This is a genomic window from Carnobacterium maltaromaticum DSM 20342 (assembly GCF_000744945.1).
GTDB lineage: Bacteria > Bacillota > Bacilli > Lactobacillales > Carnobacteriaceae > Carnobacterium > Carnobacterium maltaromaticum.
This window is the reverse complement of the sequence record NZ_JQMX01000001.1, coordinates 1672472-1787814: the sequence shown is the minus strand read 5'-3', so window position 1 is coordinate 1787814 and position 115343 is coordinate 1672472. Positions and strand designations below refer to the sequence as shown.

The 115343-nt window shown below is 34.8% G+C and carries 102 protein-coding genes, 8 tRNA genes, 4 rRNA genes, 1 other RNA gene, 1 pseudogene and 1 riboswitch (2 of these 117 running past the window's edge); of the genes and pseudogenes, 91 read left to right on the top strand and 25 right to left on the bottom strand.

Annotated features, from left to right (window positions below; genetic code table 11):
* Nucleotides 1-315 carry the 3' portion of a DUF3139 domain-containing protein gene (locus BR77_RS08585; RefSeq protein ID WP_015075499.1) on the top strand. Its footprint begins 45 nt before the window's first position, so 315 of the gene's 360 nt are visible here — the last part of the coding sequence; the start codon falls outside the window, past its left edge; the stop codon is at nucleotides 313-315.
* 679 nt (nucleotides 316-994) lie between these two features.
* Here BR77_RS08585 and BR77_RS08580 read toward each other — a convergent pair.
* Together BR77_RS08580 and BR77_RS08575 are read right to left on the bottom strand one after the other, a co-directional pair.
* Nucleotides 995-2746: an ABC transporter ATP-binding protein gene (locus tag BR77_RS08580; RefSeq protein WP_035064596.1), complete on the bottom strand. Its 1752-nt coding sequence runs from the start codon at nucleotides 2744-2746 to the stop codon at nucleotides 995-997.
* Between the two features lies 1 nt (nucleotide 2747).
* Entirely contained in the window at nucleotides 2748-4493 is a 1746-nt protein-coding gene (locus BR77_RS08575) for an ABC transporter ATP-binding protein (RefSeq protein WP_015075501.1), read from the bottom strand.
* Between the two features lie 197 nt (nucleotides 4494-4690).
* Here BR77_RS08575 and BR77_RS08570 point away from each other — a divergent pair, with 197 nt between their 5' ends.
* The gene (locus tag BR77_RS08570) at nucleotides 4691-5449 is read left to right on the top strand and encodes a putative ABC transporter permease (RefSeq protein WP_015075502.1); all 759 of its coding nucleotides are present in this window, start codon (nucleotides 4691-4693) and stop codon (nucleotides 5447-5449) included.
* A gap of 193 nt (nucleotides 5450-5642) precedes the next feature.
* On the opposite strand, the gene BR77_RS08565 is transcribed toward BR77_RS08570, so the two are convergent.
* Nucleotides 5643-6119 (bottom strand): nucleoside 2-deoxyribosyltransferase, encoded by a 477-nt coding sequence (locus BR77_RS08565; protein ID WP_010054442.1) that lies wholly within the window; start codon nucleotides 6117-6119, stop codon nucleotides 5643-5645.
* A gap of 164 nt (nucleotides 6120-6283) precedes the next feature.
* Here BR77_RS08565 and BR77_RS19660 point away from each other — a divergent pair, with 164 nt between their 5' ends.
* From BR77_RS19660 to BR77_RS08550, 3 genes are all read left to right on the top strand, one after another.
* Entirely contained in the window at nucleotides 6284-7378 is a 1095-nt protein-coding gene (locus BR77_RS19660; protein ID WP_035064591.1) for a 3D domain-containing protein, read from the top strand.
* A 28-nt stretch (nucleotides 7379-7406) separates the two neighbouring features.
* Nucleotides 7407-7655: a hypothetical protein gene (locus tag BR77_RS08555; RefSeq protein ID WP_010054444.1), complete on the top strand. Its 249-nt coding sequence runs from the start codon at nucleotides 7407-7409 to the stop codon at nucleotides 7653-7655.
* Nucleotides 7656-8049: 394 nt separating this feature from the next.
* Nucleotides 8050-9021: a N(5)-(carboxyethyl)ornithine synthase gene (locus BR77_RS08550; RefSeq protein WP_010054446.1), complete on the top strand. Its 972-nt coding sequence runs from the start codon at nucleotides 8050-8052 to the stop codon at nucleotides 9019-9021.
* A 63-nt stretch (nucleotides 9022-9084) separates the two neighbouring features.
* Here the strand turns inward: BR77_RS08550 and BR77_RS08545 are convergent, their stop codons facing one another.
* Nucleotides 9085-10530: a 6-phospho-beta-glucosidase gene (locus tag BR77_RS08545; protein ID WP_015075504.1), complete on the bottom strand. Its 1446-nt coding sequence runs from the start codon at nucleotides 10528-10530 to the stop codon at nucleotides 9085-9087.
* 149 nt (nucleotides 10531-10679) lie between these two features.
* Between BR77_RS08545 and BR77_RS08540 the strand changes: the two genes are divergently transcribed.
* The 7 genes from BR77_RS08540 (at nucleotide 10680) to BR77_RS08510 (ending at nucleotide 18037) form a co-directional block, all read left to right on the top strand.
* Nucleotides 10680-11879 carry a phosphoenolpyruvate hydrolase family protein gene (locus BR77_RS08540; protein ID WP_015075505.1) on the top strand — a complete coding sequence of 400 codons (1200 nt, stop codon included), beginning with the start codon at nucleotides 10680-10682 and terminating at the stop codon, nucleotides 11877-11879.
* Between the two features lie 167 nt (nucleotides 11880-12046).
* Entirely contained in the window at nucleotides 12047-13162 is a 1116-nt protein-coding gene (locus BR77_RS08535; protein ID WP_307781477.1) for a Tm-1-like ATP-binding domain-containing protein, read from the top strand.
* 48 nt (nucleotides 13163-13210) lie between these two features.
* On the top strand, nucleotides 13211-14038 hold the full coding sequence (locus BR77_RS08530; protein WP_035064588.1) for a phosphoenolpyruvate hydrolase family protein: 828 nt from the start codon (nucleotides 13211-13213) through the stop codon (nucleotides 14036-14038).
* 135 nt (nucleotides 14039-14173) lie between these two features.
* A complete protein-coding gene (locus tag BR77_RS08525) occupies nucleotides 14174-14578 on the top strand; it encodes a cupin domain-containing protein (protein WP_015075508.1) in 405 nt (134 codons plus the stop codon).
* Nucleotides 14579-14694: 116 nt separating this feature from the next.
* On the top strand, nucleotides 14695-15663 hold the full coding sequence (locus BR77_RS08520) for a LacI family DNA-binding transcriptional regulator (protein WP_015075509.1): 969 nt from the start codon (nucleotides 14695-14697) through the stop codon (nucleotides 15661-15663).
* Nucleotides 15664-15720: 57 nt separating this feature from the next.
* The gene (gene uvrC / locus BR77_RS08515) at nucleotides 15721-17493 is read left to right on the top strand and encodes an excinuclease ABC subunit UvrC (RefSeq protein WP_010054458.1); all 1773 of its coding nucleotides are present in this window, start codon (nucleotides 15721-15723) and stop codon (nucleotides 17491-17493) included.
* 145 nt (nucleotides 17494-17638) lie between these two features.
* Nucleotides 17639-18037: a hypothetical protein gene (locus tag BR77_RS08510; protein ID WP_010054459.1), complete on the top strand. Its 399-nt coding sequence runs from the start codon at nucleotides 17639-17641 to the stop codon at nucleotides 18035-18037.
* Nucleotides 18038-18451: 414 nt separating this feature from the next.
* Here the strand turns inward: BR77_RS08510 and BR77_RS08505 are convergent, their stop codons facing one another.
* Complete coding sequence (locus tag BR77_RS08505) at nucleotides 18452-19183, bottom strand: amino acid ABC transporter ATP-binding protein (RefSeq protein WP_010054460.1); 732 nt, start codon at nucleotides 19181-19183, stop codon at nucleotides 18452-18454.
* Nucleotides 19176-20612, bottom strand: coding sequence for an amino acid ABC transporter substrate-binding protein/permease (locus BR77_RS08500; protein ID WP_010054461.1), 1437 nt, complete (start codon nucleotides 20610-20612; stop codon nucleotides 19176-19178). The genes BR77_RS08505 and BR77_RS08500 overlap by 8 nt, the downstream gene beginning before the upstream one ends.
* Nucleotides 20613-20900: 288 nt before the next feature.
* Here BR77_RS08500 and BR77_RS08495 point away from each other — a divergent pair, with 288 nt between their 5' ends.
* Together BR77_RS08495 and BR77_RS08490 are read left to right on the top strand one after the other, a co-directional pair.
* Nucleotides 20901-21479, top strand: coding sequence for a TetR/AcrR family transcriptional regulator (locus BR77_RS08495; protein WP_015075510.1), 579 nt, complete (start codon nucleotides 20901-20903; stop codon nucleotides 21477-21479).
* A gap of 20 nt (nucleotides 21480-21499) precedes the next feature.
* The gene (locus BR77_RS08490; protein WP_010054463.1) at nucleotides 21500-22063 is read left to right on the top strand and encodes a GNAT family N-acetyltransferase; all 564 of its coding nucleotides are present in this window, start codon (nucleotides 21500-21502) and stop codon (nucleotides 22061-22063) included.
* A 63-nt stretch (nucleotides 22064-22126) separates the two neighbouring features.
* Here the strand turns inward: BR77_RS08490 and BR77_RS08485 are convergent, their stop codons facing one another.
* Entirely contained in the window at nucleotides 22127-22636 is a 510-nt protein-coding gene (locus BR77_RS08485) for an LURP-one-related/scramblase family protein (protein ID WP_010054464.1), read from the bottom strand.
* Between the two features lie 147 nt (nucleotides 22637-22783).
* Between BR77_RS08485 and ssrS the strand changes: the two genes are divergently transcribed.
* Nucleotides 22784-22974, top strand: a non-coding RNA gene (ssrS, locus tag BR77_RS18695) — 6S RNA.
* Nucleotides 22975-23083: 109 nt separating this feature from the next.
* Nucleotides 23084-23827, top strand: a complete 744-nt coding sequence (locus BR77_RS08480) for a class I SAM-dependent methyltransferase (RefSeq protein WP_035064584.1) — start codon at nucleotides 23084-23086, stop codon at nucleotides 23825-23827.
* 188 nt (nucleotides 23828-24015) lie between these two features.
* Here BR77_RS08480 and pdxK read toward each other — a convergent pair whose 3' ends face one another.
* Together pdxK and BR77_RS08470 are read right to left on the bottom strand one after the other, a co-directional pair.
* Nucleotides 24016-24840 carry a pyridoxine/pyridoxal/pyridoxamine kinase gene (gene pdxK / locus BR77_RS08475; RefSeq protein ID WP_015075512.1) on the bottom strand — a complete coding sequence of 275 codons (825 nt, stop codon included), beginning with the start codon at nucleotides 24838-24840 and terminating at the stop codon, nucleotides 24016-24018.
* A gap of 263 nt (nucleotides 24841-25103) precedes the next feature.
* On the bottom strand, nucleotides 25104-25973 hold the full coding sequence (locus BR77_RS08470; protein ID WP_035064581.1) for a Cof-type HAD-IIB family hydrolase: 870 nt from the start codon (nucleotides 25971-25973) through the stop codon (nucleotides 25104-25106).
* A gap of 210 nt (nucleotides 25974-26183) precedes the next feature.
* Between BR77_RS08470 and BR77_RS08465 the strand changes: the two genes are divergently transcribed.
* The gene (locus BR77_RS08465) at nucleotides 26184-26867 is read left to right on the top strand and encodes a FadR/GntR family transcriptional regulator (RefSeq protein WP_010054471.1); all 684 of its coding nucleotides are present in this window, start codon (nucleotides 26184-26186) and stop codon (nucleotides 26865-26867) included.
* 88 nt (nucleotides 26868-26955) lie between these two features.
* On the opposite strand, the gene BR77_RS08460 is transcribed toward BR77_RS08465, so the two are convergent.
* Nucleotides 26956-28266, bottom strand: a complete 1311-nt coding sequence (locus BR77_RS08460) for a DUF6056 family protein (protein WP_035064578.1) — start codon at nucleotides 28264-28266, stop codon at nucleotides 26956-26958.
* 384 nt (nucleotides 28267-28650) lie between these two features.
* On the opposite strand from BR77_RS08460, the gene gnd reads away from it, so the two are divergent.
* The 6 genes from gnd to BR77_RS08430 all read left to right on the top strand — a co-directional run bounded on the left by gnd (nucleotide 28651) and on the right by BR77_RS08430 (nucleotide 35235).
* Nucleotides 28651-29544, top strand: a complete 894-nt coding sequence (gene gnd, locus BR77_RS08455; protein WP_035064575.1) for a phosphogluconate dehydrogenase (NAD(+)-dependent, decarboxylating) — start codon at nucleotides 28651-28653, stop codon at nucleotides 29542-29544.
* 11 nt (nucleotides 29545-29555) lie between these two features.
* Nucleotides 29556-31094 (top strand): gluconokinase, encoded by a 1539-nt coding sequence (gene gntK, locus BR77_RS08450; RefSeq protein WP_035064572.1) that lies wholly within the window; start codon nucleotides 29556-29558, stop codon nucleotides 31092-31094.
* A gap of 187 nt (nucleotides 31095-31281) precedes the next feature.
* Nucleotides 31282-32631, top strand: a complete 1350-nt coding sequence (locus BR77_RS08445) for a gluconate:H+ symporter (RefSeq protein WP_015075514.1) — start codon at nucleotides 31282-31284, stop codon at nucleotides 32629-32631.
* A gap of 191 nt (nucleotides 32632-32822) precedes the next feature.
* Nucleotides 32823-33503, top strand: coding sequence for a uracil-DNA glycosylase (locus BR77_RS08440; RefSeq protein ID WP_035064569.1), 681 nt, complete (start codon nucleotides 32823-32825; stop codon nucleotides 33501-33503).
* Nucleotides 33504-33681: 178 nt separating this feature from the next.
* A complete protein-coding gene (pta, locus tag BR77_RS08435) occupies nucleotides 33682-34662 on the top strand; it encodes a phosphate acetyltransferase (RefSeq protein ID WP_010054477.1) in 981 nt (326 codons plus the stop codon).
* 141 nt (nucleotides 34663-34803) lie between these two features.
* Nucleotides 34804-35235 (top strand): hypothetical protein, encoded by a 432-nt coding sequence (locus BR77_RS08430; protein ID WP_035064565.1) that lies wholly within the window; start codon nucleotides 34804-34806, stop codon nucleotides 35233-35235.
* Nucleotides 35236-35282: 47 nt separating this feature from the next.
* Here the strand turns inward: BR77_RS08430 and BR77_RS08425 are convergent, their stop codons facing one another.
* Entirely contained in the window at nucleotides 35283-35663 is a 381-nt protein-coding gene (locus BR77_RS08425; protein ID WP_035064561.1) for a VOC family protein, read from the bottom strand.
* 286 nt (nucleotides 35664-35949) lie between these two features.
* Here BR77_RS08425 and BR77_RS08420 point away from each other — a divergent pair, with 286 nt between their 5' ends.
* From BR77_RS08420 to BR77_RS08405, 4 genes are all read left to right on the top strand, one after another.
* A complete protein-coding gene (locus tag BR77_RS08420) occupies nucleotides 35950-36408 on the top strand; it encodes an ASCH domain-containing protein (protein WP_035064558.1) in 459 nt (152 codons plus the stop codon).
* Between the two features lie 32 nt (nucleotides 36409-36440).
* Nucleotides 36441-37112: a ribose-5-phosphate isomerase RpiA gene (gene rpiA, locus BR77_RS08415; RefSeq protein WP_035064555.1), complete on the top strand. Its 672-nt coding sequence runs from the start codon at nucleotides 36441-36443 to the stop codon at nucleotides 37110-37112.
* Nucleotides 37113-37252: 140 nt separating this feature from the next.
* Nucleotides 37253-37744, top strand: coding sequence for an SRPBCC domain-containing protein (locus tag BR77_RS08410; RefSeq protein WP_015075521.1), 492 nt, complete (start codon nucleotides 37253-37255; stop codon nucleotides 37742-37744).
* Between the two features lie 110 nt (nucleotides 37745-37854).
* Nucleotides 37855-39531: a hypothetical protein gene (locus BR77_RS08405; protein WP_035064552.1), complete on the top strand. Its 1677-nt coding sequence runs from the start codon at nucleotides 37855-37857 to the stop codon at nucleotides 39529-39531.
* A gap of 111 nt (nucleotides 39532-39642) precedes the next feature.
* On the opposite strand, the gene BR77_RS19085 is transcribed toward BR77_RS08405, so the two are convergent.
* The 5 genes from BR77_RS19085 to rpmG are packed head-to-tail and all read right to left on the bottom strand — an operon-like array spanning nucleotide 39643 to nucleotide 43199.
* Nucleotides 39643-39765, bottom strand: a complete 123-nt coding sequence (locus BR77_RS19085) for a putative metal homeostasis protein (RefSeq protein ID WP_010054487.1) — start codon at nucleotides 39763-39765, stop codon at nucleotides 39643-39645.
* 26 nt (nucleotides 39766-39791) lie between these two features.
* Nucleotides 39792-40553, bottom strand: coding sequence for a YibE/F family protein (locus BR77_RS08400; RefSeq protein ID WP_015075523.1), 762 nt, complete (start codon nucleotides 40551-40553; stop codon nucleotides 39792-39794).
* Nucleotides 40550-41653 (bottom strand): YibE/F family protein, encoded by a 1104-nt coding sequence (locus BR77_RS08395; RefSeq protein ID WP_035064549.1) that lies wholly within the window; start codon nucleotides 41651-41653, stop codon nucleotides 40550-40552. Before BR77_RS08395 ends, BR77_RS08400 begins: the two co-directional genes overlap by 4 nt.
* Nucleotides 41654-41713: 60 nt before the next feature.
* A complete protein-coding gene (locus BR77_RS08390) occupies nucleotides 41714-43018 on the bottom strand; it encodes a metal ABC transporter substrate-binding protein (RefSeq protein WP_035064546.1) in 1305 nt (434 codons plus the stop codon).
* 31 nt (nucleotides 43019-43049) lie between these two features.
* Nucleotides 43050-43199 carry a 50S ribosomal protein L33 gene (gene rpmG, locus BR77_RS08385; protein WP_010054493.1) on the bottom strand — a complete coding sequence of 50 codons (150 nt, stop codon included), beginning with the start codon at nucleotides 43197-43199 and terminating at the stop codon, nucleotides 43050-43052.
* A gap of 234 nt (nucleotides 43200-43433) precedes the next feature.
* On the opposite strand from rpmG, the gene rpsN reads away from it, so the two are divergent.
* Both rpsN and BR77_RS08375 read left to right on the top strand, forming a co-directional pair.
* Nucleotides 43434-43703, top strand: coding sequence for a 30S ribosomal protein S14 (rpsN, locus tag BR77_RS08380; RefSeq protein WP_035064543.1), 270 nt, complete (start codon nucleotides 43434-43436; stop codon nucleotides 43701-43703).
* A 124-nt stretch (nucleotides 43704-43827) separates the two neighbouring features.
* A complete protein-coding gene (locus BR77_RS08375) occupies nucleotides 43828-44166 on the top strand; it encodes a hypothetical protein (protein WP_035064542.1) in 339 nt (112 codons plus the stop codon).
* Between the two features lie 389 nt (nucleotides 44167-44555).
* Here the strand turns inward: BR77_RS08375 and BR77_RS08365 are convergent, their stop codons facing one another.
* Nucleotides 44556-45215, bottom strand: coding sequence for a VTT domain-containing protein (locus BR77_RS08365; RefSeq protein WP_035064540.1), 660 nt, complete (start codon nucleotides 45213-45215; stop codon nucleotides 44556-44558).
* 345 nt (nucleotides 45216-45560) lie between these two features.
* Between BR77_RS08365 and BR77_RS08360 the strand changes: the two genes are divergently transcribed.
* Nucleotides 45561-46025, top strand: coding sequence for a hypothetical protein (locus tag BR77_RS08360; RefSeq protein ID WP_015075527.1), 465 nt, complete (start codon nucleotides 45561-45563; stop codon nucleotides 46023-46025).
* A 234-nt stretch (nucleotides 46026-46259) separates the two neighbouring features.
* Nucleotides 46260-46994 (top strand): class A sortase, encoded by a 735-nt coding sequence (locus tag BR77_RS08355; protein ID WP_010054502.1) that lies wholly within the window; start codon nucleotides 46260-46262, stop codon nucleotides 46992-46994.
* A 79-nt stretch (nucleotides 46995-47073) separates the two neighbouring features.
* On the opposite strand, the gene BR77_RS08350 is transcribed toward BR77_RS08355, so the two are convergent.
* On the bottom strand, nucleotides 47074-47844 hold the full coding sequence (locus tag BR77_RS08350; protein WP_035064538.1) for an SMI1/KNR4 family protein: 771 nt from the start codon (nucleotides 47842-47844) through the stop codon (nucleotides 47074-47076).
* A 276-nt stretch (nucleotides 47845-48120) separates the two neighbouring features.
* Between BR77_RS08350 and BR77_RS08345 the strand changes: the two genes are divergently transcribed.
* The 16 genes from BR77_RS08345 (at nucleotide 48121) to BR77_RS08270 (ending at nucleotide 63137) form a co-directional block, all read left to right on the top strand.
* Nucleotides 48121-48594 carry a Dps family protein gene (locus BR77_RS08345; protein WP_010054504.1) on the top strand — a complete coding sequence of 158 codons (474 nt, stop codon included), beginning with the start codon at nucleotides 48121-48123 and terminating at the stop codon, nucleotides 48592-48594.
* A gap of 283 nt (nucleotides 48595-48877) precedes the next feature.
* Nucleotides 48878-50197 carry an IS1380-like element IS1678 family transposase gene (locus BR77_RS08340; RefSeq protein ID WP_015075518.1) on the top strand — a complete coding sequence of 440 codons (1320 nt, stop codon included), beginning with the start codon at nucleotides 48878-48880 and terminating at the stop codon, nucleotides 50195-50197.
* A gap of 286 nt (nucleotides 50198-50483) precedes the next feature.
* Complete coding sequence (locus BR77_RS08335) at nucleotides 50484-51038, top strand: LemA family protein (RefSeq protein WP_010054505.1); 555 nt, start codon at nucleotides 50484-50486, stop codon at nucleotides 51036-51038.
* 221 nt (nucleotides 51039-51259) lie between these two features.
* Nucleotides 51260-52162 carry a zinc metalloprotease HtpX gene (gene htpX / locus BR77_RS08330; protein WP_015075530.1) on the top strand — a complete coding sequence of 301 codons (903 nt, stop codon included), beginning with the start codon at nucleotides 51260-51262 and terminating at the stop codon, nucleotides 52160-52162.
* A 140-nt stretch (nucleotides 52163-52302) separates the two neighbouring features.
* Entirely contained in the window at nucleotides 52303-53067 is a 765-nt protein-coding gene (locus tag BR77_RS08325) for a hypothetical protein (RefSeq protein WP_010054508.1), read from the top strand.
* 212 nt (nucleotides 53068-53279) lie between these two features.
* Entirely contained in the window at nucleotides 53280-53606 is a 327-nt protein-coding gene (locus BR77_RS08320) for a DMT family transporter (RefSeq protein ID WP_010054509.1), read from the top strand.
* On the top strand, nucleotides 53606-53923 hold the full coding sequence (locus tag BR77_RS08315; RefSeq protein ID WP_010054510.1) for a DMT family transporter: 318 nt from the start codon (nucleotides 53606-53608) through the stop codon (nucleotides 53921-53923). Before BR77_RS08320 ends, BR77_RS08315 begins: the two co-directional genes overlap by 1 nt.
* Before the next feature lie 135 nt (nucleotides 53924-54058).
* Nucleotides 54059-55138, top strand: a complete 1080-nt coding sequence (locus BR77_RS08310; protein WP_010054511.1) for a D-alanine--D-alanine ligase — start codon at nucleotides 54059-54061, stop codon at nucleotides 55136-55138.
* 449 nt (nucleotides 55139-55587) lie between these two features.
* Nucleotides 55588-56964: a UDP-N-acetylmuramoyl-tripeptide--D-alanyl-D-alanine ligase gene (locus BR77_RS08305; protein WP_015075532.1), complete on the top strand. Its 1377-nt coding sequence runs from the start codon at nucleotides 55588-55590 to the stop codon at nucleotides 56962-56964.
* A gap of 106 nt (nucleotides 56965-57070) precedes the next feature.
* The gene (locus BR77_RS08300) at nucleotides 57071-57766 is read left to right on the top strand and encodes a Bax inhibitor-1/YccA family protein (RefSeq protein WP_015075533.1); all 696 of its coding nucleotides are present in this window, start codon (nucleotides 57071-57073) and stop codon (nucleotides 57764-57766) included.
* Between the two features lie 417 nt (nucleotides 57767-58183).
* Nucleotides 58184-59809: a degradosome RNA helicase CshA gene (cshA, locus tag BR77_RS08295; RefSeq protein ID WP_010053373.1), complete on the top strand. Its 1626-nt coding sequence runs from the start codon at nucleotides 58184-58186 to the stop codon at nucleotides 59807-59809.
* Nucleotides 59810-60076: 267 nt separating this feature from the next.
* Complete coding sequence (gene acpS / locus BR77_RS08290) at nucleotides 60077-60427, top strand: holo-ACP synthase (protein WP_010053374.1); 351 nt, start codon at nucleotides 60077-60079, stop codon at nucleotides 60425-60427.
* Between the two features lie 32 nt (nucleotides 60428-60459).
* The gene (gene alr / locus BR77_RS08285; RefSeq protein ID WP_015075534.1) at nucleotides 60460-61587 is read left to right on the top strand and encodes an alanine racemase; all 1128 of its coding nucleotides are present in this window, start codon (nucleotides 60460-60462) and stop codon (nucleotides 61585-61587) included.
* Nucleotides 61588-61737: 150 nt separating this feature from the next.
* The gene (locus BR77_RS08280) at nucleotides 61738-61989 is read left to right on the top strand and encodes a hypothetical protein (protein WP_015075536.1); all 252 of its coding nucleotides are present in this window, start codon (nucleotides 61738-61740) and stop codon (nucleotides 61987-61989) included.
* Nucleotides 61990-62016: 27 nt separating this feature from the next.
* The gene (locus BR77_RS08275; RefSeq protein WP_010053381.1) at nucleotides 62017-62367 is read left to right on the top strand and encodes a type II toxin-antitoxin system PemK/MazF family toxin; all 351 of its coding nucleotides are present in this window, start codon (nucleotides 62017-62019) and stop codon (nucleotides 62365-62367) included.
* Between the two features lie 229 nt (nucleotides 62368-62596).
* A riboswitch (PreQ1 riboswitch) is annotated at nucleotides 62597-62644 on the top strand.
* 4 nt (nucleotides 62645-62648) lie between these two features.
* Nucleotides 62649-63137 (top strand): QueT transporter family protein, encoded by a 489-nt coding sequence (locus tag BR77_RS08270; protein WP_015075537.1) that lies wholly within the window; start codon nucleotides 62649-62651, stop codon nucleotides 63135-63137.
* Nucleotides 63138-63183: 46 nt separating this feature from the next.
* Here the strand turns inward: BR77_RS08270 and cbpA are convergent, their stop codons facing one another.
* Nucleotides 63184-63828, bottom strand: a complete 645-nt coding sequence (gene cbpA / locus BR77_RS08265; protein WP_010054116.1) for a cyclic di-AMP binding protein CbpA — start codon at nucleotides 63826-63828, stop codon at nucleotides 63184-63186.
* Nucleotides 63829-64082: 254 nt separating this feature from the next.
* Here cbpA and BR77_RS08260 point away from each other — a divergent pair, with 254 nt between their 5' ends.
* The 8 genes from BR77_RS08260 (at nucleotide 64083) to BR77_RS08225 (ending at nucleotide 71193) form a co-directional block, all read left to right on the top strand.
* Complete coding sequence (locus tag BR77_RS08260; RefSeq protein ID WP_015075538.1) at nucleotides 64083-64793, top strand: O-methyltransferase; 711 nt, start codon at nucleotides 64083-64085, stop codon at nucleotides 64791-64793.
* Between the two features lie 416 nt (nucleotides 64794-65209).
* Nucleotides 65210-66764, top strand: a 16S ribosomal RNA gene (locus tag BR77_RS08255).
* An 89-nt stretch (nucleotides 66765-66853) separates the two neighbouring features.
* Nucleotides 66854-66926 (top strand) — tRNA-Ala (locus BR77_RS08250).
* 312 nt (nucleotides 66927-67238) lie between these two features.
* Nucleotides 67239-70160 (top strand): 23S ribosomal RNA (locus BR77_RS08245).
* A 257-nt stretch (nucleotides 70161-70417) separates the two neighbouring features.
* Nucleotides 70418-70533, top strand: a 5S ribosomal RNA gene (gene rrf / locus BR77_RS08240).
* The 16S, 23S and 5S rRNA genes sit together here with 3 tRNA genes alongside, the layout of an rRNA operon.
* A gap of 15 nt (nucleotides 70534-70548) precedes the next feature.
* Nucleotides 70549-70622, top strand: a tRNA-Asn gene (locus BR77_RS08235).
* Between the two features lie 43 nt (nucleotides 70623-70665).
* A tRNA-Thr gene (locus BR77_RS08230) sits at nucleotides 70666-70738 on the top strand.
* 182 nt (nucleotides 70739-70920) lie between these two features.
* On the top strand, nucleotides 70921-71193 hold the full coding sequence (locus BR77_RS08225; RefSeq protein ID WP_010049766.1) for a GNAT family N-acetyltransferase: 273 nt from the start codon (nucleotides 70921-70923) through the stop codon (nucleotides 71191-71193).
* Nucleotides 71194-71234: 41 nt separating this feature from the next.
* On the opposite strand, the gene BR77_RS08220 is transcribed toward BR77_RS08225, so the two are convergent.
* Nucleotides 71235-73061: an APC family permease gene (locus BR77_RS08220; RefSeq protein WP_015075540.1), complete on the bottom strand. Its 1827-nt coding sequence runs from the start codon at nucleotides 73059-73061 to the stop codon at nucleotides 71235-71237.
* A gap of 299 nt (nucleotides 73062-73360) precedes the next feature.
* Here BR77_RS08220 and BR77_RS08215 point away from each other — a divergent pair.
* Nucleotides 73361-73432 (top strand) — tRNA-Glu (locus tag BR77_RS08215).
* A gap of 119 nt (nucleotides 73433-73551) precedes the next feature.
* Here BR77_RS08215 and BR77_RS08210 read toward each other — a convergent pair.
* Nucleotides 73552-74220, bottom strand: coding sequence for a hypothetical protein (locus BR77_RS08210; RefSeq protein WP_236700903.1), 669 nt, complete (start codon nucleotides 74218-74220; stop codon nucleotides 73552-73554).
* Between the two features lie 191 nt (nucleotides 74221-74411).
* Here BR77_RS08210 and BR77_RS08205 point away from each other — a divergent pair, with 191 nt between their 5' ends.
* From BR77_RS08205 to BR77_RS08125, 17 genes and pseudogenes are all read left to right on the top strand, one after another.
* Nucleotides 74412-75647: an MFS transporter gene (locus BR77_RS08205; RefSeq protein WP_015075542.1), complete on the top strand. Its 1236-nt coding sequence runs from the start codon at nucleotides 74412-74414 to the stop codon at nucleotides 75645-75647.
* Nucleotides 75640-76812, top strand: coding sequence for a M20 metallopeptidase family protein (locus tag BR77_RS08200; protein WP_015075543.1), 1173 nt, complete (start codon nucleotides 75640-75642; stop codon nucleotides 76810-76812). The genes BR77_RS08205 and BR77_RS08200 overlap by 8 nt, the downstream gene beginning before the upstream one ends.
* A 190-nt stretch (nucleotides 76813-77002) precedes the next feature.
* Complete coding sequence (locus BR77_RS08195; protein ID WP_015075544.1) at nucleotides 77003-78445, top strand: glycoside hydrolase family 1 protein; 1443 nt, start codon at nucleotides 77003-77005, stop codon at nucleotides 78443-78445.
* A gap of 422 nt (nucleotides 78446-78867) precedes the next feature.
* A pseudogene (locus BR77_RS08190) lies at nucleotides 78868-79830 on the top strand (L-lactate dehydrogenase).
* A gap of 263 nt (nucleotides 79831-80093) precedes the next feature.
* Nucleotides 80094-80177 (top strand) — tRNA-Tyr (locus BR77_RS08185).
* A gap of 4 nt (nucleotides 80178-80181) precedes the next feature.
* Nucleotides 80182-80253, top strand: a tRNA-Gln gene (locus BR77_RS08180).
* A 100-nt stretch (nucleotides 80254-80353) separates the two neighbouring features.
* Nucleotides 80354-80469 (top strand): 5S ribosomal RNA (gene rrf, locus BR77_RS08175).
* A 16-nt stretch (nucleotides 80470-80485) separates the two neighbouring features.
* Nucleotides 80486-80558: transfer RNA gene (locus tag BR77_RS08170), tRNA-Lys, on the top strand.
* Nucleotides 80559-80904: 346 nt separating this feature from the next.
* Nucleotides 80905-83502, top strand: coding sequence for a YfhO family protein (locus BR77_RS08165; protein WP_080732541.1), 2598 nt, complete (start codon nucleotides 80905-80907; stop codon nucleotides 83500-83502).
* Between the two features lie 108 nt (nucleotides 83503-83610).
* The gene (gene cdaA / locus BR77_RS08160) at nucleotides 83611-84453 is read left to right on the top strand and encodes a diadenylate cyclase CdaA (RefSeq protein ID WP_010049781.1); all 843 of its coding nucleotides are present in this window, start codon (nucleotides 83611-83613) and stop codon (nucleotides 84451-84453) included.
* Complete coding sequence (locus tag BR77_RS08155; RefSeq protein ID WP_015075546.1) at nucleotides 84450-85592, top strand: CdaR family protein; 1143 nt, start codon at nucleotides 84450-84452, stop codon at nucleotides 85590-85592. The genes cdaA and BR77_RS08155 overlap by 4 nt, the downstream gene beginning before the upstream one ends.
* Before the next feature lie 79 nt (nucleotides 85593-85671).
* The gene (gene glmM, locus BR77_RS08150; RefSeq protein ID WP_015075547.1) at nucleotides 85672-87030 is read left to right on the top strand and encodes a phosphoglucosamine mutase; all 1359 of its coding nucleotides are present in this window, start codon (nucleotides 85672-85674) and stop codon (nucleotides 87028-87030) included.
* A gap of 434 nt (nucleotides 87031-87464) precedes the next feature.
* Nucleotides 87465-89273 carry a glutamine--fructose-6-phosphate transaminase (isomerizing) gene (gene glmS, locus BR77_RS08145; protein WP_015075548.1) on the top strand — a complete coding sequence of 603 codons (1809 nt, stop codon included), beginning with the start codon at nucleotides 87465-87467 and terminating at the stop codon, nucleotides 89271-89273.
* Between the two features lie 245 nt (nucleotides 89274-89518).
* Nucleotides 89519-90646, top strand: a complete 1128-nt coding sequence (locus BR77_RS08140) for a GGDEF domain-containing protein (RefSeq protein ID WP_035064530.1) — start codon at nucleotides 89519-89521, stop codon at nucleotides 90644-90646.
* A 249-nt stretch (nucleotides 90647-90895) separates the two neighbouring features.
* Entirely contained in the window at nucleotides 90896-92287 is a 1392-nt protein-coding gene (locus tag BR77_RS08135; protein ID WP_010049787.1) for an L-cystine transporter, read from the top strand.
* A gap of 869 nt (nucleotides 92288-93156) precedes the next feature.
* Nucleotides 93157-93825 carry an ATP-binding cassette domain-containing protein gene (locus BR77_RS08130; RefSeq protein WP_016356317.1) on the top strand — a complete coding sequence of 223 codons (669 nt, stop codon included), beginning with the start codon at nucleotides 93157-93159 and terminating at the stop codon, nucleotides 93823-93825.
* Complete coding sequence (locus tag BR77_RS08125; RefSeq protein WP_015075552.1) at nucleotides 93822-94604, top strand: ABC transporter; 783 nt, start codon at nucleotides 93822-93824, stop codon at nucleotides 94602-94604. Before BR77_RS08130 ends, BR77_RS08125 begins: the two co-directional genes overlap by 4 nt.
* Before the next feature lie 154 nt (nucleotides 94605-94758).
* Here BR77_RS08125 and BR77_RS08120 read toward each other — a convergent pair whose 3' ends face one another.
* Genes BR77_RS08120 through BR77_RS08110 form a run of 3 tightly spaced genes read right to left on the bottom strand, consistent with a single transcriptional unit; the run spans nucleotide 94759 to nucleotide 97569 of the window.
* Nucleotides 94759-95985 carry an ABC transporter permease gene (locus BR77_RS08120; RefSeq protein ID WP_015075553.1) on the bottom strand — a complete coding sequence of 409 codons (1227 nt, stop codon included), beginning with the start codon at nucleotides 95983-95985 and terminating at the stop codon, nucleotides 94759-94761.
* 15 nt (nucleotides 95986-96000) lie between these two features.
* Entirely contained in the window at nucleotides 96001-96693 is a 693-nt protein-coding gene (locus tag BR77_RS08115; protein ID WP_010049790.1) for an ABC transporter ATP-binding protein, read from the bottom strand.
* 15 nt (nucleotides 96694-96708) lie between these two features.
* Entirely contained in the window at nucleotides 96709-97569 is an 861-nt protein-coding gene (locus BR77_RS08110) for an efflux RND transporter periplasmic adaptor subunit (RefSeq protein WP_010049794.1), read from the bottom strand.
* A gap of 295 nt (nucleotides 97570-97864) precedes the next feature.
* Between BR77_RS08110 and BR77_RS08105 the strand changes: the two genes are divergently transcribed.
* The 8 genes from BR77_RS08105 to BR77_RS19080 all read left to right on the top strand — a co-directional run bounded on the left by BR77_RS08105 (nucleotide 97865) and on the right by BR77_RS19080 (nucleotide 104862).
* Nucleotides 97865-98599, top strand: a complete 735-nt coding sequence (locus BR77_RS08105; RefSeq protein ID WP_010049796.1) for a metallophosphoesterase — start codon at nucleotides 97865-97867, stop codon at nucleotides 98597-98599.
* Nucleotides 98600-98703: 104 nt separating this feature from the next.
* Nucleotides 98704-99864, top strand: a complete 1161-nt coding sequence (locus BR77_RS08100; protein WP_010049799.1) for a cation:proton antiporter — start codon at nucleotides 98704-98706, stop codon at nucleotides 99862-99864.
* 155 nt (nucleotides 99865-100019) lie between these two features.
* Nucleotides 100020-102203: a Tex family protein gene (locus tag BR77_RS08095; RefSeq protein WP_010049800.1), complete on the top strand. Its 2184-nt coding sequence runs from the start codon at nucleotides 100020-100022 to the stop codon at nucleotides 102201-102203.
* Nucleotides 102204-102298: 95 nt separating this feature from the next.
* Nucleotides 102299-102787 carry a GyrI-like domain-containing protein gene (locus BR77_RS08090; RefSeq protein ID WP_015075554.1) on the top strand — a complete coding sequence of 163 codons (489 nt, stop codon included), beginning with the start codon at nucleotides 102299-102301 and terminating at the stop codon, nucleotides 102785-102787.
* A 115-nt stretch (nucleotides 102788-102902) separates the two neighbouring features.
* Nucleotides 102903-103367, top strand: coding sequence for a SprT family protein (locus tag BR77_RS08085; RefSeq protein ID WP_015075555.1), 465 nt, complete (start codon nucleotides 102903-102905; stop codon nucleotides 103365-103367).
* Nucleotides 103368-103430: 63 nt separating this feature from the next.
* Nucleotides 103431-103514 (top strand) — tRNA-Leu (locus BR77_RS08080).
* A gap of 660 nt (nucleotides 103515-104174) precedes the next feature.
* Nucleotides 104175-104672, top strand: a complete 498-nt coding sequence (gene lepB, locus BR77_RS08075) for a signal peptidase I (RefSeq protein ID WP_015075556.1) — start codon at nucleotides 104175-104177, stop codon at nucleotides 104670-104672.
* Nucleotides 104673-104697: 25 nt separating this feature from the next.
* Nucleotides 104698-104862, top strand: a complete 165-nt coding sequence (locus tag BR77_RS19080) for a hypothetical protein (protein WP_010049889.1) — start codon at nucleotides 104698-104700, stop codon at nucleotides 104860-104862.
* Between the two features lie 71 nt (nucleotides 104863-104933).
* Here the strand turns inward: BR77_RS19080 and BR77_RS08070 are convergent, their stop codons facing one another.
* Nucleotides 104934-107231, bottom strand: a complete 2298-nt coding sequence (locus BR77_RS08070) for a family 10 glycosylhydrolase (RefSeq protein WP_035064526.1) — start codon at nucleotides 107229-107231, stop codon at nucleotides 104934-104936.
* Between the two features lie 328 nt (nucleotides 107232-107559).
* On the opposite strand from BR77_RS08070, the gene murQ reads away from it, so the two are divergent.
* From murQ to BR77_RS08020, 10 genes are all read left to right on the top strand, one after another.
* Entirely contained in the window at nucleotides 107560-108459 is a 900-nt protein-coding gene (gene murQ, locus BR77_RS08065; protein ID WP_015075558.1) for an N-acetylmuramic acid 6-phosphate etherase, read from the top strand.
* Nucleotides 108460-108490: 31 nt separating this feature from the next.
* Nucleotides 108491-108799, top strand: a complete 309-nt coding sequence (locus BR77_RS08060; protein WP_010049895.1) for a PTS sugar transporter subunit IIB — start codon at nucleotides 108491-108493, stop codon at nucleotides 108797-108799.
* A gap of 124 nt (nucleotides 108800-108923) precedes the next feature.
* Nucleotides 108924-110228: a PTS sugar transporter subunit IIC gene (locus tag BR77_RS08055; protein ID WP_010049897.1), complete on the top strand. Its 1305-nt coding sequence runs from the start codon at nucleotides 108924-108926 to the stop codon at nucleotides 110226-110228.
* A gap of 87 nt (nucleotides 110229-110315) precedes the next feature.
* A complete protein-coding gene (locus tag BR77_RS08050; RefSeq protein WP_010049899.1) occupies nucleotides 110316-110621 on the top strand; it encodes a hypothetical protein in 306 nt (101 codons plus the stop codon).
* 4 nt (nucleotides 110622-110625) lie between these two features.
* Complete coding sequence (locus BR77_RS08045; RefSeq protein ID WP_035064523.1) at nucleotides 110626-111531, top strand: N-acetylglucosamine kinase; 906 nt, start codon at nucleotides 110626-110628, stop codon at nucleotides 111529-111531.
* Between the two features lie 4 nt (nucleotides 111532-111535).
* On the top strand, nucleotides 111536-112624 hold the full coding sequence (locus tag BR77_RS08040; protein WP_010049902.1) for a DUF871 domain-containing protein: 1089 nt from the start codon (nucleotides 111536-111538) through the stop codon (nucleotides 112622-112624).
* A gap of 28 nt (nucleotides 112625-112652) precedes the next feature.
* Nucleotides 112653-112964, top strand: a complete 312-nt coding sequence (locus BR77_RS08035) for a PTS lactose/cellobiose transporter subunit IIA (protein WP_010049903.1) — start codon at nucleotides 112653-112655, stop codon at nucleotides 112962-112964.
* A 19-nt stretch (nucleotides 112965-112983) separates the two neighbouring features.
* Nucleotides 112984-114114, top strand: coding sequence for an anhydro-N-acetylmuramic acid kinase AnmK (gene anmK / locus BR77_RS08030; protein WP_035064520.1), 1131 nt, complete (start codon nucleotides 112984-112986; stop codon nucleotides 114112-114114).
* 117 nt (nucleotides 114115-114231) lie between these two features.
* A complete protein-coding gene (locus BR77_RS08025; RefSeq protein WP_015075564.1) occupies nucleotides 114232-115083 on the top strand; it encodes a MurR/RpiR family transcriptional regulator in 852 nt (283 codons plus the stop codon).
* Between the two features lie 249 nt (nucleotides 115084-115332).
* Nucleotides 115333-115343: the 5' portion of a hypothetical protein gene (locus BR77_RS08020; protein WP_010049911.1), read on the top strand. It continues 346 nt past the right edge of the window; the window shows 11 of its 357 coding nt (coding positions 1-11); its start codon is at nucleotides 115333-115335; its stop codon lies beyond the right edge, outside the window.

Below are 115343 nucleotides of genomic sequence, written 5' to 3'. Positions count from 1 at the left end.
ATTATTTATTATTCAATAAACAAACAAGTTAAAACTAAAGTAGCAACAAACCGTATTCACCATTATATGGAAGATAAAGGATTCCCACTAGATTTAATTGAAAAAGAAGATATTCATTACTCTTACTCAACAGATCGTTGGAATTTGAGTGTTATTATGAAAGATGACAAAAACTATCAATACAACTTTGAATATCGTTTTAAAACGAATGATATTCAAGAAGATATAGAATTTTTAACGGATGATTATATGAATAATCCAGCTAAATATAATAAAAACCTGTATGAAGAAAAAATAGAGAAATCTTTAAAATGAATTTATATCCTTGAGTTGTTGTCTTTTTAAATATTTAAGCACATATTTTAATAAAGCATTGTTTCTTTTAAGTACACTTCAAGGATACAATAGGAAGATAAAAATAAACGCTGATTTTTCAGCGTTTATTTTTGTATACTAAGCGTATCCTTAGACATGGTCTTTTGAATTTATAAAAATGGAGGGATTTCGTTATGTAGTTGGCTTATTTAAGAGTGTCCGCTGTAGATCAAAATTTAGCTAGACAAGAAACTGCGATTCAAGCAAGGTAGAATAAATTGAGTTAATTAAATTAATAGAGTCTGAAGTCCTGATTGTTTGGCTTACAAATCAGTAGCGAAAGAAGATAGAGTGAATTTCTTGTTTTTTGAAAAGGGTTTTAAAAAACTATCTTTACGAGAAGTCCAATTATATATGTGTGAGGTTTGCAACGGAACATATTTTCTAACCCCTAGTTTTACTTCTACTAAAATCAAACTATTTTTCAAAAGCAGTTAGTTATATTCGTGATAAATAGTGACAATTTAAAATAACTTGCCTGTCATAATTTATATTAGCAAAGCCTCGATAAGTTTACAAATAAAATGAGCTTCACTACATAAAAAAACAGAGTAGAAAATCTACTCTGTTTTTTAGGATCACTACAAAAACACGACTGTTTTCAATCTTTTTTTGCAGTTTATTCAAATTGTGCAGCATATAAACGATGATAGTAACTATCTATTTTTAGCAACTCGTCATGAGTTCCAGTTTCAACAATCATGCCTTTATCCATCACTAAAATTAAATCTGCTTCACGAATCGTCGACAAACGATGAGCAATGACAAAACTGGTTCGCCCCTTCATTATTCTTAGAAAAGCTGTTTGAATCTGTTGTTCAGTTAAGGTATCAACGGAACTGGTTGCTTCATCTAAAATTAACATTGGCGGATCGCTAAGCATGGTTCTAGCAATGGTTAAAAGTTGACGCTGACCAGAAGAAATAGAAACTCCACCACTGCCAATAATTGTGTCATACCCTTGAGGCATTTTTATAATAAAAGCGTGAGCTAAAGCAGCTTTTGCTGCCTGGATAATTTCCTCTTCACTAGCTGTCGGATGACCATATGCAATATTTTCTTTAATGGATCCTGAAAATAACCAAGTATCTTGCAGCACCATACCAAAGGAACGTCTTAAACTGTCTCGTGTATATTTTTTGATATCTGTACCATCAATTTTAATGCTCCCTTGATCTAACTCATAGAAACGCATCAATAAGTTAACCAATGTCGATTTTCCTGCACCGGTTTGCCCAACAATTGCGATTGTTTCACCTGCAGCAACACTTAGATTTAAGTCTTGGATTAGCGGGCGATCTTGTTGGTAGGAGAAATAAACATGGTCGAATGCCACATTTCCGTCAATTGTTGTTAGAGTTGTGGCATTTGTAGCATCTGGGATTTCTGGAACAGCATCAAGAACTTCAAAAACACGCCTTAATCCTGCAGCAGCTGTTTGAATCTGTGTTGTAATCCCAGATAACTCAATGAAAGGTTTAGAAAATTGAGAAGAGTAAATAATAAAACTTGAGACGACACCAACCGTGATACTACGATTTCCTGTTACAACTAAAATACCACCGATTGTTCCGATTAAAAGATACGCAAGGTGATCGACAAAACGAGCAGAAGGATTGGTGATGGACGAAGTGAATTGTGCTTTACGTCCCCAAGTGTACAAGCGATTATTAATTTGTTCGAAATTACCTTGAACGTAGTCTTCTTGATTAAAAGCTTTGACGACTTTTTGATTGGTAACCATCTCAGATACAAATCCAGAAATTTCGCCCACAATTCGTTGTTGCTGAGTGAAGTTTTTTTGTGAAAGTCGAGCTACAATACAAGCAATCAGAAAAATTAAAGGCGTTGTCACTAAAACAATTAACGTTAAAAGTGGACTAAGATAAAGCATAAAACCTAGTGAAGCAAAGACCACGATTACCCCAGAAAATAAATTGTTTAAAGTTAGACTAACCGCATCTGAAATACTATCTAAATCATTTGTAAAGCGACTGATAATTGTCCCATGTGGGGTATTATCAAAAAAGCTTAAGGGAAGTTCGTTTAGTTTATCAAAGGTTTTAATACGCAAGTCTTTAATGGCATTATAGGAAACCTGATTAGAAAAATAATTGATCATCCATTGGGTAATTATTGCTAACAAGTAAACGGCAGCCAATAACCAAAGAACATGGAAAAGCTTGCTAAACTCAACTTGACCTTTTCCAACAATCGCGTCGATTCCTTTTCCTGTATAGTAAGTTGCAGCAACTGTAGCGCTACCTCCGATTAAGCCACAAAATAAAGCAGCGAAAATAGGCATTTTATAATGAGTCATAAAAGGTAAAAGTCGTTTTAAATCACTTGGATTGATTTTTTTATTTTGCATATTAATGAACCTCCTTAACGTCAGTTTCAGTCTCACTTTGAGAGTCATAAATTTGACGATAAATATCTGATTCAGCTAATAATTGCTTATGAGTACCACTATTAGCTAGCTTTCCATCGTTTAGTACAAGGATTTGATCGGCTGTTTGAATCGAACTAATACGTTGCGAAACGATGACAACAGTAGTATTTGTTAAGCGGCTAGCTAGAGCTCTTCTCAAATTTAAATCAGTTTGGTAGTCCAAGGCACTTAAGGAATCATCTAAAATTAGAATATCCGGTTGGCTAACTAATGCTCGGGCAATCGTTAGACGTTGTCGTTGTCCACCAGAAAAGTTTTTACCACCTTCAAAAACAGGTGAGTTTAAGCCGTCTTTTAAGCTTGCAACAAAATCGGCACTTTGAGCAATTTCTAAAGCCATTTGCAATTCTGCTTCTGTCGCATCCGCTTTACCCCATCTTAAGTTTTCAGCAATTGTTCCAGTAAATAAACTACTATTTTGTGGTACATAACCGATTGAGCGGCGCAAACTTTGAAGATCAAACTCATTAACATTGGTTCCGTTAATCAGAAGAGTTCCAGCAGTAACATCATAGAATCGTGGAATTAAATTAATTAGGGTACTTTTCCCACTTCCTGTAGGACCAGTCACGCCTAAAATTTGCCCTTTCGATAAATTAAATTCAATATTTTCTAAGGCATTTGCGCTAGCAGCAGCATATTTAAAGGATACATTCTTAAATTGAATAGCAGTCTGATTTTCGATAGCTGTCAGATAGGTTGGAGATTCATTTTCAACAACACTAACATCAGTATCTAGGACTTCATTGATTCGTGCAGCAGATGCCGCTGATTTAGTAAATATGACAACTAGATTGGCCACAATAATAAGTGCTAATAGCATTTGCATAATATAGTTGATTAAAGCTAAAACTTCACCTTGCATCAAACTACCTGTATTAACTTGGAAACCTCCAACGTAAAGGATTATCAAAATACCCGCATTCATGATTAACGAGGTAGCAGGGGTCATTAAAGCCGAAAGATTTGCTACACGGATATAGGACTTTGCCAACTCATCACTGACATCTTCAGCTCTTTGCTTTTCTTTTTTGCTACGGGCAAAGGCGCGAATCACTCGAACACCACTTAAATTCTCAGAAACAACTTGTGTTAGACGATCAACCTTCGTTTGAACAATTTTATACAGAGGAATGGTTTTTGTCATAATAAAGTAAAGAATTAGACAAAATAGAGGCAATAGAACGGCAAAAACAAGAGCTAATTTAGGACTAACATAAATCGCCATAATCAGAGAACCAATACTTAAAAATGGAGCACGAATCACTAAACGAATTAACATAGCAAGAGCTAGCTGCATTTGGTTAATATCATTAGTTGCTCGCGTAATCAAAGTCGCTGTACCAAAATGGTCAATTTCCTTGTGAGAAAATGTATTGATTTTGCGCATTAAGGCATTCCGAAGTTCAGTCCCAAAACCTTGTGAAGCAATCGAAGCGGAATATTGACAAATAAAAACGGAAATTAAGCCAATAACCGACATTGCCAGCATCAGGCCCCCCATTTTATAAATATAAGCCGTATCTCCTTTGTTTATCCCATTATCAATTAATTTGGCCATTAACAGAGGTAAAAATAACTCGAAAACGGCTTCTACAAATTTAAAGAAAGGACCAATTACCATTTGGAGTCGGTACTTTTTAGCATAACGTAATAAAGAAATCAAATGAATACTCCTTTCTATACTCAAGGGATTTAATTTTTAATTGTATCCCTAAACTTTTTATTCAATAAGTATAACATAAGGGGACAAATTAGTTGATACTAGATTCTCATTAGAATATAAGTTAAAAAGAGTCATCCTTGATAAAAAATGAACAAGCGCGTATGATGAAAATAAAGCAACACGAAAGGAGCAAGGGGATGGAGATTACTTTTGAAAAAATAGTTCTTTTATTCTTTATTTATGCCTTTATAGGTTGGTTATGGGAAACAGTTTATTGTTCAATTAAAGCCAAAAAGTTTGTTTATCGGGGTTTTTTAATTGGCCCATATTGTCCGATTTATGGATTTGGGGTATTAGCAGTTTTATCTTTAATTAGTCCTTATCAACAAAATATCATCCTTTTATATGTATTTTCAGCCTTGGTAGTTACTCTTTTGGAATATGTAACTAGTTATGGTTTAGAGAAATTATTTCATACCACATGGTGGGACTATCATGACGTTCCATTGAATTTGAATGGTCGCATTGCGTTACCAATTTCATTATTTTGGGGAGTCGGGTGTGTTTTTATTGTGAAAGTTGTGCAACCGATTGTCAGTGAGTGGGTTCAATTTTTGATAAATCAATTTGGGATTTTCTTACCTGTCGCAATTGTTGTTTTGATGACAGTTGATTTGATCTACTCTGTATTTACTTTAGCAGCTTTCCAAAAAGAGTTGGCAAAATTAAGTGTTGAAATTGAAGAACGAAAAAATAATTTAGTAGAAAAAATAACGGAAACAAGCCAAACAGTTATGGAAGAATTAAAGCAAAGTACCGAATTAAAAAAAGCTTTTGCCAAATTAAATTTTAATCAAAAGAGAATGTTGCGAGCTTATTCTAAATTAAATATGCCAACAATTAAAAATTTCAAAGAATTAAAAGATATTCAGGAAAGATTTAGAAAAAAAGGCTGAAAATAAGTGTATTTGGGGATTAAATACTCTATTTAGAAGTGGATGTTGCATTTTCATTTCTTTAACATTACTTTTTGGTTACTAAAAATGAGTTTACAAGTCATTTTGACATAAAACTTTATGAAAATTCTTCTGTTTTCTATAAGATAAAAAAGAATGGAGTGAATCCATTCTTTTTTATTTAGGCAAAGCCTTAGTATTTTCCGATAGCGGTGATTAAATCAGAGCTCGTGCTATAGATAGCACCGTTCAACTTAACTAAACCGACTGTATACAAGTTTACATAGGAAAATTGTGATTCAGCCACTTCTTGCAATGCCGCTAGTTTGTGTGGGTTTGTGGCTCCTTGTTGACGAGAGTCTGTATAGAGACCGAGAATAGGAATACCAGCTTGATAAGCCACTCCGATTTCAGTTGCGACACCAACATCAATTGTCGCACCATCTAAAACAGCAATCATTAATTGACTGTTTAAAAGTGCCTTAGTATCATATTGGGCAATCGCTTTGGAGTCAGCATAGGCGTTTTTATCATTAATTTCCATTTGTTCTTGGGGAACATAAAGCTCCAATTGAGGGTATGCCGCTCTAATTTGTTGTACAAGTTGTTGGTTGTAGCGTAACTCCATTTCAGAAAATAATGGGCTAGCAAAATAACTATTTTTGATCATTTTTTCTCCTCCTAATATCTTTTATTACACTCTTAGTATACCTTTAAAATGCGATTGTAACAAAAAGTAATCTTTGTGAAATATACCAAGGCTGATTATTCGTTATAATGTGGGGAGCAATTAAGTAAGATCGTATTACTAAATGAAGGGTGTTGTCGAAATAAGTGAAATTACGAAAATTGGTTGTAAGCGTGGTTCTTACATTTCTAAGCGTAAATCTAATAGCAAATGTTGGATACGCAGCGTCACTTGACGAAATTAATAAAGAGCAACAAGCAAAACAAGCAAAAATGGCAACTGTAGATAGTGAAATTAGCCAAACTTTAGTTTCATTAAATGATAAAAATAAGGAAATTGAAGCTTTAAACCAACAAGTTTCTGAAAAACAAGAAAGCTTGAAGGATACAGCAGAAAAAATTAAAGCAAAACAAGCAAACGTTGATGAGCGTGTTGCTCAAGCTAAAAAAAGATTACAATCGCTTCAAACATCTGAAGCAAACAAAAGTATGGTATTAATGATTCTTGAATCTGAAAGTTTAACAGACTTTTTAAACCGTGCTTATGTTATCAATCGATTGCAATCTGCTGATAACGATAATTTAGAAGAAGCTAAAAAAGATCAAGAAGAACTTACAAATTTAGAAGCTAAATTACGTGAAGATGCAGCAACTTTAGCTGAACAAAAAGAGCAAGTCAACAAAGATACAACTGAGTTAAACACAAAAATGGCTAGCTTACAAAAAACAATGGATGAAAATAAAGATGCTTTAAATGCTTTAGATGAACAAAAACGTACAGAACAAGCTCGTATAGATGATGAAGCAGCGAAGAAAAAACAAGCTGAAGAGTTAGCTAAAAAAGCAGAAGCTGCTAAAGTTTCAACTGCGGCGGTTGCGCAAAATACAGCTCCAAATGATGCTGTTGCTCCAGCAGCTCCAAGCAACCCTACTGATCAATCAGGTGCAGGTGGCGCTGGTAAAACAATAATTGTTGAATCGACTGCTTATTCATATGCTGAAAATGGTTCAAGCTTCTTTACAGCTAATGGAACAGATTTACGAGTGAATCCAAAGGTTATTGCCGTTGACCCTCGTGTTATTCCAATTGGTTCACGTGTTGAGGTTTCTGGTTATGGTGTTGCGATTGCAGCTGATACAGGTGGTGCAATTAAAGGAAATAAAATTGATGTCCATTTCTCTTCTGTAGCAGAATGTTTACAATGGGGACGTCGTACAGTTACAATTAAAATCTTAGATTAAACATCTAAGATAGAAATAGGTGCAAACGATGGCAGTTGATATTGATTTTTATCATGAAAAAGATGAGCAGGCATTTCTAGATAAATGGGAAGCTGAAAAAGGCTCAATTGAAGATATTGATTTATTTTACTCTGAGTTAGCTGAGGCAGTTGAAGAAGCCTATCAAGCTGGAACAGTAAAACTTGGTAAGAAATTTGTCTATCAAGATGTTGTGGTTGGCTATGTTGATTACAATACATTCAATAATTTATTTTTATTCAGTCTAGCTAAACAATAAATTCTTAACTGACTAGTATGAAACCGGTGATGAACCGGATTTGTACTAGTCAGTTTTTTTTGTGGATATCTAGGTACTATTTTTGCTCAAAGGTTCTATATGGATGGATATTAATAAAAAAGTTGTTTTCAATAGTTTTTAATTAGCCTTCCCTCTAGTTTAGTTTACCCAGGTTATGACAAGGATAATAAAATTATAAGGTATGGAAACTGAATTTTATACTTCTGGTTTAAGAATTGTTTAAAGAATTTTATCAAAGTATCTAAAGATAATCTTGCCTACTTTATGCCCTTCAAGTTTGAATATCTAAGGGAAGTGTGTCAGAATAAGGCCAGAGGAGGGAAGCTGAATAAGATTTTACATGTGTAAAAATAGTTTATTGGAGGTAGAAAAGATGCGATCTGTTAAGAAGAAGACCATGGGTTTTGTGATAAGCCATAAAGAGAACGAACATCGCCGTGCTTTATTACCAAAAGATATCAAAATTATTCAAAATCCTACTCAATTATTTTTTGAAAAGAACTATGGAAACGTTTTAAATATTGCCGATGAGGAATATTTGGCTTTAGGTTGTCAGATTGTTTCCCGTGAAGTGGCGTTGCAGCAAGATATTATTTGTGAACCTAAGATTGGAGATGCTGAATTTTTACAGAATTTGTTACCAGGACAACTGATATTTGGTTGGGTTCATGCAGTCCAAAATCGAGACATTACAGATCTTTTAATTGAACAAAAAAGTTCTGCTTACGCATGGGAAAAAATGTATTATATGAATCGTCATTCTTATTGGCGCAATAATGAATTAGCAGGAGAAAGTGGAATTGTTCATGCTTATTTACTTAATGGGCGGATGCCCTATGACACAAAAGTGGCTATTTTAGGTAGAGGAAGTACAGCTCAAGGAGCCAATCGTATTTTAACTAAATTGGGAGCAGATGTCTGTATTTACAATCGAAACCAAGAAGCGCTATTTAAAAAAGAATTAGGTGATTATGATGTCATTGTTAACGCAATTCTTTGGGATACGACGCGACATGACCATATCATTTATGAAAAAGATTTAAAACGAATGAAAAAAGGTGCAATGATTATTGATATCAGCTGTGATGAACATGGCGCCATTGAAACAACGTTACCGACTACCTTCGAAGACCCTACCTACTATGTTGACGGTATTTTACATTATGCTGTTGATCATACCCCAAGTATTTTTTATCAGACAGCTACTGCTGCAATTTCTGAAGAAACTAGTAAGTATATCGATGATTTAATTGAAGGAAATCCGAATCCTATTTTAAGAGATGCATTAATTATTGAAGATGGAAAAATAATGGATCAAGATATCAACAAGTTCCAAGACCGTTAAATGCAAATAAACGAAAAAAGGACTTTCCCATAAAGAAAGCCTTTTTTCGTTTTATGCATTTATTTAAGCTAAATCACTACCATTTGTATCAATCACTTTTTTATACCAGTTAAATGATTTTTTCTCATAACGGTTGCCAGTTCCTTGGCCATTGTCATCTAAATCGACATAGATAAAACCATAGCGTTTAGACATCTCACCAGTTGAAGCACTAACCAAATCGATACAGCCCCAAGGAGTATACCCCATTAAATCCACACCATCTTCGATTGCTTCGCCCATTGCGCTAATATGACTGCGTAAATAATCAATTCGATAATCATCTGCAACATAGTGATTTTCGTCAGGAGTATCATATGCACCTAAACCATTTTCAACAATAAATAATGGTTTTTGATAACGTCCATATAATTCATTTAAAGCTAAACGCAAGCCCAGAGGGTCAATTTGCCAGCCCCACTCTGATGCTTCTAAGAAAGGATTGCTAACACCAGACAATAGATTGCCAGAAGACTGCGCTAATTTGTCAGCATCAGTCGTCACAACAGTTGACATATAATAACTAAAGCCAATGTAATCAACAGGATGTGCTTTTAAAATTTCTAAATCGCCAGGTTGAATATCTAAAGTAACATTATTTTTTTCCCAAATACGTTTTGCGTAATGAGGATATTCCCCTTTAGCTTGAACATCTGCACAATAGAAGTTGAAGCGTTGATTATATTCAAGAGCCTCTAAATGATTGACTGGATTTGAATCGTACGCATAAGTTGTCGCATAAATAATCATACAACCCACCTGTAAATTAGGATCTAACTCATGAGCAATTTTAGTTGCTTTGCTACTTGCCACAAACTGATGATGCAACCCTTGGTAAATCGTTTGTTTATCAGCAGCACCAGATTTCATTGTTAAACCTTGACTCATAACTGGAAAGTGAAGTGCACTATTAATCTCATTAAAAGTCATCCAGTATTTAACCTTTGCATGGTAACGCTCTAAAACCACTTGAGCATAGCGTTCATAAAAATCAATCAATTTGCGATTGCCCCAACCACCATATTCTTTAGCTAAGTGTAAAGGCATTTCATAATGAGAAATAGTTACAACAGGCTCAATACCATATTTCAAACATTCATCAAAAATTTTATCGTAGAAAGCTAAACCGGCTTCATTAGGTGTAGTTTCATCCCCTTTAGGAAAAATACGAGACCAAGCAATTGATAAACGATAGACTTTAAAGCCCATTTTAGCAAATAAAGCAATATCCTCTTGGTAACGGTGATAATGGTCAATACCGTTGTGATTTGGATAAACATATTTAGTTTCATCAATTTCAAAGTCAAAATCAGGTTGTGCAACAATTTTAAAGCGCTCTTTGCCACCAGGTAGCGCATCCGCGACAGAAAGACCTCTGCCATCTTCTAAGTAGCCACCCTCTAATTGATTCGCTGCAGTTGCTCCTCCCCAAAGGAAGTTTTTAGGAAAAATTGATTTCGTTGTTGTCATAAAAAAAGCACCCCAATTCATTTAATACTGAAAGTATAATTTGTGAGATGCATTCCATGTCAAGCTTTAGTCAAAATTTAACTGGAAAAGGCTATTTTTAGTGCTACACTAGAAATAATATGAAGTGTTAAAAGAGAGGGGAAAGTTTGATGGAAGTTGAAAAAATAACCAAGAAAATTCGCCGAGAATTAATAGCTGGCAACCGTCTTCTGGGTGTTGCAACTGGATCGGGTATGAGCGCTAGTCAGGTGCAAAAAGGTGGAGCAGATTTTATTTTAGCTTTGAACTCTGGGCGTTTTAGGGTACGAGGTAGAAGTTCATTAGCAGGTTTTTTACCATTTGAAAATAGCAATCAAGAGGTTTTAAATTTTGCAACAAAAGAGATTTTACCTTTGTTGCAGCATACACCGATTATTTTTGGTTTAAATGCAACAGATCCCACGATTGATTTAGTTAATTTCATTGGTACGATAAAGTCGAACGGTTTTTCCGGAGTAAATAACTATCCAACTGTCGGTTTGTTAGATGGCCAGTTTAGTGAGGCTTTGGAAGAAAGCGGCTGTTCGTATCAATTAGAAGTTGAGGCAATTAAGTTAGCCCATGATCAGAAGTTATTTACAATTGCTTTTGTCTTTAACCAAGAGCAAGCCCGTCAAATGACAGAAGTTGGTGCAGATGTTATTTGCTTTCACTGTGGACTAACAAGAGGTGGCAAACTAGGAGCTAAAAAAGTATTAAGCTTAGCCAATGTAATTGCCTCTGCTAATGAAATAGTGAAAGTGAGTCGAGAAATACGCCCAAATGTTATTACTATGATTTATGGTGGGCCGGTGAGCAGTTTAATTGATATTCGTTATATTTATAACCAGATTCCGGGGTTAAATGGTTATATCGGTGGTTCCACTTTTGATCGAATAACGCCAGAAGAATTAATTATTCAAAAAGCGAAAGAATTTAAAAGCCCAAAAGATAGCCAAGATACTAGTTTGATGTCTCAAATGTTAGATGGTATCGATAAACATTATGATTATGTAGTTTTTGTAGAAAAATATATAGAACAAAATTACCATGAGGGTATTTATTTAGAGGATTTAGCACAAGTAGCTCATGTGACAAGTAGCTATCTTAGTACATTGTTTAAAAAGAAAACGGGAGCAAGTTTTACTGAATATCTAATTAAATTTCGCATAAATAAAGCGATTGAACTGATGGCTAAACCACAAAGACTTTCTTTCAAAGAAATTGCCTTCTTAGTTGGTTATCCGGATTATGCTCAGTTTAATAAAATATTTAAAAAGTATATGGGAACTTCACCTTCTGAATATAGCAATGCTAGAACAAAGGAGTGAAGATAAACACTAGTTAAACTGTTTTGAAAACGTTTTATTCCTTGGCTGTTACTCTTATAATTTAAAGTGTAATCATTAGGAAAGGAGCTCGTTTATAATGAAAAAAACTGTTGCATTAGTTGGAACACTAGATACAAAAGGGGAAGAATATTTTATACGTAAAAAAATTGCTTCAACAAAAAGGTTTGGAAGTTCTAACAGTCCATACAGGTGTCTTTAAAGCACAGTTTAAACCAGATATTGATAATGCGGTGATAGCAGAAGCTGCAGGGGTTACAATTGCTGAATTAGTTGAAAGAAAAGATCGAGCATTTGCGACTGAAAAATTAGTGCAAGGTCTAAAAGAAGTACTTCCAGAATTATACAAGAAAGATAAATTTCAAGGTGTTTTATCATTTGGTGGCTCTGGAGGAACCTCATTAGTGACGCCAGCGATGCAAAAATTACCAATTGGTGTACCAAAGATTATGGTCTCTACGATGGCAGCAGGAGATGTGACCCCATATGTTGGGACTAGTGATATTATTATGATTCCATCAATTGTGGATGTTGCTGGTTTAAATTCAATTTCGACGAAGTTATTTACAAATGCTGTTTACGCGATTAGTGGTATGTTAACGACTAATTTTAAAGAAGAAGTAAGGCATAAACCCTTAATTGCAGCTAGTATGTTTGGCGTAACGACTCCAGCAGTAACAGTAGCTAGAGAATTTTTAGAACAATCAGGTTATGAAGTTTTAGTGTTCCATACGACAGGTACAGGTGGGAAAATAATGGAATCGTTGGTTCAGGATGGCTTTATTGAAGGCGTTTTAGATTTGTCGATTACTGAGTGGGCAGATGAATTATTTGGTGGGGTATTAAGTGCGGGTCCAACTCGTTTAGAAGCAGCAGCTTTAACAGGTACTCCTCAAGTAGTTTCAGTTGGTGCTTTAGATATGGTCAATTTTGGACCTATCGAAACTGTGCCAGAAAAATATAAACAACGCAATTTGTATCAACACAATCCGACAATTACATTGATGCGCACGACAAAAGCAGAAAATCAGCAATTAGGTGAAAAAATAGCTGAGAAATTAAATTTAGCTACTGGAAAAACGGTACTTATATTGCCTTTAAAAGGTATCTCTGCTATTGATATAGAGGGTCAGCCTTTTTACGGTCCAATAGAGGATCAACAACTATTTAAATCATTAAAAGAGAATCTAAGAAATCCACTAGTCAAGATTATCCAACGGGATGAAGCAATTAACGATTCTACCTTTGCGCAATATGCAGCATAACAATTAATAAACCTAATCGAAAATAAATAAAAGGAGTTGTGAAGAAAAATGAACAAGCAAACAAGAAACGAAATCATGAATAGTTTTTATAACAAAAGAAAAAAAGGTGAGTATTTAGTCGGTGTTGGTGCAGGCACAGGAATTACAGCCAAGAGTAGTGAAGCTGGTGGTGCAGATATGTTAATTATCTATAATTCTGGTCGTTATCGGATGGCAGGGCGCGGTTCTCTTGCCGGCTTACTTTCCTATGGTGATGCGAATCAGATTGTAGTGGAAATGGGGCAAGAAGTCTTACCTGTTGTGGAACACACACCAGTTTTAGCAGGTGTGTGTGGAACGGACCCATTCCGTGTAATGAGTGTTTATTTACAGCAATTACAAGCACAAGGCTTTAACGGAGTGCAAAATTTTCCCACTGTTGGATTAATTGATGGTAACTTTCGCCAGAATTTAGAAGAAACAAATATGGGATACGAACTAGAAGTCGAAATGATTCGTGAAGCTCATCAATTAAATTTACTCACAACGCCCTATGTATTTGATGAAAAGCAAGCACAGGATATGGCTGAGGCAGGTGCTGATATTTTAGTAGCACATATGGGATTAACTACTAAAGGGAGCATTGGGGCTAAAACAGCTTTAACATTAGATGATTGTGTGGAGCGAATCGAAAAAATTATCGCTGCTGGTAAAGCTGTAAATCCTGAAATTTTAGTTATTTGTCATGGCGGACCAATTGCTGAACCGGAAGATGCCCAGTATGTATTAAATAAAACCAAAGATTTAGATGGATTTTTTGGAGCATCAAGTATCGAACGTTTCGCGGCCGAAAAAGGAATTCGTGAGCAAACTGAGAAATTTAAAGCAATTAAGTAGGCTAGCTCTTATGAGCCAACTCCTCGGAAAAAGGTGAATGGTAAAAATGACAAAAAGCGTCATTCCTTCCATTCCCTATTTTTCTACTAGAGCTAACCGATTCAACAAGTTTTTAAATAATGGAGGTAATGGATAATGAAGTATTTTGTTAAGACTGAAGATGTTGAAACACAAGGTTTTTCATGGGGAACATTACAATGGTTAAATGAACCTCAAGTAACAGGTAGCAAGGTAATGGTAACGGGGGTAGTGAATCTATTTCCAGGTGAAGGGCATCAACGTCACAATCATGAGGGCTGCGAAGAAGTGCTTTATGTTCTAAAAGGAACAGGAGTGCAAAGTTTAGAGTTAGATACAGGTAAAGTAGAAAAAGAAATTGAAGCAGGGGAGTTAATTCGAATTCCAGCGGGTGTTTATCACTCCACTATTAATAATGGCAAAGATCCATTAGAAATTCTAGCTATCTATCACTATTCAGGTCCTGAAATAGCCATGAAAAATGATCCGGATTGCCAAATTACTGCACCTCAAAAAAATTAATTACTAAAAGCCTTAACCTGCCTTTTCTAAGTAGGTGAAGGCTTTTTTTGTTCGTGGTATAATAAGTAAGTAAAGAATAGCTAAAATAAGTATAGGTTAAAAAGGGGGAGACTGTAGTGTCAAATATTAATGAGATTGCGAAATTGGCAGGTGTTTCCCGAGCAACAGTTTCAAGAGTTATTAATAGCAAAGGCTATGTTAAAGAAGAAACACGACAAAAAGTTCAAAAAGTCGTGGATGATCTTGATTATACACCAAATCAAAATGCGATTTACTTGAAAAATGGTGAAACAAAAACAATTGGCCTCGTGTCGCCAGACTTTTCAGATATACTCTCACATTTTTTAAGTAGTTTTGCAACAATTGCTAAAAAATATGGCTATCAGGTCACACTTTTATTAACGGATTATCATCAAGAAAGTGAGATTGAAGCTTTTCAAAAACTAAAACAAAAACAAATTGACGGAATCTTTCAAATTGTACGTTCAAATGAATGGGAAGTCATTGAAAAATATAGCAAGTATGGACCGATTGTAACTTGGCAAAGAGTTACGTCACCCAAAATAGAATCCGTCTTTATGGATCATTATGAAGGCTTTAAACTAGGTTTGGATCATCTCTATGAAAAAGGTCACCGTGAAATCGTCCCTTTTTTTGGCATTGAAAAAAGCTTAAATACTGTTGCTAGATATAAGGCTTGGCAAGATTTTTGTCAAGAAAAAGGGGTAGCGTTACAAGCAGAAAAAAGTCGCTATAATTTGCATACAAGTACCGAGGGACGAGAATTAGCTCGATGGTGGGAAGCTGAAAAAGAAAAACCAACAGCTCTACTTTTCCCGACAGATAATGTTGCTGTTGGTTTTTTAGCAGAGGCACGTGAACGAGGTATTTCAGTTCCTAAAGATGTTGCAGTTGTTGGATTTGATAACTCTTCGATTGCAGAACTATTTAATTTAACGACAATTGATTATCCGATGCACTTACAAGCTGAAAATGCCTTTTTTAAGTTATATAATCAATTAAAGCACAAAAATTTGCCTTTACATCCTTTATCATTTAAACTAATCACTCGCGGAACAACTTAAATTGACAAGCTCTTTTGAATGAATTCTTCGGAAAAAAAGATGAAAAGAGGGAATCCTGTGTCAAAGGAACAATTACGCAATAAATTAACCCTATTACCAGAACTTCCTGGTTGTTATATTATGAAGAATAAAACCGATGATATTATTTATGTTGGGAAAGCCAAAAATTTAAAAAATCGAGTGACTTCTTATTTTCGTGGGACTAAAGACGGAAAAACATTTTTATTAGTAGAAGAAATCGTTGATTTTGAAACCATTATTACATCAACCGATAAGGAAGCCTTATTGTTAGAAATTACCTTAATTCAAAAACATCATCCTAAGTACAATATTAAACTAAAAGAAGGGTCAAGCTATCCATATATTAAAATAACTGGAGACCGAGACCCACGCCTTATCATTACATCTGATGTTGAAAAGGATGGTGGGCATTATTTTGGACCTTATCCGAATGTTTATGCAGCGACAGAAACCATGCATTTTATTGAAAAAGTTTATCCATTAAAACGGTGTGTTGGTAGACAAAGACGAGCGTGTCTTTATTATCATATGGGACAATGTTTAGGTCCTTGCGATCATGAAGTACCTGTTGAAGTTTATGAGGCACAAATTAAACGTATTAAAGCTTTTTTAAATGGTGATACAGCTAAAGTAAAAGCTGAATTAAAAGAAAAAATGCTGAAAGCTGCAGAAGAACAAGTTTATGAGCGAGCAGCAGAGTACCGTGATCAATTACGCTACATTGAAGCAACTGTGGAAAAACAAAAAATTATTTCAACGGACTACACAACTCGAGATATTTTTAGCTTTTATGTAGATAAAGGCTGGATTTCCATTCAAGTCTTTTTAATTCGCCAAGCGACTTTAATTAAACGTGAAGCCGCATTATTCCCTTGTATTCAGAGTAGTGGTGAAGAAGATTTAGCAACATTTATCTTACAATTTTATAATGAAAAAAATCATTTACTGCCAAAAGAAATTCTAGTTCCAGAAGGTGTTGAAAAAGAGCTAATCAGTGATATTCTATCTGTTGCCGTTCGAGTACCAGTTCGAGGACAAAAGAAAAATTTATTAGATTTAGCCACACAAAATAGCCAAATTTCTTTAAATGAGCGTTTTAATTTAATTGAAATGGATGAGCGTAAAACGATTGGCGCTGCTGAAGAATTAGGCGAAGCACTAGGTTTGCCTTCGCTAAAACGGATCGAGGCTTTTGATCATTCTAATATTCAAGGAACAAGTCCTGTATCGGCGATGGTTGTGTTCGAAAATGGACGTCCTTCAAAAAAGAATTATCGTAAATATAAAATTAAGACAGTGGTGGGGAGTAATGAAGCCGCAACAACTGAAGAAGTTATTCGAAGACGGTATACACGTTTATTAAAAGAAAAACAAGAATTACCAGACTTAATTTTAATGGATGGGGGAATTGTACAGGTTCGCGCTGCTTTAAATGTCCTAGAGAATGAACTAGGATTAACTATCCCTGTAGCTGGAATGGTTAAGGATGACAAGCATCGAACGTCTAATTTATTATTTGGTGAAGAATTAACTGTTGTCCCAATTGATTCAAAAAGTCCAGCATTTTATTTAGTTCAAAGAATTCAGGATGAAGTCCACCGTTTTGCTATTACCTTTCATAGACAAGTAAGAAGCAAGAATAGTTTGTCTTCTTTACTGGATCAAATTCCAGGAGTCGGCCCTAAAACACGAACCAAATTATTAAAACATTTTGGTTCATTAAAAAAATTAAAAGAGGCTGACTTAAAAGATATTCAAGCGCTAGGCGTTTCTAAAAATGTCGCATTATTGATAAAAATAAGACTATAGAAGAACCATTTGCTATTTAGTATAGCAGATGGTTTTTTGATTAAAATTTAAGAGAAATAAAAAGAACCTATTGTCTTTATGGTAGGGGAAGCTTATGATAAAGATACATAGTTTATTTATTTTTATATAGGGAGTGTGTGTACACATGAAAAAATTAGTAGTATTTTGTATAATAGTGCCAGTTTTTTTACTTAGTGGCTGTAGTGAAAATCGAGAAGTGGAGTACGAGAACGAGATCAAGGAATTAAAAACAGAATTGAAAGAGTTGAAAAAAGAAAATGCTGATTTAATGGCAACCTTGCGTGAACTGGCTTTAGCGAATACAGAAACGGCTCAAAAAGAAAATGAAGAAAGCCAAGTTAATAATCAAGAAGATGTTCCTAAGCAAGAAACAACAGAAGAAGTAGAGCAGAATATAGAGGATAAAAAGCGCGATTTGAAAGAAGAGATTATTGAATTGAAAAAACAATTAGGTGGCGACTTAACAAGAGAACAACGTATGGAAATTAAAAAGAAAATTAAAGAACTTGCAGAACAATTTTAAGTAACAAGGTGTGAATAAAGCTGTTCTGCTTTGTATAAACTGGAGGCAAGAGCCAGCAATCGGCAGTTTCGATTGAAGGATCGTGCTGAAGTTTACTAGAAGCAAGCTTTAGGAACCAAATTATAACAGGGTGTGAATAAAGCTGTTCTAATTCATATCTTAACTATGTAAAAAAGCTGAGAACAAAAGTTCTCAGCTTTTTAGCCTACTTTGGAAGAGCTGACTAGTGCTCTACAACTCTATTTTACACAATTACTTAATTATTTTCAATCACTATTTATATAGCGAACTATTTTTAAATTCCCTAAAAATAGTTATTTTTTGAAAATTAGAATCTATTTCTATTAAAGGGTAGGGCTAAAGGAACAATTAGATACAAAAATACGCCCTAATAGTACTAAGGGCGTATTTTTGTTAAATTAAAACTTTATCTAAGAAATTTTTTGTGCGTTCATTTTTAGGTTGATTAAAGACTTCTTCAGGTTTGCCTTCTTCAACAATTAAGCCACCATCCATAAAGACAACACGATCTGCAACTTCTTTTGCAAAGCCCATTTCATGAGTCACAACAATCATGGTCATGCCTTCTTTTGCTAATTGTTGCATAACAGCTAAGACATCGCCCACCATCTCAGGATCTAAGGCGCTTGTAGGCTCGTCAAACAACATAATGTCAGGAGACATAGCTAAAGCTCTTGCAATTGCGACACGCTGTTTTTGCCCACCTGATAAAGAACTTGGATAAGCATCGGCTTTTTCTCTTAGTCCAACAGTTTCTAATAAGTCAAAAGCCTTTTGACGGGCTTCTTCTTTAGTTAATTTTTTTAATTCGATTGGTGCTAACGTGATATTTTCTAAAATCGTTAAATGTGGAAATAAATTAAAATGTTGAAAAACCATTCCGATATTTTCACGTACTTTATTAATATCTAGGCTCGTATCAGTTAAATCATAGCCATCAATAATAATTGTTCCACCATTAATTTCTTCTAAATGGTTCATACAACGTAAAAAAGTACTTTTTCCTGAGCCAGAAGGTCCGATTAAACAAACGACTTCTCCTTCTTGAACTTCTAAGTTTAAACCTTTTAAAACTTCTAATGAACCATAACTTTTCTTTAACTCTTGAACATTTAATTTAACCATTGTTAACTCTCCTTTCAATCCTATTAGAGATTCGTGTTAAGGCAGTGATAACAACAATGTAAATAAAGGCAATCACAAACCACATATTTGAATCGTACGTTCTAGCAACAACAATTTTACCAGATTGAGTTAATTCAACTAGCCCAATTACAGAAAGAATCGTTGTATCTTTTAAGGTAATGACAAATTGATTAATAAATGAAGGAATCATAATTTTGATCGCTTGCGGTAAAATGATTTTACGCATGGCTTTACTATAAGGTAAACCTAAACTACGAGCGGCTTCAAGTTGACCTTTGTCAACGGCGTTAATTCCTCCACGAACTAACTCAGCAATATAAGCTCCAGCATTTAAACTTAAAACAATTATTGCAGCAATAGTTGCCACCATTTTAATTCCTAGCAGTTGTGGAATCGTAAAGAATACGAAGAAAGCTAAAACCATCATTGGGATACCACGCATGATATCGACATAAACCATTGAGATTCCTCTTAAAATCTTACTAGGAGCGACACTCATTAGGCCAAATAAAATACCTAAGACTGATGCAATTGCTATTGAAACTAGAGTAACAAATAAAGTTGTCCCTAGACCACTTAAAAGTTGTTTGTAATTTTCTTTAACTAAAGCAAAAATACTTTGTTTTTCTGTTTTTTCTTCACCTAGATATTTTTCAGTAATCTCTTTATATTTTCCACTATTTTTTAAATTGGTTAAACCATTGTTAAATTTAGTTAGCAATTCCGGATTTTGTCCCTTATTAACAGCAAAACCATATTGCCCGCCTTTTTCTTTTTCTCCAACTAATTTTAGTGGCGCATTTTGTGTAATCGCGTAGGCCATTACTGGATAATCTTCAAAGGCTGCATCAGCACTTCCAGCTTTAACAGCTTCGTACATATTAGCAGAGTCATCAAAAGTTGAAACTTTAAAACCGTATTTATCTTTGATTGAGTTAGCAAAAGTAGCTCCTTCAGTTCCTGTTTTGATTGCAACTGTTTTCCCTTTTAAATCCTCATAAGATTTAATTGTATCATTGGTATCAGCTACAGCCATAACGACACCACTTTCAAAATAAGGATCAGAAAAATCAAATGTTTGTTTTCGTTCATCCGTAATGCTCATTCCAGCAATGACAGCGTCAACCTGATCTGCTTGTAGAGCTTGAACTGCGGCATTGAAGCCTAGGGGTTTAATCTCAACTTCAAAACCTTGATCTTCAGCAATAGCGTTAAGTAAATCCATATCAATTCCAACGAAATTGTTATTGGCATCTTGGAATTCAAAGGGAGCAAAAGTAACGTCTGTACCAATAATATATTTTTCTTTTGTTTCAGCATGAGCATCAGTAGTTAATGTAAAGTTTAATAAAACACCTAAAGTTAATAATAATGAAAATAGAAATAAGTATGTTTTACGTGTGTTCAATGAAATCTCCTCCTATTCAAGGTTTTATTTTATTGGAAAAGCCAAAAACTTGCAACTAATATGTATACCACTAATGTTACTATTTCTAACATGATGTGTTAGAAGTAAAACGTTTTCTAATTTAAAATCCTTTTTTTAAAACTATGTAAACGTAAAACAAAATAAAAAATAACTGAGTTATTCGAGTGTGTTTATGATTGACATTTAGTGTTTAATAAGATAAAATGAATGATAGTCAGTCATGTTTTTGTGTTAAGAACATGTTTAGTTCAAATTAAGGGGTGCAAAATGAAACTTGATAAGAAAAATAGATTAATTTCAGCCGCCATAGAAGCTTTTAATGAAAAAGGTTTAGAGCAAACTAAAATTGCAGATATCGTTAAAATCGCAGGTGTTGCCCAAGGAACGTACTACTTATATTTCCCTTCAAAATTAGCTATTATGCCAGCTATAGCTGAGGTAGTAGTAGAAAAAAATATTGCGGAGTTGCATCAAGGAATGGATCCAACTTTACCTTATTCAGAACAATTAAATCAATTGATTGAAATTAGTTTTAGTATTACAGAAAAATATGCAGATGTGATTGCGTTAACCTATGCTGGTTTAGCTTCCAGTGAGCATTTAAATGAATGGGAAAAGATTTATGAACCTTACTATCTATATGTGACAGATTTTCTTGAACAAGGCATAGCTAAGGAAGCCATTACAGCTAAGATGAATCCTAAAGCGACAGCCCGTTTATTAATTGGTTTAATCGAAAATGCAGCAGAGCAATTATATTTGTATGCAGAAACAGATGATACTGCCGTAGAAGATCAAAAAGAAGAAGTTTACCAATTTGCGAAAAGAGCATTAGGGATAATTTAAAGATTGGAAGAGTGAAATGAATGATTAGAGAAGCAAGAAAAGAAGATGCAAAAGCATTAGCACCATTAATTATGGTGATTTTAGAAGATATGGAGCTTGAAGTATTTAAAGAATATTCAAAAGAAACAATTGAAGAATTATTAGTTGAAGGTATTCAAACTGAAACATACCGCTATAGTTACCGCCATGCTCACGTGTGTATGCGTGATGGTGAAATTGCTGGGGTTGTCTTTGGCTATCGTGGTGAAAAAGAACCAGTGATTGATGAACCCTTAATTGATATTTTAGAAGCAAAGGGACTTAACTCTGATAGTAGACTCTTTATTGAAAAGGAGACTTTTGCAGGTGAATGGTACTTAGATTCACTTGTAACGGCAGAAAAATTCCGTGGTCGTGGAGTAGGTACGGAACTATTAGATGCATTAGGAGAGTTTGCTAAAGAAGACGGAGAAGAAATTATCGGCTTAAATTGTGATCAATCTAATGCTGGTGCCCAAAAGTTATATGAAAAAATGGGATTTAAAAAGACTGGTGAAGTTACAATCAGTGGTCACGAATACAATCATATGCAAAAACAAGTTTAAACGATAAAAAAAGTCTTTTCTATTCAGAAATTATGAATAGGAAAGACTTTTATGATTGTGTCATTAATAGGCAGGTAAATTAAGAGGTCCATCTTTAGCTGGTGCGCGTGGGATTACCCAATGATCTAATATAACAGCAAGACAGACGCAGAGAGGTAAATCTTGCTCTCTTTTAATAGAAAGAGCATAAAAATCTCCAGAGGCTAAATAAACTTTATCCATTGTCATGACAGTTTTAGTCAAGTGGAGAATTTTATAATGATGATTTGCAAAATCACCACTAATAATCCAATGAATTCGACTGACACGAAAATAAGGATTGTGAATACCAGGATACTTTGAAACAGAACAAACTTTTTTACCGCTTAAATAGATATCAAATTTCGGCATTAAAGAAAGTTTTGTTTGTTTGACTTCAGCGACTAAAGTGCCGTCTATCTTGTACAAATATAAGCCATCTCCAACATTACCCCATTTGCCTGTGATTAAATAAATATCTTTTCCGGCTTCATCTTTTATAATAATGCGTTCTTTTCTAGCGACATATTGTTCCTTCATATAGATATGAATCATGTCCTTCACCTCTAGTGATAGAGTAGCACAAATTGTAAATAAATTCATTCATTAAATAGGCAGTAATTTATTAAATTAATTTAAAGTCTCCATTTTTTTTGAGCAAAACAGTTGCTAGTTTTTTAGCTGGATGCTATTATATGGGTAAGATATCTGATGTGTACGATATATCCTTTACAGTGGTGACCGAACAAGTAATACCTTTTAGGGATCCAAACTGAAATCAAACTGATAACAAGCCTTTTCACTTGGTAGTTAGAGATGTTTGACAGCGGAGCCCACCTTGCTATAAGCGGGGCAACACATCGGGATGCTGAACCGGCACAATCGGATTTCTTTTAAAAGTAAATTATTTTTAAGATCGTCTAGTCCTCGTGACTAGGCGGTTTTTTTATGTATACTAAACGTTATCTTTATAGGATATAATCAGATAAAGGGGTGAAGAGAATGGATGCTAAAGAAATTAAACGTAGATGGAATAATTTTGCAAACGAATATGCAGCAACGCATGGCGAGTATGGGGACATTCACAAAGAAATAGTATTAAACCCAGCTATTTTTTCACTAATTGGAATGATTGAAAATAAAGAAGTGTTAGATGCAGGCTGTGGAGAAGGTTATTTAAGCCGCCTTTTAGCTAAAGAGAAAGCCAGAGTCACAGGAGTAGATTATTCAACAAGAATGATTGAAATAGCTGAAGAACGAACAAATTCAAATCTAGCAATTAAATATTTTGAAGGTAACTGTGAGAAGCTAGATTTTTTAGCAGATGAAAGCTTTGATTTAGTTATTTCAAATATGGTTATTCAGGATTTACCAGAATACGAGTCTGCCTTGAAAGAAATGTATCGTATACTAAAACCAAATGGTGAGTTAGTTTTTTCTATTTTACACCCTTGTTTTGTGACGCCTAATAGTGGCTGGGAGAAGGATGTAAATGGAGATAAACTTTTTTGGAGGGTTGATAATTATTTTTATGAAGGTGAATATCGACAAAAATTAGGAAAAGAAGCAGATATTCTTTTTTTTCACAGAACTTTAACAACCTATTTAACAACGCTCCTTAAAATTGGTTTTAATTTAGACAGTTTACTTGAACCAAAACCATCTGAGGAAATGCTAGCTAAGTATCCTTCTTTTGAAGAAGATTTAAGATGTGCTGATTTTATTGTATTTAAGTTGAAAAAATAAGTGTTTAGAAATAAAGTGTTTTGTAAGGGGAAGTTGATTTGGATTTTTTTAGGAAGAGGTATCTCCGATTTGATGAGATGGTTAAGGTGGAAAAGAAGAAATAGAACTAATGAAGTTCAGATATGTTTAAGTAAAAAATGAGCTGAAGGGAGGCATAATAGACACTCCTTCTAGCTCATTTAAAAAGATTAAATTTTTTCTTGTTTCGTCAAACGATAACCGCCATGAAAAACAGGACCTACATATTCATTGAAGGCAAAGCCGCTACGAATAGCTTCTGAGACAAATTCTTTAGCCTTTAAGACAGAATCTCTAACTGTAAGTCCGTTTGCTAAACCAGCCGTGATTGCTGCTGCAAATGTGCATCCAGCTCCATGATTATAAGCAGGAGTGATTTTTTGATTTTCCAAGACTAAAAATTCTGAACCATCGTAAAATAGGTCAATGGCTTTATCACCTGCTAAGGCTTTTCCACCTTTAATGACAACATTTTTAGCACCTAAGAGATGAATTTTTTTAGCGGCAGCTTTCATATCTTCTAAAGTTGTTAGTTTTCCTAAACCAGATAAAACACCTGCTTCGAATAAATTAGGTGTTGCAACCGTTGCTAATGGGATTAATTCATCACGTAAAGCCTCAGCGCTATCTGGATTTAAGACTTCATCTTCGCCCTTGCAAACCATTACTGGATCAATAACGATATTTTTAAGTTGTTGTTCTTTGATTGTTTTCGCTACTAGATCAATAATAGGAACACTCCCTAGCATACCAGTTTTCATAGCAGCAATTTCGCCACCAGCTAGAATTGTTTTTAATTGTTCCTCAACAATAGCCACATCAATTGGATGCACCTGATGATGCCAACCATTGTCTGGATCCATCGTCACGATAGTTGTAAGTGCAGCTAAACCGTAAGTACTATATTCTCCAAATGTTTTCAAATCAGCTTGAATACCAGCGCCACCACTTGAGTCGCTACCAGCAATAGTTAATGTTTTTGGAATTAATGTCATAAAATTTCCTCCTGTGTAATAAAAAGTTTGTTGAGCTGTTTAGGCCTGGCAGAAAAATAGGGAATTCCAATAAAAGTGTCCTTTTACTTTTTTGGGAATTTATCTTTTTTCCAAAGGACTGGTTCAAAAGAACTGGCCTAGATAAAAAGTTTGTGGATCCGTTTAGGCCTATCAAAAGCTTGGCGTTTCTAGTTTAGTTTTACGTTAATTAAGTCTATTTGTCAATTAAGAAAAGCTGAACTCAAGTAAGTTCAGCTACGTTTTTATAAATCTTCATTGATACAACGCATAATAGCCTCAGCAACACCGTTCTCATTGTTGCTAGATGTTAGATATTTGGCATGGCTTTTAACTTCTTCTTCAGCATTTTCCATAGCAAAGCTTACACCTGCAACTTTGAGCATCGACACATCATTAAAATTATCACCAATTGCCATTACATTTTCCATAGGAATACCCAGCCTTTTTGCAGTTCTTGCTAAAGCAATTCCTTTTTGTGCATCTTTGTGATTAATTTCAATATTATTAATGAAAGAAGAGGTAATCGCTAAAGAACCTAATGTTTCAAGTTTTTCTTTAATAGGAGCGAGGGTATGTTGACCATCATCACTAAAAGCAATTAATTTCAGGACTTCAATCGAGCGGTCATTCACTAATTCTTTATAGTCATCAATGTAATTGATATTCATTAGCTCCAAACGCGCTGCTGCTAAAACAACGCCCATCTTATAAGTGGTTTCGGGATTTAAATTGACAAGTAAGGACGCAACAGATTCAATCCGTTTGACTTTATTATCAGAATAAATACCTTTAGAAGTGACTACTTCAGCATAAATATTGTGCTCTTTTAACAGTTGTAAAATTGTTCTAACCGTATCTTTTTCGATTCCGATATTATCAATAATTTTACCTTGGCCATCATATACTTGAGCACCATTTAATGTAATCATTGGGCAATTAATGCCAACCTCTGTTAACAATGGATGAGCTTCAGTGTATCCGCGACCTGTTGAAACCATAAACTTAATACCACGGCGCTCAGCTTCAGCAATTGCCTGAGCATTTGCCTTTGAAATAACCATCTTCTCGTTCAATAACGTTCCGTCCATATCTGATGCAATCAGCTCTATCATTATTTTTCCTCCAATATTTTGTGATCCTCTTTAGTTTACCATTAATATGGAAAAATGGTAAAGAAAAGATTTAATAAATCAGAAAACGAAAAAATCTATTTTTATTCTATTGTTTGCAACTTGCTTCATAAGAAAGAGTTGAGTACAATAGAAAGAAGAATTGAAAATTAACGTTACTTAGCGAGATTAAGTTAAAAGGAGACAAAAGCAATGTTGGAGAGTAGTCAACAATCCGGTCAATCTTTGGCCCAGCAAGTAGCTAACAAAATAGAGTCTTTAATTAAAGAGCAACGTTATAAAACTGGAGATAAATTACCAAATGAATTTGAATTGGCAACAGAATTAACTGTTGGAAGAGGTACCATCCGTGAAGCGATAAAATTATTAGCAGCGAGAAATGTCGTTGTAATTCAGCGTGGTAAAGGCACGTTTGTATCTAAAACACCTGGTATAACTGAAGATCCATTAGGGCTAAGCTTTATTAGTGATAAAAAAAGATTGAGTAGCGACTTAATGGATGTCCGTGTGATGATTGAACCAGAAATTGCTAAATTAGCCGCTGAAAATGCAACAAGCGAAGAAGTAGAACAAATGGAAAAAATTTGTGATGAGATTGCAACCTTAATTCATGCAAATGAAAATCATGAAACTAAAGATATTGAGTTGCATTCAGCTATTGCGAAGTCGAGTAAAAACGTTGTCGTACCTAGTTTGATTCCAATTATCCAAACAGCTATATCGTTATTTATTAATTTAACCAATCGCAGTTTAAAAGAAGAAACAATTGAAACTCATCGACAAATTGTAGAGGCAATTAAAAATAAAGATGGTGAAGCTGCAAAAAAAGCGATGCAACGGCATTTAGGTTACAATAAAGAAGAATTAAATCTATAAAAAAGGGTGAAGCAAGCTTGGATTTTGTCTCTAAGCTTGCTTCACCCTTTTATTCTTAATGATAAGCTAAATTAATTTATCAAAAAAGTTAGTTCAATAAAAATGAAAAAAGTGGGAATATGCTTAATAAAAATAAAGAAAAATTAGGGTTGGAATTTTTTTCCTCCATATTTTTTTGAAATAACATAAAACTGATTAGAACTAAAAATAAAACTAGAGCATTGAGTACTCTCGGTCCAGACGCGTATATTGTTGGTGAAAAAAACATTAATACACAGGAAAGTAAGCCAGCTAAATAGCAAAAAAATGTAAAAACAGGATTTCTAGTCACAAGGCATGAACAAAAGATAATATAGATAAGAACAGTGCTCCAAAAAATATAAGGAAATACTCCTATTATAAAATTTCTTGTCAATAAATTTTCAAAACTATCAAATGGAACGAAATTTATTCTATTTAAGTCAGTCAAAAGAGTTGGTTTTACTATTGTTAAGCTTAAGATAATTGTGCCTAATATATAGAATATTTTCTTTAATTTTTCAGATTGTAGAAGATTTATTGTTAGAAGAGAAATTAGTAAGATAAATAATTTAAAATGAGTAATAAGTTGTTCGAATAACCAAAATATACCTGTTTTCATATGTCCTAAAAAGGAAAGCTCATTAAATTCAGGAAACCATCTGACTATTTCAGATTCGAACCTTACTGTATTTCCTGGTGCAAAAGTCATTAGTAGTATCCCTGCGAATACTATCAAGGTTAGAATTATCAAGTAAATAGATGGCTTTTCTTTAATTGTGAATAGGTAGATATGATAAACAAACATGATTCCAAAAGCACAGAGAACTAATTGTTCATTAGAAATAGCAAAAATGCACGTAATAATTACTCTTACTAATTGTTTTAAAGAAAATTCAGTTGTTTTTTTTCTGAAAAATTTGTCAGCAAAAGGAATTAAGACATAAGCACCTAATGCTAATGGCCATAAATAATTAACAGAACCTGTCATCCAAAAAAAGCCGCTATTAATAACGTCAAATGATGAATAACCAAACAAAATAATAACCACCACGACATTGTATATCTTTATTTCCCCTTTAAATATTCGAACAATTGAAGTAGCTAACAAAAATATAAAAGACGTATTTAGCATTCTCCAGAGATTGATTGGGATGTGGAATATATAATATAACATCGTTTCCGGAAAAATTCGGGACGACCATGTATTGTATCTTAAGCTTAAATAATCAGCTAATGAATATTTATCCTTGATTAAAGCGAACCAACTATCATCACTACCTTCGATAAAATTAAATCGAAGTTGATAAAGAAATACGATGAAAATCAAGGTGCACCATAAGAAAATTGTTCTTTGCTTGTGATTGATTTTTAGGTCCATGTCATTTTTCTCCTACCTTTTATAAGTTTTTAATTATCTAGATGATTTATTTTATTAATTATAATATCTAAGTAAATTAAGTAATCTAATCCCCATTTAAGCATAATTATTGTGAAGAGTAAAGACTTTTTCTATATAATACTTAAAATCTAAGTTTAATACAAAATTTCAGTAGCTTTCATTGTATGTTGTTTCAAATTTAAAAGATAAATTAGATTAAAAGTTATTGATAAATGATTAAAAGAACGGATCCCTTGATGTTAAATAATAAATTAAAATAAATAATAATAATTATTGACATCCACTAAAGAAAACGTTATCATGAAACCGTAGTCATAAGACGTATGACGTCCGATGTATTTTAAAATGCTAAGGAGTGGTTAGATGAAAATTGGAATTATTGGTTTAGGCAAAATGGGTTTAAATTTAGCAGAAAACTGCGTAGATGCTGGTCACAAAGTTGTTGGTTTTGATTTGAAACCACCTGTGTTAAATCAAAAGCAAAAAAATATTGCAATCGTTACTGATTTAGTAGAAATGATTAAACAATTACCGAAACCACGTATTATATGGTCAATGGTACCTAGTGGCAAACCAACAGAAGCTATTTTTCAGGAAATGAATGAACTTCTGGATACAAATGATATTTTTATAGATGGCGGAAATTCAAATTATAAAGAGTCGGTTGTTCGTGGCAAGATAATGGAAGCTAAAAAGATTCATTTCTTTGATGTTGGAACCTCAGGCGGTATCGAAGGTGCTAGAGAAGGCGGTTGCTTTATGATAGGAGGAAATCAAGACGTATTTAAACAAATTGAACCTCTTTTTGTAGATATCGCTGTGGAAAATGGCTATTATTATGCAGGTGCTGTTGGGAGCGGACATTACTTAAAGATGGTTCATAATGGTATTGAGTACGGTATGATGCAAGCCATCGGCGAAGGTTTTGATCTTTTGGAGCATGCTCCATATGAATTTGATTATGAAAAAGTTGCAAAAGTTTGGAATAACGGTTCGGTGATTCGCTCGTGGTTGATGGAATTAACGGAATCAGCTTTTAGAAAAGATCAAAAATTAGAAGAGATTCAAGGAATTATGTATTCGTCTGGGGAAGGTAAGTGGACAGTTGAAGAATCATTGGAACAACAAGTGGCAACACCTATTATTACCATGTCGCTAATGATGCGTTATCGTTCATTATATCCAGATACATTTAGTGGGAAAGTGGTAGCAGCTTTGAGAAATGAATTTGGCGGACACGATGTAGAAAAGAAATAGAGGTGAAGGAAATGAAAGATTATTTAATTGGTGTTGATATTGGGACAACTAGTACAAAAGCAGTTTTATATGATGCGAAAGGAAATCTGAAGGGCTACGCGAATAAAGAATATCCTTTGTATCAAGAAGTACCAGATATGGCGGAGCAAGATCCAGATGAGATATTTGAAACGGTTATTGATGTATTAACAGCTGTTGTCCGTAAAAGTGGAGCGGATGTTACTAGAATTGCGGGAGTTTCTTTTTCAAGTGCGATGCATAGTTTGATTTTGTTAGATCAAGAAAAACAATTGCTGACACGTTGCATTACTTGGGCAGATAACAGAGCCTATCATCAAGCGGAAGAATTAAAGAACCATAAGGATGGTTTAGCTATTTATCATCGTACTGGAACGCCGATTCATCCAATGTCACCTTTAAGCAAAATTTTATGGTTGAAAAAAGAGCAGCCTGAACTTATTGCAAAAACAGCTCATTTTATCGGAATTAAAGAATATGTATTTTATAAATTATTTGGCCAATTTAAAGTGGATATCTCAATTGCTTCAGCAACTGGATTATTCAATATTCATCAACTTGATTGGGACCAAGAAGTTTTAGCGCTACTAGATATATCTGTGGACCAGTTATCTCAATTAGTTGAAACAGATTATCAAGTCACGGGCTTAAATGAATCTTATGCAGAGGTCATTGGCTTACCTGTGGAAACGCCATTTATTGTAGGTGCAAGTGATGGATGCCTATCAAATTTAGGAGTGAACGCCATTGATGGCAAAACGTTAGCTCTAACGATTGGAACAAGTGGCGCTGTTCGAATGGTGACAGATAAACCTGTTACTGATCCAAAAGGACGAACTTTCTGCTATGCTTTAACGAAAGACAAATGGGTCATTGGTGGACCTGTCAATAATGGTGGAATTGTTTTTAGATGGGTTAGAGATCAATTATTCGCTCCAGAGAAGATAACAGCAGAGCAAATGCAAGTAGACAGTTATGAAATTTTAACTCAAATTGCTGAAAAGATACCAGCAGGATCAGATGGATTGCTTTTTCATCCGTATTTAGGTGGAGAGCGAGCTCCACTTTGGGATGCTAATGCTAAAGGCGCTTTTCTAGGTTTGACAACAAGGCATACTCGAGCTCACATGGTTCGTGCATCTCTCGAAGGAATTGTTTTTAACCTGTATTCCGTGATGTTGATTTTAGAAGAACTAGTGGAACGTCCCGAGAGAATTCATGCGACAGGTGGATTTGCTCGCTCAGCATTATGGCGTCAGTTACTGGCAGATATTTTTGAGCAAGAAGTATCTATTCCAGAAAGTTACGAAAGTTCTTGTTTAGGAGCAGCAGTGATAGGAATGGAAAGTTTAGGCTTAATTGATTCGATTGAAGAGGTCTCTAAAATGATAGGTGTAACAAATCAGCATACACCTAATGAAGCTCATTTCCCGGTTTATCGTGAATTACTGCCTATATTTATACGGACAACACGATTATTACAAAATGAATTTCAAGCAATTGCTGACTTTCAGCGGAAATATAGTAAATAGAGCAACTATTTTTCTTCATTCGAGCCTGAACGAACTCACCAAGCTTTTTATCAATCTAGTTTTTATGAGCCAACTCCTCAAGAAAAAGATAAAAATTTGAGCTGTCAAAAAGTGTCATCTCAATTTTTCTTATCTTTCTTGTTGGAGTTAACCGGCGCAACGAACTTTTTATACTAGGAGGAATTTGATGGAATTATTAATAGTAGGTATCGGCGTTTTGATTCTTTTGTTTTTGATTATGAAGGTTAAGTTAAATACGTTTGTTTCTCTGATTATTGTTTCAATTTTGGTTGCTATTGGTTTGGGAATGCCTTTAACTCAAATTATTACTACTATTGAAGAGGGGGTTGGTAGTCAACTCGGTCATCTTGCTTTGGTTTTTGGGTTTGGAGCAATTTTAGGAAAGTTAGTCTCAGATGCTGGTGGAGCCTATCGTATTTCTACAACATTGATTAATAAATTTGGACGTAAAAAAATTCAAATTGCTGTTTTAATTGCTTCTTTTATCATTGGAATTGCTTTGTTTTTTGAAGTAGGTCTTGTTTTATTAATACCAATCATTTTTACAATTGCTAGTGAACTCGGTATCTCTATTCTATATTTGGGAATTCCCATGGCAGCAGCACTTTCTGTTACACACGGTTTTTTACCGCCACATCCTGCGCCAACAGCCATCGCAGGCATCTATGGTGCAAATATCGGAATGGTATTGTTGTATGGTATTGTCATTGCTGTTCCAACGAGTATTCTGGCAGGTCCTATGTATACTAAAGTAGCTCAGAAAATTGTTCCAGATGCATTTAATCGTGTCGGGAATATAAAAGCATTGGGGGAACAGAAAAAATTTACACTAGAAGATACTCCAGGTTTTGGAATTAGTACACTCACAGCTTTATTTCCAGTTATATTGATGGCGCTTGCAACTTGTTATGAATTGCTAAGTGGTGGGAAAATAACCGATAAATCTCCGTTGTATGAACAAGTCATTGCTTTGATAGGTACACCAGGTATGGCCATGCTATTATCCTTATTATTTGCTATTTATACAATGGGAGTTCGTCGCCAACAAACAATTCCAGCAATTATGAAATCAGCAGAAGAAGCGATTAAACAAATTGCTATGATGTTATTGATTATTGGAGGCGGTGGTGCTTTTAAACAAGTATTACTAGATGGTGGAGTCGGAGATTATGTCGCTCAATTATTTGCGGGTTCAACTTTATCTCCTTTAATTTTAGGTTGGGTAATTGCAGTAGTTTTAAGAGTTTGTTTAGGTTCTGCTACCGTGGCTGCTTTAACAGCTGCTGGACTTGCAGCTCCCTTGATGGCAGCGACAGGAACAGATCCAGCACTAATGGTAATTGCTACAGGAGCAGGTAGTTTGTTTGCCTCTCATGTAAATGATGCGGGTTTCTGGATGTTCAAAGAATATTTCAATTTATCGATTAAAGAAACTTTTGCAACATGGACAGTTTTAGAATCAATTATTTCAGTTGCGGGATTATTAGGAGCCTTAGCTTTGAATTTAATCGTTTAATTTTAAAGTCGGATTTTCTTTATGAAAATCTGACTTTTTCTTTTAAATTAAACCTATCAACTGTTATACTTGAAATGTAAACTATTATTAGTTGGTTACGGCATAATAATTAAAGATTTAGCTGAATTTAGCTATAATGGAATTTTAGGCTAGGACAACAAATTTTTTATATAAGGAGCGATATGATAATCATGAAAACAATTATTCATAACGATTGGCAAGATATTTTACAAGAAGAATTTGAATCTACTTACTATCAAGAATTAAGAGAATTTTTAAAAACAGAATATGCGGAACAAACTATTTATCCTTCGATGAATCATATTTGGGAAGCCTTTGAATGGACTCCATATGAGCAAGTGAAAGTTGTTATATTAGGACAAGATCCTTATCATGGTCCTAATCAGGCACATGGGTTAAGTTTTTCGGTCCAACCAAATGTAAAGGTCCCTCCTTCTTTAGTAAATGTATATAAAGAATTAGCAGATGACTTAGGCATCACACCAGTTAATCATGGTTATTTAAAATCGTGGGCTGAACAAGGGGTCTTATTGATGAATACAGTCTTAACTGTTCGTGGTGGGTCAGCGAACTCTCATCGTGGTCAAGGTTGGGAGCGATTAACGGATGCCGTCATTAAAAAATTAAATGAACATGAAAAGCCTTTGGTCTTTATTTTATGGGGGAATCCTTCAATAGCCAAAAAACAACTGATTGATACAGAAAAGCATGTTGTTATTACCTCACCACACCCAAGCCCATTATCTTCTTATCGTGGTTTTTTTGGTTCAAAACCCTTTTCTAAAGCCAATAAGGCTCTAGTTGACTTTGGTCAAACACCTATTGATTGGCAACTGCCAAAACAGGTTTAGAGAATAGTAACAATAAGTTTAGCGATAAACTGTACTAGTCAAATTTTAATAAATTGTTCACAATTACTAATTTTTAAGGATTTTTAAAAGAAAACAGCTGAAAAAACTGTTATTTTTTTGGAAAAGATAGTATGATAGAGAAAGAAAAAAATAATTGTATATCCTGGAGGGAATTTTTGTGGAGTTATTTGATAGCCTAAAATTTAAAATTGTGAGAAAAAAAATTAGAATTGTTTTTCCAGAAGGAACTGAACCTCGTATTCTTGGTGCAGCTGTTCGTTTGGCTTCGGAAGAACTAGTAACCCCTGTTTTAATCGGTAGCGAAGTAGCTGTTAAAGAAGCTGCTAAAAAACGTGGTTTCGTTGTGGATAATATTGAGATTATTGATCCGAATAACTATCCAGCTATGGATGAAATGGTTGCGGCTTTTGTTGAACGTCGTAAAGGCAAAGCAACTGAAGAGCAAGCTAGAGAAATGCTTAAAGATGAAAACTACTTTGGTACAATGTTAACTTACATGGGCTTAACAGATGGTTTAGTTAGTGGTGCTGTTCATTCAACTGGAGACACCGTTCGCCCAGCATTACAAATCATTAAAACAAAACCAGGAGTTTCTCGAACAAGTGGTGCGTTTATTATGTTACGTGGTCGCGATAATGAAAAATATCTATTCTCGGATTGTGCTATTAACGTAAATCCAAATGCACAAGAATTAGCTGAAATTGCGGTAGAAAGTGCTAAAACAGCTGCATTATTTGATATTGATCCTAAAGTTGCAATGTTAAGTTTCTCAACAAAAGGTTCAGCAAATGCTCCAGAAGCTAAAAAAGTTGAAGAAGCAACGAAAATTGCGCAAGAAATGGCTCCTGAAATTCAAATCGATGGTGAATTACAATTTGATGCAGCATATGTTGCTTCTGTTGGTCAACAAAAAGCACCAGATTCTGAAGTCGCTGGTCATGCAACTGTCTTTGTTTTCCCAGAATTACAATCAGGAAATATTGGTTACAAAATTGCACAACGTTTCGGTAACTTTGAAGCAATTGGACCTATTTTACAAGGTTTAAACAAACCTGTTTCTGATTTATCTCGTGGATGTAACGAAGAAGATGTTTATAAATTATCAATCATTACAGCTGCACAAAGCTTAATGAATTAAACTATATATTTAATGAAACAAGTATTTTCACTTTGAATTTAGTGAGAATACTTGTTTTAGTTTACGGAATAAGAGATACAAGGTATAATAAATGTTATAGATTTAGTTAGTTAAACTAAAATACAGTCCTAGGAGAAACGAATGAAAAATAATATTAATTATTACATCCAAGCAGTAAATACAGCCATTACGGATACTGAAGATAATGGTGAGCTTCTTAATGAACATTTTGAAGTATTAAGAACAGCACTAGATAACGACAAAATCTCTGAAATTTCAATTGAACAATTAACGACAATCAAAGAAAAATTTGCAACTGGTACTGAAAAATACCGTGGGATTAACGCAACTTTAAATGGTTTGAAACCACCTATTAAAGTATTAGGTGTTCATAAACAATTATTAAAGGCATATCAAGACTTTGTTGAAGGCTGTCAAGCAATGACAGATAGTATTGATGCTACGAAGCAAAGTGTTGATGTAGAAGCATTTGAGCGTTCTGAAAAATTACAAGATGAGTCTTCAGATGCTATGATGAAAAACATTCAACGTATCACTAAAATTCTATTTTAATAAGCAAAGAGACTGAGAAATGAAAATTCTCAGTCTCTTTATTAATTTTAGACTTCGCGTACAGCAAAGTAATTTCCTTCACTATCAGCGAAGTTGAAAACTTTCATTTGCGGCATTTCAATTAGGTCACCAACCGTAATACCTTTTTCTTGGAATTCTGCGTAGAGAGTTTCAAGTTTAGATGAAGCGCTAAATAAAATTGAAGGCGTTCCTAAATTTAATTCTGGGTGTAGTTTTTCGACAATCTTACGGTCATGTAAAACAAAGCTAGTATCAGAGGTTTCTTTTGGGGCAATTTCAATTGAAAAAGTACCATCTCCGTTGTCCACCTCAGTAGATTTTGTAAAACCGACTTTTTGCGTCCAAAATTCAGCAGCAGCCTTTTGATCGTTAACGTATAACATTACTTGTCCAACTGATTCAATCATGTTCTTACCTCCGTATTTAAAATGAATTTATGTTCTTGGACTATCAGTATAAACGGTTTAGGTGATAGAATGCAAAAATTAACTTTTAATTGACTGCATACTTGAATAGAATCGTTAAATCTTAAGAAGTATTTCTGTTTATTTGAGTTTTAAATCAATTAAACTATGGTACAATAAAATGGTCTTAAATAAAACTTAATTAATCTAAAAAATAGATAAAGCTTAGTTCAATACAATAGAACTTGTTAGATTTAGTTTTTTTAGAAAACAGTAAGGTGTGAAATAAATGGAAAATGAGTCCGCAATAAAATTATGGAGTAGTTTTCGAATGCAAAATAGCCAAGCACCAGAAACTTGTGAAGCTTGGGCATTTGGTGATTCTAAGGAAATGGCAGATGAACTTAGTGGGCTAGTATTAGAAGGGTTAAAAACAGCAACAAGTAGTGCGTTTGAAGTTTATCAAGTCGAAAATGAGCCTATTCCAACTGAGGGATCTTATTCAATTATATTAGATGGGAATCAAGAGGCGGTAGGAATTATTCAAATTCAAAAAGTGACAACGTGTGCTTTTAACCAAGTTACTGAAGAGCTTGCAATTGCAGAGGGTGAAGGCGATCGAACATTGGAGTATTGGCGCCGTGTTCATGAAGAGTTTTTTAAACGCCATTTAGCAACGTATGGTTTATCTTTTAATGAAGAGATGCTTATTGTTTGTGAACAATTTGAATTAGTTTATGCAGCTTAGGTACAAAAATTATTTAGGAGGTAGGAAATCAATTGAATTTAAAACAGATGGTTGGAGAAAAAGCAGCAGAATATGTTAAAGAGGGTATGGTTGTTGGTTTAGGAACAGGTTCAACAGCCTATTATATGGTTGAAGCTGTTGGGAAAATGGTTAAAGAAGGTTTAACTATTACGGGTGTAACTACATCTAACAGAACAGCAGAGCAAGCTAAAGCTTTAGGTATTCCTTTAAAAAGTGTTGATGAAGTTGATCATATTGATATTACTATAGATGGATCAGATGAAATTAGTTCAGATTTTCAAGGTATTAAAGGCGGAGGTGGTGCGTTATTATTTGAAAAAATAGTTGCCACTTATTCTGACAAAGTAATCTGGATTGTAGACGAAAGCAAAATGGTTGAAGAACTAGGAGCATTCCCACTACCGGTTGAAGTAATGGAATACGGTAGTTTACAATTGTTCCGTTTATTTGAAGAAAAAGGCTACAAACCAGCATTTAGGCTAAATGAAGAAGGACAAAAGTATGAAACTGATGGTGGTCATTTATTAATCGACTTACATTTGAATGAAATCAAAAAACCTTTTGAATTAGCTGAGTTTTTAGATGGTTTGACGGGTGTTGTAGAACACGGACTATTTTTAGATTGTGTAAATACTATTATAGTTGGCTATACAGATGGTCCTAAGATAATCGAAGCACGTTAAAAATATAGAAAAACTTGTAAAAATGACCACCATTTTTACAAGTTTTTTATACATACAATAAGTTAGAATCTGTCGTATAGTTATGAAATATGATAGAATAAGTAAACGTTGGAAATAGCTGACCAAAGGGGGACTAGCAAATGAATGAGAAGTTGACTAAACAGGCTAATGGGGAAATTAAAGTATCCTTTGAATTGAATTTAGAAGCTAGTTTAGAAGATGTCTGGAATTTATTAACAACAAATGAAGGGTTAGCTCAATGGTTCCACGAACTTGAGGTTGGTGAATTAGGAGAAGAGGGTTATTTTAATTTCATTATGACGCCAACAGAGCGCATTAAAATGCCCATTCTAAAGTATGTAAAGAAAACAAAAATTGGATTTGAATGGGATCAAGATTCTGTCTTATTTCAACTTGAGCCTTTAGATAATGATAATGTTAAATTGATTTTTAGTGAAGAACTAAAAAATATAACTGAACATACACCTCGGGATATAGCAGGTTGGAACCTGTGTTTGCGTAGAATTCAACTTGTATTGATTAAAAAAATTGAAACACCTGTTAATCAAGATGAATTCGATGAACTAGTTGGAAAATATAAGAGCGAGTTAGTTAAATTAGAGGGAAATTAGGACTCTAAATACAGAAGAATAATGTTTTGAATCATTAAAAAAAGACAGTAGAATGTGCTTCTTACAGACAATTAGTTAATAAATAGAAAGTAAAAGGGTAGAAGAAAGATATGAATTCAATTGAATTAACATTTAAATTATTCAAGGAACAAAAAATATTAGATGCAAAACAAGAGGTCACTTACTTAAAAAATTCTTTCCTACATGATGTTGTTAATCAAGTAGCCAGGGAGTTAGTAGGAAACCAATCAGATAATCATGAATTAAGTGATGTCCACTATCCAGACTGGTTAAATTATCCCAGTGATTTGACTAAACAAGTTTTAGTTGAGTTCAATTTTGATGGAGACGAATCAGATTCAGAAATGATAGCGAAAGTTGCGGATAGCTATGCTCAAAATTTTATGGAAAATAATCCTAGCTTAGTTGTATATCAAATATTTACATTATCAGACAAACATAAAGTTCAACTTTTTTTGAATTTTTTTGTGCAGTTTGGTTATTTAAATAAACGTTTTTTCGCTATTAGTTTGGCTGAAGCTATTGATAAACAAAAGACTAGTCGTAATTTAAGCATTATTGAGTGGAAAAAGAAGGAACTGAGTGAAATAGACTCACTTCTTCACACTGAGGGAACTACACAGGTGATTCAAATTGAGGAAGATGAAGAACAGACTAGAAAGCTACCAACGATGCAAAAGGTGGCCTTATCTCAACTCCAATTAAAATTAGATGACTTGCTCACTGAAACAGTTGATTCTACTGTTGAAAAACAAGACGATAGCATGGAGAAATCTGGAACTAATAGTCATTACAATGCAAAGTCTAATTCAGGAAGGAATCTTACTCAAACAGTCAATGCCAACGATAATGAATTGTTTATAGCAGATAAAGAACTAATAACAACTTTAAACTTACAAATTCTCCGGTTAGAAGAATTAAATAGCAAACTGGAAAGAAAGCTTATAAAAGCTGAATCAGAAAAAAGCAAAACGGGAAAAATTGTAGACAACAAAGAAAATGATGAAATTGGTTTACAAGATGAATTCCACCAGAAGTTGCTAACTTTACAAACAGAAAATAACCAACTGATTAAGAAAATAGCGCAAATAGAAAATGAAAGATCAGATTACAAACAGGAAATAAAAGTAAAAATCGAAGAATTAATGTTACTGAACAAAAATTATGAAAATCAAATTACTGAATTAGTCCAAACCATAAAAATTAAAGAGGGTCTTTTAGCTGATTTGAAAGAAAAAAATAAAAAATTTAAACAAAAGAAGAAGATAGAAGGTCCTATAACATTAGTTAAACCCTCTCATTTACAGAGCGATGAAGAGAAAATGGAGATGTCATCTTCTATCAGTGAACAGAATGATCTTTTAAATGATTTTCCTGAGCCAGATTTTGAAGATATGACTAAGAAAAAAATTAGTAGCAAAGAGTACAAAGAACTGATAAAAACCGTTGGATATATAGAACATATCTGGTCTATTTATCAAACAAAGCTTAAAAATATGCCAGTTGAAAATATGAAAGAACAGATTGAGCTAGAAGTATTATTCGAGCATATTGACGAGGCTGCAGTTGAAACATTTATTTTTAGCCATGAGTTATCCGAAATTAAAGATCAGGTTATGATTAAAAATTCTGTTTTACTAGGGAGAAGTACAGTAGTTATAAACAATTATGATTTGCAATCTCTCCGTTATATAGAAAAACAATACTATTTAATGAATGAAGCTATTAAAGAATTGAGTAAGGTAGAGGTAAAAGAGAATAATTAATTCATCAAAAAAATTCCTGCTTAAATTTAAGCGAGGAATTTTTTTGATTGTTAAACTGAGTTTAGTAGTTCGAATAAACGGTATGTTTGATAAAAAAGTTAGAGATTCGATCTATTTAATCCCTTTTTTTCTTTTTTTATCATCTAAAATTACTTTTAAAGCTCTTTTTTTTGTTTTAATATTAGGACTTTTTAAGCGACGTCTAGCACTAGATAAATCAATTTTTTCAGCCATTAATAAACACACCTCCATAATAAATGTTAAGGCTTTTTTTTCTTAGTTAAATAATAAGCCATGATGATTGCTGTGATTGGAATAATTAAAACAGCACTGATTCCGATACAAAAAATAGAAATTGCTTCAGAAGCAAAGACTTTTGAATTGATAATGCGACCAAATGAATACGATAAATCTGTAAACCAAATAATCAAGGCTAAATAGCTTCCTAGAAAAGCAAAAAACAATGTATTCGTCGTAGTTCCTAAAATATCTTTGCCAATATTCATACCTGATTTAATGAGTTTTGTTCGGCTAATGTCAGAATTATGCAGAAAGACTTCATTCATAGCAGAAGCTATTGCCATTGCAGTATCCGTTATAGCACCAATCATACCCATAATAATGGCACAGATGCCTATTTGAATAAAGTTAATATCAACATATAAGGAGAAAGCTCCTAGTTCTTCAATTTCTTCCATGCCAAACCCCTGAGTATGGGTATGGTAGCTAGCTAAAAAAACAAAAATTAATGAAAATAGTAAGGTGAGTAAAGTTGCAATAAATGCTGAAATAGTTTTTACTGACCATCCATTAATATAAAATAAATTGATACAACTGATAAGAATACAGGCACCAAATGTAATGAGCAAAGGTGATTGGTTGAGAGTTAATAATAAAATTGTACAAAAAAGAATAGCAAAGTTAAATAGTAACGCGATGAAGGAACGAGTCCCTTTTTCACCTCCAATTAACTTCATTAAAACAAATAATAAAATAGCCAACAGAACTAAAACATTTATCATTTTTTTCGCCCCCTCTCAATAAAAAAGAGTGAGGTATATAAACCAATTGGAATGGTTAGAACAATTCCAATACTGCCAGCTAAAGCCCGAGCGATTTCTAACGAAAGGGTCATTGAAATTGTATAACCCCAAGCAGCACCATTTTTTAAGTACAATAAAATCATAGGAATAGCCCCACTAACATAAGCAAAAAAGAGGATGTTGATCATTGTACCCATAATATCCTTACCAATCTCTAGGCCTGACTTAATCAACTTATCGGAAGAAATGTCCGGGTCTTTTTCATATAATTCATACATAGATGAAGCCATTGTGATGGCAATATCCATGACTGCACCTAATGAACCAATTAAAATGCTTGCCAGAAATATTCTTTGTGGCGAGCGAGTAATGAAGGCCATTTCTTCATAACGTAGGCCTTTTTCATTGGTTATATGAAGAACGAAGAAAGCTATTAGAAACGCACTAAAAGTCCCAAATAAAGTCGCAATAATCGCCGTATAGGTTTTGGGATGATTGCCACTAACAAGGAGTAAAGAAATAGGTGTAAATAAAAGAACGAGTAGGGCACAAATTGGTACCAAACTAGAACTATCTAACTGAGTGTAACAATACATAGCTACTAATAGAATTAGAATATTTACAATTAGACTAACTGCTGAAAGCAAGCCTTTTTTTCCTCCAACAGCAACTAATACAAGAATGAAAACACAAGCTAAAAGCGCTACGAATTTATCACGCTTCACCTCTTTAATTATTCCTGTTTTAGAGTCGTTAGTAATGGGTTGTAAAAATACTTCATCCCCAACAGCAAAATGATAATCATTCGCACCAGATAAAGAATAAGTGTTTTCAATGAGCAACTGTTTGTTTTTATAAGTACCATTCATGATTGTTACCGTTAAATCTTGTGAAAATAGTTGTTTTTCATTTCCGTTATTTGAGTCAGAAACAGAGTTGTTATTTTCTTTTATCGCTGTTATTTTCCCAATAGGAGTCGTATAAAACTCATAGTTTGTGTGAACAAATAAAAGTAGAGCTGCACTACAAATTAAGACTAAAAGGACGGTTATTTTTTTAAAATTCATACTAGCTTTCATTTTGTGTCCCTCTTTTTATATAAGACTAGGATAATACATCCTAGTCTCTTTTTTACAATTTTATTTAATTGTCTTTTTTAATGCTTTCAAGTTAGCTTCCATTACTTTAATATAATCAATGCCTTTGTCTTGATCGCTTTGTGAAACACCCTCAATGGGACTAAGCACTTCCAAGACTGCACCAGTTCCACTAGCTAGTGTTTTGGCAATTTTTGGAGAAGCGCTATTTTCAAAATAAATAACTGAAATATTATTTTCTTTAACAAAATCACTTAGTTCCGCAAGTTTAGCAGGACTTGGTTCTAAGTCTGGAGACAAACCTGAAATGGCTACTTGCTCTAAGTTATAACGATTAGCTAAATAAGCAAAAGCCGTATGTTGAGTCACAAACGTTCTATTTTTAGTATCTTTTAACTCATTTTCAAAATCTTTATCTAGCTTTTTCAATTTTTCAATATAGCTAGCAGCATTTTTTTCATAACTATCTTTATTGACATCATCTGCTTTAACGAGGCCGTCTTTAATCGTCTGAACTTGTTGTTGAGCAATTACTGGATCCAACCAAATATGAGGATCAAAAGCATGGCTGTGCCCTTCATGATCATGTTCATCAGTATCAGAACCTTCGTCAGCGTCATGATGATCAGTTAGAATAATCTTGTTGGAGTCAGTTTCTGCTACAACTTTTCCAGAAGCATCAATTAGTTTTGCGCGAATTTCTGTATTAGCTAATTCTTCACTAGCTTTTAGAGTGAGTGAAGCTTTGGTTTCATTTTTTATTTCTGTAAATTCAGTTTCAGTTGCATCTTTTTTAAACCATTGATAATGATCAAAAGTTAAATTATCAGGAGCATGCCCATCCAATTCAATCGTGTCACCTGTATGATAATGGTCTTTTAATCCGTGGAGATGAAAATGTGGCTCTTCTTCATGCTCATCGGTATCATGGTGGTGTTCTGAATCTTCTTCCGAATGTTCATCAGAACCAGCTAATAAAGGGATATTTTTACTAGCATCAATGACCGTCGTTTTTTTCGAATCAATATTTTTTAATACACTTGGAACCCACGTCTCCATATATTCACTATTGTAAATAAAAACATCAGCATCAGCAATTTTCGCAATATCTTTAGCGCTAGGTTCGTAATCATGAGGTTCAACGCCAGCTTTCATAAGCATGGTTACATCTGCATGCTCTTTAGTCACATTTCTAGTGAAATCATACATTGGGAAAAAGGTTGTAACAACCTGTAATTTTGTTTTTTCTTGTGGAGCACTCGTTTTTCCTGGTTGAGTACATCCAACCACTACTAAGATAACAACTAATAAAGGTAACAACAATTTTAACTTTCTAGATATTTTCATTGAATAAATTCCTCCTGAATAAATAATTGCTTTATTTTGTTTCTCGATAAAGGGCCTTTTTTCTTAATTTAGGTGAATATTTCATCAACTCGATACGCTCGGGATTCGTGCGTTTATTTTTAGTCGTATGGTAATTGCGTTCACCAGTCTCGACACACTCTAAAATGATTTGAACTCGCATGTATACTCCTCCTTATCTAGTTTAACGACAGCTAACCTATAGAATCAACTGTTCAAAACGTAATGATTACGATTGAAAATTAAATTTAACATAGCTCATTGAATACGTCAAATACTTTTTTTATTTAGTGATGGATTCAGTTAAAGAAATTAAAGTTTTTAAGCTTGCTTTTTTTTAAAAGAAGGTGTATCTTTAAACGTAATTGTTTCGATTTGAGAAGGAGGAGTAAATAATTTGGCAAAAAAATCTAAAATTGCTAAAGCACGCAGACAACAAGCAATTGTGCTTAAATATCAAGATTTACGTGAAGAACTAAAAGCGAGTGGAGATATAGAAGCTCTAAGGAGATTACCTAGAGATTCAAGTCCAACTAGGCTTAGGAATAGAGATTTAATCGATGGAAGACCGAGGGCATATATGCGGAAATTCGGCATGTCACGAATTCATTTTCGTGAACTTGCACATAAAGGCCAGATACCTGGCGTAAAAAAAGCTAGCTGGTAATATAAGAGCAAGGTAGAAAATGGCTTATTTTCTACCTTGCTCTATTTATTTTATACGCAACAATTGCTTATTTAAGTAAATGTGTTAGATTAAAAGTAGTGAAAAGAGAAATGAGGGGAAACCAATGAAGAAAACGAAGAAGGGACCGTTAGTGATTGCTATCTTTTTTTTGCTTGCTTTATATAGTGGGATTTTTTTATCCTATAGGAAGGGGAACTTAAACCAAGCAATTGCAGATTCAACATGGGTTTATCAGACAAGTGAGGGGACAAATTATTCTGGAACATATCAAGTAAATAACTATAGTAGAGGGATTATAATTAAGACTAAAAAAGGCTTACTTGAACTATCTATTATGGATGAATACAAAGAAAATAAAGGGTTTGTTGGAGCAATTAAAATGGTTAACGAAGAAGAATATACAAGCGTTGATTTTTATAAAGAAAATAGTCAAAATAAATGATGAAGAGAGACGATCAAAATAATTCTTTATTTTTCCTTATAAGAGTTAGAAAAAAATAAGAAAAAAACCATAAAAAAGGCACAGTTACTTGCTAAACTAAGTAGTAAGATTAATTGGATTGTTAACTCAATTGGTAGAGTACGTGGGTTTTAGCTCATAGGGTTACGGGTTCAAATCCCGTACAATCCGTTCTATAAAAAAAGCTGAGAATTTTCGGTCTCAGCTTTTTGTTTCGTTACAGAAATTGCCGATTCACGAAGGGGTATTTCTTGTAGTAAATCATACATGAATTTAATTGAGTTCGCTAGAGATTTAAAATCTACTATTAAATTAGGATAAAATGAATAGTAAAAGAAAAAACACAGACATCACCTTTGTAAAATTGGATGTCATGTGTTTTTTGTGCAGTAAGTGTTCTTTTTTTTGAAAAAGGAGACGAGTATTGGAATAAGGGATAAAAAAATAACAAAAAGTAGGACAATTGAAAAATGTTCTGCTATAAAAGGTACTCTTCCTAAGAAAAATCCAGATAGACAGCAGAGAGAGACCCAAATTAAGCTGCCAATAAAGTTATTAAAAGCAAATATTTTTAAAGACATTTTGCTAGCACCTGCAATAAAAGGTGTAATAGTCCAAACAAAAGGCATTAAACGAGCGAATAAAATTGTTTTACCACCATATTTATAAAAAAAAGCAATAGTATCCTGTACTTGTTGCGGTTTTAAAATATGCCGAAAGAAGGAATTGCTAAGAAAATCCAACCCTAATTTTTTTCCAATAGAGTAGTTGATACTAGCACCTATAAAATTAGCTGCTGAAAATGTAAGAATTAACCATAAAAGATTTAATTCATTAGGTAAAGCTGCGATTGCTCCAGCTGCAAATAATAATGAATTCCCTGGTAAAAAAGGAAAAATAATAAAACCAGTTTCAATGAAGACGATTAAAAATAAAACTAAGTAGGTCCAAAACCCATAATGATTGACAAAAGTATTCAGATGCTCATCAATCGTGAGAAAAAATTCAATCCAACGAGTCAAAAATTCCATAGTTAATTAAGCTCCTTAAGGTTTTTAGCCCAATTAGAGAGCTTCTTATCCGAATTTTCCTTGTACAAGTTAGTGTAACAAAATTAAGTCAGTAATGATACTCCTATCATTGACTAAAACTTTAAAATGGAATTTTTTGACAAAGTAGTCAGAGGTTAGTTGAAAATAAATAAAAGTAATCTATACGAAACAAGAAAAAAGAAGTATAATAGAGGAGCAATTCAACAGGTTTTAAATAACTGAATGTATAGATAGTTAAATAATTTTTTTATTGCTATAATCATTTTTTTTAGTTATATTACGATTGAAAAATAACGCTTATTTGTATTTTTTGGGGGTGGCGACATGGGTGATGGGAAAATTTCAGATAACATTATTACGATAATGTCTAAAAATGTTTTTAGGTTTTCAGAATACTGGTATTCTAATTATATCGTTAAGAGTTTGACTAAAAAAGCAGAAGATAGGACAATTTACATAGAAAAATATCGTGGACCGATTGTTTCCACAATAACGAATGGAATTAAGGCAATTGATAGCAAAAGAATTGATGCAGACTCGTACTTGAAAATGGGAAGAGACCATTTTTATTTAGGATTAAGTTTAGTTGAAATGGAAAAGAATCAAGTCCTAATGGAACAGGCCATCTTTGATTTTTTACAAATTGAGAAAAATCAAAATAATGCTGCTATTACAGACAAGGAAATTAATGAATATTTACTTGAATTTCGGCAATTGAATAATACAGTTACACCCTTAATTATTGAGGGCTATTTGGAAGCAGCTAAGGAAAGTAAATCAGAACGTTGAAATAAGTGAGCGAATAACTTTGATTTTTTCCTTTTTAAAGGTAAATTTAGATAGTTTATTAAAAAATTGTGTCGTTTTTTTGAAGATGCTTATTTTATACTGTTCATCAGTCTGTTTTTTTGAAAAAAAGAGGATGCTTAATCTTATAAATAGAAAAAGAGAAGATAAGAACCTATATTTTTGAAAGAATTTAAGTTATACTAAAATTATTAAATCAATAAAAGGAGAGTTGTAATGACAACAAAAAAACAAAAAAATAAAACTAAAAAAAGCAATATAAAAAATAGAATTATAAATACTGTGGCAGTACTACTTTTAATAATTGGCTTATTTCTGATATTCTTAAATCCAATTAAAGATTGGTTAGTTAAGAATATGTCTAACAATAATAATGTTTCAACTGTAACAGCTGCTCAAATTAAAAAGAACCATACTCGTGATGGAGAATTTGATTTTTCTCAAGTCGTTGATTTGGACGCTGAAAATATTATCCGAGCGCGCTTATATCAAGATGACATGGCGGTAATTGGGGGAATTGCAGTTCCTGATGTAGCTATTAATCTGCCAATTATTAAAGGGATATCTAATTACAATTTAGCTGTCGGTGCTGGAACAATGAAGCCTGATCAAGTTATGGGTGAAGGAAACTACGCTTTAGCAGGTCACAATATGATTGATAAAGGCTTATTATTTAGCCCATTAGATAAACTTGCTATGGGTGATGAAATTTATTTAACCGATTTGGAATATGTGTATGTTTATAAAACTAGCTTTATTGAAACAGTTAATCCTGATCGAGTGGATCTAATCGATGATGTTGAGGGACAAACTTTAGTAACTTTAGTAACTTGTAATCCAGATGGGTCAAAAAGATTAGTTGTCCAAGGTACCTTTGAGAAGAAAGTTCCTATGAAAAAAGCAACAAAAGCGATGAAAGCTGCATTTGATATTGAGAAGAATACGTATTAATTTGAAAGACTTAGCCCTATTTGTTAGTGGCTAAGTCTTTTTTTTGATTTTTGTAAAGGAAATACGCTGTTTAAGCCTATTAAAGCTCTTTTAAAAGAATGGCTAAACGTTCTTGGTCAATCAAGTTTGGATCTAGTTTTTTGAATGAATTAGCAATTGTTAGACTAGTAGGAGGTAAAACTGGATTAAAATAGAGTACTTGCGTTTCAAAAGCAGAAAAAACCGCTTGCTGTACATCCTGATTTTTATGGGTCAGTAGTTCCACCAGCCATTTAAAGTACCAGACTTTATCAGGTTCTGTTTCAAAACGAGTAAGCAGTTGGCTAATATCATCGTCAGAGCCTAATAAAAAGCTGTGATTTGCCTCAAGTCGAGACAAAATTTTTTCTTCATTTATATCTGGTGGAGCTACTTGTAGTAAATCTAGAAAAGTAGCAAAATTATCTGCTATGGTTAGCCATTGATCTGTATCCATATCTATATAGCGAATACTAGGTTCGCCATTTGTTACATTTGAATAATCAAATGCCCAAAGTTGGTCATCGTTTACACTGAAAAAAATTAAATATTCAGGTAAAGAAAAAGTTTTATGATAATGCTCTTGGAATAAAATACTGGTTCCAAAATCTTCATGCAGTCCAAATAGGTAATGAATACCAACAGAATCTAATCCATCTCGAGTAGGCTCAGTAGTTGGCACTAAATTAAAAGCCAAATAGCCACCGTTTTGTTCATCTAATAAATTTAAATAAGAAACAGGTAAATCTTGGATGCGGTAATTTTTATAGAAAGACTGACTAGGAATAGAAATAGCAGGAACTGTAAATAAGTTATGCTTAATAAAATACATTCGTATACTCCTTACATTTTAGTAGTTTTGATAAATAAGATGAAGAGTTAGTTGTATTTTAGCATTAAGCTAGAAACGAAAGCAAATCGGCTAAAGGCAAAGGTGTATGATTTGAATTAATAGAGGTAAAAAGGTATACTTGTTAAGTAAGTAACAAATAATAAAAAGTTTTAATTGTCTATAAATAGTTAATTCTAGATGGACAATTGCAATGGTTTAGTTTATAATTATTATAAAGTGATAATTAATTCAATTAAAAACAGGAGGATGATTTATATGCAAAAAACAAATATTGATGTTAAAGGAATCTTAAACAAATTAGTTGCCAACCACGGTGTGTTATACACTAAGTTACATCAACATCACTGGTATGTGCAAGGTGCTAGTTTTTATACATTACATGAGAAGTTTGAAGAATTATTTGGTAGTGTCGATTCCAATAACGATGTGATTGCAGAGCGCCTAATCGCAATCGGTGGTCAACCATTCTCAACTTTATCTGAGTATTTAGAACATGCTTCAATTGAAGAAAAACCGTACACTAAAAAAGTTTCAGCTGAAGACATGGTAGCATCAGTTGTTCATGATTACCGTATCTTACGTGATGAGCTAGTTGAAGGTATTGAGTTGACTGGTGAAGCTGGAGACGATTGCACACAAGATATGTTAATTGGGTATAAAACAGAAATTGATAAAAATATTTGGATGTTACAAGCATTCTTAGGTCAGTCACCATTAGAAGGCGAATAATAATCAATAAAATGTAATTTATGAAGTGTGTTCTTGGAGCTTTGAGAAAAAGTTTTTGAGAACGCACTTTTTTTAATTTTTGACAGAAATGTTTCATTCTTAAAAAAAGGTCAAGAATTATTTAGTTTCCTGAATAATTCATACTTTTAATTAAAACCATGTGAAACTGCCTCACGGCAGCTTACAATTACTTTTTCATCTTCACCCGTTAAGTGATGAAAAAAGAACCCCTTTCTGCTATGGTTAAAGTGACTAAACCAACCAAAAGAAAGGAGTTCTTCTAATGACTAGCTTACACAAAAACCAAGTAAAATTCAATTCAAATATCACTATTTCTCATACAGGTGGTCAATTATCGAGTGATTCGGGTCTCGTCCTAGTGAAAGAGCTGATGAACACCTTCGGTTTTTCTGAACTGGCTAAGCAACACATTCACATTGAAGACGAACGAGCATATTTTACTCATGACAACTTATCCATACTTGAGCAGTTCATTATGCAATTAATTGCTGGTTACTCAGCTGATTCTGCAGCTAATCTCCTGAGACAAGATCCTGTGTTTAAAGCTGTTTTAGATAGGAAAGAACTCGCTTCTCAATCTTCACTTTCTCGATTTTTAGATCGACTATCTGAGGAGAATATCCATGAACTTCAAGCTTTGAACCAAGAACTTATTGATAAAGCACGCCTCATCCGTAATGATACGGAATTAATCATTGATTTAGATTCGACCCATTCAGATACATTTGGTCACCAAGAACAAACGGATTATAATACCCACTACCAAACCTATGGTTATCATCCATTGGTAGCTTTTGACGGATTGACTGGTGACTTCTTAAAAGCTGAACTACGTTCAGGAAATCAATATACATCAAAAGGCGTAAAGGAGTTTCTCACACCTTTATTAGAGCACTATAATCACTCTCTACCAAACACTGACATCTTGGTTCGTGGAGACAGCGGGTTCGCTACACCTGGTGTGTATGATTCGTGTGAATCAAAAAAGAGTCATTATGTTATTCGACTGAAGAATAATCGTAGACTAGGTCAAATAGCTGAGAAATCAGTACTTTATGGCGATAATCAAAAGTGGGAAGAACGAGAAGTTCAGTACTTCTCCACCACTTATCAAGCACAATCCTGGTCACAAAGTCGTCGCGTGTGTATACGCTCAACACGTGAAGCGGGCGAACTACTCTTTCGACATGAGTTTATCGTGACGAATCTATCAGAAAATGTTTCTCCTGATACCATCTTTTCTCTCTATGCCAAACGTGGCACAATGGAGAACTTCATTAAAGAAGCGAAAGCTGGCTTTTACTTTGACAAGACAGACAGTCCTCGCTTTTTGGAGAATCATGTCCGAATGATGCTCAGCTTGATAGCTTACAACTTAGTCAACTTCTTAAGAACGATTGGCTTTGAGGAAGTCCAAAAGGGAATGACCATTCATTCTATTCGATTGAAGTTTCTGAAAGTTGCTGGGAAATTAGTCCAAACGGGTAGACGAGTCTATCTCAAATTATCTAGTTATCATGTGTATCAGAATGAATTCTACAGGGTCTTTGCTCGCCTGAGGCGAGCCAGTCAATGGATCTAATCCAACAATCTAACGATTTTTTTACTGGGAAGTTATCCAGGGAGAAGTATGCTCAAAATGCCTTACACCCAAAATTTATTCCTCAATATTTTTGAACAGTGAATGTTTGAAGTAACTTTTTAGTCAAAATCAGTTGATAGGGATATTAGTGATACATATTTCAATAAAATGTACCAAAGAATTAAAGCTATGAATTATTCAGGAGTTTATAAGAAACTTTACTTTATTTTTGTAGGTTTATTTGATAGGATTAAGAAAGAAAGTACTGTGAAGGAGTGGAATAGTAATGGGATGGATTATCGGAATAGTAGTTATTGTTTTATTAGTCTTATTTTATGCAAGCATTTACAATGGATTAGTTAAGGCAAGAGTATGGGTACAAGAGGCTTGGAGTCAAATCGATGTACAATTAAAGCGTCGGAATGATTTAATTCCTAATTTAGTTGAAACAGTTAAAGGGTATGCAGCACACGAAAAAGATACCTTAACAAAAGTAGTAGAGATGCGTAATCAATTGACTCAAGTTCCAGCAGGGAACCACGAGGAAGCAATGCAAGTTTCAAATCAAATTAGTGATTCATTAAAAACTATTTTTGCTTTGAGTGAAAGCTATCCAGATTTGAAAGCTAATCAAAATTTCCAACAATTACAAGAAGAGTTAACAGCAACTGAAAATAAAATTGCTTATTCACGTCAATTATATAATTCAAGCGTGGCAACTTATAATATTAAAATTCAAGCATTTCCAAGTAATATAGTTGCTGGAATTCATAAATTCACTGAAGAAAAAATGCTAGAAACGCCAACTGAAGAAAAAGCAGTACCAAAAGTTTCTTTCTAAGCCCTTTGTGAAAATGAATCATAGCAAAGAAACGCCTCTATTTTGTATAGAGGGACACCAGTTTTTGGGGTGGATAAAATAATTTGGAAAGCCCCTTAAAAATTAAAGAGCTTAGTCTCTTTCTTTTCTAAGTGGCTTTTTTAGTCAAAACTAACACGAATTTAATTAATTGTATAGTAGAAAGTATCTACTATATGGGCTTATGAGAAGAGGGATGAATAATGTTACGTCAACAAATTGAACAAAACAAACGGAAAACGATTGTTGTGATGTTTGCGTTTTTTGTATTAGTGGCTTTAATTGGAGCCGCAGTGGGTTATGCGAATTGGAATAATGCTGTATCCGGTGTAGTTTTGGCAGCAGTCTTAGCTTTGATTTATATGGCTATGATGATTTTTAATTCAACAAAAGTAGTGATGGGGCTAAATCGGGGTCTTGAAATCACTAGTAAAGAGCAGTATCCAATGTTGTGGAATGTCGTTGAAGAACTTTCAATAGTTGCGCGTATTCCAATGCCGAAAATTTATATCATTGACGATCCAAGCCCAAATGCTTTTGCTGCTGGAAATTCCCCAGAGAATGCTTCTGTAGCTTGTACAACAGGATTGTTAGACAAATTAAATCGTGAAGAACTAGAAGGCGTGATGGCCCATGAAGTATCTCATATCCGCAATTATGATATCCGCCTATCGACCATCGCTTTGGCTTTAGTTGCTGTTATTGCTTTATTAGCTAGTATTGGCACTCGTATGATGATTTGGGGTGGTGGTGGCCGTAGAAGCAGCAGTAATAATAAAGATAGTGGAGGAGCCATTATGCTGGTTCTATCAATTGTTTTCATGATTTTAGCACCGTTGGCTGCAACAATGGTTCAAATGGCCTTGTCACGTAATCGTGAATATCTAGCAGATGCATCTGCAGTGGAGTTAACAAGGAATCCACAGGGTTTAATCTCAGCTTTACGTAAAATTTCAGAGAGTGAACCGATGGAATCTGCTGACCCAAGTAGTGCAGCTTTATACATTGAAAATCCGTTTAAAAAAGAAAAAGATGAAACAAAAGATTCTTTTTTTGCGACACATCCAGCGACAAGCAATCGAATTGAGCGTTTAGAAAAAATGTAAGAATAATTGTCACCATATTGACGCAATAGAGCGTTTACAAAAGAAAATTGTAATAGATATATCATACAATTGATACAGATTAATTGTTCGTTTAGTAGTACAATAGGAGTAAGAAGAAAACTAGGGGGAGGATTTGCATTGTGGCAACAGAATATATTTATGTTCATCTAGACAGTGTTACGAACCATGTGTTGAGTAAAGGTATGGATATTAATCATTTTCAGCAGTCGTTGAGAAAGATACCTAAAAATATTCTGTTATTAGATGCAAAAAAAGGTGTCGGAGAATTTGAGTCACATACAGGCTTTAGAATTATTCGTGGACGTGAAAATGTTCGACGGTATCTGGATGACTGTAGTAAATTCCCTGAAAAAGCACATAAGTGGATTGATTTTGAAAGTATCGAACTTTTGCGTCAACTGACCCCAGTTGAAATTTCAGAACTCCTTTATATTGCTCACGCTCATACACACCTTCATTCACCTTTTTATTATAAATTACAAAATAATTTCATTTATTTAACGTTACCAGATGCGATGTCAAAAGTTTATTACCGTTATTTAGATCAATTTTATGCATTATTGAGTAGGACTTTGACAAGTGCGTTGGCAGAAAAGATGAATGAAAAAAGAAGTTTCTTTCAAAAACCGCAAACGATTGAACCTATTCCAACCTGTTTAATAAATGAGCTAGTACCTTATTTAAAAGAAGGGGCTTTATTTTCCTTGAAACAAGTTGAAGTTCGTGATAATCTATATTGTATACCTGTCTTTTTAGTTGAGGATCGGTTAAGAGAAGTTGGAAAACCATTTTCAGATCGTGAACGCTTAGCAACAATTTGCTACGATCGAAAGGATGCTTCATGGTCAGTGGAAGAAGTAGAATCCTTATTAACGAGTATGTAAGAATAAAAATTAAGAGACCAAACAAATAAAATAAAGTTAGTAGAGAATTTCGGCCTTAGAATGTGCCATGCATTCTAGGGCCTATTTTTTTACATATAAGTCAAACAAAAATTAATTAAGGAGAGTGGTCTGAATGTTAGACAGTGGATGATTAGCAATTAAAAAGCTAAAGGGTAAGTAAACAAAACAAAAAAAGAAAAGAGGATTTTAAAATGGAATGGATATATTTAATAGCTGCAGGGATTTGTGAGATTATTTGGGCGTATTATCTAGATGCTTCTTATGGTTTTTCAAAACTAATTCCTAGTATAATTGCGATTGTCTTTATTGTTATTAGTTTTATTTTTTTAGAAAAAGCTATGAAAAAATTAGGTGTAGGAGTTGCTTACGCAGTCTTCACGGGAATTGGCACAGCTGGTACAGCAATTATGGGAATGCTATTTTTAGGTGAATCCGTAAGTTTGTTGAAAATTACCGCCTTGTCTCTATTATTAGTTGGAATATTAGGTTTGAAATTAAGTGAAGGAGGAGAAGCATAATGGGATTCATTAGTTTGGTTGTGGCTGGTTTTTGTGAGTTGGGTTTCGTAGTCTTATTAAAGAAATCAGAAGGCTTTAGATTGAAATCTTATGGTATTTTATCCATGATTGTTATGGGGATGAGTTTATATTTGTTATCAATTGCTTCTAAAACAATCCCAATTGGTACGGCATATGCTATTTGGGCAGGAATTGGTGCCTCAGCGAGTGTCTTGTGGGGGATGATTTTCTTTGGTGAAAGCCGGAGCTTCAAAAAAATTATTTTTGTTACGCTGATTATTATCGGTGTAGTTGGCTTAAAATTGACCTCGCATTAGAATAAAGTAAAGTAAGTTGAGATTGTTTTCTCTGAATGAAATTGTTATTTCATGGATTCGAAAAGTATGTTACAATACGGTTGATTCACTAGGAATTTAAATTAACTTTAAGTAAAACTTGGAGGAACGTATTAGATGAAAATATCTCTAATTTATGGTGGTAAAAGTGCAGAACATGATATTTCAATTTTAACTGCTTTTTCGATTATTAAAGAAGTCTATTATAAATATTATGAAGTTCAACCTATTTACATTACTAAAGCAGGGCAATGGATTAAAGGCCCCGTATTAACTGAACCAGTAACAAATCATGAACAACTAAAATTTAAGTTTAATGACGAAACTACTAATGATCAACAATTAAGTGGTGTTGAAATACAACCAACTTCTTTAAAAGAAGAAGATGCTGTTATTTTCCCAGTTCTTCATGGACCTAATGGTGAAGATGGAACAGTCCAAGGTTTATTTGAAGTAATCAATATGCCTTATGTGGGTACTGGAGTTTTAGCTAGCGCATGTGGAATGGATAAAATAATTAGTAAGTACCTATTTCAGCAAGCAGGAATTCCACAAGTTCCTTATGTAGCAGTTTTAAAAAATGAGTGGTTACGTGATGAAGAGCAGGTATTTATGCGATGTGAAGGAAGTTTGTTGTATCCAATGTTTGTTAAGCCTGCAAATATGGGTTCTAGTGTTGGAATTACCAAAGCTGAAAATCGCTTTGAATTGATTTCGGCAATTAAAACAGCTTTGAAATATGATCGACGAATTGTTGTAGAGCAAGGAATTGAGGCTCGGGAAATAGAAGTAGCTGTGTTAGGGAATGCCGATGTTCATACATCAGTTCCAGGAGAGATTGTAAAATCAGTTGATTTTTATGATTACGATTCTAAATATCTAACCAACGATGTTCAACTTCAAATACCGGCTTTAGTACCTGATTCAGTTTCAGCCCAATTACGCGAGTATGCGGCAGCAGCCTTCGAGGTATTGGATGGTAGCGGATTAAGTCGTTGTGATTTTTTTGTCACAGCTAACGATGAAATATTTATTAATGAAGTGAACACAATGCCAGGTTTTACTCAGTTTAGTATGTATCCTCTTTTGTGGGAAAATACTGGATTAAGCTATGGTGATCTTGTAGAAGAGCTAATTCAGTTAGCTTTACGCCGTTTTGAAGAGCGTCAAGCTTACCAAATGAAAAGCGACGAATAAGAAATAAAAAGCTGAACAGAAATGTTCAGCTTTTTAATAAACTTATTCTATTCTAACTCTCACAATTATATGAACTAGTTCTTCTGAGCCAGTCCTTCGAGAAAAAGATGAAATTTCGAGGTGGCAAAAAACGCCACATCAAATTTCCCTATTTTCTTGCCAGGCCTAATCGGCTCAACAAACTTTTTCTTCGGCTAGTTCTTTTGAGCCAGTCCTTCGAGAAAAAGATGAAATTTCGAGGTGGCAAAAAACGCCACATCAAATTTCCCTATTTTCTTGCCAGGCCTAATCGGCTCAACAAACTTTTTCTTCGGCTAGTTCTTTTGAGCCAGTCCTTCGAGAAAAAGATGAAATTTCGAGGTGGCAAAAAACGCCACATCAAATCTCCCTATTTTCTTGCTAGGCCTAATCGGCTCAACAAACTTTTTATATAAGGAGGATACAAATAAATGGATGTATTAAGTCTTAAAGAAATTGCATTAGCAGTCGGAGCAACAAATGATTTATCTGATTGGACGACAATTGAAGTCGATAAAGTTGAATTTGATTCAAGAAAACTAGAAAAAGGATCCTTATTTGTGCCTTTAAAAGGTGATAATGATGGTCATGATTATATTCAATCTGCTATTGAAAAAGGGGCTTCTGCTGCTTTTTGGAGTGAAGCAATTGAAAAAGCTCCAGTAGGTTTTCCAGTTTTAGTGGTAGAAGATACCTTAAAAGCCTTACAGGATTTAGCTAAATACTATTTAAAAGTAGTGAATCCTAAGGTAGTTGGTATTACTGGAAGTAACGGAAAAACTACCACTAAAGATATGACAGAAGCAGTAATCCGCAGTAAGTTTAAAGTCCATAAAACTCAAGGGAATTTTAATAACCATATTGGTTTGCCAATGACTATCTTAGAGATGCCTAGTTCAACAGAAGTCATTATTTTAGAAATGGGCATGAACCATGCAGGGGAAATTAAAGTACTATCGGAGTTGGCTGAACCAGATGTAGCAGTCATCACGATGATTGGAGAATCACATATTGAATACTTAGGTTCTCGTAAAGGGATTGCCGCTGCAAAAATGGAAATTGTTGCAGGATTGAAAAAAAATGGAACATTGATTTATCCTGGAGAAGAGGAACTTTTAAGTCCTTTAGTTCAAGAGTTAGAGCCTAAGCAACGAATTACATTTGGAACAGGGAAAACTAATAATATGTATCCAGTCACAATTGAGCCGGGTATGTACCAAACAAAATTCACGACAAATGTTGCACCTGAAATTGAATGTAGTATTCCGGTTCTTGGAACTTATAATGTAACCAATGCAATGGCCGCTTTAATGGTAGGTTTCACATTGGGGATTTCAGTCGAAGTTGCTTCACCAGAGCTGGCAAAATTCAATCTGACTAAAAACAGAACAGAATGGTTAGCTGGAATTAATAATAGTATGATTTTAAATGATGCATATAATGCAAATCCAACTGCGATGAAAGCTGTTTTAGATAATTTTAGTGAATTGATGAATGAGGGCAGAAAGATTGCTGTTTTGGGAGACATGCTAGAATTAGGTGAAACTTCTTGTGAGTTACATGCCAGTGTGGCTGGACATATTCAGTCGACTAAAATAGACGAAGTCTTTTTATTTGGTCATGAGATGGCAGTTCTATATGAAGCTCTCAAAGAAACGTATCCAGTTGAACAGCTACATTATTTTGAAGACGATAAGCTAACGTTGATTACTAGCTTGAAAAAGAGTATAAAAAGAGATGATTTTGTCCTCGTGAAATCGAGTTTAGGAACAGATTTATTAGCAGTGGTAGTAGAACTGACTAAGTAAACATGATAAAATTAAGAGGAATCAGTCTGAAGGCGGATAACAAAGTAAAACAATTTTGTTATACTAGTTTTAGTGACTAAAATGTATCCTGAAGGAGAAGATGTCAATGCAAACACAAAGAAAAGAAGTAGCAACGGCAGGTTTGAGTCGTTTTTTTGCAACAGTATATGGGTATATGACTTTGGCTTTAGCTATTAGTGGAATTACTGCTTTTTACGCGGCGCAAAGTCCGTTTATTCTGAATTTAGTTCTAGGAAACCCATTTGGCTTTATTGCCTTGTTCTTAGTAGAAATTTTCCTAGTAATGAAATTAGCTTCAAATGGCAATAAGCTTCGTTCCGTAGGTTCATCAATTGTGGGCTTCATCGCCTTTTCAATTGTTAACGGCATCCTATTGTCTTCTATCTTTATTATTTATCCATTAGGTGATATTGCGGCTGCCTTTATGATTACAGCTGGAACATTTGCTGGTATGAGTATTTTTGGATTTGTAACTAAAAAAGACATGACTGGTTTAGGGGGACATTTACGTAGCGCCTTAATTGGTTTAATTATTGCTACATTAGTAAATGGCTTTATCTTAAGAAGTGGTCCAGGAGAATTGATTTTGTCTTATATTACAGTTTTAATTTTTGTCGGTTTAACAGCTTACGATACTCAAAAATTAAAACAAATCTACTTCCACTATTCAGACAGCCAATCATTAGGAGCAATTGCTATTAGTGGGGCTTTAAGTCTGTATCTTGATTTCATCAATATTTTCTTAGCAGTTTTAAGAATTTTCGGTGGCGGACGTAACTAAATTAAATAGTTAAGTAAGGAGATCTGATAACTAAATCAGGTCTTTTTTTTTAGAGTAACTGTATTTTTCTAGCCATAAATTAATATAACGTAAGTTTAGAAAGATACTTGTCGATAGAAAACGTGTTCATTTACACATTGATGTAAATTGATTGAAAACTTGAGGTATTCATGTTATTATTGTTTAGATAACAGAAAAGTAAAACCGTTGAGGGTTTTGTGAATAGATAAGCAGAAAAAAAGCTTGGAGATTCTCCAAGCTTTTGATATGAAATGAGGGGCCTGGTGCATTACGTTAGTTCGTAAATCAGACACCGGGTTTTTATATGGAGTTACAGCAGCAGGCATTTTAAAAAATAGACCGCCTGTATTTCGCAAAAATCTCTCTTAAAGGTTTTCCAAATTGGGAGGAAAAAATTTGAAATTTTCAGAATTAGGGTTAGACCCTGAATTATTACAATCAGTAGAACGTTTAGGCTTTGAGGAAGCAACACCAATCCAGGAACAAACAATTCCATTGGCACTTGAAGGCAAAGATGTTATTGGACAAGCACAAACTGGTACTGGTAAAACAGCAGCATTTGGTTTGCCAATGTTACAAAAAATCGATCTTAAAAACCGCGCTGTTCAAGGTTTGGTTATTGCACCAACTCGTGAATTAGCAATCCAAACACAAGAAGAATTATTCCGTTTGAGTCGCGACAAAAAAGTTCGTGTTCAAGTCGTTTATGGTGGAGCTGATATCAGTCGCCAAATTCGTTCATTAAAAGATCAACCACATATTGTTGTTGGTACTCCTGGACGTTTGCTTGATCATATTAACCGTCGCACATTAAAATTAGATCAAGTTGAAACTCTAGTTTTAGATGAAGCGGATGAAATGTTAAACATGGGATTCTTAGAAGATATCGAAAAAATCATTAAAGAAGTTCCGAAAACACGTCAAACATTATTATTCTCAGCAACAATGCCAGATGCAATTAAACGTATCGGTGTTAAATTTATGAACGAACCTGAACATGTGCGCATTCAAGCTACAGCAATGTCTGATAGCTTAATTGATCAATATTATGTTCGTTGTAAAGATTTCGAGAAATTTGATATTATGACTCGTTTATTAGATGTTCAAACACCAGAATTAACAATCGTATTCGGACGTACAAAACGACGCGTTGATGAATTATCAAAAGGATTAGAAATGCGTGGTTACCGCGCTGAAGGAATCCATGGTGATCTTTCGCAACAAAAACGTATGAGTGTTTTAAAATCATTTAAAAAAGGTGATTTAGACATTTTAGTGGCAACAGATGTGGCTGCTCGTGGATTAGATATTTCTGGAGTAACACATGTATACAACTATGATATTCCACAAGATCCAGAAAGCTATGTTCACCGTATCGGTCGTACTGGTCGTGCTGGTAAAGAAGGTATGTCAGTTACATTCATTACACCAAATGAAATGGGCTACCTACGTGTAATTGAAGATTTAACTAAGAAAAAAATGACTACTTTACGCCCACCAACAAATGCTGAAGCGTTTGAAGGTCAAGTAAAAGCAGCTATGGAAACAGCAGAAGAATTAGTTAAAAGTAATGATTTAGAGCGCTATGAAAAAGCAGCTGCTCAATTATTAGAAGACTATGATACAACAGATATTGCAGCTGCATTCTTGAAGAGTATTTCTAAAGATGCCAGTGAAATTCCTGTTAAAATCACTCCAGAACGTCCATTACCAAGCCGTAAAGGTGGAAGTGGTGGCGGTGGTGGAAACCGTGGCGGCGCAAGTCGTGGTAAAGGTGGATACCGTGGTGGAAGTGGCGGCGGAGAACGTCGTGGCGGAGCACAACGTGGTGGAAAAGATAATCGTCGTAGTGGTGGCGGAGCTGGTTCTGGCGGAAGCTGGAATAAAGATGCTAAACGTGGCAGCAATGCTGGTGGAAGTAGCAGTAGCGAAGCTCGCAAAGGCGGACGCGGTAATTCTTCAGACAATCGTCGTAGTGGCGGCGGAGACCGTAACTTCACTATTCGTAACAAAGAAAACTAAAAAAATAAGAAAGTCAATTCTTTTAGTAGAATTGGCTTTCTTTTTATTATTAAAGAAGAGTTTTAAAGGTGTTTCTTTTTTTTCGAATAAATAACGAAAAAAAGAAATAGCAAAAGTTTTCAAAACAGGGGATATAAGATGACAAAAGCCTAAATATTTGATAAAATTACAGCTAGTAAGTCTTGCAGTAGGTTTTTTTAAAATTTAACAAATAAAAGTCAGAATTAAAAACAGGTTAAAAGGTTACATAAAAAAGAGGGATTAAAAATGATAGTAGGAATTGGTCTAGATATAGCGGATATATCTAGAATTGAAAAGGCCCATATACGTCAAAATACTTTTGCCAAAAGAGTGTTAACAGAAAAAGAATGGGATTGTTTTATGGGGTTTCATGGGAAGCGACAAATAGAGTATCTTGCAGGAAGATTTGCTGCAAAAGAAGCATTTTCGAAAGCATTAGGAACGGGAATCGGTAAAGTAGGTTTTCAAGATATTGAAATTCTAAACTCTAGTAATGGAAAGCCAGAAATAACTAAAAGTCCATTTAAGGGTACTTGTTTTATCTCCCTTACACATACGGATACAATTGTTGCGGCTCAAGTTATTTTAGAAAAGTAAGTAAGATGATAATAATCAAAGGAGGAATACGTTTGGTTTCTGGAAAACATCGAAATACTTATGCGCTCATAGATAGAAATGCTATTTTTAATAACATTAAAAATCAGATGAATCTTCTTGAACACGATACTGAAGTCTACGCAGTTGTAAAAGCTGATGGATATGGGCATGGTGCTTTAGAAGTAGCAACTATTGCTAGAGAAGCAGGTGTGCAAGGTTTTTGTGTCGCATTGATTGATGAGGCCTTAGAACTCAGACAAGCTGGGTTCAAAGAACCGATTTTAATTATGGGGTTAGTTGAAGCAAAATATGCAAAATTACTTTTAGATCAGAGAATTAGTGTAGCAGTTGGCTATTTAAAGTGGTTAGAAGAAGCTGAATTTTATTTAAAAAGAGAAAAATCATTCTCGGAAAATAGGAAGCTTGATATTCACTTGGCTATAGATACTGGAATGGGAAGAGTTGGATTTCGAACAAGTGCTGAATTGGCTGAAGTTGAAAGTTATTTAACTCATTCAACTTCATTTAATTGCCAGGGAGTGTTTACACATTTTGCAACAGCTGATAGCAAAGATACAAAACAATTTCATCAACAAGTAGAGAAATTTCAAAAATTAGTTGAAGGAATGACTGTAAAACCAACCTATATTCATTCTGCCAATAGTGCGACTAGTTTATGGCATCAAAAATACCAAAAACGAATTGTCCGTTTAGGAATTGCGATGTATGGTCTGAATCCATCAGGTAGAGAATTAGATTTACCTATTAAATTAAAACCAGCTATGAGTGTCGAGACGACATTGGTTCAAGTGAAACAGATGTCAGCAGGTGAAACAGTTAGCTATGGTGCTACTTATAAAGCTAAAGAAGGGGAGTGGATTGGAACTCTACCAATTGGTTATGCTGATGGTTGGCGCCGAAGCTTACAAGGGCAAACAGTACTTGTGGAGGGTGAAAGATGTGAAATAGTTGGGCGTATCTGTATGGATCAATGTATGATACGGTTAAATAAAGAGGTGCCTATTGGTACAAAAGTTGTATTGATAGGAAAAGATCAAAACGATGAAATCTCAGCTCAAGAAATTGCTGAATACTTGGATACCATTAACTATGAAATTGTTTGTGGATTTACCCAACGGTTACCTAGAGTATATTGCTAATTTGATTTGTGAATAGAATTTAACATTCGCTACATATCAAGTTTTGTTATTTTAATAGTAATGTTTAAATGTTAAGTTTTTCATGGTACCATTAAGTGAAGCTATCGTTTTTAGATTAAAAACGGAAGAATCTTTATGGGGGGTTGGAGTATGGAACCTAAAACTGAAAAATTTATTAAAATCACTTTGGACAATTTGAATTTTCAAAAGGTTCACAGATACTGTATAAAATATGGGATTGATGAAAACGAGTTTGTAAATACCGTAATGAAGCGTTTATTTAAAGAAAATCAAAAAAAACATGATACCATGATCAAAGGTTATAAAGAGATGTCTGAGATAAATCTTGATATTTGTAATGAATTTGAAGATTCTGAAAAAGATAGTAATTCTCACGTGTAGTCTGGTATGATAGGGAGGAAAGTACCTATGGTAAAACGAGGAGAAGTTTATTTTGCTGATTTATCGCCAGTCATTGGCTCAGAGCAGGGTGGAATGCGTCCGGTTTTAATTATTCAAAATAACGTTGGAAACCATTATAGTCCAACAGTTATTGTGGCAGCAATTACAGCAAAAATCCAAAAAGCAAAAATGCCTACGCATGTAGAAGTTTCAGCAGAAAAGCATGGTTTAGAGCGTGATTCAGTTGTTCTCTTAGAACAAATTAGAACAATAGATAAGCAACGTTTAAAAGATAAAGTTACACAACTAGATTACCAATTAATGCAAAAAGTTGATGAAGCATTAGAAATCAGTGTTGGTTTGTCTGGTAGTGTATAAAATACGTACTTAATTTTAATTTAGTAAACCACCCTGATAATTTTATTGCGGGTGGTTTTTACTATGGTTCTTGCAGCGTAATCAGCTTAGAACCATAGTATGCATCGACCGTAAAGGACGAATGTAATCCGAAAATATAAACGAGTACATAAAATAAATTCTTGTATAAAGAAAATTAATCCTGTAGAATAATGTCTAGTGCAGTTTACCTATGGTAGGTAGTGCTGCAACTGACGTGGTTCACTAATACCATCCCACGAAAAAAAACTAGGAGGAAAAAAATGAAAACAAAAGCATTATTGATAAATGCTATTATCGCGACAATATATGTAGTTTTAACGCTTTCGCTTGCCTTTATTTCATATGGAGCAGTGCAGTTTAGAGTTGCTGAAATGTTGAATTATTTAGTCGTTTTCAACAAGAAGTATATTCCGGGAATTGTTGGAGGAGTAGTTATTTCTAATTTATGGTCTCCAATGATCCAATATGATATGATTTTTGGTGTAGGACAATCTTTACTATCACTAATCATTGCAGCGTTAATTATAAAAAATATGAAAAATATTTGGTTAAAAATGACGATTGTCTTAATTATTTTTGGTCTTAGTTCAGCTTTAATTGCCTGGGAGTTGTTATTAGCTTTTGACTTACCGTTTTGGGCAGGATATGTATCTGTTGCAGTTGGCGAAGTAACTGTACTTTTAATTGGGATGCCGATTATGGTTGCTCTGGATAAAAAGCTTCATTTTAGTGAAAGAATAGAAGGATAAAGAAAAAAAGAAGTTCACCATTTATTTTGGTAAACTTCTTTTGTTTTTATTTTGCCATATGACGTAAATCTTCAATTTCAACAACACGGAAACCGCGTTTATCCAAATGTTCGATAATTTGATCCAATGTTTCTTGGTCAATTCCAGCAGGCAATGTAATCATTGTTCGACGAACTAGTTCATCACGTTCAACATCTAAAGTAATACAACTAGCAATCGTACAATACTTGTTAATTATTTTAGTCATATTACTTAAATCGCCTTTAAGTCCAGATGAAGCAATAGTTAATACATAACTTCCGACATCTACGTTCCAAGATTGTTGTAGCATACTTAAAAGAGAGCTGTGTGTTAAAATGCCATAGAAACGATTATTTTCATCAAGTACAGAAATATAAGGCAATTCTTTGATTGTAAAGAAGACTTTAAAGAAAGATGATTCAATTGAAATAAATTTAGTTGCATTCTTCAGTAAATGAGTAACAGGTAAAGTCATATCTCCACCATTGGCTTTATGACGATAAATGTGCATTTTATAAATATTTCCTCGGAAAATAGTTCCTGTTTCGTCCAGTATTGGCACACAACGATAGCCAGAGCTTTCTAGAATTTCAATGGCTTCCTGAAGTGTAACTGTTTCTTTAACGGTTGTTAATTTTTTCTTAGGAATACAAAGTGATTTGATTAACATTAATAGATCCTCCCCATCTTGTGAAAATTTGATACTATACACTTGATGATACCATATAAAATAGTGTATTTACAATGTTTTCATCTGCTACTATCGAGATAATTAATAGAATTTAATAGAATGAGAAAAAATAATTTTAAAGAAAGGCTTGTTTCTTAGTTAAGTGGAATTTATAATAGAACAAGTCTAAAGAATAGTATAGATTAATCTAATTAAAAATAAAAACGACATTTAATAGAAGGAAGTAATCAGACATGGCAATTAATGAAATGATGGATCGCCCAGTAGTAAATAAAGATGTTCTAGAATTTATTCGAAAAAAACAAAAACCTTTAGCTGGGAAACTAGGAGAGATTGAAAGAGGAGCTAATGAACGTGGTGTTCCCATTATCCCACATGAGACAGTGGTTTTTTTAAATCTTTTATTAGGTCAGCTACAACCTAAAAATATATTAGAAATTGGTGCAGCAATTGGATTTTCATCCAGCCTAATGGCACAGCATGTTGGTGATGATGGACACGTAACAACTATCGATCGTTTTGATGTAATGATTGAAAAAGCTAGAGCTAACTATGAAAGTTTGGGCCTAACTGAAAAAGTAACATTATTAGAAGGTCAGGCTGCAGATATATTGCCAACCTTGGACGGGCCGTATGATTTTATTTTTATGGATAGCGCGAAATCTAAATATTACGATTTTTTTCCTGAATGTATGCGCCTTTTACGAGTTGGTGGGATGTTAGTAGTAGATGATGTTTTACAGGGTGGAACAATTTTATTACCTAAGGAAGAGATACCGAAACGTTCTAGAGCCATCCATAAAAAATTGAATGCATTTTTAGATGTTGTAATGGAGCATCCTTCAATAGAAAGTAGTATTATACCTCTTGGAGACGGCTTACTATTAATTGTGAAGCAAGATGAGACTGATTTTTCCTATTTAATAGAAGAGTCAAAAATTTAACATTTCATTATGCGTTGTAAAAAAGAATTTTATTCAGTGATTTTTGAATAAAAATTCTTTTTTACTTTAGTTTAATGGCTATTATAAAAGGGTTTTTTGAACAAAATTAAAAAAAATGGAAAAATGTATAAAATAGTGTTGACGAAATCCAAATATCTTGGTATATTAATACATGTCCTAACGAGGGCAAACGAAACAAGCAACACAATAAAGACAAAAATAAAAATAAAAAGTGTTGACACTGTTAAATATATTTGTTAATATATAGAAGTTGTCAAAACAAACAAATTGACCTTTGAAAACTGAACAAAGTAAGACGAACCAAATGTGTAGGATGACTCAACAAGGTTGAGTCAAACAAGCAAGAAAGTGAATAATTATTCGCTAGCAAAAACTAATGAGCTTCAAGCATCATTTTATATGAGAGTTTGATCCTGGCTCAGGACGAACGCTGGCGGCGTGCCTAATACATGCAAGTCGAACGCACGAAGTTGAAGAGCTTGCTCTTTAACCAAGTGAGTGGCGGACGGGTGAGTAACACGTGGGTAACCTGCCCATTAGAGGGGGATAACATTCGGAAACGGATGCTAATACCGCATAGTTTCAGGGATCGCATGATTCTTGAAGGAAAGGTGGCTTCGGCTACCACTAATGGATGGACCCGCGGCGTATTAGCTAGTTGGTGAGGTAATGGCTCACCAAGGCAATGATACGTAGCCGACCTGAGAGGGTGATCGGCCACACTGGGACTGAGACACGGCCCAGACTCCTACGGGAGGCAGCAGTAGGGAATCTTCCGCAATGGACGAAAGTCTGACGGAGCAACGCCGCGTGAGTGAAGAAGGTTTTCGGATCGTAAAACTCTGTTGTTAAAGAAGAACAAGGATGAGAGTAACTGCTCATCCCCTGACGGTATTTAACCAGAAAGCCACGGCTAACTACGTGCCAGCAGCCGCGGTAATACGTAGGTGGCAAGCGTTGTCCGGATTTATTGGGCGTAAAGCGAGCGCAGGCGGTTCTTTAAGTCTGATGTGAAAGCCCCCGGCTCAACCGGGGAGGGTCATTGGAAACTGGAGAACTTGAGTGCAGAAGAGGAGAGTGGAATTCCACGTGTAGCGGTGAAATGCGTAGATATGTGGAGGAACACCAGTGGCGAAGGCGACTCTCTGGTCTGTAACTGACGCTGAGGCTCGAAAGCGTGGGGAGCAAACAGGATTAGATACCCTGGTAGTCCACGCCGTAAACGATGAGTGCTAAGTGTTGGAGGGTTTCCGCCCTTCAGTGCTGCAGCTAACGCATTAAGCACTCCGCCTGGGGAGTACGGCCGCAAGGCTGAAACTCAAAGGAATTGACGGGGACCCGCACAAGCGGTGGAGCATGTGGTTTAATTCGAAGCAACGCGAAGAACCTTACCAGGTCTTGACATCCTTTGACCACTCTAGAGATAGAGCTTTCCCTTCGGGGACAAAGTGACAGGTGGTGCATGGTTGTCGTCAGCTCGTGTCGTGAGATGTTGGGTTAAGTCCCGCAACGAGCGCAACCCTTATTACTAGTTGCCAGCATTTAGTTGGGCACTCTAGTGAGACTGCCGGTGACAAACCGGAGGAAGGTGGGGATGACGTCAAATCATCATGCCCCTTATGACCTGGGCTACACACGTGCTACAATGGATGGTACAACGAGTCGCAAGGTCGCGAGGCCAAGCTAATCTCTTAAAGCCATTCTCAGTTCGGATTGTAGGCTGCAACTCGCCTACATGAAGCCGGAATCGCTAGTAATCGCGGATCAGAACGCCGCGGTGAATACGTTCCCGGGTCTTGTACACACCGCCCGTCACACCACGAGAGTTTGTAACACCCGAAGCCGGTGAGGTAACCTTTTAGGAGCCAGCCGTCTAAGGTGGGATAGATAATTGGGGTGAAGTCGTAACAAGGTAGCCGTATCGGAAGGTGCGGCTGGATCACCTCCTTTCTAAGGAATATTACGGAAATCCCACACATTCGTTTTTACTTTGTTCAGTTTTGAGAGGTTAATTTTTTTTGAATTAAATACCTTTTAAAGGGGCCTTAGCTCAGCTGGGAGAGCGCCTGCCTTGCACGCAGGAGGTCAGCGGTTCGATCCCGCTAGGCTCCATTGTAATCTGATTGTAGATTGCAGAATTTGTTCTTTGAAAACTGGATACTGTTTAAAAAGTAATTAAAGTAAGAAACCGAGAAAACACCGCGTTTTAAATGAGTTTTTTAATTAGTTCTTATCGTAAGATAATGAATAAAATCATTGACTAACATCATGAGATTCCTTCGGGAATACCATCGATAAAAATTTAGTTGTAGTGGTTTCTAATTCGAGGACATGAAGGGTTTGAGAAGCAGAGCGTACTTAGCGTACGTGAGCATCGCAGAACATGAAATGGACGAAGAAGTAGGAAGCAATACAGATAAATTAGGTTAAGTTAATAAGGGCGCACGGTGGATGCCTTGGCACTAAGAGCCGATGAAGGACGGGACTAACTCCGATATGCTTTGGGGAGCTGTAAGTAAGCTTTGATCCAAAGATTTCCGAATGGGGGAACCCAGCATTTTTTATAGAATGTTACTGCTAGCTGAATACATAGGCTAGTAGAGGTAGACGCAGAGAACTGAAACATCTAAGTACCTGCAGGAAGAGAAAGAAAATTCGATTCCCTGAGTAGCGGCGAGCGAAACGGGAAGAGCCCAAACCAAAGAGCTTGCTCTTTGGGGTTGTAGGACACGACATTAAGAGTCATAAATGAGTTTTGTAGAAGAAGCGATCTGGAAAGGTCCGCCGAAGAGGGTAAAAGCCCCGTAATCGAAACAAAGTTCACTCTGTTGTGTATCCTGAGTACGGCGGAACACGAGAAATTCCGTCGGAATCCGCGGGGACCATCCCGCAAGGCTAAATACTCCTTAGTGACCGATAGTGAACCAGTACCGTGAGGGAAAGGTGAAAAGAACCCCGGAAGGGGAGTGAAAGAGCTCCTGAAACCGTGTGCTTACAAATAGTTAGAGCCCGTTAATGGGTGATAGCGTGCCTTTTGTAGAATGAACCGGCGAGTTACGATTACATGCGAGGTTAAGTTGATAAGACGGAGCCGTAGCGAAAGCGAGTCTGAATAGGGCGAATGAGTATGTGGTCGTAGACCCGAAACCAAGTGACCTACCCATGTCCAGGTTGAAGGTGCGGTAATACGCACTGGAGGACCGAACCCACGTATGTTGAAAAATGCGGGGATGAGGTGTGGGTAGCGGAGAAATTCCAATCGAACTTGGAGATAGCTGGTTCTCTCCGAAATAGCTTTAGGGCTAGCCTCGGAATTAAGAATCATGGAGGTAGAGCCACTGTTTGGACTAGGGGCCCTTCTAGGGTTACCGAATTCAGATAAACTCCGAATGCCATTGATTTATATCCGGGAGTCAGACTGCGAGTGATAAGATCCGTAGTCGAAAGGGAAACAGCCCAGACCACCAGCTAAGGTCCCAAAGTTACTATTAAGTGGAAAAGGATGTGGGGTTGCTTAGACAACTAGGATGTTGGCTCAGAAGCAGCCATCATTTAAAGAGTGCGTAATAGCTCACTAGTCGAGTGACCCTGCGCCGAAAATTTACCGGGGCTAAATAGTACACCGAAGCTGTGGATAGAACCTTAGGGTTCTATGGTAGGAGAGCGTTCTAAGGGCGTCGAAGCTAGACCGTGAGGACTAGTGGAGCGCTTAGAAGTGAGAATGCCGGTATGAGTAGCGAAAGACGGGTGAGAATCCCGTCCACCGTATGACTAAGGTTTCCTGGGGAAGGCTCGTCCTCCCAGGGTTAGTCGGGACCTAAGCCGAGGCCGATAGGCGTAGGCGATGGACAACAGGTTGATATTCCTGTACCAGTTTCTTTTGTTTGAACAATGGAGGGACGCAGGAGGCTAAGAAATGCGCACTGTTGGATATGTGCGTCTAAGCAATGAGTCTTGAGGTGAGTTAAATGCTTGCTTCTATACGGACAAGTTGTGATGGGGAGGGAAATTACAGTACCGAAGTTTCTGATGTCACACTGCCAAGAAAAGCTTCTAGTTAGAAAGAAATTGCCCGTACCGCAAACCGACACAGGTAGTCGAGGAGAGTATCCTAAGGTGTGCGAGAGAACTCTCGTTAAGGAACTCGGCAAAATGACCCCGTAACTTCGGGAGAAGGGGTGCTGATCGAAAGATCAGCCGCAGTGAATAGGCCCAAGCGACTGTTTATCAAAAACACAGGTCTCTGCAAAATCGAAAGATGACGTATAGGGGCTGACGCCTGCCCGGTGCTGGAAGGTTAAGAGGATTGGTTAGCTTCGGCGAAGCTAAGAATTGAAGCCCCAGTAAACGGCGGCCGTAACTATAACGGTCCTAAGGTAGCGAAATTCCTTGTCGGGTAAGTTCCGACCCGCACGAAAGGCGTAACGATTTGGGCACTGTCTCAACGAGAGACTCGGTGAAATTATAGTACCTGTGAAGATGCAGGTTACCCGCGACAGGACGGAAAGACCCCATGGAGCTTTACTGCAGTTTGATATTGAGTGTTTGTACAGCTTGTACAGGATAGGTAGGAGCCATAGAAGTCAGGACGCCAGTCTTGATGGAGGCATTGGTGGGATACTACCCTTGCTGTATGACCACTCTAACCTTAGCCACTAATCGTGGCTGGAGACAGTGTCAGACGGGCAGTTTGACTGGGGCGGTCGCCTCCTAAAGAGTAACGGAGGCGCCCAAAGGTTCCCTCAGAATGGTTGGAAATCATTCGTAGAGTGTAAAGGCAGAAGGGAGCTTGACTGCGAGACCTACAAGTCGAGCAGGGACGAAAGTCGGGCTTAGTGATCCGGTGGTTCCGCATGGAAGGGCCATCGCTCAACGGATAAAAGCTACCCTGGGGATAACAGGCTTATCTCCCCCAAGAGTCCACATCGACGGGGAGGTTTGGCACCTCGATGTCGGCTCATCGCATCCTGGGGCTGTAGTCGGTCCCAAGGGTTGGGCTGTTCGCCCATTAAAGCGGTACGCGAGCTGGGTTCAGAACGTCGTGAGACAGTTCGGTCCCTATCCGTCGCGGGCGCAGGAAATTTGAGAGGAGCTGTCCTTAGTACGAGAGGACCGGGATGGACACACCGCTGGTGTACCAGTTGTTCTGCCAAGAGCATCGCTGGGTAGCTATGTGTGGAAGGGATAAACGCTGAAAGCATCTAAGCGTGAAGCCCCCCTCGAGATGAGATTTCCCATCACGTAAGTGAGTAAGACCCCTGAGAGATGATCAGGTAGATAGGTTGGAAGTGGAAGTACAGCGATGTATGGAGCGGACCAATACTAATCGGTCGAGGACTTAACCAAGAAATAAACGGTGAAGAACGTTTCCAAAACAATTACTTTTTAAACAGTTCCAGTTTTGAGAGATCAAACTCTCTACAACTAAATAATTGAATCGCAGTTTAGTGTCGATGTAACCATCAACCTAAACAAGCATTTTTTAACAAATTGCAAGCTAATCAAGGATGTAACTGAGCGAACCTCGGAATGCACTAGTGTGCATGAGGAGTGGAGTAAAGGAAACAGACGCAGAGTAGCGCCGTAAGTTGTAAAAAAAATTGTGTGGTGGCGATAGCGAAAAGGATACACCTGTTCCCATGCCGAACACAGCAGTTAAGCTTTTCAGCGCCGAGAGTAGTTGGGGGTTTCCCCCTGTGAGGGTAGGACGTTGCCACGCAAGATTCAATATTATTCCGCAATAGCTCAGTTGGTAGTAGCGCATGACTGTTAATCATGATGTCGTAGGTTCGAGTCCTACTTGCGGAGTATTTTTTTTGTATATAATCAAGTATTTATAGGAACGAAATTTGCCGCTTTAGCTCAGTCGGTAGAGCACTTCCATGGTAAGGAAGGGGTCACCAGTTCAAATCTGGTAAGTGGCTTCTGTCAATACAATCCAATTTAAAACTTGAAACAACTTAGAAAATTAATTCTAAGTTGTTTTTTCTTAGTATGAAATCTGCCTAAAGATAAGCTAATTCTATTAAGAAATTCTTAATATGCTGTATAATAGTTAAGTTAATGTTAAAATAAAGAGTAGATATAATAGAAAGGAATGATACTGATGGAATTTGAAAAATCTGAAAATCGTTTTTATAAAAATAATGAAGAAGGTAAAATGATTGCAGAGGTAACTTATGTACCAGCAGGTGATACTAAAGTAATCCTGGACCATACATTTGTAGATCCTTCTTTAAGAGGTCAAGGAATTGCAGGACAACTTGTAAAACGTGTAGTTGATGAAATGAGAGTAGAAGGAAAAAAAATTGTTCCACTATGTCCATTCGCTAAAGCTGAATTTGATCGTAAACCTGAATATAAAGATATTGAAGCTTAAAAGGTCTAGAGTTTAATTTTCTAGACCTTTTTTATTTTAAATTATTTTTTTAAATGATGGCTATAGGTAGCTACAACGATATTTTCTTTTGTAGCCAAAGCAGCTCTTAAGCGTAAACTCGTTTGATTATGGAGAATGTGCTGCCATGCTTTTTTTGGAATGAACTGAGGGATTAAAACAGTTGTTGTATAGCCTTTTTTAGTTGATTGAGCCTCAATCAATTTTACAAAACGTAAAACTGGATGAATAACACTTCGATAAGAAGAGTGAAGGTTAACCAAACGTATCTCTGGGTATTTCATTTTAAAATCATTATCAAATTCAGTTTCTTTATCAGGGTTATCATCAAAAGAAACATGCATAGCAATGACATTATCACCAATGGTATAGGCGTAATTAAGAGCCTGATTTGTAACGAGAGTAATATTACTAATTAAAACAATAACAGTACTTCCTGTATAACTTATCGAAACAGAATCTTCAAGTTTTAACTGTAATGCTGTTTTTTTGTAATGATCATGTATTTTATAAAAAATAAGGAGCATAATTGGCATAATTAAGAAGAAAGGCCAAATTTCATTTAAACGGTAGAAGAATAGTATAGCAAAAATAGCAAATGAAATAAGTGCTCCAATAAAATTTGAAATTGACTTAACTAACCAATTTTTAGGTCGCTCACGGTGCCATTTGACTAGCATACCTGTTTGAGATAACGTAAATGGGATAAAGACGCCAACAGCATATAGAGGGATTAAACGAGAGGTTTCACCATTAAATAATGCTATAAGTAGAATTGAACCAAGAGAAAGGGTCATAATTCCATTGGAATAGCCTAATCGATCTCCTTTTGCTAGATACATATGAGGCATATATTTATCTTTTGCTAAATTATAAGCTAAAACTGGAAAAGCTGAAAATCCTGTATTGGCTGCGAGAGCTAGAATAAAAGCAGTTGAAAATTGTAGCAAATAATAAAAGGCTCCATTACCAAAAATTGCTTTCCCAATTTGTGATAAGACAGTAACTTTTTCAGTTGGAATAATTCCATACCAATAATTTAAGAAGGTGATTCCAGCAAAGAAAAAACCTAATATTCCACCCATCAAGGCAAGTGTTGCTGCTGCATTTTTTGATTGGGGTTTTTTGAAGAATGGAACAGCGTTGCTAATAGCTTCAACACCAGTTAATGAAGAAGATCCAGATGAAAAAGCTCTTAATAAAAGTCCTAAAGTAATACCAGGGACAACAGCTCCAACAGTTGCGGTTGCATGAAAAGGTGCTGTTCCAAGAGCAATTTTTAGAAAACCAGTAATAATTAACAAAGTAATTACTGCGACAAACAAATAAACAGGAAACATTAAGAATGAAGCGGATTCTCTTAAACCACGCAAGTTCATCGCAGTAATTAAAAATACAATTAAAATAGCCAATGGAACTCGTTGATTATATAAAGCAGGAATTGCAGAGGTAATCGCTTCTGTGCCCGCAGAGACGCTGACAGCTACTGTAAGCATATAATCAACTAAGAGTGAGCCACCAGCAATCAATCCTGATGTCTTACCGAGATTTTCACTAGAGACCATGTAAGCTCCACCACCATGCGGGTAAGCATGTATGATTTGTCGATAAGAAATAACAAGAGCTAGTAATAAGATTAAAACAAGGCCTGCTAAAGGTAGGGAATACCAAATTGCTCCAGTTGATAAAGTAACTAAAACTAAAACAATTTGTTCAGTTCCATAAGCGATTGAAGATAGTGCGTCTGAAGAGAGAAGGGCTAAGGCTTTGAAGCGACCTAATTTTTGGTCACCTTCTTCAGAACTTTTTAATGGTTTACCAATTAAATAACGTTTTAAAACACTCCACATTTTTATTCCTCATTTTCTATAATAAATTTAAGCCACAATTTAAGAATTATATACCTCTTTTAATGCTTTAGCAAGTAGAAATAAGGAACGGATTAAAATGAAATAAGGGAGTAAGAAGAGTAAGAATAATTATATGAAATAAGAATTAAAAAACAACTAGATTGAAATTTTAAGGAAAATAAATGGGGATCACAATAAAGTGATATACGAGTACTCAATAAAAGTAGAAATTTTTAAAAAAATAACTTTACAAGTAGCCAAATTTTTTATATAATAATTTTTGTGCTTGAAATAAAAATGGCCCGTTGGTCAAGCGGTTAAGACACCGCCCTTTCACGGCGGTATCACGGGTTCGATTCCCGTACGGGTCATAATGAGAATAAAAAATACCTTAAGCTTAAAGAGCTTAAGGTATTTTTTATTGGAACCTGAGTTTATAAGAAATAAGAACGATCTCACTGCATTTCCATCAGATAGTGAGGTCATTTTTTTATTGATAATTGCGAGTAAACTCCCAAAATTCAGTCCCATCAGTTTTTTCGATAATTAAATGATCATTTTCTGTTAAGCGAACATAAAAAGTAAAATAGTTTGTATCACCTAAAATTAAACCTGTGTCATTTTTTGAATAACGATTTAACCAGCCTACAGGACTATTTTCAAATTTGAAGCCATACTGTGTACCAGTAATAGTTCTACTGCCATCTAAAGATTTCCAATTTCCTTGGTAAGATAAATCAATTACAATGGGATCAGTTTGTGCTGCTGAGGCTTCATCTGCTGTTAATTGGATTGGTATTTTTTCCACTGCAATATCATCTGAATTCTCTGGCATTTTTGTAATAGTTTCAGTATCCGTAGTTGGTTCAAGTATTTCAGGTTCAGGAGTAACGGCGTTCTCAGCTTCTGCAGCTTCTGGTTGAATGATAGTAATTGGACTTGAAGAATCTATAGTCGTTTTGTTTACTGGTGTAATTTCATTTTTTGTTAGGATTTTAGCAGGTTGCGGAGATTTATGTTTAGAAGTTGCCTGATTTTGATTGCTTTGAGAAAAACTTAGATAAATACTTAGTGAACAAATTAATACTCCTATGATTGCTAATGTTTTTACTTGTTTTTTTATTTCTAAACACTCCTTATTGTAAAATAGGTTATTCAATATCTTTAGTATAACAGCTTAAGTTACGAAGTCAATACTTATTTTACATTTGTGTTACAAATATTTCTTTAATTTTCTATTGTGACAATTCTAAATGATTATTAAGTAAAAAGAATAAAAAATTGTTGTTTTTTTTGGTTTTCTTCAGTATATTAAGTAGTATAACTAAAAAATTAGAAAATGGTGAGATAATGGCGATAAAACAAAGTGAACAGTTGAATCGTAAAAACAATTTAATGATAGCAACTCTTTTTTTAGGTTACATTATGATTTATATTGATAAACTAGGAGTAGGGGTCGCATTAGTGCCTATTGCAAAAGAATTCAGTTTAAGTACTACTCAAACGGGGTGGATTATGAGTTCATTTTTTGTTGGGTATACTTTAATGCAAATTCCAATGGGTTTATTGAATAATAAAATAGGTTCGCGAAAAATATTAGTTTTTTCTATTTTATTTGTAGCGATTTTTATGCTTCTATTTGGTCTAGGGAAAGGGTTAATTTATTTTATGTTGATTCGATTTTTAACGGGTGCAATCGCACACTCAGGATACCCAGCTTCTTCTGGAAAAGAAATATCCCTAAATTTACCTTTAAATAAACGAACATTTGCACAAGGAATACTATTAGCTTCTTCTGGAATTGCTGGTATTGTGGGGCCTGTCATGGTTTCTCCCATGATAGAGACTATAGGCTGGCGTAAAGCGTACTTTGTTATGGCGGGCCTTGCCTCGCTCGTTATGCTCGTTTTACTTGTTTTTTTACCAAAAGAAAAACATACGAATGATAAGGTACTTCTTGATATTCCGTCTAAAAATAAAGTTCCATTGCTGAGTATTTGGAAAGATTCGCGTGTCTGGATACTAACGGTATGTGCCTTTTTTATAAACTCACTAGTTTATGGATTTACGAATTGGTTACCAACTTTTTTTACTTCTGCAAAAGGGATGAGTTTAACCGATGCAGCCAAAATTAATTCAATTGCTGGTATTTTTGCGTTAATAGGCGCGCTTGGCGGCAGCTATATTGTTGGGAGGTATTTTGCTGGAAAAGAAAAAATAGTTATTGCTATTTTTTGTATTGTTGGCGGATGTTCTATGCTAGGTGTGTATACATTTGACTCAATTATTTTGATTACGCTATTGCTAGGGATAGCGAATTTTTCTATGCTAGTCGCTTTTGTGACATTGATGAGTATCCCATTAAAGTTATTTATAAATGAACGCTTTTCACCAAGCTATGCTACTATTGGGACAGGTGGTGTCATGGGTGGAATCTTTGCTCCTTTAATAATAGGAGAATTAATTCGAGTATCAAATGGCAACTTCTTATCGACATTTATTTTCTTTATATTAATGGGGATAGGTGCTGCTGGTGCTATTATATTTTTAAAAATGAATCGACAAGGAGGAGCTATAAATGAATAGTCAAACAAATTTACCGATTGAGGATATGGTTAAATGGCGTCGACATCTTCATGAAAATCCGGAGCTTTCTTTTCATGAGGTTGAAACTGCTAAGTATATTTATCAACTATTAAAAACATTTCCTAATCTTGAATTAACAACGCCAACAGAGAACAGTGTAGTGGCAATTTTGAAGGGTGCAAAGCCTGGTAAAACAATTGCTCTACGTGCAGACATTGATGCATTGCCAATTGTTGAAGAAGCAGATGTTGCGTTTCCTTCTCAAAATGAGGGAGTTATGCACGCATGTGGACATGATACTCATACTGCGATGCTTTTAGGGGCTTGTAAAGTATTAACAAGCATGCAAGAAAAAATTGCTGGAACTGTCAAATTTATTTTTCAACCTGCCGAGGAAGTTCCCCCTGGAGGTGCTAAATTTTTAGTCGAAGCAGGAGTTATGAAAGACGTTGATTTAGTTTTTGGAATTCATATATTCCCTAAAATACCTGTAGGCGTTGTGGCAATTCGTACAGGTGCTTTGACAGCTGCAGCTGATATTTTCGAATTAAAAATTCAAGGGGTCGGTTCTCATGGATCAACTCCAGAATTAGCAATTGATCCTATTTTAGTTGGTGTAGAAATTATCACAAATTTAAATAATATTATTTCGCGAAATATTGCTGCTTTTGATAATGCGGTACTTTCAATTGGTGAATTTACTAGTGGAAATAGCGCGAATGTTATTCCTGATACAGCAAAAATTCAAGGCACCGTTCGAACGAATGATCCGGCTGTCCGCACATTGGTGAGAAAGCGTATTGAAGAAATAATTGAACATGTGACTAAAATGTATGGGGCTAGCTATGAATTAAATTATATTATGGGTTATAGTCCAGTTGTAAATGATTCAGAAGCGACTGAATTAGTCCGAAAAGCAGCTTTAAAAGTTGTTGGAGAAAAAGGACTCATCACAGCTCCCCAAATGATGGGAGGCGAAGATTTTTCTGCCTATACAGATGTTGTGCCAGGTTCATTTTTTGTTGTTGGAGGTGGTACAGCTGAGGAAGGCTGTGGTTATATGAATCATCATCCTAAGTTTAAAATTAATGAAGGTGCTTTGGCGGTTGGTGCTGAAATGGAAATCCAATTAATTACAGATTTATTAATCAATGATGAAGAATGAAGTGAAATAAGGTAAAAAGATTAACTACGGTTAGTCTTTTTTTTATATGATGTATGTTAATGAGTGTTTGTTTATTTTTTATTGTCTAGTCTTTTGTTGATGTTTTTTAGTAAACTATGCTAAAATGAATGTAATGTTTTTTAAATAGATGCTAAATACGTTAGATAAAGAATAGAGGAGTGAGTCTAAAATGGATTATTCAAAAAAAGTTAGTTTTCCTTCAACTTTTTTATGGGGAAGCGCAAGTGCAGCCTATCAAGTAGAAGGGGCTTGGAATGTAGATGGTAAAGGGAAGTCAGTTTGGGACAACTACGCTAAAGTGCCTGGTGCAACCTTCCAAGGTACAAATGGAGATGTTGCAGTTGATCACTATCATCGATATAAGGAAGATGTTAAGTTAATGGCAGAGCAAGGGCTAAAAGCTTATCGTTTCTCAATTGCTTGGAGCCGTATTTTTCCTGATGGAACTGGGGAAATTAATGAGGCAGGTTTAGCTTTTTACGATCGATTAATTGATGAACTATTGAGCTATAATATTGTTCCTGTCGTGACTTTGTATCACTGGGATATTCCACAAGCCTTAATGGATGCTTATGGTGGATGGGAAAATCGTCAAGTTATTGAAGATTTCAATAACTATGCAGTCACTTTATTTAAACGTTACGGGGATAGAGTGAAGCATTGGGTTAGTTTAAATGAACAAAATATATTTGTTGGTTTTGGCTATCGTTATGGAAGTCATCCTCCGGCAGTTAAAGATGAAAAACGATTTTATGAAGTGAATCATATTGCTAACTTAGCCAACGCAAAGGTTATTCAATCTTTTAAAGCTTTAAATATTCCAGAAGCATTAATAGGACCAAGTTTTGCTTATTCTCCAGTTTATCCAGCAACGCCTAATCCAAATGATGTATTAGCAAGTGAGAATGCAGAAGAGTTGTTGGCACATTTTTGGATGGATGTTTATGTTTGGGGAGAATATCCTAAAGCGACAATGCACTATTTGAGTGAAAACGGAATAGCACCAACCATTTTACCTGGGGATATGGAGTTATTAAAAGCTGGAAAACCTGACTTTATGGGGTTAAATTATTATCAAACGACTACTGTTGAATACAATCCATTAATTGGTGGTGTAGGAGTAGCAGAAATGAACTTTTCTGGAAAAAAAGGGACGTCAAAAGATAGTGGAATTCCAGGAATGTATAAAACGGTGCAAAACCCTTATACTGAAACGACAGATTGGGATTGGACTATTGATCCACAAGGTTTACATGTAGCTTTACGCCGAATTGAAAATCGCTATCATTTGCCCATCCTGATTACAGAGAATGGACTAGGAGCCTTTGATACGTTAGAGTCAGACGATCAGATTAACGATGATTATCGAATTGATTATTTATCTCAACATGTATCGGCAATCCAAGAAGCTTTAACAGATGGTGTGGAAGTTTTAGGGTATTGTACGTGGAGCTATACAGATTTATTAAGTTGGTTGAATGGATATCAAAAACGTTATGGAATGGTTTATATAGACCGTGATGAACATGATGAAAAGACATTGAGACGTATTCCTAAAAAGAGCTATTTTTGGTTTAAAGAGTTGATTGAAAAAAATGGAGAACAAAATTAACAAGGTGTTAAAAAAGTCATTATGTTCCAATTAAAAGAATGATGGAAAAGGGCGTTTAGAGTATCGTAGACTTTACGAATACTTTAAACGTTTTTTATGTACAGTTCAACCACTATCTAAATCACCGACACGATCAAAAAGTTACATAAATATCGAGCTAGATCCATGTGCTGATTAAATAAATTAGAAACGTAAGAAAATATTTTTCAGACTACTAGGCTTAAATCATAGGACATTTTTTCTGTTTTTATCTTATTTATGGGTTTTCTTTAATGGAAGTAGGAATCGAATTTGTTGCCTTACATGTAAAAAAAATGGTATTCTCAACTTGAATTATAGAGTGTTTAATTTTTACTGATTAATAGAAGGTAAAGTCGAATGTAAACGACTATGGGAGCTAGTATATAGAATGGAGGAACAACATGAAACAAGCGGATAAAAATCAAGAAAAAATTATTTTGATTGGTGCGGGTGATGTAGGATCTAGTTACGCATTTGCTTTAGTTGCACAAAATATTGGTCGTGAATTAGGCATTATTGATTTGGACACAGGTAAAAGTGAGGGAGATGCCTTAGATTTATCAGATGGTCTAGCTTTTACATCGCCTAAAAAAATCTATGCAGCAACTTATGCAGATTGTAAAGATGCGGATTTAGTTGTGATTACTGCTGGAGCAGCACAGGCTGAAAATGAAACCCGCTTAGACTTAATTAAAAAGAATTTTAAAATAGCTAAAATCATAGTAGATCAAGTAATGGCTAGTGGATTTGACGGAATCTTTTTAGTAGCTAGTAATCCTGTTGATATTTTAACTTATGCAGTTTGGAAATTTTCTGGATTACCAACTCAAAGAGTTATCGGATCAGGTACGTCCTTAGATAGTGCTCGTTTTAGAGGAGCCTTAGCAGGGATAACTGATGTGGATGCCCGAGATGTGCATGCATATATCATTGGTGAGCATGGCGATACGCAATTTCCTGTCTGGTCCCATGCTAATATAGGTGGTTTGCAAATTTACGAGTGGATGAGAGAGCATCCAGAAGTGACTGAGGAAAGTTTAATTAAATTAGTGACAGATGTCAGAGATGCGGCTTATAAGATTATTCAGCGTAAAGGATCAACTCACTATGGGATTGCGATAGCTTTAGCTCGAATTACAAAAGCTATTTTTGATGATGAAAATGCTATTTTACCACTCTCAGTTTATTTGGATGGGGCTTATGGGGAAAAAGATATATATATTGGTTCTCCAGCTGTCGTAAATCGAGAAGGAATTAAGTCTATTATTGAAATTCCATTAAATGATTTATAAAAGCAAAAAATGCATGAATCTGTTTCGACGATTCGACTTATGCAAGAAGACGCATTTAAAAATCTATTATAAAAAGACGAGGCTAAAGAAATTTATCGGCAGTATTTTGGCCATTTTTCTTTAGCTTTTTAGAACTATTTGGAAAAAAATTGATTATTTGTAAAATAACTCTTGCGAACTACTCGAATCTGTATTATACTAATGGAGTTGTTGCAAATTATGCAGTTTTGAAATAAATATGCATTAAATACTTAAAAAAAGTATTGACAATTTTTCACCAATCCTGTTATAATAACTCTCGTTGAGTAGTATTATAATTTATATTCCTTAATTATGGAGGGGTAGCGAAGTGGCTAAACGCGGCGGACTGTAAATCCGCTCCTTCGGGTTCGGCAGTTCGAATCTGCCCCCCTCCACCATTATTGGGCTATCGCCAAGCGGTAAGGCAACAGACTTTGACTCTGTTATGCGTTGGTTCGAATCCAGCTAGCCCAGTTACTTAAATCTACTGTTTAAGATAGTAGATAGATACGAATAAAAATGCATAATTTTTATGAATATTCTAGTAAGATAAAATCTAAATAAATACAAATTGTCTGGTGGCGATAGCAAGAAGGATACACCTGTTCCCATGCCGAACACAGTAGTTAAGCTTCTTAGCGCCGAGTGTAGTTGAGGGTTTCCCTCCGCAAGAGTAGGACGTTGCCCGTCTTTTGTATATTATTTAGAGTCATTAGCTCAGTTGGTAGAGCATCTGACTTTTAATCAGAGGGTCGTAGGTTCGAATCCTACATGACTCATCACTAAGTGTTTACGACAGAATTGTCGTAGGCGCTTTTTTTTTGCTATGGTTCTTGCTGCTTTAGCAGCTTAGAACCATAGTATGCATCGGGCATAAAGGACGAATATAAACCGGAAAAATGTTTTTATTTTTCATGAGAAGAAGCGTACTTCCCAATTTGTTTTAATAATTCTTTAATTTTAATAGGTTTCTTTAGGAAATATTAAGAGCTAAATGGTATAATTATATTCTGTATCAAACGTCCGTTATTCGATAGGTTGAAAATAAGAGTGAGTGACAATTGGATGAATTAGATAGAATAAAATAAAATTTTAAAGATATTTTATAGAAATTGAGGTTTTTTGATGAATAAAGAAACGAGAAGGAAGCAGATATTGTTTCAGGTATTAAGTTTAATTTTACCTTTGCTGATTTTAGTTCCTGTTTTTCTTAGTATGAAAGTGACACCGTTTGGAGACTCTAATTTATTAGTCAGTGATTTGGGCACACAATATGTTCCTTTCTTTGCCTATTTTAAAGAAATGATTATTGGGGATGGAAGTCCGCTTTATTCATTTTCTAGTGGAATGGGGGATGATTTTTTACCTTTAGCGGCTTATTACTTAATGAGTCCTTTCAATGTCCTTTTCTTAGTGACTCCAAACGCCTATTTAGCTACAAGTGTTACGATTGTTATTATGCTGAAAATTTGTTTTATTTCAGGAAGCTTATTTTTTTATTTGAGTCAGACGTACCGAAAAGTTGAATGGGCGCAATTATTTTTTGCTTTAGCGTATGCTTTTTGCGGATTTGTAGGTATTTATCTATATAATATTATGTGGTTAGATGCTTTGATTTGGTTACCGATACTCGCCTTAAGTATTCATTATTTAGTTGAACAAAATAAAAAATTGTTTTATTGTTTAAGTTTATTTGCAGTAATTGTGAGTAATTACTATTTAGGCTATATGTCTTGTCTATTTGCATTATGTTACTTTATTTATTGGACAGCAAAAAAGACAGAATTTACTACTATTAAAGAGTATTTTAAGCAAACAAAAGTAAAGTGGCGGAATTTTATTGTTTATTCTGTGATTGGCGCAGGTTTAAGTGGCTTTATTTTAGTTCCAGCAGCGCTTGGTATGTTACAAACTGGAAAGTCCGCTGTTGATTGGCATATTTTTCTGCCCATACCACGTTTTGGTTTGGACTTTTTGGTTCAATTAGGTCTTGAAAATACTGGTTTTAATAGTCGCTTGGATCATCTGCCTACTATTTTCGTTGGTAGCTTTGTATTGATTTTAGCATTGAGTTACTTTTTTATTAAAACTATTTCTCGCAAAGAAAAATGGTTGAGTTTTTCTTTGATTGCTATTTTCTTTTTTAGTTTTTGGCTGCAAAGCTTTAACACTGTCTGGCATATGTTTCAACTAGCTGCAGGTTTCCCGTATAGAAATACCTATATGTTAAGTTTTGTCCTTATTTTTCTAGCTTATGAAAGTTGGCAAAAACGATCAGATCTATCGAATAAAACGATTCTAAAAGTTACAGGGAGTTTAGTGGGATTACTAGCTATCGGTTATGTCTATAGCTGGTTAATTTTGCCTTGGTTAGTGAAGAAAAGTCAATTCTTTAAAGACTTACCTTTTCAATCAGCTGTGCCATTACAATTGTCGTTGTTTTTTATTTCAGTAGGTATATTTTTAATAATGGGGCTACTTTTAGTTTGGGTTAGAAATTCGAAAAAACGTCATTGGGTATTATTTTTAGCTTTATTTTTAGAGCTTGGATTTAATTTTTATAATATGTTAGGTGAAACACCGCTAGCTGACGAACCGCGTTTCCGTAGTGATATGACGAATTATAATTATTTAATCGATGAGATGAAGGCAAAAGATTCAGATTTATTTAGAATTGAAAATGCAATTAATGGAGTGGATAATGGCTACAATGAAAGTTTCCTTTATAGCTACAATAGTACCCCTTATTATAGTTCTACATTGAATGAAAATTTAAGATTAAGTTTGGCTAGATTAGGTCTATTTAGTCGGAATGAACGGCGGATTAGTGATGTTGGACAGACACCATTTTTAGATTATTTATTTAATACTAGGTATAGCCTTGATGAGCCAAATCTAGAGGAAGCTGAATTCGCGATTGTCAAAAGTGATTTTGGACAAATTGTGCCTAAAAATCCGAGTATGGCTACAAGTATTGGCTACACAGTTCCACTAGCATTTGCCGATGTAAAATTGAAGGATAACCAGCCATTTGCTAATCAAAATGCATTAGCTGAGAGCATATATGCATTCGACCAGCCACTTTTTGAACCGGCGGAAGTGATGCAGAGTATAGCACCAAATTCTTATTTTGTAACAGCGAAAGCAGATGGTCCGCTTTATTTGTATTTACCAAATAATCGACTAGAAAAAATTCAAGTATTTGTTAATCATGAAAAAATAGTGCCAAGAGTAAATATAAAAAATCAAGCATTGCTCGACTTGGGTGATTTTAAAAAGGGGACACAGATCTTACTTGATTTTTCTAGTTCAAAAACAATAAAAATGACAGGTGAAAATGTTCAGACTATGAATGGTTCCACCTACTATCAAACTATTCGGACTCTTGAGCAAAATCGTTTGATAGTTAGTGATTGGAAAGCTAGCAAAGTAGAAGGTAAGGTAAATGTTCAATCAGATCATGAACTACTTTTTGTTTCAATTCCGTATGATGAAAAGTGGAAAGCTAGCGTAGATGGTGAAAAAGTTAAACTCCAGAAAGTTGCAGGAAATTTTATTGGGATTCCAGTTTCTAAAGGGGAACACCAAATTGAATTAAATTATTCACCAGAAGGATTTCAAATTGGTAGTTTTATTAGCTACGGTGCATTAGCTGGTCTAGTTAGTTTGAGTTTAGTTGATTGGTATCAAAAAAGAAAACGAATAAAAAACAGAGCCAACTAATTAAATTCAGTTGCAATCAGGTTATAAAGTAAGATTTACCATAAGAATCATTGGAAATTATGGTATAATAAAAAATAATGGCACGTAGAATATCATGGAGGTGCATGTATGTCGATAGATTGGACACAACTATTTACGTGGCGAAACTTTTTTAATGTAATAGACATTTTAGTTGTATGGTTTTTTGTGTATAAATTAATCACACTATTAAAAGGGACGAAGGCAATTCAACTTTTAAAAGGAATTGCTGTCATTATTGTAATTAAGATGGTTAGTTTTCTTCTCAATTTAGAAACAGTTGATTGGCTTATGGATCAAGTGATATCTTGGGGAGTTATTGCGACTATTATTGTTTTTCAGCCAGAGGTTCGTCGTGGATTGGAACATCTGGGTAGAGGAGCTATCTTTGGCCGCACAAAACGCCAAGTTGACCCAACAAAACGTTTAATCGAAGCATTAGACAAATCAGTGCAATATATGGCGAAACGTCGTATTGGTGCATTAATCTCAATTGAAATGGAAACTGGTCTAGATGAGTATATTGAAACAGGAATTCCTTTAGATGCTGATATTTCAGGTGAGTTACTCATCAATATCTTTATTCCAAATACTCCGTTACATGATGGTGCAGTGATTATCAAAGACTATAAAATCGCAGCAGCAGCAGGTTATTTACCGCTTTCTGAAAGTTCATTAATTCCTAAAGAATTAGGGACAAGGCATCGTGCTGCTATTGGATTGAGTGAAGTGACCGATGCAGTAACGATTATTGTCTCAGAAGAAACGGGCGGAATCAGTATCACCCGCAATAGCGAGCTTTTAAGAGATTTAACTCAAGAAGAGTTCGTAAATTATTTGATTAAAGAGATTGTTGTGAAGGAAGAAGAGCATAAAAAGAATCCTATCCAAGTTTTCATTGATGGTTTTTCTAAAAAGGAGGACTCTAAATGATTGAAAAAATTTATAATAGTCCTTGGTTTCTTAGAATTGTTGCCTTAGGCTTTTCATTGCTACTTTTTGGATATGTTAATTTTGAAAAAAATGGACTTTTAAATACAAATGATGCTGCAAGTAGCTTAAACCCAAGAGGGAGTGAAGTAATTTCTAACGTTCCTGTGTATGTGGATGTTGATCACGACAAATATTATGTTTCAGGGGTTCCTCAAACGGTTTCTGTGAAATTAGAAGGATTAAAAAGTATTATTAGTCAAACTGTTACTTCCCAAAACTTTAAAGTGGTGGCGAAAAACTTAACTAAATTAGGTGTTGGTGAACATACAATCCAACTGACTCCAGAAGGTTTTAGTGACAAATTAGGGGTTTCCGTTACTCCTAGTGAAGCTAAAATAACAATTGAAAATAAAAAAGTGAAAACATTTGATGTGAACGTTGAATTTAATGATGCACTTTTAGCTAGAGGCTATGAATCAGGTACACCTGTTTTAGATAAAAATACTGTTGAAATTTCAGGTGCTGAATCTGAAGTTGATAAAGTTGCTACTGTTAAAGCTGTCGTTTCAGTTGAAAATGGTGTGAAAAAAGATATCAAAACAAAAGTTGCGGTTCAAGTTGAGGATGCCGATGGTAACAGTTTGGATGTTGTTGTGAATCCAAGTGAAGTGAGTGTAACAATTCCGGTAATAGCCGCTAATAAAGATTTGCCGATTTCTTTAAATCAAACAGGTACACCTGTTGCAGGCAAAACTTATCGTTTAAGTTTGAAAAATGATATTTCTACGATTAATGTTGCAGGGAAAAGTACAGATTTAGATGAATTTACTAATTTCGTAGTGAATGTTGATGTAACAGGAATTACGGAAACAACGACCAAGGAAATTGCTCTTTCTTTACCAAGTGGAATTAGTTCAGTCAGTCCTCAAACCGTTCAAGTAGTGATTACAGTTAGTAATACTTCCAATGGTAGCAGTAGTGGTGGATCAGGCAATAGTCCACCACCAGAATCTGGTAATGGGTCGTCAAGTAGCAGCTCAAGTAGTGAATCGAGTAGTGAGTCTAGTAGTAGTAGTTCTGCTGAGAGTGAGTCAAGCAGCAAAGATTCTAGTCAAGTATCTAGTAAAGAAACCGATTAAGTCCTTTTTCTAACAAATAGAAAAAGTTTCTAGTGGGTTAAACGCAAGCAGATTAAAATGACAAAGGAGAAATTAAAATATGGGAAAATATTTTGGAACTGATGGTGTTAGAGGGGTTGCAAATTCTGAATTAACACCGGAGTTAGCATTTAAATTAGGTCGCTTTGGGGGCTATGTATTGACACAGCATTCAGAAGGGACAGCACATCCGCGCGTTTTGGTTGGTAGAGATACACGAATTTCAGGACAAATGCTAGAATCTGCACTAGTTGCAGGGTTACTTTCAGTAGGGATTGAAGTGATGCAACTAGGCGTAATTTCGACACCTGGAGTGGCATACTTGACTAGAGTTCAAGGTGCAGCAGCTGGAGTTATGATTTCAGCTTCTCATAATCCGGCACCAGATAATGGTATCAAATTTTTCGGATCAGACGGTTTTAAACTATCGGATGAACAAGAGCTTGAAATAGAAGCATTATTAGATCATGAGATAGATGATTTGCCAAGACCAAGTGCAGTTGGATTGGGAACAGTTGATGAGTATTTAGAAGGATCATTAAAATATACTCAATTTTTACAACAAACAATACCAAGTGATTTGGCTGGAATTCAAGTCTGTTTAGATGGTGCAAATGGAGCAACAGCTCCGTTATTAAATCGCTTATTTGCAGACTTGGAAACGGATTTTGATGTGATGGGAGCATCACCAAATGGTATTAATATTAATGATGGTGTTGGATCAACACACCCTGAAAAATTAGCTGAATTTGTTTTAGAAAAAGGCGCAGATGCTGGATTAGCATTTGATGGCGATGGCGATCGAGTAATTGCGGTTGATGAATTAGGACAAATTGTTGATGGCGATAAAATCATGTATATTTGTGGAAAATATTTAATGGAAAAAGGTCGTTTAAAGAAAGATACAATTGTGGCGACTGTTATGAGTAATTTAGGCTTCCATAAAGCGGTTGAATCAGCAGGAATGACAGCTTTACAAACACAAGTTGGTGACCGTTATGTCGTTGAAGAAATGCGCAAAAATGGGTACAATTTTGGTGGAGAACAATCAGGTCATATGGTTTTCTTAGACTATAATACAACTGGAGATGGGATGCTATCAGGAATTCAGTTGTTGAATGTCATGAAACAAACAGGTAAAAAATTATCTGAACTAGCTGCGGAAGTTTCAAACTATCCACAAAAACTAGTTAATATTCGTGTAAGTGATAAAGATGGCGCAATGGATGTGCCAGCAATTAAGGCGATTATTGATGAAGTTGAAAAAGAGATGAATGGTGATGGACGAATTCTAGTTCGTGCAAGTGGAACAGAACCACTTTTACGAGTGATGGGCGAAGCACCAACAGAAGAAAAAGTAAATTTATATGTAGATAAAATTTCGGATGTTGTGAGACAAGAAATTGGTCTAGCAGAATAAAAATTTTATAGAATAAATTGAGAGACGAAGTTTTTATAACTTCGTCTTTTTTTCGCATAAAACAGACTATTTTAAGGACATTTCCATGTAACGTATAATTCGTTTTGAAGGTATACCAATTTTTTAAGATGTTGATTATTATTGACAAACAAATCGGTATAGTTTAATATTAATCTTGCTTCTAGTTAGTGATTTTATATAAAGGAGAGTAGTGTACCAATTTTAATAAGGATAGCGCCAGGCCTTTATTTCATGTTAGGAACATTCCACAAGATGAAGGTGACGAGGAGAGAGCTTATCGAAGGATTCGGCGGATGGCTCTAGGCTAATGTAGTCTATAAGAACTAAAAAAAAAGTAAGGCAACTTACTAACAAAAATAGTTCTATGCATCTAGAAGCGAAAAAACAACTAATAGAAAGTAGGATTTTAATTTATGTGTGGGATTGTCGGATTTATTGGAGAGCAAGATGCGAAGGAAGTATTGTTGCAGGGGTTAGAAAAATTAGAATATCGAGGATATGATTCAGCTGGGATTTATGTAGTTGATGAAGGTGGAGCAGGTCATTTATTTAAAGAAAAGGGCAGAATTGCTGCATTACGTAAAATTGTTTCAGACGATGTTGCTGGAACGAAAGGCATTGGACATACACGATGGGCTACTCACGGTATTCCTAGTGTTAATAATGCGCATCCTCACCAATCAACTAGTGGTCGATTTACATTAGTGCATAACGGGGTTATTGAGAATTATAGAGAGGTGCGGGACGCTTATTTGACAGATGTTGATTTTGTTAGTGAAACGGATACTGAGGTCATTGTTCAATTAATTGCTTGGTTTGCTGAAAATGAAGGCTTAGCTACGTTAGATGCATTTAAAAAAGCGATTGTTACATTGAAAGGTTCTTATGCTCTAGCTTTAATGGATTTAGAAAATCCAGATGCTATTTATGTTGCTAAAAATAAAAGTCCATTATTAATTGGAGTAGGCGAAAATTTTAACGCCGTATGTAGTGACGCCATGGCAATGATTCAAGTGACGAATCAATTTGTTGAACTGATGGATGGCGAAGTTGTTACGGTGACTAAGAATGATATTTCAATTGAAAATCTGGCTGGAGAAAAGATAGATAGAGCATCTTATACAGCTGAAATTGATTTAAATGATTTAGAAAAAGGGACATATGCTTATTATATGTTGAAAGAAATTGATGAACAGCCTGCAGTTATGCGAAAAATCATTCAACATTATCAAGGAATGGATGGGAAGTTGGCCATTGATTCAACTATTACTCAAACGTTATTAGACAGCGATCGAGTTTATATTGTTGCTTGTGGTACTAGCTATAATGCAGGTTGGGCTGGAAAACAATTAATTGAAAATTTGGCTGGAATTCCAACAGAAGTTCATTTATCAAGTGAGTTTGGGTATAATATGCCTTTACTGACTAAAAAACCATTCTTTATCTTTTTAACACAAAGTGGTGAAACTGCTGATAGCCGTCAAGTACTAGTGAAAATAAATCAAATGGGATATCCAACATTGACTATTACGAATGTACCTGGATCGACATTATCAAGAGAAGCGCAATTTACTTTATTGCTGCATGCTGGTCCAGAAATTGCTGTGGCTTCAACGAAGGCATATACAGCACAGATTGCTGTCTTAGCCATTTTAGCTGATATAGCAGGTAAAGCTAAAGGTTTGGCTCAAACAGTTGATATGGCCCATGAAATTGGGATTGCAGCAGCTGCGATGGAGGCGATCGTCTCGGATAAAGAGCGTTTAGAAGAATTGGCGGCAGATTATTTAAGTATTAGTCGCAATGCTTTCTATATAGGTAGAGGATTAGATTATTATGTTGCTATGGAAGCAGCATTAAAATTAAAAGAAATATCTTACGTTCAAACAGAGGGTTTTGCTGCTGGGGAATTGAAGCATGGTACAATTGCTTTAATTGAGGAAGGAACGCCAGTCATTGCGATTATTACTGAAGAATCGATTGCAGGACATACTCGTGGAAATGTTTCAGAGGTGAACTCTAGAGGTGCTCATAGTTTAGTCATAGCGATGGAAAATGTAGCACATGAAGATGATCAATTTGTTTTACCGCAAGTACACGAATTGTTAACACCATTAGTGAGCGTTGTTCCAACGCAACTATTAAGTTACTATACGAGCTTACATCGTGGAAATGATGTTGATAAACCAAGAAATCTAGCTAAAAGTGTAACTGTTGAATAAAGCATAAAAATAAGAACCCTTTTTATTGAAAAGGGTTCTTATTTTTTTCTAGTAAGAGCAATTTAGATTTTTTACACCTTGTTATAATTAGGTTCTAAAAACCTGCTCTGTCTTAAACTTCAACAAGTGCCTTCAGTTTATTCTGAGCAAAACGGATTTTCTTACATCTTGTTATAAACAAGTAATTGTAGAAATGGTACAATAGAGAAAAAATAAAGTTGAAACGAATGTGAGGTGTGTCTTAAATGGAGTTATTAAAAATAATGGAACCTTATATTACCGGGACAACATCAATTTTAGGCATATTTTTTATCCAAGTTATGTGGATAACTATTTTTAGAGTTACTTTGAAAGAAAAAATGACTGAAAAAAAATATCATTATTTACTTGAGTTGAGCTCTGGGATAATAATGAGTATTTTTTCAATTTATTTGTTGTACATGTCGCAAAAAGAAAATTATTACTATTTATATAGTAATTTACGCTTAGTTATTATTTTGCTTCCAACAATCTTTATTAGCGCTCGTGTTTCTTTTATTTCTGTTTTTCTTGCAGGAGTATTTAGCTTTTTTATTAATGGGATTACACTCGTATCTGTAGCTTATATCGTTACCTTTAGCGTCTTTCTTTTGACCGTTGCTATAACGAAGAAACTAGTTAAGGGAAATCAAATTAAACTCTTTTTTTTAAGTTGTCTTTTTGTAATTCCAATTTGGTTTGCTGTTTATTTTATTAATTTTGATGGTGTTCATGTTTATTCTTTGGATTACATGGTACCCGACTATCTAAATTTTGTTATTATTAGCAGTATTACTTTTTTTAGCGTTCGCTATTTAGCTTATTTATCCGAACATTTTTTTCAAACAATGGCGGATAATTTAACAGATGAACTAACAAAATTAGGAAATTTAAAAGCATTTAATCAACTTTATCCAGTTCTTTTTCAACAGGTTGAAAAAAATAAGTATCAGTGTAATCTGATTCTTTTTGATATTGATCATTTTAAACAAGTAAATGATACGTATGGACATTTAGCAGGTAATTATGTGTTAGTAGAGTTAGCCAGTCTGCTAAAACAAATGTCAGTAACACACTATGGAAATCGGGTATTTAGAATTGGAGGGGAAGAATTTGCATTGTTGATTGAAAATGAATCATTAGAAGAAACTTTAAAAATAGCAAATGAAATTTGTGACGCTGTAGCAAACTATCCTTTTTATTATGAAGGTCGAAGAATTAAAGTATCAATTTCATTAGGTGTGGCATGCTCTGTAGGAAAAGAGAATCAAAGAGAATTTTATATGAAAGCGGACAAGGCTCTTTATCAGGCTAAAGAGTTAGGACGTAATCAAGTTAGTTATTGGAAAGAATAGGTACTTATTTAGCTTATAAAGTGAAAAAGTTGATTAAAATAGGAGTTATTTTAATCAATTAAAAGAAAGTTAGGCATTTATATTGCGTTACTTACTTTTTTAATGTAAAATTACTGAATCACTAAAAATGTTTTTTTATCCTCATTTTTAGGACAAGCGTTGGAAAAAGCGACTTGTCTGAGACCTTTACTCTTATGATGATAGTCTTTTCCCGTCATAGGAAAAGCAAAACAAAGGGAGGATTTATTTATGACAAATCTTTACATTATTATTATTTTAGCTTTATTTGCAGCGGCTATTTATGGCTTTTATTGGATGCAAAAGAAACATGTGAAATTTTCGACACGTGTTTTCTCAGCGTTAGGAGCAGGGATCGTATTAGGTGCCATAATCCAAGTCATTTTAGGTGCAGAAAGTGAAGTGACGATTGGAGCTATTAGTTGGATTAACATTGTTGGGAATGGATATGTTTCATTGCTACAAATGTTAGTTATGCCACTAATTTTTGTTTCAATTGTAGGTGCATTTACTAAGTTGGGTGTATCGAAGAATTTAGGTAAAATTAGTTTCACCGTGATTGGAACATTATTAGCAACAACAGCAGTAGCAGCACTCATTGGAATTTTAAGTGTGTTTATATTTAATTTGGATGGTGCAACATTTGTCCAAGGCGAGGCTGAAACGGCTAGAATTGAAGCGTTAGGTGAGCGTCAAGAAGCAGTAGAAAATTTAAGTATCCCAGAACAAGTAGTTAGTTTTATTCCAACAAATGTCTTTGCTGATTTATCAGGAAGTCGTTCAACAAGTACGATTGCTGTTGTCATCTTCTCAGCATTTATCGGAATTGCTTATATGGGAGTCAATAAAAAAGATCCAGAGACGGGCGAATTTTTCGCTAAGTTGATTAATAGTTTATATAAAATTGTAATGCGTATTGTTACGTTAGTTTTACGTTTAACACCTTATGGAATTTTAGCATTAATGATTAAAGTAACAGCAACAAGTGATGTACGAGCAATTTGGAATTTAGGTAAGTTTGTTTTGGCTTCGTACTCAGCTTTAGCAGTAGTCTTTATTATGCATTTATTAATTTTGTTGGTAGTTAAAGTTAATCCTTTAAGCTACATTAAAAAAGCTTCAACAGTTTTAGGTTTTGCTTTTACTTCACGCTCAAGTGCTGGAGCAATTCCTTTAAACATTGAAACACAAACAAAAGCTTTAGGTGTTGATGAAGCAAGTGCTAACTTCGCTGCAAGTTTTGGTGCTACCATTGGTCAAAACGGATGTGCTGGTGTTTATCCAGCTATGTTAGCAGCTATTGTTGCTCCAACAGTCGGAATTGATGTGTTCAGTCCGCTGTATATTTTAACTATCATTGCTGTTGTAACGATTAGTTCATTTGGTGTAGCTGGTGTTGGTGGTGGAGCAACTTTTGCTTCATTAATCGTACTTGGTTCATTGAATTTACCAATTGCTATTGTAGGGTTAGTTATTTCAGTAGAGCCATTAATTGATATGGCAAGAACGCTAGTTAACGTTAGTGATAGCATGATTGCTGGAATTGTAACATCAAAAAGAATTAAAGAATTTGATGAAACAGTTTTAAATGATGAAGCAGCAGTAATCGAATCTTCAATATAGAATAGAGTGTAAAAAGCTCTTTTGAGCCATTAAACTCTGGCAGAAAAATAGGAAAATCCCTGCAAAGTATCTATTTACTTTGTGGGGATTTTCCTATTTTTCAAATGTTTTGAAAAATTTAAGGGCTCTAATAAAATGTATCCAAGATATTTAGTTAAATTTGAAAAAGTTAATTGACAAAATAAAAAGAAGGATTATAATTTAATTAACAGTTGATGGTTTTTTGATTATAAAATGATTTTGTTTATTTAATTATTTTTTGAAATCAAAATGCTATTTTCTATTAGAAATTTCAGATATATTAAATAGACAATAAGAAAGGTGGCTTAATTGAAAAATACAAAATAAATGAGAAAAGAGTCTTTCAATGCCAGTTGTAGATTTTAATTTACCTTTAAATTTTGATTTTTAAATATATGCTACTTCTAAGTTCAATGGAAGAAGAACATAAATATTCCTTTGAAGAAATTTAATCTGTAGATGTTGCAACTCGTAATGATTTAAATATTTTAATTAGAAAAGAGCTGATGATTAAACAATTCAATTATTCTTGAGTTAGAGAATAGTTCAAATAGAGAGTTATTACTTATCAAAAGTAATTACAAAATAATACCATTCAACAGTAAATTGTTCTCAATTATGGATGAATATCTAGGACCCTACTATATTTTTATAGTTCTTCTTGCTGAAACATTGTGAATTAATAAACAAATCTAATAGTTGGACTATATTGTTTAGTCACTGAGACTGATGCTTTTAAATATTATCATAAATTTGTCGCATATCTAAATATACTTAATTATGTTGTAATGAAAAAAATATCTACTAGCAGAAATGTATATATACAATCTTTTACCAGAGGAGGATTTATGAAACTAAATATTATTAACTTAACAAAAAGTTTTAGGAAAAATATATTTTTTTATCAACAAAATTTAATGATTGATTTTGATAATCAGCTTATTGCATTTATTACCGGAGAAAATGGTACAGGAAAATCTACCTTAATGAAAATAATTTCTGGAATATTAATGGTAGATTCTGGTGAATTTCAAATTGAGAGTAATGTCAATTATTTTAAGTGGAGTAAAGAAAATTGCTATTACATGCCTGCAACAGAAAGAGGGATGACCTACAAATTGACAGGTAGAGAAAATATTTATTATCTATGTTCATTAAAAGGTTCTAAAAAAGAAGTGATTACAAATAGACTAAAATATTATGCTACTTTGTTTGATGCAACAGAAATTTTAGATAAAAGAGTAGAGGAATTATCTACCGGCCAAAAAAGGAAAATTCATTTATTATCAGCCTTTTGTTCAAATTGTAAAGTACTCCTTCTGGATGAACCTTCAGTTGGATTGGACACATACAATTTAGGCCTGTTAGAAGATATTTTAATTAAAATAAATAATGAAAAAAAACAGAAAATTATTCTGGTTTCACATGATCAAGACATCAAAAAAAAATTAATGGGAGAAGAAATATATGTTAACAAAAGCAAAACTATTATAATGAAAGGAGAAGGAAATTTATGAAGTTTCTTTATTCAATTATTGGAACCATGAAAGCAGATGTCATAATTTTATTTCGATACCGAAAAAGTATTATATCAGACATTATTACATTTTTGGCATTGTACCTTGGTATAATAATATTTAATGATGCTTCCAATTTTTCTGATTTCTATAACGTTCAAATTAGTGACGGACCTATATTATTACTCATTGGGTACATTTTTTGGACTGTTTCCAATATAGCCCTCAGCTATTCATCATCAATAATAGTTGGTGATGCTAAATCTGGTATGCTAGAGGTAAAATTACAGGGAATTATTCCTTATCCTGTACTTTCATTTTTTTCTGTTTTAGTTTCTATAATAGAAAGTATTATTGTATTGTTTTTTGCTTGCCTAATCTCATTAGTCATTGGATATATAGAATTTACACATATTCCATTTATTCTTCTTTCAATAGTACTCACAATACCGTCTATCATCGGAATGTACGGTGTTGGGTTAATTCTTGCAGGCTTTGCTTTAAAAGAAAAAAGCATCGGACAATTTGTATCGATTGTTTCTGCAATTTTACTGTTTTTATCAAATACACTTATATTAAATTTACCTAATTATATCTATATAATACCTTTTACTTCAGGGATTGATATAAGTAGAAATTTATTTTCAATAGGGGTATTTGATAGCTATCTATTTATTATTTATATCTGTGTATGTTCATTATGGCTAGTAGTAGGTATATTAATATTTAATATACTTTTGAAAAAAGAAAGAACACAAGGTAGTTTTGATAGCTTTTAGTCAGTTAATAATTTAAAAGTGTTCTATGATCAGATAATATAGTTGCAATGATATCTTTCCAGAGTTTAAGCAAAATTGAAAAATGTACAAATTATCTTTTAAAATAGCAGAAAAGGGTAAGAAGTTAAAAACTTCTTACCCTTTTCTGCTATTTTTATTCATAACGTAAAGCTTCGATTGGATCTAGTTTAGCAGCTTTTCTAGCTGGGTAAATTCCGAAGAATACACCGACAGCACTTGAGAAGAGTAAGACTAGTAAAATGGCACCTGGTGTAATCCTTGGGACAATATTTAATACTCCAGCAACACCATTGGCTAATAGAATACCTAAAATCAATCCGATGATTCCTCCTATTAAGGAAAGAATAACTGATTCCATTAGAAATTGGAAAAGAATAGTATTAGTTGTTGCTCCAAGAGCTTTACGGGTTCCAATTTCCCTAGTTCGTTCTGTAACAGAAACAAGCATGATATTCATAACACCAATTCCACCGACTAATAGTGCTATACCAGCAACAGCAGCGATAAAGTTAATAAATAGTCCTAAGACATTATTGACTTGGTCTAGTGCTTGTAAGAAGTTAGTAGCTGTATATAAGTCTTTTCCAACGGCGTCATGGCGTGTTTCTAGTAAACGAACCATTTGTTTAGAGACAGATTCAATATCGTTTTTATCTGCAACTTGAATTGTTAAACTTGTAAAATTAGTTGCTGAAGAATCTAATTTTGCCATAGTTGTAATTGGCATAGCCAAGTAAACAGGCATGCTAGAAGTATCGAAAGAGCCTTGCATTTTACTGAAAGTTCCTTTGACAACACCGATAACCTTCAAGCTGAGATTTGTTCCGCCTTGAGTGGTTAAGTTGACTGTTTCCCCTACAACATCTTTGCGTCCATTGAAGAGAGCCGCAGCGGTATCTTCACTAATTACAGTAACATTTTTACTATCTTGGTATTCGTTTTGATTAAAGAAACGACCATATACAATTGTTTTATCCATAGCCTGGTTGACATATTGTATATCGGGAGTTCCACCAAAGGCAATGGCCATTCGATTTTCATCACCTGTACTCAAGGTTCCCGTTAGATTTTTATCAGGTGAAATCCGTTCTATTTTAGGGATTCCATTTTTCAATGCTTGAATATCAGCATTTGTTAAGTAGTCACCTTTTGTTGCTTTGTTATCAACACTTAATGAAATAGTTGAAGCACCTAAATCATCAAAGGTTCCTGTAATTTCACTTGTTGCTCCATTTCCGACAGCTAAGATGGCAATTACCGAAGCAATCCCAATAATAATTCCTAGCATCGTTAGAAAGGAGCGCATTTTATTGGCAAAAATGCTATCCAAAGCCATTTTAAAATTTTCTTTGATATTCATAAAAGCTCTCCTTTCTTAGACTAGTTTTTGATTTATTTGGGGCTGATCATCTTGAATTTCACCATCTCTAAAGGAGACAATTCGTTTTGTGTAGGCAGCTACTTCGGGCTCATGGGTAACCATTACGATTGTTGTTCCTTCAGCATTCAACTCTTGGAAAATACGCATAATTTCTAGAGTTGTTTTAGAATCTAAGTTTCCTGTTGGTTCGTCAGCCATTAAAACAGCTGGAGTATTTACAATCGCACGAGCAATCGCAACCCGTTGTTTTTGACCACCAGAAATTTCATTTGGACGATGCTTAACCCGATCACTTAAGCCAACTCGATCTAAAGCTTTCAGTGCTCTTTCTTTGCGTTCTTTAGCTGGAATTCCAGCATAAACCATTGGTAATTCTACATTTTCTAAAATCGTCATACGTGGCATTAGATTAAAAGATTGGAAAACAAAGCCAATTTCTTTATTTCTAACATGAGCACTTTCATTGTCGCTTAAACCAGTTACGTTTTGGCCATTTAAAATATAGGTACCACTATCAAAGCGGTCTAATAAACCAAGAATGTTCATCATCGTCGATTTACCTGAACCACTTGGTCCCATAATAGAAGTGAATTCGCCTTCCGCAATATGCAAAGAGATTTCTTTTAGTGCAACAAGTTCTTCGCCACCGGTACGATAGATTTTAACAATATCTTTTAAATCAATCATTTTGCTCACTCCATTCTATTTTACGGTGACGGCTGTGCCATTTTTCAAACTATCTGCAGGAGAAATAATGACTTTTTGGCCTTTTTCTAAGCCTTTAATAATTTGAACTTTAGTATCGGATTGAATACCTGTTTCAATTTCAACTTTTTTAGCTTTATCATTTTTAACAATGTAGACGTAAGGTTTATTTTCTTTATCATATACCAACGTTTCAATAGGCATTGTTAAGGCATTTTCAGCAGTATTTGTTGTAATATCAGCATCGATCTCAAATCCAGCAAATAAACCTGTTGGCGGAGTATCGAAGGTAATGGTTCCACCTAATGCTGTTGTTGCTCCTGTTGCGCCAGTGGTTGTGGTTGCAACTGGATCTAGTGCACTAACTTTCCCAGTATAAGTTGTATTTCCACTAGTAAGAGTTACTGGTTGGTCAACTTTGACTAAGTTAGCATCAGATTTTGATAATAAAATAGCTACTTTTAAATTGCCTAAATCATCAATTGTGACACTTGGCTGTCCAGTTTGAGTATTTAAATCAACTTGATCTTTTTTTACATTTAAGGCTGTAATCGTCCCGTCAATTGTTGCTGTGATTGTGGTTCCATCAAGGTAACGAACAATGACATCATCTTTTGCAACTTTATCGCCAACGGCAAAATTAACTTCACTAACTAAACCAGTTCCGAAGCCATTTTGTGTGGCATTGGGTTGTAAAGTTCCAGTTGTCGAAAGTGTTTCAACAATGTTTTCCTCTTTGACAGTGGTGGTTTCTACTGTCGGTGCTTTTGCTTTCTCTTTTGGTCCAAAAACACTAAATCCAATAAATCCTAAGGCAGCAAGAGCAATTAACCACCCAATTATTTTTTTCCAGTTCATATGATTCATCCTTCCTTTAACTAAATTCTACTTTCGCATTATAACATGTATCATCTTAGTACTTAAGGGACTTTAGTCTGATTTAAAGACTCTTATATAGTTAGATAATGACAGTCTGTCATGTTTCATATTATAGCTTTTTTGATAAAATGTGTCTAGTATATGTGCTTGTTTTCACAGAATAAATAGTGAGTAAGAAAACAATTTTTTTTAATAATGTTAGAAAAAGGAGTATACTAGTAAATGAGGGAATGGCAACGATGGTTTTAAAATATAGTATAGGGGAGTGCGGGCTATGAAAAAAGAAGTGTTTGCGATTGGAGATATCCATGGGCAAATTCAATTATTTGAAAAAATGCTGACTAATTGGAATCCTGAAAAACAACAATTAGTTTTAATTGGTGACTTAGGGGACCGTGGTGAAAATCCAAAAGCGTGCTTTTTATTAGGAAAAAAATTAGTTGAAGAACATGGGGCAATTTACTTAAAAGGGAATCATGAAGACTTATTGTTACGTTTTTTGGAAAATCCTGAGGAAAGATATGAAAACTATTGCTTAAATGGTGGGATGCGAACACTAGAAAGTCTACTACATCCTGGGCTAAATGGGGATTATTCTCCAACTGAAATGAGTATGATGGTCAAAAGTCATTATCCCGATTTAATTGCATTTTTAGAAAATTTACCCTTGTATTTTGAATGGGAGGACTATTTATTTGTTCATGCTGGAGTAGATTTGTCTAAGAAAGAGTGGCGAAATACGAGCGATCATGATTTTATGTGGATTCGCGAACCCTTCCATATAGCACCAAATAAAACGGGAAAAATAATTGTATTCGGCCATACGATTACACCATCTTTAAACGGGGATAATGTTACAACGGATTTGTGGATAAAAGATCACAAAATAGGGATTGATGGTGGAGCCGTTTATGGCGGTGTTTTACATGGTGTTTTATTTAGTTCAGATAAGTTAGAAGAAGATATCATTCTTGAAAATACTGGTTACGTTTGGGATGGATTAGTCTAACTATTTCTGGGTAAACTTTGACTCTCTAGGAGAGCTATACTATACTTTTAAAGTACAGTAATAAAGATAATTAAGTAAATTGAAGAAAAGAAAGAAGGAGTAAAATGGCTTTTTTAGGTTCGTTGTGTTTGATATTAGTTTTCACTAAATTTGCTGGACATTTTTGTAATCGGATTGGCGTCCCAGCGGTAATAGGAGAACTCTTAGTTGGTATTATTCTTGGTCCAGCATTATTAGGTTGGATTCAACCAGATGAATTTATTCATTATTTTTCAGAAATAGGTGTGGTCATCTTAATGTTTATTGCTGGTCTGGAAAGTGATTTGAATTTACTGAAAAAATATTGGAAACCAGCTTTATCAGTAGCTTTATTAGGTATTATTTTCCCAGCTACTTTTGGTTTTCTGACTGGGAGTTTATTTCAGTTAGGTTTTCAAAGTTCGGTTTTTTTAGGCGTTCTATTCAGTGCAACGTCAGTTAGTATTTCAGTTCAAGTGTTAAAAGATTTGAAAAAAGTTGATACAAAAGAAGGCGCAACAATTTTAGGTGCAGCAGTTGTTGATGATATTGTTGTCGTAATTTTACTAGGAATTTTAGTGAGTCTCTTCCATACAAATGGTGGAACTGATGAACCTTTAGGGGAAAGTTTAATCCGAAAAGTAATCTTTTTCATAGTTGTATTTGCACTATCTAAGTGGATAGTCCCAACCTTAATGAAGATTTCAAGTAAATTATTGATGATTGAGTCAGTAGTGACAATGGCGTTAATTATTTGTTTATCTTTCTCTTATTTCGCCGACTTGATGGGAATGGGCAGTATCATTGGTGCCTTTTTTGCAGGAATTGCGTTATCTCAAACGAAATATAAACATACAATTGAAGAGAAAATTGAACCGATCGGCTATGCAGTATTCATTCCAGTCTTTTTCGTGAGTATTGGATTGAATATGGATTTCAGCGGTATTGGCAAACAATGGCTATTTATTTTAGTATTGACGGCTATTGCTGTATTAACTAAATTGGTTGGTGGAGCAATTGGTGCTAAAATAACTGGCTTTAATTGGAAGTCTGCTGCAGTCATTGGTGCTGGAATGGTATCACGAGGTGAAATGGCTTTGATTATTGGCAAAATAGGCTTAGAATCTAATTTGTTATCAGAAACCTATTATTCTTCCGTAATTGTTGTAGTGATAGCAACTACGGTGATTGCCCCATTCTTACTGAAATATACGATTGTTAAGCAAGATGAAAGTTTACGATTGTAAAAAAATAGGAAACGACTTGAACTTACTTATTTTGTTCAAGTCGTTTTTTAATTGAAGGAAGAAAAAATAAAAGACTAGGATAGTGAGAGATTACAAAAACCAAGTATCTGTGCTAAAATAGAGGATGTAGCTTGAATTCAGAGAGGAAGAAAACGATGGCTGAAAATAATGATGCAACAATTTTACAACTATTAAAGAAAGAATTAAAAATTTATAGTGATAAACAATTAAAAACCGTTTTAGACTTGTTAGCGGAAGGGAACACAGTCCCTTTTATTGCGCGTTATCGAAAAGAAATGACGGGAACCTTGGATGAAGTCCAAATTCGTGAGATTGAAGATCGCTATACGTATTTACAAAATTTAGAAAAACGTAAAGGCGAAGTATTACGCATTATTGAAGAGCAAGGTAAATTAACTCCTGAGTTGCAAAAATCGATTGAAACAGCGGATAAAATGCAGTTGGTGGAAGATTTATATCGTCCATACAAACAAAAACGCCGTACAAAAGCGACGATTGCTAAAGAAAAAGGGCTAGAACCGTTGGCGAAATGGTTGCTGACTTTTCCAATGAATGTTGATGTGGAAAAAGAAGCGCAAAACTATTTAGATGCTGAAAAAGAAGTTACAACAGTAGAAGAAGCTTTGGCTGGCGCTCATGAAATTTTAGCAGAAAGTATAAGTGATGAGCCTAAGTATCGGATTTGGATTAGAGAATTTACGATGCGAAATGGCATTGTGACGAGTGCAGTTAAAGATGCCGAAAAAGATGAAAAAGGCGTTTATGAAATGTACTATGAGTTTAGTGAACCTGTTGCCAAGCTAGTTTCTCATCGTATTCTAGCTCTAAATCGTGGTGAAAAAGAAGATATCTTGAAAGTGTCTGTTTTAGTGGATGAAGAAAGAATCGGTAAATACTTTGCACGAGAGCTAATCAAAAATGAAGATTCACCAGCAACACCGTATATTGTGGGAGCTTATGAAGATAGTTATAAACGTTTTATCGGCCCAGCAATTGAACGTGAAATCCGTGGCGAATTAACAGAAAAAGCAGATGAACAAGCAATCAATATCTTTGGCGAGAATTTGCGTAATCTGTTATTACAAGCCCCTTTAAAAGGGAAAATGGTCTTGGGATTAGATCCAGCTTACCGTACAGGGTGTAAGTTAGCAGTTATAGACCCAACAGGAAAAGTCACTGATATTGATGTGATTTACCCCCATAAACCTGCTGGAGCTAGTGCGCGCAGTGAAGCAGCAACGAAGTTTAAAAAAATTGTTAAAGATTTTGGGATTGAAATGATCGCGATTGGAAACGGTACAGCTAGTCGTGAATCTGAGCAATTTGTTGTGGATAATTTAAAAGAAATTGATCAAGAAGTTTATTATGTGATTGTGAACGAGGCTGGCGCCTCTGTTTATTCTGCTAGTGATTTAGCTCGTAAAGAGTTTCCTGATTTGCAGGTTGAGCAAAGAAGTGCTGTAAGTATCGCTCGTCGTTTGCAAGATCCGTTAGCTGAATTAGTTAAAATTGATCCAAAGGCAGTTGGAGTTGGTCAATATCAACATGATGTTTCACAAAAACGACTAGAAGAACGTTTAGAGTTTGTTGTGGAAACAGCGGTTAACCAAGTTGGCGTTAATGTTAATACAGCTAGTGCGCCTTTGTTGCAACATGTAGCAGGCTTAAATAAAACAACTGCAACGAATGTTGTAGCTTATCGAGATGAAAATGGTCGTTTTGAAAGTCGGGCAGCGTTGAAAAAAGTTCCTCGTCTAGGACCTAAAGCATACGAGCAAGCGGTTGGATTTATGCGAATTGTAGATGGGAAAAATATTTTAGATAATACTGGAATTCATCCAGAAACGTATAAAGAGGCAAAAGAAATTCTAGCAATGGCAGAGTTGGATTTAAAAGATGTCGGAAGTACTACGGCTAAAGAGGCTTTAGCTAAATTGAATTTCCAACAAGTTGCAGACCAAACTGGCTTAGGGAAAGAAACCGTTAAAGATATGATTGAAGCTTTATCTAGACCAGGGCGCGATTTGCGTGATGAATTACCAGCTCCATTATTGCGCAAAGATGTTTTAACAATGGAAGACTTAAAAGCCGGTATGGAATTACAAGGTACGGTTCGAAATGTCGTCGATTTTGGTGCATTTGTGGATATTGGTGTGAAGCAAGATGGTATGGTGCATATTTCTAAATTAAGCAATGGCTATGTGAAACATCCAACTGATGTCGTAGCTGTTGGAGATGTTGTAACAGTGTGGGTGGATTCAATTGATCTGAAAAAAGGTCGAATTGCCTTAACAATGTTAAATCAAGAACAAAAATAAGTTAGTAGTGGAAAAAGTTGTGAAATGTAAATTTCATGACTTTTTTTCTAAATAAAATAAAAAAAATTTGGCGATTGGGATAGGAGGTTCATTAGGTGAATGTTCGAATTGAGGAACGTCCAACATTTAAAGTAGTAGGAGTTAAAGAAGAAATTAGTTTGAAAGATGGAGCAAATTTGTGGGAAATTCCTAAGTTTTGGGAACGAGTGAATCTAGATGGAACAGCTAATAAAATCAGTGATTTAAGCCATGGCGAACTCGGTGGCTTAGTAGGAATTTGTACAAATATGAGGGACCAAAGGATGGATTATTGGATTGGGGTTGCAACAACAGAAGCGACTCCCTTAGAATTTGAAGAAGTCGTGATTGAGGCTCAAATTTGGGCAGTTTTTGAAGTTGTCGGTCCTTTGCCAACGGCGATTCAAGCAGCTTGGAAGTTTGTTTTTTCAGAGTGGTTGCCACATTCAGATTATTTTCATGCAGAAGGACCAGAAGTTGAATGGTATTCAATAGGAAATCCAACTGCAGAAAACTATGTAAGTGAAATTTGGATTCCAATTATGATGAAAGAGGCTACTAATTAAGTGGTCTCCTATTTATAATTTGAATGCAATGGTTTAAACTTAGGTTGTTTTTTTCCCTAATATTTGATACATTATGTGATAGTATTTAAAAAGAAAAAGGAATGGATGAAGCTAGATGGAGCAAAAGGTGTTACAGCAATTAGTTGAACAGATTTCATTAGAATTTTTTGATAGGCCTTTTAAACATCAAGCAACATTTAATCTACGTTTAAGGACAACAGGTGGTCGTTATCATTTAAGGAGTCATGATTTAGATTTTAATTTGCAAGTGTTAGAGACTTTTGGTATGTCGGAGTTTATCGGTGTAATTAAGCATGAACTGTGTCATTATCATTTGCACTTGGCTAATCGCGGTTACCAGCATAAGGATGCTGATTTTAAAAGACTATTGAAAAAAGTGGGTGGTAGTCGATTTGTTCAATCGCTTCGTCAACCTGATAAGAAGAAAAAATTGTGGGTGTATTGCTGTCAAAATTGTCAAAAAAATGTATATCGACAACGACGTTTTGATACAAAAAAGTATGTTTGTGGTGGCTGTCAAGGTAAATTAATTTTGCTGGAAAAACGGATTGAAGTTTAAGCAAGGCTGATTCTCTAATTGACAAAAAAATAAGAAGCTACTATACTTAAGAAGTTAGTTTCTGCGGTCATGGCGGAATGGCAGACGCGCCAGCTTGAGGGGCTGGTAGGGAATCTCCCTGTGTGGGTTCAAATCCCATTGACCGCATTGGTTTTGAGGCTTCTTCAAATTTGGGTTGAATAGCCCTAAATAAATTTCCGTATATTTAGAGAAATTGCTAGCCAAATTATTTTTGGCTTTTTTTATTTAACTGAAGCTATTAAAAATTTGTAATTTAAATAGAGGAATATAGAGTCAGAAAAAAATTAAGAACATATATAATTCGAAATGGTAACGCTTGCATTTTTCGTGAAATATGGTATATTATAAGTGTAAGGAGTTAGTAAATTCCCTACAAAAAGGACAGTTAGAAGAAACCTTGAGTGAGGTGGCTGTCGAAAAAAGTGCAATGTAAAAAGCCTAAGATAGGGGTATTTGCACAAAAAAAGAAAAGGAAGTGGGAGTTTGAGTACTCTTTACAAAATGAATACGGTCTAGCAAGTTTAAACGATTCGTGTGGACATAAGAACCACGAAGTAAGTGTTTGAAACAAACTTGCTAGGCTGTATTTGTTTATATACATAAATAAATTGTTTATATTAATCGTTTCCTTTCAATCTGATGAAATTTTATATAACAAGAAAGAATATAGGTATAAGCTTTTAAGGAGAACCTTTAAAAATCATTCTGTAAAAGATAAATTTTTGAAAATAATAGAATAGGTGTTATAATGTAAGAATCAAGAAATGAGAGTGTAGGAGGAATACTGTGAAGAAATTTTTAGCAAATAATAAATATTTTATTTTAGTTCTAGTCTGTATTGTATTAGTTCGTATTTTTTGGATTACTGGGGTCCGTGTTTCAGGTGAGTCAATGGAGCCAACGTTCCATAATAATAATCGCGTATTTATTAATAAACTAAGTAAACTTGAACGATTTGATGTGGTGGTATTAGATGCTCCAGATGCAGAATCAAAAGAATACATCAAGCGAATTATCGGAATGCCTGGCGATGATGTTCGTTTTGAAGACAATCAACTCTATATTAATGATAAGCCTGTTGCAGAGCCTTTTTTAAAGGGCACGAATATTGTCACTGAAGGATTTCAACTAAAAGAAAAAGTTCCAGCAAATTCTTATTTTGTGATGGGTGACAATCGTGGGAATTCTAATGATAGCCGCTTTTTTGGTTTTGTTAGTGAAGATGAAATGCAAGGTGAAGTTTTCTTTAGATATTGGCCAGTCACGCAATTGAAAGGTTTTTAGGTCTAAATAGAGGAGGAAGTCACTGATGAAAAATGAGACTGTAAAACAAACAGTAAAAACAGGTGTATCTTTTGGCTCAGTACTTGCGATTGTTATTTCTTATGTTCACTGGCAATCTATATTTTGGGCAATTATTCACGGTGTATTTGGTTGGTTTTATGTCATTTATTATATTTTATTTTATGGTTAAGCAAAAATAAAACTAAGGGAGAGTTAGGTTTACAAAATCTAATTCTCCCTTAGTTTTTAATTTAGTTCATTTTAGTCGGCTTTCTGATATTTTCTTTTAAAAAACCAATAAAGTGTCCCTAGTGTTACTATGAATCCTAGGAATGATCGAGTAACTAGTTCAGCTTCGCCAGTGCTAGGAAGGTCTGCTTGCTCTTTAGTTGCTTGTTTTTCTTTAGGAATAAAGTTGGTTTTATCAGGGATGACGTTAGCTACGTCTTGCTTTTCTTCTGGCACTGGAACTGCTGGTTTTATTTCAGGCTCAATAATAGTTATAGCTGTATCTTTTTTATACTGGTAGATAACAGTTTGTTCAGTCTCTGTAAAAATACCGCTATTGTTAGTTGGTTGCTTTAAAAGTGTATATCCAGTTACTTCTTTGGCGACAGAGTTATATTCAGTATTAAGAATCCCAGTTAGTTGCTCTTTTTCTGCAATTTCAGCTTGCTTTTCATCTAAATAAAGAACCGTGACTGGAGCTCCTTGCTGTGGTTCAACGATGATTTCAGGAGCTGTTAATAATGTTGGTTCAGATTCATTTCCTGCGGCATCAATAGCAGAAACATAGTATTCTTCAGTGGCATCATATTTTGTCATACGAGTGTCTGTATAGGAAAAAGTGGTTTCACTTGCAGTACGCCAAATTTTAGCTACGATAGAAGCGGGGGTTGAAGTTATTTCAACAGCACTTCCTATGCCACGATAGAGTACATAATAACGTGCAGGATTTGTTTCAGAATCTTGCCATGTTAGAGTGGGAGCATCTGGATTGTCCATATTTTTATTCATAGAAGTTGGAGCAGAAAGAGTTCCCTGTGCCAACCATGGTTTAGCTGGGACTAAAGCAGGTAAGTTAAAGTAAGTTGTTTTCAATTGTTCAATGGAAGCATTTTTAGCTTTATGGCGCTCTTGTTGATCAGATGGAAGTGATTCTACATTAGATAATGAAATATCATTGTAACTAAATAAGGAACTCCCTAAAATATTTGGCAAAGTTTGATTAAAACGCATTTGATTAGGGATTTCTTCTGGGTTCATCCAAGCGGCGTCCCAACCACCATTGCTAACATATTTATAATTAGCATGACCAATGTAAATTTGTGTCTTGCTGCCTTCTGAGACATCATTCCACCACTTTGTTAGTTCTCCATAAGGCGCAGCAGATTGGTCAAAGCTCCAATAGATTTGAGGAATGACATAATCTAGTGTCTCCTCTTTAATCCATTTATAAGTGTCGGCATAAATGCTGGTGGAATAAGATTGGGAAGAACCCGTTGGTGTATTTGATCCACGATCGTCATTGGCTTTATGTTCCCAAATCCCAAATGGGCTAATCCCAAATTGGACAGCTTTTTGATTTTGCTGATTATGAACATCAATTACGTGCTTAATTCCTTCAACTAAGCTAGTAATATTATCACGACGCCAATCATCAATTGAATCATAGCCCATTCCAAATTCAGCAAAAGTTGCATCATCTTCTCCTTTTTCGCCAAATAAGACATTCACACCATCAACAGTAATGCGATAAGGATAAAAATAGTCATCAAAGTGAATCGCATCGACATCATAATTTTGAACAACTTCAGCAATGGATGCGATAACGTAATCTCGGACAGCCGGGATTCCTGGATTTAGAAAAAGTTTTTCATCAAAAATTAAGACGTTTTCTGGATGTTGAACGGCATAATTTGTAGAAGCTAAGATTCCAGCATTGTGTAAGGCAGCAATTTGCTCAGGAATAGATAAGCTTAAAATTTCTTCTTTAGTTAAACCTGTTTTGGTTAAAATAGCTTGTGTCGATAATTTGGTATTTGTGACACGGTAAGGGTTAAACCAAGCATGGTACTCCATTCCTGCTTGGTGGGTTGTTTCAATCATCCAAGCTAGTGGATCATAACCAGGATTGTCTCCTTGAGTCCCGCTTAAAAATTCAGACCAAGGGTTTAATTCTGATGGATAATAAGCGTCTAAGAGCGGTCGAACTTGAAAAATCATCGCGTTCATATTCCAATCAGAAAAATCAGATAAAATTTTTGTATAATTTGCCTTAAAGTCTGTTTCGGAACTTGGTTTAGCAATATTCAAGTTATTAATTGTTGCCACCCAAGAGCTTCTGAATTGGTTTTTAGGTTGCTGATATTCAGTTGGAATTTGGATGAGTTCGCTTGATCCGCTATATAGGGGGACTGGTAGAGATTGGTTATAGCCATAAGAACCATCTGGATTTTTTATATATTTATAAAGTGGTTGATTTTCTGCTAAGACCGGACTTGGAAATAAAATAAAACATAGAAAGCCTAAGATAATTAGTTGGAAAATTTTTTTCAAAAGTATTCCTCCATTCATTTTAAGTGTGCTTTTTTTAGTTAATGATAGCGCTATTATTCTTTTGAAGCGTTTGCAGCATGCTACAAGCAATATACCATTATAGTTTTTTTATTTCCAGTGTTTTTTATAAAATGTGAAATAAAATTCAATGACGATATTGATTTATAGGGTTGTTAAAGCTTGCTATATCAACACTAAATCGTCTTTAAGTTGAACGAAAAAAAGAATTTAAATTTCTTTTTTTAAAATTACAACTTGAAATAAAATTTCTTTAAGGCTATAATTGTCTTGTGTAAGGGATTGCAAAAAAAGGAAAGGAGGAGAAAAAATGTTAGACGCTTTAACTACTGAAAAAAGAAATAAAACGACAATGAATCTTGATACGTATTCAGTTAAAGAGATTATCAATAAAATGAATCAAGAAGATGAACAGGTGGCTAAAGCGGTTAAAAGTGAATTAGATAGTATCACTGAACTTGTCGAGGCAGTTATTCAATCACAAAAAAAAGGCGGTCGTTTATTTTATATCGGCGCTGGAACGAGTGGTAGATTAGGTGTGTTAGATGCTGCTGAATGTATCCCCACATTTAATACGAAACCAGAAATGGTACAAGGAATAATTGCTGGAGGCATTAAAGCAATGACAGTGGCTGTTGAAGGTGCTGAAGATTCATTAGACTTGGCTGAAATCGACTTAAAAGAACGTGATTTAAATGAAACCGATTTCGTTTTAGGTATCGCTGCAAGTGGACGTACGCCCTATGTTATTGGCGGTTTAGACTATGCGAATAAAATTGGTGCGACTACTGGAGCACTTTCATGTAATCGAGGAGCTATTATAAGTCAACACGCTAGCTATATAATTGAAGTTCCTGTAGGACCAGAGATATTAACAGGTTCAACAAGATTGAAATCTGGAACTGCTCAAAAATTTGTGTTAAATATGATTTCGACGGCAACGATGATCAGACTTGGGAAAGTCTATCAAAATTTAATGGTTGATGTTCAACCTACGAATGAGAAATTAGTCGAACGCTCAAAGAAAATTATTATGGAAGCAACGGATTGTACTTACGAAGAGGCAGATTTTTATTTTAATGACTCGAATAAGCAACCTAAATTAGCGATTGTTCGATTGTTATCAGGTTTGGACAAAGAGCAAGCTCAGCAGTTATTAATCAAGAATGCTGGTTTTGTAGGAAAAGCAATTGAAGCTAGTAAAAAATAATAGTTAAACTAACTAAAATGGAGGTAATAGAATGAAAGTTGTAATGGTTTGTTCAGGTGGAATGTCAAGTGCAATTGTGGTGAAAGCCATTTTGAAAGAAGCAGAGAAACAAAATTTTGATTTAGACATGATTGCAGTCGGATCTGGTGAAATTGAGGATATATTAAAAACAGGTGGCTATGAATTACTTTTAGTTGCTCCCCAAGTAAAACATCAATACGCTACTTTTGAAGGCTATGCAAATAATGCGGGTGTTCCAATTGATAAAGTTGAACCTATGGGCTACACACCAATTGGTGCGCCAAAAACATTGCTACAAATCAAAAAATACAGCAAATAATAGCTGGTTGTTTAATAGCCTCAGACAAGTTAGTCCTCAGTTTATTTAATGAGAACGCTTAACAAAATGATTGAGGAAATTAGGGTAGAGTCAAACAATATAAGTAAAAAAGGAGAAATAAAAAATGACAAATTTTTTAAATTGGATTGAAACTAAGTTTATGCCGCCTATGGCTAAATTAGCTGAACAAAAGCATTTAAAAGCAATCCGTGATGGAGTTATCTCAACGCTCTCATTAATTCTAGTTGGAAGTTTCTTTTTAATTATCGCTAATCCTCCAATTCCATCATGGGCAGAAGCTATTGCACCGTATACAGCTAATATTGTGATTCCGTTCCGTATCACGATGGGGCTAATGAGTATTTATGCCGCTTATGGAATGGGTTATAGTTTGGCTAAATCGTATAAATTAGATGGCGTAACTGGTGGGGTTTTATCACTAGCGACATTTCTAATGTTAACGGTTCCGGTCAATGTTGATGCTCTATTACCTGAAGGTCAAGGCATTGGTTGGGTTTTACCAATGAACAACCTTGGTGGAGCAGGTATGTTTTCAGCTATTTTAGCTATGATCTTTGCCGTTGAATCATTGCGATTCTTTAAAAGTAGAAACTTAATGATTAAGATGCCTGAACAAGTCCCTAGTTCAGTTGCTCGTAGTTTTGAAGCATTAATTCCAGGTGCATTTGTGATTACTGTTGTTTGGATTATTCGTGTGTTGCTAGATTTTGATTTAAATCAATTTATCCTGTCAATTTTCTCACCAATTAATGATATTTTAGGGAATAATTTACTTGGCGTTTTAGTACCAGTTATTTTTATTACACTATTATGGGCAGCCGGTGTTCATGGTATGAGTGTTATTGGATCAATCGCACGTCCAATGTGGTTAGTTATGTTAGATGCTAACGGACAAGCTTTAGCAGATGGTACTGCACCTAATGCATTGCCATACATCGCTCCAGAACAATTTTATCAATGGTTGGTTTGGGTTGGTGGAGCTGGTTCAACATTAGCGTTATGTATTATTTTACTATTTTGTAAATCTGTTTATTTAAAACAAGTTGGACGTTTTTCAATTGTTCCATCTATCTTCAATATTAACGAACCTCTGATTTTTGGGGTACCATTAGTAATGAATCCAATTTTAGCGATTCCTTTTGTAATTGCACCTGTGGTCACAACTACTCTTAGTTATTTTGCAGTTAAACTAGGTGTGATTAATGGCTTTGTTAGTAACGTGCCTTGGACATTGCCAGCACCAATTGGAGCCTTTTTATCGGCTAGTAATGATTGGAAGGCAGCAATTTTAGTTTTAATCAATATTGCTATTGCTGGATTAATCTATTATCCATTTGTTAAAGTGTATGATAAAAAATTACTTGAAGAAGAATTGAATCAAGTTAGTGAAGAACAAGCAATTTTATAAGATTTAATAGTAGTAAGTGGTAAGGAAGAATGGCTTACAGGCCATCTTCCTTGTCATCATTTAAAATAGGGAAGGATCAGTGAGGATATGTTGCAAATTATTGGGTTGATTGTTTTTTTCATTGTTTTGGTTTTATCAGGGGTATCTTTTGTCCATTTACTACGCAAAAAAGGTATTTTTATTAATCGCTGGTATTTTGGATTTGGAGCGTTTTTGATTATTTTGATTCCTAGTTTCTTTTTTCAACAAGTATACTCGGTGATTTCAATTGTTTTTTATTTGATTTCATCTATTTTAGCCATTATGTTTTTTGAAACCACACGATTGAAATTAGAGAACAACGAGTTTAGAGGTGTAGTTAGAAGTGAGCAATACCCAAGTAAGAAGGATTGAAAAAATGAACTATATGATTGGTATTGATAGTGGTGGTACAAAGACGGAAGCTATTGCATATGATTTAAACGGTAGTGAATTAGCACGCTGTCAAACGGGTTTTGGAAATTTATTAATTGATAAAAAAAGAGGTTTAGCAAATCTTGAAGAAGCAATGAAAATATTATTCGATAAATTAGATGAAAAATATTGTCAAATAGTCGTTGTGGGTTTAGCCGGTTTAGATGGTGGGAACTTTAAAGCAGAATTAACTACTTATTTTAGTCATTATCAACCAGATATTGTTTTTATAAATGATGCATGGTTATCTTATTATGCCTTAGTCAAAGAAAAAGACGGTTGTCTCGTTATTTCGGGTACGGGCTCCATTTGTATAGGTCAAAAAGGGCAAGAAACTGCTCGTGTAGGTGGTTGGGGAAATCTTTTAGGTGATGAAGGATCAGGTTATTGGATTGCTAAAAAAATGATTCAGCAGCTTCTTAAAGAAGAGGACCGTAGTGAAGGCTACTCTTCTTTATCAAAAAAATTAATGTCTGCTTTAGAGGCGAAAAATGTTTTTGATGTAGTGAGTTATACTTACACTCATGAAAAAGACCAAATTGCCCAATTAGCAACATTGGTTGCTGAAAGTGCGATAGCTGAAGATCCATGGGCAATTGAATTGCTGGAAGCGGCTGGTAGGGAATTAGCTAACCAAATAAAGTTACTTATTGCCAAATTAGGTTTTACTCAGCAAGTCACAATTGGTCTATCAGGTAGTGTATTAGAAAAGAATCCAATTGTGTATCGAAGCTTTTCAGAAGTATTAGCCCAACTACCAATAGAAATTTGTTTGATAACAGAAGCAAAATCGAATGCTAGTGGTGGATATTATTATTACAAAAATAAAGTTGTCGGAAATGAGGAATAATAAAGTGAGAAGATTAGGTATTTCAGTTTATCCAAATCACAGTGAATTAAATGAAATTAAAGAATACATCGTGTTGGCTGCAAAATATAATTTTAAGCGAATTTTCACGTGCTTATTGTCAGTGGAAGAAGGCAAAGAAAAAATAGTTGCTGAATTTACAGAGATCATTGAATTTGCTAAAGAAAATGGGATGGAAGTTATTGCGGATGTTAGCCCAAAGGTCTTTGGTGAGTTAGGAATTAGTTACAAAGATTTATCTTTCTTTAAAGAAATTGGGGCAGATGGGATTCGTTTAGATATGGGATTTACAGGCAATGAAGAATCCATCATGACTTTTAATCCCCAAGATTTAAAAATTGAGTTAAACATCAGCAGTGGTACGAAGTATTTAGAAAATATTTTAAGTTATCAAGCAAATGTGGATAACTTATTAGGTTGCCATAACTTTTATCCACATCGGTACACAGGTTTGAGTTATGCACATTTTATTGAAACAACTAAACAATATAAAGATAAAGGCTTAACAACTGCTGCTTTCATCAGTTCTCCGACAGCTAAAGTAGGTCCTTGGCCAGTTAGTGAAGGATTATGTACGTTAGAAATGCATCGCGAGCTACCGATTGTCGTTCAAGCGAAACATTTATGGGCGACTGAATTGATTGATGATGTGATTATTGCAAATTCTTTTGCTTCTGAAGCAGAATTAAAAGCTTTAAGTGAAATTGATGCATATCAGTTAACGCTAAACTGTGAACTAGTTCCAACTATTCCAGAAACAGAAAAGAAAATTGTTTTGGAAGAATTTCACTTTAATCGTGGAGATGTATCTGATTATGTGATTCGTTCGACTCAAAGCCGAGTGAAATATAAAGGACATGAATTTCCACCTTTCCATACGCCAAATATGAAACGCGGAGCTATTATTGTTGAAACCTCTCTATATGCTCACTATGCAGGCGAGTTACAGTTGGCTCTATTAGAAATGGAAAATTCAGGTAAAACCAATGTTGTCGGATATGTAGTAGAAGAAGAGCAGATGCTTTTAGATTATATTAAACCATGGCAAAAATTTAAATTTAAAGAAGTAAACTAATTAAATTGGATTGAAGAGGTGCTAGAAAATGGAAGAACGTATTTTTGAAATTATTATTCACGGTGGAAATGCACGAGGAATGGCATATGAGGCTTTAGAAAAAGCACGAGCAGGGGAATATGAAGAAGTTGAAAGATTATTGGCAGAATGTAAATCTGAAATGACATTGGCTCATAATACCCAAACGAAATTGGTTCAAGATGAAATTCGTGGCGATGAAATTAAAATTAGTTTACTGTTAATTCATGCGCAAGATCAATTAATGACAGCTATGGCCGAGCAGACTCTAATTTTACAAATGATTGACATGCAAAAAGAAATTAATCTGTTAAAAAAATAAGCGAGGGATTGATGACTGAATGGGATATGCAGTTGGATTAATGTCAGGCACGTCACTAGACGGAGTAGATGCTGCTTTAGTGGACATTTCAGGAGAAAACGAAAAGACGAAGGTTCAATTAGTTGCTTTTGAAACGTATTCGATTCCAGCAGAAACGTTGAAACGAATCAATCAAGTTTTATCTATTGAGGAATCAAATGTTGAACGAATCTGCAGCTTAAATGTTGAGTTGGGTTATTTATTTTCAGATGCTGTGAAGCAGATTTGTCAAAAGGCTGAGATTGAGACTGAAGAACTAGAATTTGTTGCAAGCCATGGACAGACTATTTATCATTTGCCTAATCCTGGGCACCAGCAATTTTCTTCGACCCTACAAATAGGGGAGTCTGCTGTTATTTGTGAAGAAACAAAAACCACTGTAGTTTCTAACTTTCGTGAACGGGACATGGCGAATGGCGGACAAGGGGCCCCGATTGTTCCATATTCTGAATATGTTCTTTATCGTGATGAAAAAAGAACACGTTTATTGCAAAATATTGGTGGAATTGGGAATGTAACGGTTATCCCAAAAAATGCGAATCTTAACCAGTTGATTGCTTTTGATACAGGTCCTGGTAATATGATTATTGATGAATTATGTCGGTATTTCTATCAAAAAGAATACGATCATGGTGGTGCTTATGCAGCTTTAGGTACAGTTAACCAAGAATTGCTAGCTGAGTTAATGGCACATCCTTTCATTTCTAAATCGTATCCTAAAACGACAGGCAGAGAAGATTTTGGAAATGAATTTACAAAGCAACTACTTGCGAAATGGCCAATGGCTGCAAATGATTTAATTGCCACAGTGACTGAGTTTACCGCAGCTTCTATAGCGGAGAATTTAAAACCATTCATTGATTCAGAGACAGATTTAATTGTGGCTGGTGGTGGAAGTTACAATGGAACGTTGATTCAGATGCTTAAAGCTCAATTGCCAGATGTTCATGTAGTCATTCAAGAAGATATTGGGTATTCATCAGAAGCAAAAGAAGCAATTGCTATGACGATTTTAGGAAATCAAACCCTGCACCACAAACCAAGTAATGTCCCTAGTGCAACAGGAGCAAAAAATTCTGTTATTTTAGGAAAGATAACGTATTATAATTAAGTCTAAAAAATGGCATTTACTTGAAAAGTTAAACAATCATCGAAAAAAAGATGATTGTTTTTTTCTTTCATGAGATAATAGAGTGAGTTTAAAAATAGAGCCAAGGAGGCTGGCGGAATGATTGGCGAAAATGTACAAGGTCGAATTCGAAGCATTATTAATGAGTTGTCAAATTCTGAAAGGAAAATTGGGGAACTAATTTTAGAGATTCCTTCTGAAGCTATTAATATGACGGCTATAGAGTTGTCTACTCGCGCGGGAACAAGTCCTGCTACGGTTATTCGCTTTTGTAAAAGTATTGATATTCCAAGTTTTACACAATTGAAAGTCAAATTAGCAGCAGAAATTGAAAGCCCAGTCCCAGAAGGATACTCAGATATTACTGCTAATGAACCTGTTCATGAAATTAAGTCGAAGCTATTGGGAAATGCTTATCAGTCAATGAAGGAGACTATAGAGCAATTAAATGACCAACGTGTCGAAGAAGTTGTCGAAGTTCTTTTAGAAGCACCTATTATTTATGTGTATGGAATCGGTGCCTCACATTTAGTCGCTGAGGATATTGCGCAAAAATGGAATCGTATTGGTAAGCCAACAATCTGTGCATCTGATCCACATATCTTAATTTCAATTTTAGTAGCTGCTCCAAAAGAAGCTGTTTTTATCGGGATTTCTAACTCTGGGGAAACGAAAGAAGTCTTAAAACTCGTTGAAGTTGCCAAGAGCCAAGGAATCAAATCAATTGGTTTAACTCAATTTGGTACGAATCCAGTTGCTAGCAAAGTAGATTATTCAATTCAAACAGTTCGATCAAACGAAGCTGAATTAAGAAGTGCTGCAACAAGTTCATTACACACGCAGTTTATTGCAGTAGACGTAATTTTTTATACCTATGCTTCTAAGCAATATGATCAAAATATTGCTATGATTCATGATTCAAAAGCAGAAATAAAAAAATATATGCGTTAAAGTCAATTTTTATATTTTTGTCATTCAGTGAGAAAAAAAGGAAGAGCTTAATGGGAAAGCTATTCTTTTTTGAAAATGCGCTAAATCAAGTGTACTTAGGTTTTTATAAAGAATATAAGCAACAAACTAAGTACACCAAATTGAATCATTCCTAAAATTAAGCATGACGGATGTTGCAAAAGATAGTATAATGAAAAGGTTATTGATAGTATGAGTTACTAAACGTACATACAGAAGGGTGGTATTATAATGGAAGAAGC

Coding starts and splice junctions, on each gene's coding strand:
- BR77_RS08125 (WP_015075552.1), top strand. CDS start 93,822: ATGAAGTTTCTTTATTCAATTATTGGAACCATGAAAGCAGATGTCATA.
- rpmG (WP_010054493.1), bottom strand. CDS start 43,199: ATGCGAGTTCAAATCATTTTAGAGTGTGTCGAGACTGGTGAACGCAAT.
- BR77_RS08195 (WP_015075544.1), top strand. CDS start 77,003: ATGGATTATTCAAAAAAAGTTAGTTTTCCTTCAACTTTTTTATGGGGA.
- BR77_RS08155 (WP_015075546.1), top strand. CDS start 84,450: ATGATTGAAAAAATTTATAATAGTCCTTGGTTTCTTAGAATTGTTGCC.
- BR77_RS08310 (WP_010054511.1), top strand. CDS start 54,059: ATGAAAATATCTCTAATTTATGGTGGTAAAAGTGCAGAACATGATATT.
- gntK (WP_035064572.1), top strand. CDS start 29,556: ATGAAAGATTATTTAATTGGTGTTGATATTGGGACAACTAGTACAAAA.
- BR77_RS08270 (WP_015075537.1), top strand. CDS start 62,649: ATGAAAACAAAAGCATTATTGATAAATGCTATTATCGCGACAATATAT.
- BR77_RS08395 (WP_035064549.1), bottom strand. CDS start 41,653: ATGAAAGCTAGTATGAATTTTAAAAAAATAACCGTCCTTTTAGTCTTA.
- BR77_RS08420 (WP_035064558.1), top strand. CDS start 35,950: ATGGAAAATGAGTCCGCAATAAAATTATGGAGTAGTTTTCGAATGCAA.
- BR77_RS08305 (WP_015075532.1), top strand. CDS start 55,588: ATGGATGTATTAAGTCTTAAAGAAATTGCATTAGCAGTCGGAGCAACA.
- BR77_RS08115 (WP_010049790.1), bottom strand. CDS start 96,693: ATGATTGATTTAAAAGATATTGTTAAAATCTATCGTACCGGTGGCGAA.
- glmM (WP_015075547.1), top strand. CDS start 85,672: ATGGGAAAATATTTTGGAACTGATGGTGTTAGAGGGGTTGCAAATTCT.
- BR77_RS08110 (WP_010049794.1), bottom strand. CDS start 97,569: ATGAACTGGAAAAAAATAATTGGGTGGTTAATTGCTCTTGCTGCCTTA.
- BR77_RS08505 (WP_010054460.1), bottom strand. CDS start 19,183: ATGGTTAAATTAAATGTTCAAGAGTTAAAGAAAAGTTATGGTTCATTA.
- BR77_RS08525 (WP_015075508.1), top strand. CDS start 14,174: ATGAAGTATTTTGTTAAGACTGAAGATGTTGAAACACAAGGTTTTTCA.
- BR77_RS08320 (WP_010054509.1), top strand. CDS start 53,280: ATGGAATGGATATATTTAATAGCTGCAGGGATTTGTGAGATTATTTGG.
- BR77_RS08495 (WP_015075510.1), top strand. CDS start 20,901: ATGAAACTTGATAAGAAAAATAGATTAATTTCAGCCGCCATAGAAGCT.
- BR77_RS08335 (WP_010054505.1), top strand. CDS start 50,484: ATGGGATGGATTATCGGAATAGTAGTTATTGTTTTATTAGTCTTATTT.
- BR77_RS08580 (WP_035064596.1), bottom strand. CDS start 2,746: ATGCAAAATAAAAAAATCAATCCAAGTGATTTAAAACGACTTTTACCT.
- BR77_RS08355 (WP_010054502.1), top strand. CDS start 46,260: ATGACAACAAAAAAACAAAAAAATAAAACTAAAAAAAGCAATATAAAA.
- BR77_RS08260 (WP_015075538.1), top strand. CDS start 64,083: ATGGCAATTAATGAAATGATGGATCGCCCAGTAGTAAATAAAGATGTT.
- BR77_RS08060 (WP_010049895.1), top strand. CDS start 108,491: ATGAAAGTTGTAATGGTTTGTTCAGGTGGAATGTCAAGTGCAATTGTG.
- BR77_RS08340 (WP_015075518.1), top strand. CDS start 48,878: ATGACTAGCTTACACAAAAACCAAGTAAAATTCAATTCAAATATCACT.
- BR77_RS08445 (WP_015075514.1), top strand. CDS start 31,282: ATGGAATTATTAATAGTAGGTATCGGCGTTTTGATTCTTTTGTTTTTG.
- BR77_RS08200 (WP_015075543.1), top strand. CDS start 75,640: ATGAATAGTCAAACAAATTTACCGATTGAGGATATGGTTAAATGGCGT.
- acpS (WP_010053374.1), top strand. CDS start 60,077: ATGATAGTAGGAATTGGTCTAGATATAGCGGATATATCTAGAATTGAA.
- BR77_RS08480 (WP_035064584.1), top strand. CDS start 23,084: ATGGATGCTAAAGAAATTAAACGTAGATGGAATAATTTTGCAAACGAA.
- BR77_RS08540 (WP_015075505.1), top strand. CDS start 10,680: ATGGAAGTTGAAAAAATAACCAAGAAAATTCGCCGAGAATTAATAGCT.
- BR77_RS08345 (WP_010054504.1), top strand. CDS start 48,121: ATGCAAAAAACAAATATTGATGTTAAAGGAATCTTAAACAAATTAGTT.
- BR77_RS08460 (WP_035064578.1), bottom strand. CDS start 28,266: ATGGACCTAAAAATCAATCACAAGCAAAGAACAATTTTCTTATGGTGC.
- BR77_RS08135 (WP_010049787.1), top strand. CDS start 90,896: ATGACAAATCTTTACATTATTATTATTTTAGCTTTATTTGCAGCGGCT.
- BR77_RS08130 (WP_016356317.1), top strand. CDS start 93,157: ATGAAACTAAATATTATTAACTTAACAAAAAGTTTTAGGAAAAATATA.
- BR77_RS08375 (WP_035064542.1), top strand. CDS start 43,828: ATGAAGAAAACGAAGAAGGGACCGTTAGTGATTGCTATCTTTTTTTTG.
- BR77_RS08405 (WP_035064552.1), top strand. CDS start 37,855: ATGAATTCAATTGAATTAACATTTAAATTATTCAAGGAACAAAAAATA.
- BR77_RS08100 (WP_010049799.1), top strand. CDS start 98,704: ATGGCTTTTTTAGGTTCGTTGTGTTTGATATTAGTTTTCACTAAATTT.
- pdxK (WP_015075512.1), bottom strand. CDS start 24,840: ATGACATTAATTCCAAAAACATTAACTATTGCTGGTAGCGACTCAAGT.
- BR77_RS08570 (WP_015075502.1), top strand. CDS start 4,691: ATGGAGATTACTTTTGAAAAAATAGTTCTTTTATTCTTTATTTATGCC.
- BR77_RS08555 (WP_010054444.1), top strand. CDS start 7,407: ATGGCAGTTGATATTGATTTTTATCATGAAAAAGATGAGCAGGCATTT.
- BR77_RS08055 (WP_010049897.1), top strand. CDS start 108,924: ATGACAAATTTTTTAAATTGGATTGAAACTAAGTTTATGCCGCCTATG.
- BR77_RS08035 (WP_010049903.1), top strand. CDS start 112,653: ATGGAAGAACGTATTTTTGAAATTATTATTCACGGTGGAAATGCACGA.
- BR77_RS19085 (WP_010054487.1), bottom strand. CDS start 39,765: ATGGCTGAAAAAATTGATTTATCTAGTGCTAGACGTCGCTTAAAAAGT.
- BR77_RS08085 (WP_015075555.1), top strand. CDS start 102,903: ATGGAGCAAAAGGTGTTACAGCAATTAGTTGAACAGATTTCATTAGAA.
- BR77_RS08530 (WP_035064588.1), top strand. CDS start 13,211: ATGAACAAGCAAACAAGAAACGAAATCATGAATAGTTTTTATAACAAA.
- cdaA (WP_010049781.1), top strand. CDS start 83,611: ATGTCGATAGATTGGACACAACTATTTACGTGGCGAAACTTTTTTAAT.
- BR77_RS08390 (WP_035064546.1), bottom strand. CDS start 43,018: ATGAAAATATCTAGAAAGTTAAAATTGTTGTTACCTTTATTAGTTGTT.
- anmK (WP_035064520.1), top strand. CDS start 112,984: ATGGGATATGCAGTTGGATTAATGTCAGGCACGTCACTAGACGGAGTA.
- BR77_RS08440 (WP_035064569.1), top strand. CDS start 32,823: ATGAAAACAATTATTCATAACGATTGGCAAGATATTTTACAAGAAGAA.
- BR77_RS08165 (WP_080732541.1), top strand. CDS start 80,905: ATGAATAAAGAAACGAGAAGGAAGCAGATATTGTTTCAGGTATTAAGT.
- cbpA (WP_010054116.1), bottom strand. CDS start 63,828: ATGTTAATCAAATCACTTTGTATTCCTAAGAAAAAATTAACAACCGTT.
- BR77_RS08485 (WP_010054464.1), bottom strand. CDS start 22,636: ATGATTCATATCTATATGAAGGAACAATATGTCGCTAGAAAAGAACGC.
- BR77_RS08025 (WP_015075564.1), top strand. CDS start 114,232: ATGATTGGCGAAAATGTACAAGGTCGAATTCGAAGCATTATTAATGAG.
- BR77_RS08280 (WP_015075536.1), top strand. CDS start 61,738: ATGGAACCTAAAACTGAAAAATTTATTAAAATCACTTTGGACAATTTG.
- BR77_RS08425 (WP_035064561.1), bottom strand. CDS start 35,663: ATGATTGAATCAGTTGGACAAGTAATGTTATACGTTAACGATCAAAAG.
- BR77_RS08050 (WP_010049899.1), top strand. CDS start 110,316: ATGTTGCAAATTATTGGGTTGATTGTTTTTTTCATTGTTTTGGTTTTA.
- BR77_RS08225 (WP_010049766.1), top strand. CDS start 70,921: ATGGAATTTGAAAAATCTGAAAATCGTTTTTATAAAAATAATGAAGAA.
- BR77_RS08365 (WP_035064540.1), bottom strand. CDS start 45,215: ATGGAATTTTTGACTCGTTGGATTGAATTTTTTCTCACGATTGATGAG.
- BR77_RS08300 (WP_015075533.1), top strand. CDS start 57,071: ATGCAAACACAAAGAAAAGAAGTAGCAACGGCAGGTTTGAGTCGTTTT.
- BR77_RS08315 (WP_010054510.1), top strand. CDS start 53,606: ATGGGATTCATTAGTTTGGTTGTGGCTGGTTTTTGTGAGTTGGGTTTC.
- htpX (WP_015075530.1), top strand. CDS start 51,260: ATGTTACGTCAACAAATTGAACAAAACAAACGGAAAACGATTGTTGTG.
- BR77_RS08140 (WP_035064530.1), top strand. CDS start 89,519: ATGGAGTTATTAAAAATAATGGAACCTTATATTACCGGGACAACATCA.
- BR77_RS08510 (WP_010054459.1), top strand. CDS start 17,639: ATGAAAAAATTAGTAGTATTTTGTATAATAGTGCCAGTTTTTTTACTT.
- BR77_RS08350 (WP_035064538.1), bottom strand. CDS start 47,844: ATGTATTTTATTAAGCATAACTTATTTACAGTTCCTGCTATTTCTATT.
- BR77_RS19080 (WP_010049889.1), top strand. CDS start 104,698: ATGAAAAATGAGACTGTAAAACAAACAGTAAAAACAGGTGTATCTTTT.
- glmS (WP_015075548.1), top strand. CDS start 87,465: ATGTGTGGGATTGTCGGATTTATTGGAGAGCAAGATGCGAAGGAAGTA.
- BR77_RS08105 (WP_010049796.1), top strand. CDS start 97,865: ATGAAAAAAGAAGTGTTTGCGATTGGAGATATCCATGGGCAAATTCAA.
- BR77_RS08490 (WP_010054463.1), top strand. CDS start 21,500: ATGATTAGAGAAGCAAGAAAAGAAGATGCAAAAGCATTAGCACCATTA.
- BR77_RS08120 (WP_015075553.1), bottom strand. CDS start 95,985: ATGAATATCAAAGAAAATTTTAAAATGGCTTTGGATAGCATTTTTGCC.
- murQ (WP_015075558.1), top strand. CDS start 107,560: ATGTTAGACGCTTTAACTACTGAAAAAAGAAATAAAACGACAATGAAT.
- BR77_RS08410 (WP_015075521.1), top strand. CDS start 37,253: ATGAATGAGAAGTTGACTAAACAGGCTAATGGGGAAATTAAAGTATCC.
- BR77_RS08430 (WP_035064565.1), top strand. CDS start 34,804: ATGAAAAATAATATTAATTATTACATCCAAGCAGTAAATACAGCCATT.
- BR77_RS08470 (WP_035064581.1), bottom strand. CDS start 25,973: ATGATAGAGCTGATTGCATCAGATATGGACGGAACGTTATTGAACGAG.
- BR77_RS08465 (WP_010054471.1), top strand. CDS start 26,184: ATGTTGGAGAGTAGTCAACAATCCGGTCAATCTTTGGCCCAGCAAGTA.
- BR77_RS08550 (WP_010054446.1), top strand. CDS start 8,050: ATGCGATCTGTTAAGAAGAAGACCATGGGTTTTGTGATAAGCCATAAA.
- BR77_RS08545 (WP_015075504.1), bottom strand. CDS start 10,530: ATGACAACAACGAAATCAATTTTTCCTAAAAACTTCCTTTGGGGAGGA.
- BR77_RS08400 (WP_015075523.1), bottom strand. CDS start 40,553: ATGATAAATGTTTTAGTTCTGTTGGCTATTTTATTATTTGTTTTAATG.
- BR77_RS08220 (WP_015075540.1), bottom strand. CDS start 73,061: ATGTGGAGTGTTTTAAAACGTTATTTAATTGGTAAACCATTAAAAAGT.
- BR77_RS08275 (WP_010053381.1), top strand. CDS start 62,017: ATGGTAAAACGAGGAGAAGTTTATTTTGCTGATTTATCGCCAGTCATT.
- BR77_RS08095 (WP_010049800.1), top strand. CDS start 100,020: ATGGCTGAAAATAATGATGCAACAATTTTACAACTATTAAAGAAAGAA.
- BR77_RS08360 (WP_015075527.1), top strand. CDS start 45,561: ATGGGTGATGGGAAAATTTCAGATAACATTATTACGATAATGTCTAAA.
- gnd (WP_035064575.1), top strand. CDS start 28,651: ATGAAAATTGGAATTATTGGTTTAGGCAAAATGGGTTTAAATTTAGCA.
- BR77_RS08045 (WP_035064523.1), top strand. CDS start 110,626: ATGAACTATATGATTGGTATTGATAGTGGTGGTACAAAGACGGAAGCT.
- BR77_RS08565 (WP_010054442.1), bottom strand. CDS start 6,119: ATGATCAAAAATAGTTATTTTGCTAGCCCATTATTTTCTGAAATGGAG.
- BR77_RS08205 (WP_015075542.1), top strand. CDS start 74,412: ATGGCGATAAAACAAAGTGAACAGTTGAATCGTAAAAACAATTTAATG.